General features: G+C 39.8%; 103 protein-coding genes (2 of these 103 cut by a window edge). 62 read left to right on the top strand and 41 right to left on the bottom strand.

Going from position 1 to position 115,343, the window contains the following annotated elements; genetic code table 11:
- Positions 1-1,561 carry the 5' portion of a peptidyl-dipeptidase Dcp gene (dcp, locus tag HDF25_RS23345; RefSeq protein ID WP_184628819.1) on the bottom strand. It extends 578 nt beyond the left edge of the window, so 1,561 of the gene's 2,139 nt are visible here — the first part of the coding sequence; it begins with the start codon at positions 1,559-1,561; its stop codon lies off the left edge, out of view.
- Positions 1,562-1,601: 40 nt separating this feature from the next.
- A complete protein-coding gene (locus tag HDF25_RS23340) occupies positions 1,602-1,946 on the bottom strand; it encodes a response regulator (RefSeq protein WP_184628818.1) in 345 nt (114 codons plus the stop codon).
- Positions 1,947-2,119: 173 nt separating this feature from the next.
- On the opposite strand from HDF25_RS23340, the gene HDF25_RS23335 reads away from it, so the two are divergent.
- The 5 genes from HDF25_RS23335 to HDF25_RS23315 all read left to right on the top strand — a co-directional run bounded on the left by HDF25_RS23335 (position 2,120) and on the right by HDF25_RS23315 (position 7,869).
- Complete coding sequence (locus HDF25_RS23335; RefSeq protein WP_184628817.1) at positions 2,120-2,899, top strand: Fpg/Nei family DNA glycosylase; 780 nt, start codon at positions 2,120-2,122, stop codon at positions 2,897-2,899.
- A 121-nt stretch (positions 2,900-3,020) separates the two neighbouring features.
- Positions 3,021-4,760 carry an ABC transporter ATP-binding protein gene (locus HDF25_RS23330; protein ID WP_184628816.1) on the top strand — a complete coding sequence of 580 codons (1,740 nt, stop codon included), beginning with the start codon at positions 3,021-3,023 and terminating at the stop codon, positions 4,758-4,760.
- Positions 4,750-6,513: an ABC transporter ATP-binding protein gene (locus tag HDF25_RS23325; protein WP_184628815.1), complete on the top strand. Its 1,764-nt coding sequence runs from the start codon at positions 4,750-4,752 to the stop codon at positions 6,511-6,513. The genes HDF25_RS23330 and HDF25_RS23325 overlap by 11 nt, the downstream gene beginning before the upstream one ends.
- 36 nt (positions 6,514-6,549) lie before the next feature.
- Positions 6,550-7,245, top strand: a complete 696-nt coding sequence (gpmA, locus tag HDF25_RS23320; protein ID WP_184628814.1) for a 2,3-diphosphoglycerate-dependent phosphoglycerate mutase — start codon at positions 6,550-6,552, stop codon at positions 7,243-7,245.
- Between the two features lie 81 nt (positions 7,246-7,326).
- The gene (locus HDF25_RS23315) at positions 7,327-7,869 is read left to right on the top strand and encodes an SRPBCC family protein (RefSeq protein ID WP_184628813.1); all 543 of its coding nucleotides are present in this window, start codon (positions 7,327-7,329) and stop codon (positions 7,867-7,869) included.
- Positions 7,870-7,894: 25 nt separating this feature from the next.
- On the opposite strand, the gene HDF25_RS23310 is transcribed toward HDF25_RS23315, so the two are convergent.
- The 9 genes from HDF25_RS23310 to HDF25_RS23270 all read right to left on the bottom strand — a co-directional run bounded on the left by HDF25_RS23310 (position 7,895) and on the right by HDF25_RS23270 (position 18,147).
- Positions 7,895-8,347: a hypothetical protein gene (locus tag HDF25_RS23310; RefSeq protein ID WP_184628812.1), complete on the bottom strand. Its 453-nt coding sequence runs from the start codon at positions 8,345-8,347 to the stop codon at positions 7,895-7,897.
- A 52-nt stretch (positions 8,348-8,399) separates the two neighbouring features.
- Positions 8,400-8,858, bottom strand: coding sequence for a hypothetical protein (locus HDF25_RS23305; RefSeq protein WP_184628811.1), 459 nt, complete (start codon positions 8,856-8,858; stop codon positions 8,400-8,402).
- Positions 8,859-8,912: 54 nt separating this feature from the next.
- Positions 8,913-9,623, bottom strand: coding sequence for a transporter substrate-binding domain-containing protein (locus tag HDF25_RS23300; RefSeq protein ID WP_184628810.1), 711 nt, complete (start codon positions 9,621-9,623; stop codon positions 8,913-8,915).
- Between the two features lie 3 nt (positions 9,624-9,626).
- Positions 9,627-11,216: a M20/M25/M40 family metallo-hydrolase gene (locus HDF25_RS23295; protein WP_184628809.1), complete on the bottom strand. Its 1,590-nt coding sequence runs from the start codon at positions 11,214-11,216 to the stop codon at positions 9,627-9,629.
- 94 nt (positions 11,217-11,310) lie between these two features.
- Positions 11,311-11,754 carry a peptide-methionine (R)-S-oxide reductase MsrB gene (gene msrB, locus HDF25_RS23290; protein ID WP_184628808.1) on the bottom strand — a complete coding sequence of 148 codons (444 nt, stop codon included), beginning with the start codon at positions 11,752-11,754 and terminating at the stop codon, positions 11,311-11,313.
- 172 nt (positions 11,755-11,926) lie between these two features.
- A complete protein-coding gene (locus HDF25_RS23285; protein WP_184628807.1) occupies positions 11,927-13,321 on the bottom strand; it encodes an efflux transporter outer membrane subunit in 1,395 nt (464 codons plus the stop codon).
- A gap of 4 nt (positions 13,322-13,325) precedes the next feature.
- Positions 13,326-16,490 (bottom strand): efflux RND transporter permease subunit, encoded by a 3,165-nt coding sequence (locus HDF25_RS23280; protein ID WP_184628806.1) that lies wholly within the window; start codon positions 16,488-16,490, stop codon positions 13,326-13,328.
- Between the two features lie 9 nt (positions 16,491-16,499).
- Positions 16,500-17,627 (bottom strand): efflux RND transporter periplasmic adaptor subunit, encoded by a 1,128-nt coding sequence (locus tag HDF25_RS23275; RefSeq protein WP_184628805.1) that lies wholly within the window; start codon positions 17,625-17,627, stop codon positions 16,500-16,502.
- Positions 17,628-17,637: 10 nt separating this feature from the next.
- On the bottom strand, positions 17,638-18,147 hold the full coding sequence (locus HDF25_RS23270; RefSeq protein ID WP_184628804.1) for a DUF2480 family protein: 510 nt from the start codon (positions 18,145-18,147) through the stop codon (positions 17,638-17,640).
- A gap of 326 nt (positions 18,148-18,473) precedes the next feature.
- Here HDF25_RS23270 and HDF25_RS23265 point away from each other — a divergent pair, with 326 nt between their 5' ends.
- Positions 18,474-19,100 carry a helix-turn-helix transcriptional regulator gene (locus HDF25_RS23265; RefSeq protein ID WP_184628803.1) on the top strand — a complete coding sequence of 209 codons (627 nt, stop codon included), beginning with the start codon at positions 18,474-18,476 and terminating at the stop codon, positions 19,098-19,100.
- Here the strand turns inward: HDF25_RS23265 and HDF25_RS23260 are convergent.
- On the bottom strand, positions 19,087-19,929 hold the full coding sequence (locus tag HDF25_RS23260) for an endonuclease/exonuclease/phosphatase family protein (protein ID WP_184628802.1): 843 nt from the start codon (positions 19,927-19,929) through the stop codon (positions 19,087-19,089). The two genes, HDF25_RS23265 and HDF25_RS23260, sit on opposite strands and share 14 nt — an antisense overlap.
- 129 nt (positions 19,930-20,058) lie before the next feature.
- On the opposite strand from HDF25_RS23260, the gene HDF25_RS23255 reads away from it, so the two are divergent.
- The 10 genes from HDF25_RS23255 (at position 20,059) to HDF25_RS23210 (ending at position 35,483) form a co-directional block, all read left to right on the top strand.
- Entirely contained in the window at positions 20,059-21,429 is a 1,371-nt protein-coding gene (locus HDF25_RS23255; protein ID WP_184628801.1) for a S41 family peptidase, read from the top strand.
- Between the two features lie 78 nt (positions 21,430-21,507).
- Complete coding sequence (locus tag HDF25_RS23250; protein WP_184628800.1) at positions 21,508-22,104, top strand: RNA polymerase sigma factor; 597 nt, start codon at positions 21,508-21,510, stop codon at positions 22,102-22,104.
- A gap of 43 nt (positions 22,105-22,147) precedes the next feature.
- Positions 22,148-23,080, top strand: coding sequence for a FecR family protein (locus HDF25_RS23245; RefSeq protein WP_184628799.1), 933 nt, complete (start codon positions 22,148-22,150; stop codon positions 23,078-23,080).
- A gap of 136 nt (positions 23,081-23,216) precedes the next feature.
- Complete coding sequence (locus HDF25_RS23240) at positions 23,217-26,411, top strand: TonB-dependent receptor (protein WP_184628798.1); 3,195 nt, start codon at positions 23,217-23,219, stop codon at positions 26,409-26,411.
- Positions 26,412-26,568: 157 nt separating this feature from the next.
- Entirely contained in the window at positions 26,569-27,978 is a 1,410-nt protein-coding gene (locus HDF25_RS23235; protein ID WP_184628797.1) for a hypothetical protein, read from the top strand.
- Positions 27,979-28,069: 91 nt separating this feature from the next.
- Complete coding sequence (locus tag HDF25_RS23230; protein WP_184628796.1) at positions 28,070-28,792, top strand: hypothetical protein; 723 nt, start codon at positions 28,070-28,072, stop codon at positions 28,790-28,792.
- Between the two features lie 43 nt (positions 28,793-28,835).
- Positions 28,836-33,590, top strand: a complete 4,755-nt coding sequence (locus HDF25_RS23225; RefSeq protein WP_184628795.1) for an MBG domain-containing protein — start codon at positions 28,836-28,838, stop codon at positions 33,588-33,590.
- Positions 33,591-33,643: 53 nt separating this feature from the next.
- Positions 33,644-34,543: a PorP/SprF family type IX secretion system membrane protein gene (locus HDF25_RS23220; RefSeq protein WP_184628794.1), complete on the top strand. Its 900-nt coding sequence runs from the start codon at positions 33,644-33,646 to the stop codon at positions 34,541-34,543.
- An 80-nt stretch (positions 34,544-34,623) separates the two neighbouring features.
- On the top strand, positions 34,624-35,094 hold the full coding sequence (locus tag HDF25_RS23215; protein ID WP_184628793.1) for an OsmC family protein: 471 nt from the start codon (positions 34,624-34,626) through the stop codon (positions 35,092-35,094).
- A 245-nt stretch (positions 35,095-35,339) separates the two neighbouring features.
- Complete coding sequence (locus HDF25_RS23210) at positions 35,340-35,483, top strand: hypothetical protein (RefSeq protein WP_184628792.1); 144 nt, start codon at positions 35,340-35,342, stop codon at positions 35,481-35,483.
- Between the two features lie 94 nt (positions 35,484-35,577).
- On the opposite strand, the gene HDF25_RS23205 is transcribed toward HDF25_RS23210, so the two are convergent.
- Together HDF25_RS23205 and HDF25_RS23200 are read right to left on the bottom strand one after the other, a co-directional pair.
- Entirely contained in the window at positions 35,578-36,150 is a 573-nt protein-coding gene (locus tag HDF25_RS23205; protein WP_184628791.1) for a multiprotein-bridging factor 1 family protein, read from the bottom strand.
- 350 nt (positions 36,151-36,500) lie between these two features.
- The gene (locus HDF25_RS23200; RefSeq protein WP_184628790.1) at positions 36,501-36,965 is read right to left on the bottom strand and encodes an Lrp/AsnC family transcriptional regulator; all 465 of its coding nucleotides are present in this window, start codon (positions 36,963-36,965) and stop codon (positions 36,501-36,503) included.
- 167 nt (positions 36,966-37,132) lie between these two features.
- Between HDF25_RS23200 and HDF25_RS23195 the strand changes: the two genes are divergently transcribed.
- The gene (locus HDF25_RS23195) at positions 37,133-38,278 is read left to right on the top strand and encodes a histidine decarboxylase (protein ID WP_184628789.1); all 1,146 of its coding nucleotides are present in this window, start codon (positions 37,133-37,135) and stop codon (positions 38,276-38,278) included.
- Here HDF25_RS23195 and HDF25_RS23190 read toward each other — a convergent pair.
- A complete protein-coding gene (locus HDF25_RS23190) occupies positions 38,247-38,612 on the bottom strand; it encodes a response regulator transcription factor (protein WP_184628788.1) in 366 nt (121 codons plus the stop codon). The two genes, HDF25_RS23195 and HDF25_RS23190, sit on opposite strands and share 32 nt — an antisense overlap.
- A gap of 348 nt (positions 38,613-38,960) precedes the next feature.
- Here HDF25_RS23190 and HDF25_RS23185 point away from each other — a divergent pair, with 348 nt between their 5' ends.
- The 3 genes from HDF25_RS23185 to HDF25_RS23175 all read left to right on the top strand — a co-directional run bounded on the left by HDF25_RS23185 (position 38,961) and on the right by HDF25_RS23175 (position 41,628).
- The gene (locus tag HDF25_RS23185) at positions 38,961-39,656 is read left to right on the top strand and encodes an alpha/beta fold hydrolase (protein ID WP_184628787.1); all 696 of its coding nucleotides are present in this window, start codon (positions 38,961-38,963) and stop codon (positions 39,654-39,656) included.
- Between the two features lie 163 nt (positions 39,657-39,819).
- Positions 39,820-40,200, top strand: a complete 381-nt coding sequence (locus HDF25_RS23180; protein WP_184628786.1) for a chorismate mutase — start codon at positions 39,820-39,822, stop codon at positions 40,198-40,200.
- A 156-nt stretch (positions 40,201-40,356) separates the two neighbouring features.
- Entirely contained in the window at positions 40,357-41,628 is a 1,272-nt protein-coding gene (locus HDF25_RS23175) for an ATP-binding protein (protein ID WP_184628785.1), read from the top strand.
- Here the strand turns inward: HDF25_RS23175 and HDF25_RS23170 are convergent.
- Both HDF25_RS23170 and lspA read right to left on the bottom strand, forming a co-directional pair.
- Positions 41,618-42,283, bottom strand: coding sequence for a peptidylprolyl isomerase (locus tag HDF25_RS23170; RefSeq protein WP_184628784.1), 666 nt, complete (start codon positions 42,281-42,283; stop codon positions 41,618-41,620). The genes HDF25_RS23175 and HDF25_RS23170 overlap by 11 nt on opposite strands.
- On the bottom strand, positions 42,280-42,774 hold the full coding sequence (lspA, locus tag HDF25_RS23165) for a signal peptidase II (protein ID WP_184628783.1): 495 nt from the start codon (positions 42,772-42,774) through the stop codon (positions 42,280-42,282). The genes HDF25_RS23170 and lspA overlap by 4 nt, the downstream gene beginning before the upstream one ends.
- Positions 42,775-42,936: 162 nt before the next feature.
- Here lspA and lepB point away from each other — a divergent pair, with 162 nt between their 5' ends.
- Positions 42,937-44,130, top strand: coding sequence for a signal peptidase I (gene lepB, locus HDF25_RS23160; RefSeq protein WP_184628782.1), 1,194 nt, complete (start codon positions 42,937-42,939; stop codon positions 44,128-44,130).
- A gap of 26 nt (positions 44,131-44,156) precedes the next feature.
- Here the strand turns inward: lepB and HDF25_RS23155 are convergent, their stop codons facing one another.
- Together HDF25_RS23155 and HDF25_RS23150 are read right to left on the bottom strand one after the other, a co-directional pair.
- Entirely contained in the window at positions 44,157-45,770 is a 1,614-nt protein-coding gene (locus HDF25_RS23155) for a murein L,D-transpeptidase (protein ID WP_184628781.1), read from the bottom strand.
- Between the two features lie 22 nt (positions 45,771-45,792).
- Positions 45,793-46,605, bottom strand: a complete 813-nt coding sequence (locus HDF25_RS23150; protein ID WP_184628780.1) for an alpha/beta fold hydrolase — start codon at positions 46,603-46,605, stop codon at positions 45,793-45,795.
- Positions 46,606-46,846: 241 nt separating this feature from the next.
- Between HDF25_RS23150 and HDF25_RS23145 the strand changes: the two genes are divergently transcribed.
- From HDF25_RS23145 to HDF25_RS23065, 17 genes are all read left to right on the top strand, one after another.
- Positions 46,847-47,467: a phosphatase PAP2-related protein gene (locus HDF25_RS23145; RefSeq protein ID WP_184628779.1), complete on the top strand. Its 621-nt coding sequence runs from the start codon at positions 46,847-46,849 to the stop codon at positions 47,465-47,467.
- 93 nt (positions 47,468-47,560) lie between these two features.
- Positions 47,561-49,021 carry an aminoacyl-histidine dipeptidase gene (locus HDF25_RS23140; RefSeq protein ID WP_184628778.1) on the top strand — a complete coding sequence of 487 codons (1,461 nt, stop codon included), beginning with the start codon at positions 47,561-47,563 and terminating at the stop codon, positions 49,019-49,021.
- A gap of 42 nt (positions 49,022-49,063) precedes the next feature.
- Positions 49,064-50,254, top strand: a complete 1,191-nt coding sequence (gene fabV / locus HDF25_RS23135; RefSeq protein WP_184628777.1) for an enoyl-ACP reductase FabV — start codon at positions 49,064-49,066, stop codon at positions 50,252-50,254.
- A 230-nt stretch (positions 50,255-50,484) separates the two neighbouring features.
- Positions 50,485-50,913, top strand: coding sequence for a MarR family transcriptional regulator (locus HDF25_RS23130; protein WP_317618247.1), 429 nt, complete (start codon positions 50,485-50,487; stop codon positions 50,911-50,913).
- Positions 50,906-51,331 carry an organic hydroperoxide resistance protein gene (locus HDF25_RS23125; RefSeq protein WP_221451010.1) on the top strand — a complete coding sequence of 142 codons (426 nt, stop codon included), beginning with the start codon at positions 50,906-50,908 and terminating at the stop codon, positions 51,329-51,331. The genes HDF25_RS23130 and HDF25_RS23125 overlap by 8 nt, the downstream gene beginning before the upstream one ends.
- A gap of 647 nt (positions 51,332-51,978) precedes the next feature.
- Positions 51,979-53,409, top strand: coding sequence for a chromosomal replication initiator protein DnaA (dnaA, locus tag HDF25_RS23120; protein WP_184628775.1), 1,431 nt, complete (start codon positions 51,979-51,981; stop codon positions 53,407-53,409).
- Positions 53,410-53,878: 469 nt separating this feature from the next.
- Positions 53,879-54,466: an RNA polymerase sigma-70 factor gene (locus tag HDF25_RS23115; RefSeq protein ID WP_184628774.1), complete on the top strand. Its 588-nt coding sequence runs from the start codon at positions 53,879-53,881 to the stop codon at positions 54,464-54,466.
- A gap of 84 nt (positions 54,467-54,550) precedes the next feature.
- On the top strand, positions 54,551-55,681 hold the full coding sequence (locus tag HDF25_RS23110; RefSeq protein WP_184628773.1) for a FecR family protein: 1,131 nt from the start codon (positions 54,551-54,553) through the stop codon (positions 55,679-55,681).
- 317 nt (positions 55,682-55,998) lie between these two features.
- Positions 55,999-59,568: a SusC/RagA family TonB-linked outer membrane protein gene (locus HDF25_RS23105; RefSeq protein ID WP_184628772.1), complete on the top strand. Its 3,570-nt coding sequence runs from the start codon at positions 55,999-56,001 to the stop codon at positions 59,566-59,568.
- 11 nt (positions 59,569-59,579) lie between these two features.
- A complete protein-coding gene (locus tag HDF25_RS23100) occupies positions 59,580-61,142 on the top strand; it encodes a RagB/SusD family nutrient uptake outer membrane protein (protein WP_184628771.1) in 1,563 nt (520 codons plus the stop codon).
- A 45-nt stretch (positions 61,143-61,187) separates the two neighbouring features.
- Positions 61,188-62,066 (top strand): hypothetical protein, encoded by an 879-nt coding sequence (locus HDF25_RS23095; RefSeq protein WP_184628770.1) that lies wholly within the window; start codon positions 61,188-61,190, stop codon positions 62,064-62,066.
- A 24-nt stretch (positions 62,067-62,090) separates the two neighbouring features.
- A complete protein-coding gene (locus HDF25_RS23090; protein WP_184628769.1) occupies positions 62,091-63,110 on the top strand; it encodes a TlpA family protein disulfide reductase in 1,020 nt (339 codons plus the stop codon).
- 1 nt (position 63,111) lies between these two features.
- Positions 63,112-64,281 carry an aspartyl protease family protein gene (locus HDF25_RS23085; protein WP_184628768.1) on the top strand — a complete coding sequence of 390 codons (1,170 nt, stop codon included), beginning with the start codon at positions 63,112-63,114 and terminating at the stop codon, positions 64,279-64,281.
- A gap of 13 nt (positions 64,282-64,294) precedes the next feature.
- Positions 64,295-65,440 (top strand): aspartyl protease family protein, encoded by a 1,146-nt coding sequence (locus tag HDF25_RS23080; protein WP_184628767.1) that lies wholly within the window; start codon positions 64,295-64,297, stop codon positions 65,438-65,440.
- An 18-nt stretch (positions 65,441-65,458) separates the two neighbouring features.
- Positions 65,459-67,183, top strand: a complete 1,725-nt coding sequence (locus tag HDF25_RS23075) for a S8 family serine peptidase (protein ID WP_184628766.1) — start codon at positions 65,459-65,461, stop codon at positions 67,181-67,183.
- Positions 67,184-67,209: 26 nt separating this feature from the next.
- The gene (locus HDF25_RS23070; RefSeq protein ID WP_184628765.1) at positions 67,210-68,418 is read left to right on the top strand and encodes a thioredoxin family protein; all 1,209 of its coding nucleotides are present in this window, start codon (positions 67,210-67,212) and stop codon (positions 68,416-68,418) included.
- Positions 68,419-68,426: 8 nt separating this feature from the next.
- Entirely contained in the window at positions 68,427-70,481 is a 2,055-nt protein-coding gene (locus tag HDF25_RS23065) for a carboxy terminal-processing peptidase (protein WP_184628764.1), read from the top strand.
- A 178-nt stretch (positions 70,482-70,659) separates the two neighbouring features.
- Here the strand turns inward: HDF25_RS23065 and HDF25_RS23060 are convergent, their stop codons facing one another.
- Together HDF25_RS23060 and HDF25_RS23055 are read right to left on the bottom strand one after the other, a co-directional pair.
- The gene (locus tag HDF25_RS23060; protein WP_184628763.1) at positions 70,660-71,349 is read right to left on the bottom strand and encodes a GNAT family N-acetyltransferase; all 690 of its coding nucleotides are present in this window, start codon (positions 71,347-71,349) and stop codon (positions 70,660-70,662) included.
- Between the two features lie 7 nt (positions 71,350-71,356).
- Positions 71,357-71,692, bottom strand: coding sequence for a cupin domain-containing protein (locus HDF25_RS23055; protein WP_184628762.1), 336 nt, complete (start codon positions 71,690-71,692; stop codon positions 71,357-71,359).
- Positions 71,693-71,778: 86 nt separating this feature from the next.
- Between HDF25_RS23055 and HDF25_RS23050 the strand changes: the two genes are divergently transcribed.
- Positions 71,779-73,095, top strand: coding sequence for a putative sensor domain DACNV-containing protein (locus HDF25_RS23050; RefSeq protein ID WP_184628761.1), 1,317 nt, complete (start codon positions 71,779-71,781; stop codon positions 73,093-73,095).
- Between the two features lie 47 nt (positions 73,096-73,142).
- Entirely contained in the window at positions 73,143-73,448 is a 306-nt protein-coding gene (locus HDF25_RS23045; RefSeq protein WP_184628760.1) for a hypothetical protein, read from the top strand.
- A 57-nt stretch (positions 73,449-73,505) separates the two neighbouring features.
- Here the strand turns inward: HDF25_RS23045 and HDF25_RS23040 are convergent, their stop codons facing one another.
- Together HDF25_RS23040 and HDF25_RS23035 are read right to left on the bottom strand one after the other, a co-directional pair.
- Entirely contained in the window at positions 73,506-75,470 is a 1,965-nt protein-coding gene (locus tag HDF25_RS23040; protein WP_184628759.1) for an SPFH domain-containing protein, read from the bottom strand.
- 113 nt (positions 75,471-75,583) lie between these two features.
- Positions 75,584-77,140, bottom strand: a complete 1,557-nt coding sequence (locus HDF25_RS23035; protein WP_184628758.1) for a protein adenylyltransferase SelO — start codon at positions 77,138-77,140, stop codon at positions 75,584-75,586.
- A 323-nt stretch (positions 77,141-77,463) separates the two neighbouring features.
- On the opposite strand from HDF25_RS23035, the gene HDF25_RS23030 reads away from it, so the two are divergent.
- Positions 77,464-78,060, top strand: a complete 597-nt coding sequence (locus HDF25_RS23030; RefSeq protein ID WP_184628757.1) for an RNA polymerase sigma factor — start codon at positions 77,464-77,466, stop codon at positions 78,058-78,060.
- A 2-nt stretch (positions 78,061-78,062) separates the two neighbouring features.
- On the opposite strand, the gene HDF25_RS23025 is transcribed toward HDF25_RS23030, so the two are convergent.
- Positions 78,063-79,982, bottom strand: coding sequence for an alpha-L-fucosidase (locus tag HDF25_RS23025; protein WP_184628756.1), 1,920 nt, complete (start codon positions 79,980-79,982; stop codon positions 78,063-78,065).
- Between the two features lie 224 nt (positions 79,983-80,206).
- On the opposite strand from HDF25_RS23025, the gene HDF25_RS23020 reads away from it, so the two are divergent.
- Complete coding sequence (locus HDF25_RS23020; protein WP_260409447.1) at positions 80,207-80,953, top strand: DUF6515 family protein; 747 nt, start codon at positions 80,207-80,209, stop codon at positions 80,951-80,953.
- Here the strand turns inward: HDF25_RS23020 and HDF25_RS23015 are convergent.
- A complete protein-coding gene (locus tag HDF25_RS23015) occupies positions 80,932-81,795 on the bottom strand; it encodes an alpha/beta fold hydrolase (protein WP_184628755.1) in 864 nt (287 codons plus the stop codon). The two genes, HDF25_RS23020 and HDF25_RS23015, sit on opposite strands and share 22 nt — an antisense overlap.
- A gap of 52 nt (positions 81,796-81,847) precedes the next feature.
- Between HDF25_RS23015 and HDF25_RS23010 the strand changes: the two genes are divergently transcribed.
- The 5 genes from HDF25_RS23010 to cysM all read left to right on the top strand — a co-directional run bounded on the left by HDF25_RS23010 (position 81,848) and on the right by cysM (position 87,205).
- Positions 81,848-83,752: an AAA domain-containing protein gene (locus HDF25_RS23010; RefSeq protein WP_184628754.1), complete on the top strand. Its 1,905-nt coding sequence runs from the start codon at positions 81,848-81,850 to the stop codon at positions 83,750-83,752.
- A gap of 70 nt (positions 83,753-83,822) precedes the next feature.
- The gene (locus HDF25_RS23005; protein WP_184628753.1) at positions 83,823-84,533 is read left to right on the top strand and encodes an enhanced serine sensitivity protein SseB C-terminal domain-containing protein; all 711 of its coding nucleotides are present in this window, start codon (positions 83,823-83,825) and stop codon (positions 84,531-84,533) included.
- A gap of 134 nt (positions 84,534-84,667) precedes the next feature.
- The gene (locus tag HDF25_RS23000; RefSeq protein WP_184628752.1) at positions 84,668-85,492 is read left to right on the top strand and encodes a mechanosensitive ion channel family protein; all 825 of its coding nucleotides are present in this window, start codon (positions 84,668-84,670) and stop codon (positions 85,490-85,492) included.
- A gap of 19 nt (positions 85,493-85,511) precedes the next feature.
- Positions 85,512-86,324 carry a serine O-acetyltransferase EpsC gene (epsC, locus tag HDF25_RS22995; RefSeq protein ID WP_184628751.1) on the top strand — a complete coding sequence of 271 codons (813 nt, stop codon included), beginning with the start codon at positions 85,512-85,514 and terminating at the stop codon, positions 86,322-86,324.
- 2 nt (positions 86,325-86,326) lie between these two features.
- Positions 86,327-87,205, top strand: coding sequence for a cysteine synthase CysM (gene cysM / locus HDF25_RS22990; protein WP_184628750.1), 879 nt, complete (start codon positions 86,327-86,329; stop codon positions 87,203-87,205).
- A gap of 45 nt (positions 87,206-87,250) precedes the next feature.
- Here cysM and HDF25_RS22985 read toward each other — a convergent pair whose 3' ends face one another.
- Positions 87,251-89,512 carry an NADP-dependent malic enzyme gene (locus HDF25_RS22985; protein ID WP_184628749.1) on the bottom strand — a complete coding sequence of 754 codons (2,262 nt, stop codon included), beginning with the start codon at positions 89,510-89,512 and terminating at the stop codon, positions 87,251-87,253.
- Between the two features lie 213 nt (positions 89,513-89,725).
- Between HDF25_RS22985 and HDF25_RS22980 the strand changes: the two genes are divergently transcribed.
- The 4 genes from HDF25_RS22980 (at position 89,726) to HDF25_RS22965 (ending at position 93,021) form a co-directional block, all read left to right on the top strand.
- Positions 89,726-90,817, top strand: coding sequence for a fatty acid desaturase (locus HDF25_RS22980; protein ID WP_184628748.1), 1,092 nt, complete (start codon positions 89,726-89,728; stop codon positions 90,815-90,817).
- 14 nt (positions 90,818-90,831) lie between these two features.
- Complete coding sequence (locus HDF25_RS22975) at positions 90,832-91,293, top strand: DUF4268 domain-containing protein (RefSeq protein WP_184628747.1); 462 nt, start codon at positions 90,832-90,834, stop codon at positions 91,291-91,293.
- Between the two features lie 70 nt (positions 91,294-91,363).
- Positions 91,364-92,239, top strand: a complete 876-nt coding sequence (locus tag HDF25_RS22970; RefSeq protein ID WP_221451009.1) for a PfkB family carbohydrate kinase — start codon at positions 91,364-91,366, stop codon at positions 92,237-92,239.
- Positions 92,240-92,613: 374 nt separating this feature from the next.
- Positions 92,614-93,021 (top strand): hypothetical protein, encoded by a 408-nt coding sequence (locus tag HDF25_RS22965; RefSeq protein ID WP_184628745.1) that lies wholly within the window; start codon positions 92,614-92,616, stop codon positions 93,019-93,021.
- Positions 93,022-93,026: 5 nt separating this feature from the next.
- Here HDF25_RS22965 and HDF25_RS22960 read toward each other — a convergent pair whose 3' ends face one another.
- The 8 genes from HDF25_RS22960 to dapB all read right to left on the bottom strand — a co-directional run bounded on the left by HDF25_RS22960 (position 93,027) and on the right by dapB (position 97,352).
- Positions 93,027-93,437 carry a hypothetical protein gene (locus HDF25_RS22960; RefSeq protein WP_184628744.1) on the bottom strand — a complete coding sequence of 137 codons (411 nt, stop codon included), beginning with the start codon at positions 93,435-93,437 and terminating at the stop codon, positions 93,027-93,029.
- 7 nt (positions 93,438-93,444) lie between these two features.
- The gene (locus tag HDF25_RS22955) at positions 93,445-93,747 is read right to left on the bottom strand and encodes a hypothetical protein (protein ID WP_184628743.1); all 303 of its coding nucleotides are present in this window, start codon (positions 93,745-93,747) and stop codon (positions 93,445-93,447) included.
- Positions 93,744-94,196, bottom strand: a complete 453-nt coding sequence (locus HDF25_RS22950; protein WP_184628742.1) for a DUF1569 domain-containing protein — start codon at positions 94,194-94,196, stop codon at positions 93,744-93,746. Before HDF25_RS22950 ends, HDF25_RS22955 begins: the two co-directional genes overlap by 4 nt.
- Before the next feature lie 75 nt (positions 94,197-94,271).
- Positions 94,272-94,715 carry a DinB family protein gene (locus tag HDF25_RS22945; RefSeq protein ID WP_184628741.1) on the bottom strand — a complete coding sequence of 148 codons (444 nt, stop codon included), beginning with the start codon at positions 94,713-94,715 and terminating at the stop codon, positions 94,272-94,274.
- Positions 94,716-94,732: 17 nt separating this feature from the next.
- Positions 94,733-94,909: an Arc family DNA binding domain-containing protein gene (locus tag HDF25_RS22940; RefSeq protein WP_184628740.1), complete on the bottom strand. Its 177-nt coding sequence runs from the start codon at positions 94,907-94,909 to the stop codon at positions 94,733-94,735.
- A gap of 2 nt (positions 94,910-94,911) precedes the next feature.
- Positions 94,912-95,766, bottom strand: a complete 855-nt coding sequence (locus HDF25_RS22935; RefSeq protein ID WP_184628739.1) for an SPFH domain-containing protein — start codon at positions 95,764-95,766, stop codon at positions 94,912-94,914.
- Between the two features lie 96 nt (positions 95,767-95,862).
- Positions 95,863-96,528, bottom strand: a complete 666-nt coding sequence (locus tag HDF25_RS22930; protein WP_184628738.1) for a hypothetical protein — start codon at positions 96,526-96,528, stop codon at positions 95,863-95,865.
- A 5-nt stretch (positions 96,529-96,533) separates the two neighbouring features.
- Positions 96,534-97,352, bottom strand: coding sequence for a 4-hydroxy-tetrahydrodipicolinate reductase (gene dapB / locus HDF25_RS22925; RefSeq protein ID WP_184628737.1), 819 nt, complete (start codon positions 97,350-97,352; stop codon positions 96,534-96,536).
- Positions 97,353-97,522: 170 nt separating this feature from the next.
- On the opposite strand from dapB, the gene HDF25_RS22920 reads away from it, so the two are divergent.
- Positions 97,523-98,839, top strand: a complete 1,317-nt coding sequence (locus HDF25_RS22920; protein ID WP_184628736.1) for an alpha/beta fold hydrolase — start codon at positions 97,523-97,525, stop codon at positions 98,837-98,839.
- A 41-nt stretch (positions 98,840-98,880) separates the two neighbouring features.
- A complete protein-coding gene (locus tag HDF25_RS22915; RefSeq protein WP_184628735.1) occupies positions 98,881-99,546 on the top strand; it encodes an HAD family hydrolase in 666 nt (221 codons plus the stop codon).
- Positions 99,547-99,553: 7 nt separating this feature from the next.
- Here HDF25_RS22915 and HDF25_RS22910 read toward each other — a convergent pair whose 3' ends face one another.
- Positions 99,554-99,781 carry a hypothetical protein gene (locus HDF25_RS22910; protein WP_184628734.1) on the bottom strand — a complete coding sequence of 76 codons (228 nt, stop codon included), beginning with the start codon at positions 99,779-99,781 and terminating at the stop codon, positions 99,554-99,556.
- Between the two features lie 26 nt (positions 99,782-99,807).
- Between HDF25_RS22910 and HDF25_RS22905 the strand changes: the two genes are divergently transcribed.
- The gene (locus tag HDF25_RS22905; protein WP_184628733.1) at positions 99,808-100,494 is read left to right on the top strand and encodes an SOS response-associated peptidase; all 687 of its coding nucleotides are present in this window, start codon (positions 99,808-99,810) and stop codon (positions 100,492-100,494) included.
- A gap of 49 nt (positions 100,495-100,543) precedes the next feature.
- Here HDF25_RS22905 and HDF25_RS22900 read toward each other — a convergent pair whose 3' ends face one another.
- Positions 100,544-100,795 carry a hypothetical protein gene (locus HDF25_RS22900; protein WP_184628732.1) on the bottom strand — a complete coding sequence of 84 codons (252 nt, stop codon included), beginning with the start codon at positions 100,793-100,795 and terminating at the stop codon, positions 100,544-100,546.
- A 124-nt stretch (positions 100,796-100,919) separates the two neighbouring features.
- On the opposite strand from HDF25_RS22900, the gene HDF25_RS22895 reads away from it, so the two are divergent.
- Positions 100,920-101,435, top strand: coding sequence for a DUF892 family protein (locus tag HDF25_RS22895; RefSeq protein WP_184628731.1), 516 nt, complete (start codon positions 100,920-100,922; stop codon positions 101,433-101,435).
- 18 nt (positions 101,436-101,453) lie between these two features.
- On the opposite strand, the gene HDF25_RS22890 is transcribed toward HDF25_RS22895, so the two are convergent.
- Entirely contained in the window at positions 101,454-101,801 is a 348-nt protein-coding gene (locus tag HDF25_RS22890) for a hypothetical protein (protein ID WP_184628730.1), read from the bottom strand.
- 563 nt (positions 101,802-102,364) lie between these two features.
- Here HDF25_RS22890 and HDF25_RS22885 point away from each other — a divergent pair.
- Entirely contained in the window at positions 102,365-103,096 is a 732-nt protein-coding gene (locus HDF25_RS22885; protein WP_184628729.1) for a hypothetical protein, read from the top strand.
- A 1-nt stretch (position 103,097) separates the two neighbouring features.
- Here HDF25_RS22885 and HDF25_RS22880 read toward each other — a convergent pair whose 3' ends face one another.
- Positions 103,098-104,102 (bottom strand): SDR family oxidoreductase, encoded by a 1,005-nt coding sequence (locus HDF25_RS22880; RefSeq protein ID WP_184628728.1) that lies wholly within the window; start codon positions 104,100-104,102, stop codon positions 103,098-103,100.
- Positions 104,089-105,366: a nucleotide sugar dehydrogenase gene (locus HDF25_RS22875; protein ID WP_184628727.1), complete on the bottom strand. Its 1,278-nt coding sequence runs from the start codon at positions 105,364-105,366 to the stop codon at positions 104,089-104,091. Before HDF25_RS22875 ends, HDF25_RS22880 begins: the two co-directional genes overlap by 14 nt.
- 137 nt (positions 105,367-105,503) lie before the next feature.
- On the opposite strand from HDF25_RS22875, the gene HDF25_RS22870 reads away from it, so the two are divergent.
- The gene (locus HDF25_RS22870) at positions 105,504-107,546 is read left to right on the top strand and encodes a M13 family metallopeptidase (protein ID WP_184628726.1); all 2,043 of its coding nucleotides are present in this window, start codon (positions 105,504-105,506) and stop codon (positions 107,544-107,546) included.
- Between the two features lie 329 nt (positions 107,547-107,875).
- Here the strand turns inward: HDF25_RS22870 and HDF25_RS22865 are convergent, their stop codons facing one another.
- Positions 107,876-108,454, bottom strand: coding sequence for a YceI family protein (locus HDF25_RS22865; RefSeq protein WP_184628725.1), 579 nt, complete (start codon positions 108,452-108,454; stop codon positions 107,876-107,878).
- 328 nt (positions 108,455-108,782) lie between these two features.
- Here HDF25_RS22865 and HDF25_RS22860 point away from each other — a divergent pair, with 328 nt between their 5' ends.
- The 3 genes from HDF25_RS22860 (at position 108,783) to HDF25_RS22850 (ending at position 112,084) form a co-directional block, all read left to right on the top strand.
- Positions 108,783-109,463, top strand: coding sequence for a hypothetical protein (locus HDF25_RS22860; protein WP_184628724.1), 681 nt, complete (start codon positions 108,783-108,785; stop codon positions 109,461-109,463).
- 311 nt (positions 109,464-109,774) lie between these two features.
- Positions 109,775-111,406: an ATP-binding protein gene (locus HDF25_RS25955; protein ID WP_221451008.1), complete on the top strand. Its 1,632-nt coding sequence runs from the start codon at positions 109,775-109,777 to the stop codon at positions 111,404-111,406.
- A 27-nt stretch (positions 111,407-111,433) separates the two neighbouring features.
- Positions 111,434-112,084: a response regulator gene (locus tag HDF25_RS22850; RefSeq protein ID WP_184628722.1), complete on the top strand. Its 651-nt coding sequence runs from the start codon at positions 111,434-111,436 to the stop codon at positions 112,082-112,084.
- Between the two features lie 11 nt (positions 112,085-112,095).
- On the opposite strand, the gene HDF25_RS22845 is transcribed toward HDF25_RS22850, so the two are convergent.
- The gene (locus tag HDF25_RS22845; protein ID WP_184628721.1) at positions 112,096-112,791 is read right to left on the bottom strand and encodes an HlyD family efflux transporter periplasmic adaptor subunit; all 696 of its coding nucleotides are present in this window, start codon (positions 112,789-112,791) and stop codon (positions 112,096-112,098) included.
- A gap of 429 nt (positions 112,792-113,220) precedes the next feature.
- On the opposite strand from HDF25_RS22845, the gene HDF25_RS22840 reads away from it, so the two are divergent.
- Positions 113,221-113,955, top strand: coding sequence for a LytR/AlgR family response regulator transcription factor (locus HDF25_RS22840; protein WP_184628720.1), 735 nt, complete (start codon positions 113,221-113,223; stop codon positions 113,953-113,955).
- A 140-nt stretch (positions 113,956-114,095) separates the two neighbouring features.
- Positions 114,096-115,343, top strand: the 5' portion of a protein-coding gene (locus HDF25_RS22835) for a TonB-dependent receptor plug domain-containing protein (protein ID WP_184628719.1). 849 nt of this gene lie beyond the right edge of the window; only the first 1,248 of its 2,097 coding nucleotides appear in the window; its start codon is at positions 114,096-114,098; the stop codon falls past the right edge of the window.

Raw genomic sequence — 115,343 nt, 5'->3', positions numbered from 1 at the left:
AGCCCGAAAGGATAGGGTATTTCTGATTGGCAAACAGCCCGTGTAATCCATGGCCAAATTCGTGGAACATGGTTGTCACATCACTGAAACTGATTAAAGCAGGTTGACCGGCAGCAGGTTTGGTGAAATTACATACATTGTAAATCACAGGTTTGGTACCCATTAGTTTGGACTGATTGACCAGGTTAGACATCCAGGCTCCGCCCGATTTGTTATCCCGTTTAAAGTAGTCACAATAAAATAAACCAATGGTGGATTTATCTTTATCAAAAACCTCGAACACCCTTACATCTTTCTGGTAGACAGGCAGATCATGACGTTCTTTAAAAGTGATGCCGTAAAGCTGTGTCGCCGCATAAAAAACGCCGTTTTCCAGCACTTTGTTCAATTCGAAATAAGGCTTAACCTGATTCTCATCCAGGTCGAACTTCTGTTTCCTTACTTTTTCAGCGTAGTAATCCCAGTCCCAGGGCTGTATTTTAAAACCACCTTTTTCCAGATCTGCCTGAGCCTGGATGTCGGCGGCTTCGACTCTGGCTTTGGCCGTTGCAGCAGGAACCAACTGGGCGAAGAAAGCTTCTACAGCGGCAGGTGTTTTGGCCATCTGGTCCTGAAGTTTCCAGGTGGCATAATCAGGGAAACCCATCAGTTTCGCTTTATCTGCACGGATTTTTGCGAGACGCAGAATCGTGCTGCGGGTATCATTTGCGTCATTTTTTTCGGTGCGGTTCCAGGAAGCATTAAATAATTTCTCTCTGGTGGCCCGGTTAGTCAGCGATTGTAAAGAGGGCTGCTGAGTTGTATTTTGTAGAGGGATTAACCATTTGCCATTCAATTTATTGGCTTTTGCACCCTGGGCAGCGGCGTCCAGTTCTCCCTGCGAAAGACCTGCCAGTTCAGCCTTGTCTGCAATAACCAGTCCCCCTGCTTTATTGGCTGCCAGTAACTGGTTCGTAAACTTAGCACTCAGAGAAGCATCCTCTTCATTCAGTTTTTTAAGCTGGGTTTTGTCTGCATCAGATAGTTTAGCACCTGCCAGTTCAAATTGCTGCTCGTAGAATTCAACCAGGCGTTTATCTTCCTGGTCGAGTTTAAGTTTGCTGAGACTGGCATATACAGTCTGAATACGTTTGAACAGTTTAGAGTTCAGATAGATTGCATCCTGATGTGCTGCTTGTTTCGGAGCAATGTCTTCCTGTATCTTTTGTAGTTTCGGATTCGTATTAGCTCCGGTCAGTGCACTGAATACATTGTTCACGCGGGCTAAAAGCTGACCACTTTTCTCCATTGCGACCAATGTGTTTTCAAAGGTTGGTGCATCCGGATTATCCGCAATTTTCTGCATCTCTTCCAGCTGAATTTTCATCCCTTCTTCAAAGGCGGGTTGAAAATCATCGTCTTTGATCTGATCAAATGCAGGAGTCTGGTAGGCCAGTTTGCTGGGTTCTGCAAACGGCCCGGAAGTTGAAGCGGATTTTTGCTGGCCAGCTTTGTTGTTGTTATTGCAGGAGGATGTCACTGCAATAATAGCCATCAAAGGCATGATAAATATTTTGTTCATTTTTATATAAATGGTTTATCCGAAATTACATAAAACTTAATTAATATTTTCCCAGCACGGTGAACAGATGATCGATATCAAAGGGTTTGAAAATATAATCATCAAAACCGGCCCTTGCATACTCAGTCTGGATATCATGATTACAACTGAGGGCAACTACGGGAAGGGAGGGGAAACCTTGCTTGATGGCGGTACAAACTGACACAGATTCTTCTCCGGAAAGTCTGAAATCAAGTAAAATCAAATGCGGATTAAATACGTTGATCAGTGAAACAACATCTTTGTAATGAAGTACCGGAAGTACTTCAAAGCTGGCTTCTTCCAGCAGAAAGGTTAATGTCTCGAGTAAGTCACAGTTGGTATCCTGTACAATCACTTTTTTCATCCGCAAAAAAATAAGAATCAAAAAATGATTTTGAGAGCATTTGATGATCTGGTAAATAATAGCTTTCTGGTATTTACGTATTATGTGTCAAATTGGATCATATTATTAGCTGAATTCATAATTTAACTGTAATTTAACGTTGATTTAACCGATGTAGAACTAAATAATCCTATATGCCTGAATTACCTGATCTAGAAATTTTCAGCCGCAATCTTCACCGCAGACTCAGCGGCAGGCAACTCAAAGAAATCACCGTTAGAAACAGCAAAAAATTAAACGTTCCGGTCACTGAATTAAAAGAAACCCTTGAATCTCAAAAACTGACCAGTGTATCCCGCACCGGAAAAGAATTGTATTTCGGATTTGAAAATGGAGCAGTACTGGGTTTACACCTGATGCTGAAAGGTGAACTGCATTTATTTACCGACGGGGACAGCCGTAAGCACACCATTGTCGAATTGGTTTTTAAAGATGGTACTCATTTTTCTTTAACTGATTTTCAGGGAATGGCCAGGGCAACACTAAATCCTGAAGCAGACCATACGCCAGATGCCTTATCCGAAGCAATCAACCAGGAATTCTTTAAACGTATATTTGCTTCGCGGAAGGCTACAGTTAAAAATGTTTTATTAGATCAGCATATTATCCGGGGAATAGGGAATGCCTATGCTGATGAAATTTTATGGGAGGCTGGAATATCTCCTTTCTCTGCCGCCAATAAAATCCCCGAAGCTAAACTCAGAGACCTGGCTAAAGCAGTCAGGCATGTACTGGAGAATGCTGTAAAACAGATTTCAAAAGCTGATCCGACAATTATCAGTGGTGAATTACGGGATTTTCTACGGATTCATACAACCAAGAAAACACATAGCCCTTCTGGTGTACCTATTCTGATTGATAAAACTGGTGCCAGGAAAACTTATTATACGCAGGAGCAGGAGATTTTCAATTAATCCTGGTTCCATCGGATAAATTTAAACAGGTGCTGAATTGTGGATGTAATATTTCAACCTATTACATTATATTCGTTCCTTTAACCAGGCACCTCAGCGGGCCGGAGGAACAAAACTTAAAATGAAAAAACAAGACAGTACGGATCAAAAGAGCCCGCCGGGACTATTCAGCCTGCTAAAACCCTATCGAGCAATGGTTATCCTGCTCATTCTGTTTGCTTTATTCAGTAACGGATTGAATTTGTGGCTCCCAAGACTGATAGGTCATGGTATCGATGCCTATAATACTGGGAATTTTTCCTATAAAACCATCATACAAGAGTTTACAGCTGTTGCTTTTGTTATTTTTATTTTCAGTTATTTACAGGGGATTATACAGACTTTTGCTTCTGAGCGGGTGGCACGTGATTTAAGAACACGGATCACACAAAAAATTTCTGCCCAGAGTTTTGCTTTTATTGAGCGGACCAATCCTTCAAAATTACTGACCAATCTTACATCGGATGTGGACTCTGTCAAAATGTTTATTTCACAGGCCATTGTTTCGATTGTTTCTTCCTTGTTTATCATCATTGGGGCTACGATTTTATTGTTGAGTATTAACTGGAGACTGGGGCTGACTACGATTTGTATTATCCCGATTATCGGGGGTGCTTATTACATCGTACTGGGGAAGGTAAAAGTGCTCTTTAAAAAGAGCAGAGAGGTCATAGACTGGTTAAATAAGGTTATTAATGAAAGTATTCTGGGGGCTGCACTGATCAGGGTAATCAATTCCCAGCAGCTGGAATATGAGAAGTTTTTTAATGCCAGTACACAGGCTAAAAACATAGGGGTTTCTATCCTCAAATTATTTGCCTATCTGATTCCGATCATAGTTTTTACAGCAAATATGGCTGGATTAACAATCCTTGCCCTGGGTGGACATTATGTGATCAGGGGAAGTATGACCATTGGTGATTTCGCTGCATTTAACAGTTATCTGGCTTTACTGATCTTTCCAATCCTGGTGATTGGCTTCATGAGTAATGTTATTGCACAGGCAACAGCTTCTTTTGGCAGGATCAGTCATGTACTGAACGCTGAGGACCCTGTAGAGACTGGTACAGTCACTGAAAAGCTGACCGGAGCGATAGAACTCAAAGGAGTGAGTGTGAATTACGGCGAAAAATCATCTTTAGCCGATATCTCTTTTAAGGTAAATCCGGGAGCGAAAATTGCTGTTATCGGCCCGACTGCTGCTGGTAAATCTCAATTGCTTTATCTGTTGACGGGCCTTATTCCGGCAAGTTCGGGAGAGGTACTTTATGATGGAAGACTGATTCAGGAATATCAATCGGAAGCTTTTCATCAGCAGGTTGGTTTCGTATTTCAGGATAGTATTATGTTTAACATGAGCATCCGTGAAAATATCGCTTTCAGTGATATTGTGACCGATGAATCACTGGAAAAATCTATTGAAACAGCAGAGTTGAAAGACTTTATAGATGCTTTACCTGAAGGTTTAAATACTAAAGTGTCGGAACGTGGACTGAGTCTTTCGGGAGGTCAGAAACAAAGAATTATGCTGGCACGTGCACTGGCATTGAACCCCAGAATTTTATTGCTTGATGATTTTACAGCGAGGGTAGATCCGCAGACCGAACAGAAGATCCTGGCAAATATTACCCGGAACTATCCGGGGCTGACCCTGATTTCTGTGACCCAGAAAATTGAAGCCGTACAACATTATGAACAGATCATTCTGTTGATGCAGAGCGAATTGCTGGCTGCTGGGACACATGAGGAACTGATGAACAAAAGTCCGGAATATATACAGATTTTTAACTCACAACAAAGTACGAGCAATTATGAATTATAATCTTAACAGCCTGCCTGGCACAGAAGCAAAAAGCTCTACCTGGTCAGGAGTAAAGAGTCTGTTGAAGCTCGTTGAACAGGAGCGGAAAACACTTTATATCGCGCTTTCAGCGGTTTTGCTGAATGCTTCACTGAATTTATTAGGCCCATTTTTAATTGGTCACACGATTGACAAATATATACTGACCAAACAATATCATGGTGTACTGGTCTTTTCAGGCATTTTATTATCGATGTATGTCATCGCTTTTGTGAGCAGCTATTTCCAGACCAAATTGATGGGTGGTTTAGGGCAGCGTATTATTTTTGAGTTGCGGAATGCTATTTTTAATAAGATCCAGCAACTTCCGCTTGCCTTTTTTAATGAGAATAAGGCAGGTGACCTGATTTCGAGAGTAAACAATGATACCGATAAATTGAACCAGTTTTTTTCTCAGGCGCTGATGCAGTTTATCAGTAATATCGTGATCATGACCGGTGCTGGTATTTTTTTACTGGTTATTAATATTGAACTTGGACTGGCCACACTGATACCCGCTGTATTTATCTTTTTCTTTACGAAGCTCGTTTCTCCCTGGATTAAGAAAAAGAACGCACTGAACTTAAAAAGTACTGGTTCCATGAGTGCTGAGATTCAGGAAAGCCTGAATAACTTTAAGGTTATTATAGCCTTTAACAGAAGGGATTATTTCAGGAAGAGATTTGACATTGCAAACCGGCAGAATTACGGGACAGCCATTGGTGCCGGACTGGCAAATAATATATTCCTGCCAGTATTTGGTTTCCTTTCTTCTATAGCACAGTTAACGGTGTTGTCTTTTGGTATTTACCTGATTACGCAAGGGAATTTTACCATAGGTTTACTGGTGAGTTATCTTTCTTATGCGACAAACTTTTACAACCCGCTGCGTCAGCTGGCAGCCCTTTGGACCAGTTTTCAGGTTGCATTGGCAGGATGGGACAGGATTTCGCAGATCTTATCGCTTAACAACAATCTGGTAACGATTTCCTATGATGATACGCAGGACCCCGGTCATGCGGTCATGGAATTCAGAAATGTACATTTCGGTTATCCGGGTGGTTATGAGATATTGCATAATATCAGTTTTACTATGGAAAAAGGTAAAACTTATGCGCTGGTCGGACCCACCGGAGGAGGAAAAACGACAACGGCTTCTATTATGGCCAGGCTGTATGATCCTTTACAAGGAATAATCTTACTTAATGGAAAGGATATTCGTACTTATAGCCCGCAGGAGAGAGCTGAGAAAATCGGATTTATCCTGCAGGAGCCATTTCTGTTTACGGGTACAGTTAAGGAAAATATTCTGTATAGTAATAACAGCTATCATCAGTTCAGCAATGAGCAGTTTTTACAAGTATTAAAAGAAGCTAAACTCGAAGGTTTACTGACTACTTTTGACCAGGGACTGGAAACACCTGTTTTATCAGGAGGGGAAAGCCTGAGTATTGGTCAGAAACAGCTTATTGCTTTTATGCGGGCAGTATTACGTAAGCCTGAGTTGCTGATTCTGGATGAGGCTACGGCCAATATTGACACGATCACAGAGCAGCTGCTTGGACAGATTCTGGATAATTTACCAAAGGAAACCACATTGGTCATTATTGCCCACCGGTTAAATACGATTGAAAACGCAGATGAGATATTCTTCATTAATTCGGGAGAAGTCACACGTGCAGGTTCTTTTAAAGAAGCTGTCGACCGTTTAATGCATGGGAAAAGGTTAAGCTAAGCTGGCCTTTGCTTATATTTAGTAAATTTTACTGGCATGAATAAACTTGTTTTAATCAGACACGGACAGAGCGAATGGAACCTCGAAAACAGGTTTACCGGATGGCAGGATGTAGATTTAAGTGAGAAGGGCAGGGCCGAGGCAATACAGGCTGGTAAACTATTGGCCGGGGCCGGTTTTGTTTTTGACATCGCTTATACTTCTGTCTTGAAAAGGGCGATAAAAACCTTACATCTTGTGCTTGAAGAAATGAATTTACTGTGGATTCCGGAGATCAAAGCCTGGCAGCTCAATGAAAGACATTACGGGGCGCTTCAAGGGCTCAATAAAGCAGAGACAGTTCACGAATACAGTCCTGAACAGGTATTAATCTGGAGGAGGAGCTTTAATATTTTACCACCTTCACTGGAGCCTGATGATATCCGTTCACCTTATCTGGATCCGCGTTATGTCAATATAGATCCTTCACTTTTACCATTGACTGAGAGTCTGGAAACGATGATGGAGCGGGTAATCCCTTATTATCAGAACGAGATTTCTCCGGCACTCAAAAGCGGCAGACATATCCTGATTGCCGCACATGGTAATACGCTCAGGGGATTGGTGAAGTACCTGGATAAGCTTTCGGATGAAGATATTGTAAATTACGAGATTCCAACCGGAGTTCCGCTGGTTTATGAGTTGGATGATAGTTTTGTGCCACTGCGTAAATATTATCTTCCTGCTCCCTAAGATTGTCATAGCCAGAGCCTTGTTTACTTATTAAAAACTGTATGTTTGAATATGTTTTTAATTTATTAAATCACTGATATTATGTCTATTGTAAAAACTCTTCTTACAATTGTTGTGGTCGTTGTGGTGTTCCTTCTGGTTGTCGGTCTTTTTCTCAAAAAAGAATATACAGTGGAACGGGATATAACGATTAACAAACCAAAACAACAGGTTTTTGAATATCTCAAACTGTTGAGAAATCAGAACAATTTTTCAAAATGGGCCAGGATGGATCCTAAGATGAAGCAAGAATTCAAAGGAACTGACGGAACAGTTGGTTTTATCTCTTCCTGGAGTAGTGAGGTTAAAAACGTGGGTACAGGCGAACAGGAGATCAGTAAAGTTACTGAAGGGCAACGGATTGATTACCATCTGCGTTTTATCAAGCCTTTTAAAAGTAATTCCGAGGCTTACCTCGAAACAACGGCGCTTTCCCCGGATCATACCAGGGTCAAATGGGCATTTACCGGAGTGATGAATTACCCGATGAACGTTATGCTTTTATTTATGAACATGGATAAAATGCTGGGCCCCGATTTACAGACTGGACTGGACAATTTGAAAGGTATTCTGGAAAAACCCTAAAAAAGGAGCTATTCAAGCTCCTTTTTTAGGGTACTGGTATAAAAGTAAATCTGCCCTGCTCAAAGTCTATAGGGATATCTTTTTTGAAATAGGTCCTGCCTATGGTATTTTCCATTTTGCCGATTCCAATCGTTAGTTTACCATCTTTTCTCAAAAAAGCCAGTGGATTCTTGTACGTTGGTTTATTCTTGCCGACTTTAAAAACATAATTGACAAATAGGGTGTCACCTTTGAATTTACCCTTAATTTCACCTCTGTTATTGGCTTTCTTATGATAGGTAATTATCAGTTTCCCTTCAACCTTTTTACTGAACTGATTCAGCTCCATTCTGGCCGTATCCTTTCTGTCGATTGCCATATAGTGGGTTGTAGACAGAGGTTTCTCTGGTTCTTTCCCGGCTGCGCCGTTATCCTGTGTGCAAATATATAACATCACTGAAGCAAGGGTTATATACACCAATATAGAAGTTTTGATCATAGCTGTTTTGGTTAAGGATGCATTTACTTAACCAATTCCATACGCGGATCTTCTATTTTTTACAAGGCACTGGTATAAATGTAAACCTGCCCTGTACAAAGTCTATAGGCACATCTTTTCTAAAATAGGTTCTTCCTAATGTACTTTCCATTTTACCGACTCCCATAATTAATTTGCCGTCTTTTTTCAGGAAGGCAAGCGGGTTCATATGGGCCTGTTTATCTTTTCCGACTTTAAAAATGTAATCAACATATAGTGTATCACCTTTGAATTTACCTTCTATTGTCCCGTTGTTATTGTCTTTCTTAGCAAAATTGATGACCAGGTTTCCGCCCATATTTTTACTGAACTGATTCAGTTCCATTCTGGCCGTGTCTTTTCCGTCAATAGCCATATAGCAGGTTGTAGATATAGGTTTTTCTGGTTGTTTATTGGTCGCGCCGTTATTCTGACTGCAACTGTATAACGCTGCCGAAGCAAGGGTCATACCTATCAGGATGGAAGTTTTCATCGTGTCTGTTTTGATTAATGATGTACTAATTTAATCAATTCCACAATCAATGGCCTATTTTTTTAACCAGCTATTTACTTGTCGCCGAAGTAGTGTGTCAGCCTGATTAAACATAATAGCTTTAGCATAAGGGGGACTCGTGTTTTCGTCCAGCCTGATCCATGACAGTTCCGGATGTTTCTGCTGTTGATATTTAGCCTCGGTTTCATCCGTGAACATGACGTCGGCACCACTGTTCAGTAAGGTGATGAAAACCTGCTGGTTATCGGGAATAACGTTTAATGTTGCCTGATGAATATGCTTTCTGGCGAATTGCTCGTTAGTGCCGCCGATATTTTCAATAATCCTGATACCTGCCTGATCAATCGCCTGAAAATTTACGAATTTGCTTTGTTCCTGTTTACGAAAAATGGCTACTTTACGGTCCATCAGCAGAGGAGCAGAGAAAATGAATGATTTTTGCCTGGCTGCATTGATGGAAATTCCACCTATAGCCAGATCAAATTTTTTAGCCAGGAGATCTGCGTTGAGATCCTTCCATGTTGTTTTTACAAAAACTACCCGTTTGCCCAGATGTCTGCCTAAACGTAAAGCCAGTTCGATATCCTCCCCAATAAATTGTTTACTGGCTGTGTCAAAGCTAGTTAGTGGAGGATAGTCACCGGTAGTACCTATCAGGATCTGGCCAGCTGGTGTCAGTTTACTGTTGCAGGCAGTAGCCAGCAACAGTAAACAGAAGAGTAAATAACGGGTGATTGGTTTCATAAATTAGTTTACACCGCCTTTGCGTGTTGGTTTTACAACCGGAGGCCATTTTCCTGGCTCATCAGTTTTTGGATTGGAAGGCAATACAATTTTCGCAGCTGATGTTTTGTCTGCATCTTCACTGGCCATATAAGCCAGGATCGCTGTCAGTGTAGCATTATTACGAACGTCATCAAATACAATCTTGTCATAAGTATCCCTGTTGGTATGCCAGGTATAGCTGCCATAAGACCAGCTGTTGGAACTTAAAGAGAATGCCGGTGCACCAGCTGCGACAAAGGATGCAAAGTCCGAACCTCCGCCTCCCGGAGCACCTGGGAAATTAGTTGTGATTTGTTTTCTGATGTTTTCCGGCACTTTAGCTAACCAGCGACCCAGATAATCGTAGGAATTCAGAAAACCCTGTCCTGAAAGATTAACGACTCTTCCTGTACCATTATCCTGATTAAATACAACCTGTATATTTTTGACAATTTCAGGATGATCTTCGACGAATGCCCTCGATCCGTTTAAACCCTGTTCTTCACTTCCCCAGTGTCCGATCAGAATAGTTCTTTTAGGATTTGGATACATCTTTTTCAGAATCCTTGCAGCCTCCATCATGGTGATTGTGCCTGTTCCGTTATCAGTAGCGCCTGTTCCACCATCCCAGGAATCAAAATGAGCAGATAAGATGACGTATTCATCAGGTTTCTCTGTTCCTTTAATCTCTGCGATCGTGTTAAATGTAGGCACTAAACCTAATTCCTTAGATTCGGTATGGACACTGATCTTTGGTTTGTTTCCTGTTTCCTGTAGTCTGTACAATAGTCCATAATCTTCCAGAGAGATATCTATAGAAGGGACCTTAGTGGTATTTGCCCCAAAGATTTTATTAACGCCAAATCCTGCTGACCAGTTGCTGGTTACGATACCCAAAGCACCGGCATTTTCTAAGGCAAGGGCAATGGCTTTTGGTTTCATACCTGTTTTGCTCATTCTGGAACGCCAGGCAGTGGTTTGTTCAGTTCTGCTGTTCTTCATCTTTTCGAAAGATTCGGGGGTTGCAAATTCCTGCCAGTTATAATCCGGACGACCTGTAGGCTGGTTCATCGATAATAGCACAAACTTACCTTTCACGTTGGGAAGCCAGCGACTAAAGGCTATGGAATCGGCCAGATCAGGGAAAATAATCACTTCACCGACTACCGATTTTCCTTTAGTTCCAGGGCTCCAGGCTAATTGCATACCCTCCAGGGATTTTACCCGGGGATAAACCATATCAATATGAGAGATCCCGCGTTCCCATCCGCGCCATTCGCCCCATTTTTCATTTTTAGCAGTGATTCCCCAGCTGGCGTATTTAGCTACAGCCCAGTCATTGGCCTGTTTCATCTGAGGCGAACCTACGAGCCTGGGACCAACTACGTCCATGAGTTCATGGGCAAGGTTCTCCAGTTGAGAATTTTCGTTAGCCTCTTTGACAATATTGTCTATGACCTGTGTTTTTGTCTGTGCATAACTGATGTTTCCTGTGAGCAGCAGGGAAACAAAAAGTAGCTTTGTACTTTGCTTTAAATACACAAAAGTAGGATGTTTCTGAGTAGTCTTCATTAATTTCTGAGGGTTAAGATTTATAGTTTAAAGATAACTATAAAACGTTTTGCGGGCCTGAAAGGAACAAATTTGATACATTGCAACTTATAGGCTATGTCTGGTCCGGCTCAAACTCCAGTGATACTGAGTTCATACAAAAGCGTTTGTAGGTTGGTGCCGGCCCATCATTGAAGATATGCCCCAGATGGGAGTCACATCGTCCGCAGGTCACCTCGATCCGGCGCATACCATAACTGACGTCTTCTTTGTAGATGACACTGCCTGGTTTGAGTGTCTCAAAAAAACTAGGCCAACCACAGCTGCTGGCAAATTTGGCACCTGATTTAAATAATACATTTCCACAGACAGCGCAATAATACGTACCGAGCTCATCACTATCCCAGTATTTCCCGGTAAAAGCACGCTCTGTGCCTTGTTCCCTGGCTACATGGTATAAATCTGCAGGAAGTATTTTTTTCCATTCTGTGTCTGGAACATCCAGTCTGGTATCGTCTGTTCTTGAATAAAAGGGGTTGTTATGTGTAGGATTATCCATATCTTTCTATATTGAATTGATATAAAGATAAGATATAATTTAGTTTTGGTGGTAGTACTGGTCGGGGAAAGGCCACCATTACCCCACCATTAGGCCACGATTAGGCCAGGTATATACCTGGCCTAATCGTGCATGGGAGGCGGAGGAATTACAGCCATTTCCCGACCAGTAGTTAATTCCATCCACCACCTAAGGCACGGTATAGATTAACCACAGCATGAAGTTTCTGACTTTGATCACTGATCCCTTTTAATTCTGCTGTCAGCAGGTTCTGTTCGGCAGTCAGTACATCTGTATAATTCGTGTTTTTACTGTAGTTCAGTAACTCTTTATTGAAGGATACGGCTTTTGTCAATGCAGTGAGTTGTTTCTTCCTTTTATCTTCTTTCTGGGCTGCCGTCTGATAAGCAGATAAAGCATCTGATACCTCCTGACTTGCCTTTAATAAGGATAATTCGAAATTATAAAGCGCCTGTTTCTGTCTGGCCTGTGCAGTTGTTAATCTGGCCTGGTTCATCCCTTTATTTAAAAGAGGCTGGCTTAAACCTCCCGCGATGTTTGCAAATAGTCCGACACTGTTAAACCACTGTTTCAAGCCAAAACTTGAAAAGCCTCCTGCTCCGCTTATTGTTAGTGCGGGGTAGAAATAAGTTCTGGCTACATTCACCTGTTCAAAGGTCTCTCTGAAAGTATATTCAGCCTGTTGTACATCGGGTCTGTTGGCGAGCAGCTGAGCCGGAATTCCAGGTTTTAAATCATAGTTCATCTTTTGCTGTTCCAGCGATGTTCTTTCAATTTTTCCGGGTGAACGGGCCAGTAAAATGCTCAGGGCATGCTCCGTTTCTCTGATTTTTTGTGTAATGTCAGGAATGGCCAGGTCTGCTTCATAGAAACTGGCTTCACTTTGTACAACAGCCACCCCGTTCTGTACAGAGCTTTCAAAAAGATTTTTAATTGTATTTGCTTCTGCCTGCCGGTTTAAAGCTGTTTTCTGTGTGACGACCATTTGCTGATCGAGTGCCAGGAGTTCGTAGTAATAATTAGCGATATTGGCTATCAGTTGTGTCTGTACTGCTCTTTTAGCGGCATCCGAAGCTAATAAACCGGCTATTGAAGCACGTTTTGCACTGCTGAGTTTACCCCATACATCAAGTTCCCAGGCGGTAGAAATCCCCAATTCATATTGCGTAGAAGAGTTAACCAGTCCAAATCCCTGAGGAAATGATAATTTGGATTGTTTGACAGAAAGATTGGTACTGACCTCTGGTAAAAATGCGGCTTTGCTCAGTTTTAAGTTAGCCTTAGCTTCGTTGATCCGCTCAATAGCAATCTTAAGATCGAGGTTAGCCTGTAGACCCTGGTTAATCAGCTGGTGTAATACAGTATCGGTGAACAACTCTGACCATTTAAGTGCAGCTATATTGGTGGTATCGGTAATTGTTGTATCGCGGTAATGTCCCGGGATTTGAACAACAGGTTTGGCATAAGGTTTTGTAATCTTACACGAGCTCCATAATCCTGAGACAAGGAGTACTGGAATCAGGAGCTGATGATATTTTGTTTTCATCTTCTTAATTATAAATGATTTCTGGAATAGGTAATGGTTCATTGGCCGGATGTGGTGAACCAGATATTTTTTCATGTAAAGCCTGGAAAATGATGAATAGTACAGGGATGATAAAGATGCCGAATACGGTGCCAATGAGCATTCCTCCGACAGCTGCTGTTCCGATCGATTTATTACTGAGTGCGCCTGCACCAGTAGCCAGCATTAAAGGAACAAGACCAAATATAAAAGCGAAAGAAGTCATCAGGATTGGTCTTAGTCTGGCTTTAGCCCCAAAGATGGCTGACTGGGTAATACTTCTGCCGCTGATTCTGTGTATTAAGGCAAACTCTACAATCAGAATGGCATTTTTGGCCAGTAAACCAATCAGCATGATCAGACTGATCTGAAGGAAAATATTATTATCCACTCCGAAAAGATAAGCGAAGATAAATGCACCGGCCAGACCAACTGGTAGCGATAGCAGTACCGCAAAAGGCAGGATATAGCTCTTGTATTGTGCGCTGAGCAGGAAATAGATAAAGACCAGACAGAGCGCGAATATCAGCGTGGTCTGACTGCCGCTGGAAAGTTCCTCTCTGGTTAAGCCCGAAAATTCGTGGGTATAACCACGGCCCAGGGTTTGTTCCGCAACTTCGTTGATTGCTTTAATGGCATCTCCCGAGCTGAAACCTTTATTTGGTGTTCCGGTAACTGTGGTCGAGGTATATAAATTAAATCTGTTGATGAACTCAGGGCCGTAGGTTTTCCGGAGTGTGACAAATTCAGTAATTGGTGCCATCACTCCTTGAGCAGTTCTGACAAAAACTTTATTCATATCAGCTTCTTTTCCCCTGAAATCAGGGCCTGATTGCATCATCACCCGGTATTGTTTACCAAATTTATTGAAGTCCGAAGCGTATAGCCCTCCAAAATAACCCTGAAGTGTATTGAGGACTGTCTTTACATTTACTCCGGCATCCTTACATCTGGCAATATTTACATTAACCTCCAGTTCAGGAAAACCTATATTAAAAGGGGTAGCCGCGTAAAGGATCTCAGGCCTTTGCTGTAAGGCAGCCATAAATTTGCTGATGTTGTGATCGAAATCTTTTAGACTTCCGCCTGTTTTGTCTTGTAACTGAAGTTCGAATCCGTTGTTATTACCAAATCCCTGAAGGGTCGGGGCTGCGAAAAAGATCACATTTGCTCCTTTAATATGACTTGTTTTGGCAAATAACTGGCCGACTATACTATTGGCATCCTGATTTTTACCTTTCCTTTCTTTCCAGGGTTTTAACCGGATAAATATGGCGCCATAAGAACCCCCAAATCCATTAATCAGATCCATTCCTGCTAATCTCGAAGAGAGCTCAATTTCTGGAATACTTCTGGCGATACTATCTACCTGGCCGATAATTTCTTCGGTTCTTGCCAGTGTAGAAGCAGGAGGGAGGATGATATCTCCAAAAATTGCCCCGCTATCTTCATTAGGCACAAAACCTGTTGGTGTAGTCCTGATCAGGAAATAAAAGATACCAGCAAATACAGCGATTCCAGCCAGAGAGATCCATTTTCTGCGAATTAGGAACCTGACACCAGCGATATATTTATGAGTCACTGCCTCGAATGCAGCGTTGAAACCTGCGTAGAATTTAGGCATGAAACCTGTTGTAACGGTATGATCATCTGCCTGATGTGGTTTGAGGAAAATAGCACATAAAGCAGGGCTGAGCGTCAATGCATTGATGGCCGAAATCACAATGGCCACGGCCAGTGTTAAACCAAACTGTTTATAAAATACGCCGGCAGATCCTGTGATAAAGGTAACAGGAAGAAATACCGCAGACATAATCAGGGTAATGGATATGATTGCCCCGCTGATTTCACTCATGGCATGCAAAGTCGCTTTTTTAGCAGATTTGGCCCCCTGATCCAATTTGGCATGAACGGCTTCGACAACGACGATAGCATCGTCCACTACAATACCAATAGCCAGTACCAGGGCAAATAAAGTCAGCAGATTAATGGTGAAACCAAAAAGTTTAAGAAAGAAGAAGGTTCCAATAATCGCTACAGGTACTGCAATAGCAGGGATCAGTGTAGACCGGAGATCCTGTAAAAAGATAAATACAACAATGAAAACCAAGATAAATGCTTCAACTAAAGTATAAATCACTTTTTCAATGGAAGCGTCCAGGAAATCGTTGGCATTTAAAAAAGCATGGTATTCCACACCGGGAGGGAAATCTTTGGAAGCTTCTTTTAAGATTTTCTCGCAGGCAATAATCAGTTCCCTGGCATTTGCACCTGAGGTTTGACTGATGGCACCTCCGGAGGAAACTTTTCCCTGGGTAAACAGGGATGTGGTATAATCCTGTGCCCCGAATTCTATTTGTGCAACATCTTTTAACCGTAACAGGCCCCCTTGTTTGGCACTGCGGAGTACTATATCTTCAAACTGTCTGGTCTCTTCCAGCCGGCCGGTATACTTTAGGGTATACTGAACGGACTGTTTACTGTTTTCGCCGAGTTTACCAGGTGCAGCTTCAATATTTTGTTCTTTCAGGGCAGCCAGAATATCATCGGGTACTAAACCCTGACTCGCCATTGCATCTGGTTTGAGCCAGATTCTCATGGCATATTCCTGGTTTCCGTAAATTTCGGTACCACCGACACCATTGACCCGTTTTAATTGAGGCATAATGTTAATCCTTAAATAATTATCCAGGAATTTCTGGTCGTATTCGGGATTGTTACTGTACAGCAGAAAACTGAAAGCCTCACTGCTTAGCTGTTTGGTTGTAGTAATCCCAGCTTTGATCACTTCTTCAGGTAACAGGCTGGTCGCTTTGGTTACCCTGTTTTGTACGTTAATGGCAGCCTGATCAGGATCCGTTCCCTGTTTAAAGAAGATCGTGATTTTTGCACTTCCATTATTACTGGCCGTAGAAGTCATGTAGGTCATGTTTTCTACCCCATTGATCTGCTCTTCGAGCGGAACAATAACGCTTTTCAGGACTACGTTTGAACTGGCACCCTGATAGGCAGCTGTAACCGACACGGTAGGCGGCGCAATCTCCGGATACTGTGAGATGGGCAGAGAGGATAGTCCTAATAAACCCAGAATGACAATGATGATCGATATTACCGTAGATAATACCGGGTTCTCTATAAATTTTTTTAACATGGCGCTTTTTTATTTCGTTGTGGAAGGATTGGGTTTAATTTTCATCCCGTTTTTCAGATTCCCAAGGCCTTCTGTTACGATCTGATCGCCGGCAACCAGCCCTTTGGTAACTACATAGTCTTTTTCTGTGACGGCGTCCATGATTTCTATAGAGGTATGATGGATAACATGTTGCTGATCTACTTTGAAAACAAAGTATTTGCCCTGTAATTCGAATGTAGCTGATTTAGGAGCCAGGATGGCTCCTTTGAGGTGCGAAGGAATCCGGATAGTGGCACTGGCACCGCTCCAGAGTTTAGCTTCCGGATTTGGAAATACGGCTTTGAAATTAGCCGCACCGGTAGCCGAATTCAATACGCCGCTGAGTGTCTCAATTCTGCCTTTTGGCTGGTAAACTTCTCCGTCGGGCATCACCAATGCAACTTCAGGCATATTCCTGAATTTATCATTTGGCTGATTTCCGCTGTATTGTTTCAAAAATGCACTCAGTTGCTGCTGACTGAGAGAAAAATAAGCATAGACTTTTTTAGTATTGGCAATAGTGGTGAGCGCGGCTTCGGATGTACTGCTGACCAGGCTTCCGATTTTATAAGGCAGGCTTCCTACCGTGCCATTGATGGGGCTTACTATATTGGTGAAGGCGAGTTTAGATCTTGCTGCTGAAAGGTCGGCCTTTGCCTGATTCAACTCTGCTCTTTTGACTTGCTCAACGTTTCTGGCTGAGGTCAGTTCAAAAGAATTGACAATCTTTTTCTCAACCAGAACTTTCGTCCTTTCGGTTTGGATGCTGGCCGTTTCCAGATTGGCCTGGGCGGCTAATACAGCCGCTTTTTTGCTATTCGTTTCCTGCTCAAAACTATTGGCATCTATTTTAAACAGGGGCTGCCCCTGACGCACAGGGGTTCCCTCGGTCACATAGACCTTTTCTATATACCCATCTATTTTGGACCGGATTTCTACAGTCTGTTCTCCCTGCAGCGTGACAGGATATTCTGCTGAAAGATCAACCTGCTGTGGAAGGACAGAAAGTACCGGGTACGCTTTTAATGTTTCCTGCTGATCAGGTTTTTGAGCAGTCCCGCAGGAGGCTAAAATCAGGGTGGCTGAAAGGCAGATGTAAATTATTGTAGTTTTCATTCTTTGGATTTTAAACTGTTTTTTTCTTTTTATAAATCATTACTGGTGAGCCTGCTTCTCCCCACATCAGGCTTTGTACCTGATCCATCAGTTGTCCTGCTGCACAGATATAGATTTCGGGAGGGATAATTGTACTTGCTTTGAGTACCACTTTCTTATCACTGAAATGGCTGTAGTCAATTTTTCTGACTCTTTCCATCCAGATCAGCTCCTGATGATCCTGATGAGTTGCATACAGGATGGTATTGGTGTAAGGTTTGAGCAGGGAGGTAATCAGGACATATGCCCAGTACGGAACTATGGCATCGTTTGAACAATAGAGAATAACTTCTTTATCCTGAAAGCTGCTCCAGTCTACCTGTATCATATCTACCCTGAATACCTTTTCCTTGAGCAGAAAACCCTGAAATAAATAGGGCATGATGTCAAATGTGGCATATTCGTTTTTCAGGGGTTTGTAATTAATCAGGTCAAGGGTAAGCAGGCCGCTGAGCTCTACTTTGTTTATAATTTCTTCCATATTCTCCTGGATTTAGTTTGAATTTTGGGCATAGAAATTCCTGCCCGCTTAATTTGTTTTTTTAAGTAGATATTTGTTTTTAAGCCTTTTAAAGGCTAAGAAAGGTTCGTTGTGTTAAGGTTTTTTTTCCTGCCCGGGCCCTGCAAACAGGATGGCAATTTCATGTATTGTTAAAGACATAACATTTGTTTAAATGGTGAACGAATACATCAGTATAAACCGGTTTTATCTTTTAAATGCTATAATTATGGTCGGTATATCTGAATATGTTCAGCAAAGTTAGTACTTTTGTTAATAAAACAACCAAACACTTGTTTTATTAATTTATGATGACAAACAGATTTTTGATGTTGCTGAAAACCCGTGGAGCATTAACAGCTGCTGAGATTGCGCAGGAGCTGGGGATGACAAAGGAGGGGGCCAGGTTGCAATTACTGAAGTTTACGGAAGAAGGTTTGATTAAAGCCGAAAATGAATCAGTGGGGGTAGGAAGACCTAAACAGTTTTTTAGTTTAACAGCTCAGGGAAATGCTGAGTTTCCGGATACGCATGCAGAGCTTACCGTAAAACTGATTGATATTATCAGAAGTACTTTGGGAAATGCTGCACTTCAGACAGTGATTGATGTAAGTGAACAGACAGGGAAAGAAAAGTATCTTAAGGAACTGGATCCATTTCAGGAGCTGGAAGGACGGATTGCAAAACTGACAGAAATCAGGAGCAGAGAAGGCTATATGGCAGAGTACCATAAGGATGAAGAGGGGTATTTACTGATTGAAAACCACTGCCCGATTTGTGCGGCTGCTACTTCCTGTCAGGGCTTCTGTTCTTCGGAGCTCAATGTGTTCAGATTTGTGCTTGGAGAAGGGGTAACTATCGTTCGACAGGACCACATAGTCTCCGGAGACAGAAGATGTGCTTACAGGATCAGTACCCAATCTATTTCAGCGTAACCTCTACCAGGACAGGGAAGTGATCTGAAGGATATTTTCCATGATAAGAATCTGTTAAAACACCCCACCGGTCTGCTTTAAAGTCTTTCGTTACGAAAACATGATCTATAACTTCAGTCCCTTCCAGTTGTTGACCAAATTCATTAAATGAAGGATTATTCAGATAAGGATGGCTAACCTGGTTAAAGGTATCTTTCAGATAACCTGAACCAGCGAGTGTTAAATACCATTCACTATCATGCCCGCCATTCAGGTCTCCGGTAAAGATAGCTGGTTCGTTTCCGGCAATAGCCTTCATTTTACTCAATACCAGTTTACTGCTTTCTACCCTTGCAATTTTTCCCTGATGATCAAAATGTGCATTGAAGTAGTAAAATTTCCTGCCGGTTTTAATTTCCTGCAACTCAACCCAGCTGCAGATACGGTTACAGCAGGTTGCATCCCAACCCAATCCAGGTTGATCCGGTGTCTGTGACAGCCAGAAATCACCTTTTTTTAAGAGTTTGAATTTATCCCTGCGGTAAAAAATAGAAGAGTGTTCCCCTCCATCTTTTCCATCATCGCGGCCCAATCCGTAATGGGCATATTCCGGTAATGCGTTATTGATATCGTCGAGCTGATTTTTGAACCCTTCCTGGATTCCAAAGATATCGTACTGATGAAAACGTAAAAGGTCAGCTACAATGGGAGCTCTTTGTACCCACAGGTTACCAATATCGCCCTTATTATCGTTACGCAGGTTATAGGTTCCGATAATCAGTCGCTGTGCAAATAATTGCGCGCCAGAAAAAAGTAGAAAAAGGGCTGCAATAATTGTTCTTTTGATCATAATGAATATTTAAAATATAAAAGTATATAAAAATTGGTTGAATGGTGTTTTTCCGAAATGATATGTTTTTATCTTAATATAAACTTTATATAGGGAAACTATTTTTATGATCTCTGATGATAAGGTCCTATGAAATCAAATGCACTGCTGTTCAAAATTCTGCTGATAAACCTGACGGTCTTCTTGCTCAGCAGTTGCAGAAAGTCGGAGGACAAGCCTGATTACCCTGCCGGCAGTCAGGAAAACATCAATTCCTGGATATTGGACAGTATGAAAGTTTATTATTACTGGAATACAAGTCTACCAGCAAAACCTGGTTTTAGTCAGGCTCCTGGTAGTTTTTTTAAAGAGATCAAAAATGGCACTGACCGGTTTTCAGCCCTGGTCAACCCGGATATGCCTGAAACTTACCCACCCTCACTGGTTCATACTTTTGGATTTGACTGGATTACGCTGCAAAATAGCGATGGTCAGGTACAAACGGTAATCAGTCTGGTTGTTCCTGGGTCAAGAGCTGAAGATACTGGTTTAAAACGTGGAGATGTTATCAGAACGATTAATGGAAGTATACCTGTGGCAGGTAATATAGCCGCTTTGACCACCAATAGTATTAACGGGCAGGTCGTAGTACTGGAACTGGAAGGAAAAACCGGGGTAACTACAGTCTCACGCTTGATAAATACAGAAGACCCTGTTTATACTTATAAAGTTTTTCAGTCCGGTGGTAAGATATTTGGCTATCTTTTTTTGAATTCTTTTGAAAATACAGCACTGGACAAATTAAGACAGGCCTTTACTTATTTTAAGCAAAAGCAGGTACAGGAACTTATTCTCGATGTGCGGTACAATCCGGGAGGGAGTGTGCCGGTAGCAGCAACTTTAGCAGCTATGATAAGTCCGAATGCCAGAGAAGGGGACATCTTTGTAGAATACAGGGGGAATGCAAAAGCGGGTACCCGGAAAAGTAGCTTTGCAGTTGAAATGAATAGGGTTGGGGCAGGTCAGTGGATGAGTTTTGCAACAGCTTCGACTTATCGCCTGGGTTTAAACCGGGTTTATATACTAACCGGAAGTCATACTGCTTCGGCAGCAGAACTCCTGATCAATGCACTCAGACCTTATATTGCCGTGATTCAGCTGGGGCAGCAAACTTTGGGTAAGGATATGGCCAGTTTTGTGATTAAAGATTACAGAAGCCCCCAGATAGTACCAAAATGGGAGATCTATCCCATGATTTTTAAACTCTATAATTCGGCCGGGAAAGGAGATTACAGCAATGGATTAATACCGGACCTTTCTGCGGACGAACTGAGTGTACTTCCTTTACTGGCTTTCGGCGATCTCTCAGATCCGCTGATCCAGCGTTGTCTGCCGAAACCTTTAAGTATTGCCGGAGGGAAAAAGGCTGATGCGGTTCAGGATGTACCAAAAATAATATATGATTCCAGAGCCCAGGTGGATTTAACAACGCCAGGTTTAACAGTCGCCAGAATGTATTAATATATGTTCATTTAAGTTAATATTTAATTAATATGTAGTTTATATACTGCATTATTTTTCGATATAAATTTGCAGGGTATGACGGTATTAACTAAAGATATTATTCAGGATTTCATTCATGGTGAAGAATATGCTTTTACCCGGATTTATAAGCTATACTATCAGGATATCAGATCTTATTGTTTTAAACATACCCGTTCTGCAGAACTTGCTGAAGAACTGGCAAGCGATGTGTTTCTTCGACTTTGGGAAGCAAGGGCCAATCTTGATCCGGACCGCGAACTGAAACCTTATCTTTTTACCATTACCAAAAATGTAACTTTTACCTGGCTGAAACGGGTTTTATCTGATCAGAAAATGAAAAGTGTTTTCCGGGAGCGTTATCTTTCAGCTCAGGAAGAAGCTAATCAGCATGTCGCAATTACCGCAGCTATGGATCTGGCCCGGCTCCGTAAAATTATGACTGAGATCCCTTCCAGGAGAAGACAGACTTTTGAGCTTTGTAAGATTGATGGAATGACTTATGCCGAAGCGGCTGAACTGCTTTCTGTCAGTAAGGAAACGATCAAAGAGCATATGAGTTTAGCCAAAAGAGATCTGAGCAAACTGGCCGATTCAGCGGATTATATTTACCTCCTTTTACCAATCGTTTATTCTATAGATAATTATTTTTAATTATCATCCCCCCTAAAGCGATCTCCCGATAGTATATAGTAGTATGAAGTCGAGTGAGAAAAAGAATCTATATCATAGGTTCCTGGAAAAGGAATTGGATGCAGCTGAGCTGGATGCATTTTTTCTATTAGTTGAGAACGGGGAATTTGATATGGATTACCTCGAAACCATGCCTTTGGTGGAGGAAAAGCCTGTAGCTGCCCCCCGCTATAAAATTAAACCTTTATTTAAAACACTGATCAGCATTGCAGTTGCGGCTTCATTATTAATTATTTCTGCGGCAGGCTATTTCCTGCACCGGCAGACTGAGAACTTAAAACTACAATCTTCATTTACCATTGTCAGGGTCCCTGTGGGTTCTGTAAAGATTATTACACTAGCTGATCATTCTGTGGTTACGCTTAATTCTGGTTCAGTCTTTAAATATCCTGCATCTTTCGCTCCGGATAACCGTAAAGTTTTTCTGATTAAAGGAAAAGGTTTCTTTGAAATCGCAAAAGATAAAAAGAGACCATTTACAGTTTACTCGGCCCAACTGTCAACGACGGCACTGGGAACTTCTTTTACTGTCGAAAATTATAAAGCTTATCAGCTTGAAAAAATCTGTCTGTATACCGGAAAGGTTGAAATAGGTAGTAAAATCAAAGGTTTTTCTCCACTAAAACTTATTCCTGGCCAACAATATAGCCAGATGGGGATGGAAGGTCGGCAAGGTGTTTTTACAGCGGGCGGAGAGGTTAAATCTTATACAGAAGACGGAACCTTGATATTCGATAATATGAACCTTACAGAAGCACTGGCAAGGGTAGCTTCCTATTATGATATAGTACTCGAGTTTGATAAGAACAAACTGAATGGTTTTGCAATCAGCGGTAAATTCCGCAATGAACCTGTCAGAGACGTTCTTCAGACACTTTTATTTACCCACCATTTAAAGTTTAAAAAAATCCCTGAGGGGTATGTTATTATGAATTGAGCGCTTAATGAACCAGGCCCGGCCTAAAAAAAAGAGAAGTACCGCTGGCGGCAGTACTTCTCTTAATTACCGGTAAAACCGGCAAAAAAACAATGATAAATTACGATTCACAGGCGCAATAAACCATTCCAAAAGTATGATTATAAATTTACTGTCCAAAAAAAAATATGCAGTATACTCTTCTCAGTCCATTTTATTGATCTCATTTCTCTTTATTTTTCTATCATTTAACTGCATTTCAGAACTACATGCACAAAGTGGAACAATTACACTGAATTATAAAAGTTGTACGGCACAGGGTTTATTAAAAGAGCTTGAAAAACAATCCTCATTTAGATTTGTATTTGACCCGGTACAGATGAGCGGGGTTCATTTGCAAAATATTAATTATCATCAGGTCCCGGTGAGAAGTGTGCTGGATGACCTGGAAAAGAAGACCAATCTTAGTTTTTCTATATTAAATTCGAATGTTTCTGTCCGGTTGGTCATGAGGACTGCTGTAAAAAAGCCAGAGCCGGGAAAAATTACCGGCACAATCAGCGACGAAAAGGGGGAGACCTTTCCTAGCGCAAGTATCAGGGTTATTGAACTGGGATCGGGGATGCAGAGTGCTGTAGACGGGAAATATACGATGTCTCTTCCGCCGGGTACTTACACCCTGGAAATCAGTTATATTTCTTATCAGACGCAAAGGATAACCGGCGTGCAGATCAAAGCCGGGGGAATGACAAAACTGGATATCTCTATGAAACCTGCGGCGAATGCTTTAAAGGAAGTCGTGGTTACTTCAGGTTTCCAGCGGGCTTCAACGGCAGGTTTGTATGCGAAACAGAAAAATGCAGCGGGGATTTCTGATGGGATTTCGGCTGCTCAGATCTCCCGAACGCCAGATAATAATGTGGGAGCGGTACTTAAACGTGTGAGTGGTCTGAATGTCGTGGATAACCGTTATGTGGTTGTGCGTGGTTTGAGTGACAGATATAATCAGGCACAAATTGACGGAGTGACACAACCGAGTACAGAAATGAACCAGCGGAACTTTGCTTTTGATGCGATACCTGCCGAGATGGTCAGTAGTGTAGTTGTGAATAAAACAGCAACACCCGATTTGTCTTCTGAATTTGCTGGCGGACAAGTTGTTGTGAATACATTGGATATACCAGTTCAGAATTTTACACAGTTTCAGCTTGGTACAGGATATAACAGCAATACGATTGGAAAAGATTTTCTGCAGGCAGGAAAGAGGGGGAATGCAGAGTTCTTCAGTTTTATTGGAAACGGGCACCAGTTGCCTCCGGGTTTACGTAGCTGGGTGAGTAGTAATCAGGGAGGGGTCCCGGATTACGTAACCGCACAAAGCAAGGCTTTCGATCCTGAAGGCTTCAGGATGTACCGTTATGGATTTATGCCTAATCAGAATTATCGTTTTTCATTAGGGCGAACTTACGCCTTGAAAAACGGGATGAACTTTGGTTTTGTAGGTGGGGCTACACTAAGAAATAGCCAGGAGATCAATGATTATATAAGTACCAGAGCTGGTTTTACCGTAAAAATGATTGATAGTGCAGACGTACGTCAGAATGGAAATATTTATAAATATAACTCAACACTCAGTGGGCTGCTTAATTTTGGTCTTCAGGGAAAAGGATTTAAACTGAGTTTGAGAAATATGTATTCTCATGTATATAAGAACGACTATTATACTTACAATAGTAGAACAGCTAATGATGAAACTGATCCGGCCCCAGCCCGAAGGATAAAATTCAATCTTCAGATTCCTGAAAGTACGACTGTTTTACAACATAAACTGGAAGGTGAACATGCTATCGGTGAGGCTGGTTTCAAATTAACCTGGAACGGATCTTATACAAGTGTTGGACAGACTATTGATGATCAGCGCAAATTTACAGCGCTTAATTCCGGTAAAATTAACGGACAGTCCTACTATCAGCGTTATCTGGTAGCAAATCCTTATCTGAATGATGGTAACCCCGATTACCGCTTGTATACTGATACTAAAGAAAAAGATTATAACTGGGGTGTGAATTTGTCGAGGTCTTTTGATTTTCTACAAGCCAAAAACCTGATAAAGATTGGCTACAGCGGTTTCTATAAAAAAAGAGATCTGGCAAATACGACAGTTCAGATTTACAATGATTCTCATGATAATATAGAGGTTGGTCCTTACGAATATAGCCTGAGACCTGAATTATTAGGTACAGGTGCCGGTCAGGTATTTTATAATGTACCTGCAGAATCAGGTTCTCAGTTTAGTGGTAAATCAACTTCTCAAAGTGCCTATGCCATGCTGGATCAGCAGATCCTGAAAAAAATAAGGCTCGTATATGGAGTTCGCTTTGAGAGTTATAAACTGACTAATTTACAATATCAAACCAAGGATGATGAGGTAAACAGGGATGATAATAATAACTTTCTTCCATCTGCAAACATTACTTATAGTCTGACAGAGCAGATGAATTTCAGGGCTTCCTATGCCACAACTATAGTAAGACCTGATTTCAGAGAGACGTCGGTTTTTAATCCATATGATCCTAATCTGGACGCAAGAATACAAGGGGCAAATCTGAAAAGTACCAAAATTAATAATGCAGATATCAGATATGAATGGTATCCGTCGCCGGGAGAAATTATATCCTTATCCGGATTTTATAAACACTTTGATAAGCCAATTGAACTGGTTTTTATTCAGGATATGGCTGTTGACCAGTATGCTTTTCAAAACCAGAAATCGGCAGTGAATTATGGACTGGAAATGGAAATCAGAAAAACAATGTCTTTTATTGCTGATAAAGCCTGGTTGCGTAACCTTTCCATCTTTGGAAATGGAACTATTATCCGGTCGAATGTCGTAGCGCTGAGCTATGAAGGTGCTGATGGTAAGACTGTTAAGGAGTTGAAATCCAAAAGGGCTTTGTTTGGTCAGTCTCCCTGGATTGCCAATATAGGCTTGTCTTATACACAAGACCAGTATGGTATAAACGTGGTTTATAATAAATCCGGATATCGTACCAATACAATCAGTGATAACCCACAGTTAGTTGAATATGAAATGGGACGGGACCTGGTCGATCTTCAGTTATTTACCCGTCTGTTTAAGCAGAAGGCTGAACTTAAACTTAATATAGCCAATCTTTTAAATGCGAAAACCACTTTTTATAAAAACTGGGAAGGTTATGTCGGTGGAGGGAAGGATGAGTTTGTAAGAGTACCTGGTAAAACTGATGGATATAAAAAAGAGGAAGGTGATTTTATAACCTATCAGTTGAAATCGGGGACAAATGTCAGTATGTCGTTTACCTATAGGTTTTAGGCCTTATTATAGTGAATAAAAAGTTTATATAGTTGTTATAATTATCTTTTAATCAAATTATTATTAATAATAATTTAACATTAAATAAGTTTTATAAAAACACCAATCTGTTAACTTTAAGATATATTACAAAAACCATAAAACCATTTTAAAAACAATGAAAAAATTCACAAAACAGGCGCTTGCAATTGTAACAATTGCAGCATTCGCAGTCACTGGCTGTAAAAAAGGAACTGATGGAAATTTTGACCGTTCAACCGGGGCTGGCGGCCCGTTTACGGGAGCCGATTCTGTAATTGTTGGGAACATCACTGCAAACAGAACATTGAGCCCAGGAAAAGTTTACAAATTAAAAGGAGTAGTTTATGTGACTGGCGGAGCTAAACTAACCATTAAACCAGGTACTGTAATTACCACCGGAGAAACTGTAAATTACAAAGTTGATCCTCAGTCTGCTGTAGTAAATGCTATTGCAGGGGTTCTGGTAATAACTAAAGGATCTACAATTGATGCAGTAGGTACTTCAGCAAAACCAATTGTATTTACTTCACCAAAAGCTGCCGGATCACGTGTTGCCGGTGATTTCGGAGGGGTAATTATATTAGGAAATTCTACGACAAACAGAACTACTGCTCCTCAGATCGAAGGTTTGCCAAAGTATGATGAGAATGGTGTCTCATTAGGTGTTGATATCACTTACGGAGGTACTGTTGCTGCAGATAACTCAGGCAGATTCAAGTATGTTCGTATTGAGTATGCTGGTTATAAACTGGCACCAGACAACGAAATTAACGGATTAACTATGGGTGGTGTAGGATCAGGTACTTCTATTGATCACGTACAGGTATCTTTTGGTGCTGATGATGCTTTTGAATTTTTCGGAGGTACTGTAAGTCCAAGTTATCTGTTAGCGCTTGGTAATGATGACGATGATTTTGATACTGATTTCGGTTATTCAGGAACTATCAAATATGCAATTGGTTTAAAAGACCCGGCTTCTACGCATAGTACAAGTGGTAGTGTTTCTGACTCGAATGGAATTGAATCAGATAATGATGGTACAGGTTCGACAGTTTTCCCTAGAACAAAACCAGTTTATTCTAACTTCACTTTATTAGGTTATGGTGCTAAGAGTGATGGATTACGTGCTGGTAACCGCTGGAGAAGAAATTCTGATTTATCTATCACAAATTCAATCATAGCTGGTTATAATACTGGTGCAGAATTCCAGACTGGTACTGAAGTTAATGCAACTGCTGGTGGCTTCACTGGTAACATTGTACATTCTTACACTACAGTATTCAGCCCTGCAACTGCCGTTTCATTAACAGGAAGCACAAATTCTATCCTGGTATCTGACAATGCTGAAGCATTTATCGGTTTAGGTGCCACTAGTACAGGTGCGCTTTTAAGTCCTTTCTATACTACTGCTGTTTCTTCAACTTATACACTTGATAATTTATTCCCACGTGACGCATCGAGCACTAAAGGTGCGGTAACTGACGCAAATTATTCAAACTGGGCTTCAGGATGGTTGAATTTCAAGCCTCAAACTTCTCAGGACTAATTTGGAGCTGATTATATTAAATCAATTTATTATTTAAAAAGAGCAGCGCCCCGCTATTCAAAGGGGGCTGCTCTTTCATTATTCCTAACCAATGAGGATAATCCTTTACTTGATTTCAATTAGTTTAGCACTGCTTAATATCTGTTCCTGTTCAAAAGGAGATCCGGTATCAGATCCCGGGTTTGGTAATTTATCAATTGCCAATTTCGCTTCAGGGGAGACTCGTATTATACAGGGAACTGATCATGAATTTACTGCCAATGGTAAAAATTTCAGCTTACTCTCGGGTAAAAACAGGTTTAGATTTTACAACGCAGATTTACTGTTACTGGACACACTGCTTTCGGTAGATGCTTTTGAAGCCCATGCTTATTTTATGTTCAGGCCAGCTATCAGTTCACCTTTGAAAATAGTTGACTCCAGACTGAATGATTTTGATAAAGAGCTGAAACCAGATTCGGGTTCCGTGAAAATCAGTCTGGCAAATTTTTCAAAATCCTTACCAGATAAAGTAAATATTTATGTTTTAACAAGTACTTATATTCCATATGCCCTTCAACCGGTTCAGGTGGGAGCATGGCAAAACGTTTCCCGTTCTTTTTCCGGATTTCAAAAAATCAAAACGGGCAGGGACCAAAGTTCAAGACCGGTCAAAGAGTTTACACTGGTTGTCAAAGATCCGGATGACAGGGCTGTATTATCCACGGCAACATTTACGCTGCCATTAATTCCTGAGCCTGGAAAACAGGCCAGCAGTGTCTATCTCATCTATATTAATGGAGATGGACAGGTAATTCCATTGATGAGCAAATAAGGCTTACGGGAAAATTTATATACCGAAAAAACAATACTTACTGATGAAAAGACTTTTACTATTTATATTGACTTTGTTTTCGATACAAGTATCAGGACAGGTCCCCAAGCTGGAAATGCTTATTTTTCCTAAATATATTGAGGGAAGTACGGGGTCCCGTGGTGAACTCAGAGCTGGTATTCCTTATGTATACAGGGCCAGAATAACCGGGCTGAAAGCAGGTAAAACTTACCGGTATGAGAATAAGATTGTCAATGATGTGCTTGGGACAACAACCTCTCCAAAATACATGTTTATTCTTCCCCCTGTGAATGTGAAACCAGGAACCCCGGGCTATAGTTCAGGTGACTTTTTTATGCCTCCGATTACTACTGATGATACCAATGGTTCTTCAGAATTAGGCAAACTCAGCTCGGATTATGGAGTGCTGACTGCTGATGCAAGTGGAACTTATGCTGGTTGGTTTATACAGGAAACTGTTAAAGGAACTATAGGTGAAGTTTTTCTGAGAGTATCTCTCAATGATCCTGAAGGAGCAGATCCCGCAGCAATTGCTTATATGGTTCACTCACCAGAAGACCAGCCGCTAAAAGTACTTGGGGTTGCTGCAAAGGATAATGAGGAAGATGACCCGAAATTTGCAACGGCTATACGAAGTACACCAGCAGCTGGCGGAATAGCGAAGAACTTTGTGTTTTTATATGATAATGAAGCGGGGACCGGAAGACCGGTTGCAGGGACTTTTATTGAAAATGACGGGGTTTCCAGCGCCGCAGCGAGCGGAGTATCGGGATTGGCGGCATTTTATTTCAATCATGTGAATGGAGTTAACGGCACATGGGGAACTATGTTGGTGAATACGGATGCAAATGGTATCCGGCGTATTGAACAGCGTAGTTTAACAGACGGATCAATCACAGGATATAATATTTCTTCAGATGGTGTATGGCCAGATGGGGCCAATTCTGGTCAGACTGTTTCAACTGTTCAGACCAGGCTTGGTGGTAATGCGGCCGGAACTGTTTCAATTGTACTTGATGGTAGCAAGGTTACACTGGCAATGCCGAAATCGCCTCAGCAGGTTACTTTTACAAACACTTTTCCAGCTACATTTAAAGTAGGAGACCCCGATTTCACACTTACGGCCAGTAGTACTGCCGGATTAAGTGCCTTTCAATATACAGTTGCCCCAGCCGGAATTCTGGAATTGAATGGAAGCAAGGTGAAAATAATAGGTGGAGGGACTGCTGTAATTACAGTTACAGAACCTGGAAATATAGTTACAGATGCGGGAACCGCAACTAAAAGTATAACGGTAACAGCCACTGCACAAACTATTGCTGGTCTCCCGGCAACATTTACAAAAGTTTATGGAGATGCAAATATCGTTCTGACTGCTACAGGCGGTGCTAGTGGTAATCCTGTTATTTATACTTCAGATAATCCGGCAATTGCATCGGTTGAAAATGGTAACCAGGTAATGCTCCGGAAATCTGGAACAGTGGTCATAAGGGCTAATCAGGCCGGAGGCGCAAATTATGCTCCGGCTACCGAGGTAACCAGTACACTGACTATTGCGAAAGCTGTACTGGATGTCATTGCAGCGGATAAGATTAAAACACAAGGCAGTTTGAATCCGGCTGCAACGTTCACTTATGGTGTGTTTAAAAATTCGGATGATGCCACAGTAATCACTGGTGCTCCTGTGTTAACCATACAGGCTGATGCAGCATCTCCGGCAGGTATATATGATATTAATGTAGATGTATCAGGTTTAGGTTCGGATCAGTATAGCTTTAATCCGGTCAAAGGGAAACTTACCGTAGAGTCTAAAAAAGAACAGGTGATTACTTTTTCAGGCTTCCCTGTCTCAGCAGTCTATGGAAGCCAGCCTCTGGCCTTTCAGGTGACCAGTAATTCGACAAATGAAATCATTTTCAATAGCAGTAACCCTAATGTAGCCCTTGTAGAAAAAAATGCAGCGGGTGAATGGGTAGTTAAAGTAATAGGTGCAGGCGAAGCAGATATAACGGCTTCACAAACAGAAGACGGGGTTTTTGGACCTGGTCTCCTTAGTCAGCATATTAGTGTTTCGAAAATAGCTTTAAGTGTAATTGCTGACAATAAATCTAAACTGACGGGACAGGCCGATCCTGTTTTTACTGCCCGCTTTGAAGGTTTTGTTAATCAGGACGATGTCAGTAAGTTATCAGGTGCACTTGTATTTACCAAACAGGCTGATGGAAATGATTTCCTGATTGTTCCTTCAGGTTTGAGTTCAACCGATTATACAATCACTTTTGTGAATGGAAGGTTGACGGAAGGAAATATTGCTTTTGCATCAATGAATAAGACCTATGGGGACGCTGCCTTCGATCCGGCAGCAATGAGTTTAGGGAAAGAACCGATATATTCAGTTGCAAATCCTGCAGTAGCTATAGTGAACGCTACAGGCTTACTGGAAATCAAAGGAACCGGTACAACAGTAGTCACTGCTACTTTTGGTCCGGGGATTATTGGAACGGCAATACTGAAAGTGGATCAGAAACCAGTTACAATTACTGCGAATCCGCAGACCAGAGGGTATAATCAGACAAATCCTTTACTGACGGTAAGTTATGCCGGGCTGGCTTATGGTGAAACTGAAAATGTTTTAAGTGTTAAACCTCAGGTTTCAACCACTGCAAGCATAAACACGAATGCGGGCATCTATCCCATCAGTGTGACCGGAGCTGTGGCTTCAAATTATAGATTCAGTTATCAGCAAGGGGTACTGACAGTTACAAAAACGCCACTTACGGTCAAAGTCATTGATGTGGCCAAGTCGTATGGTCAGGAAATTCCAGAACTTATATTATCATATACTGGGCTTGCCTCACAGGATAATGCAATTGATTTAAATCTGAAGACAGTGGTTTCCACTACAGTAACCAGGTCCTCAGGGGTGGGGATCTATCCGGTTAATGTTTCAGGTTTAACAGTAACTTCAAATTATATAGTCAGTTATTTACCTGGCACTTTTAATGTGACACCTGCAGCTTTAACTATTAAAGCTGACAATGCTGAAAGAGGAGTGGGGCAACCTGATCCTGTATTTACTATTACTTATACTGGTTTTGTCAACGGTGATCAATCTTCTGTTTTAATTGACAAACCTGTTGTAGTGACGACAGCAACGGCCGGTTCAGGAAAAGGGATTTATCCGATTAATGTGAGTGCGGCAACTGCGTCTAATTATACCATTAGTTATATAGCCGGACAGTTGTCCATTAAAAGTGTACCATCAGTCGTTTATCCTGATTTGCCGGTAGTGAGTTATGGAGATGCCAGTTTTAATCCTGCTGTTACTGCTGATTCGGGATTACAGCCAACTTATGCTTCAGATAATCTGACAGTTGCTGTAATTGAGAACGGAAGAGTGAAAATTGTAGGATCGGGGACTGTAAATATTACAGCGTCTTTTGCAGCTACAACCGGTTTTACTGCTGTTGTGGTTAGTAAATCCCTGATTGTTAATAAAAGGATGCTGATTGTACGGGCGGATAATAAAACGAGATTGTACGGACAATCAAACCCTGTCTTAACCGCAACTTATGATGGTTTTGTAAATGGAGAAACTTTGGTTACTGCTATAGCTGCACCAGCTTTGCTGACTACGACAGCGAACCCATTATCTCCTGCGGGGACCTATAGTATTTCGGGCAATTCTGCTTCTGCTCAAAATTATACGTTTAGTTATGAAACCGGAATTTTAGCTGTTGATAAAGCTGTATTAACAGTAACTGCCGATCATAAAACAAGAATATTTGGTGCTGATAACCCAGTTTTAACTTTTAAATACAGTGGTTTTGTAAATGCTGAGGGGCAAAATGTGATACAGAACCCTCCTCTGGCTTCTACGCTTGCGGTACAAAATTCGCCAGCTGGTGTATATCCGATTATCCTATCCGGTGCTTCGGCCGGTAATTATAGTTTTAACTATATCAGCGGAAATTTAACCATTACCTCTACAACCAGAACGATAACGTTTGATCCGATCGCTTCAAAATTTGTTGGCGATACTGATTTTGTACCTAATGTAACACTGACAAGTGGAGAAACGCCGGTATTGAGTAGTGCCGACCCGGCTGTAGCTATTATTAAGGATAATAAAATACATCTGACGGGTGTCGGAAATGTATTCATAACGGCTACTGCTCCGGCTAATCCAAATTATGCAACAACACCAAGTGCTACTCGTCTGCTCCTGGTTAGCAAAGTTGCACAGACGATTACTTTTGAAAGTATACCGGTTCTTCAGCTCAACGGTGTTTATAGTTTGAAAGCAGTTTCAAGTGCTGGTCTGCCGGTTACGTTTAAGGTGGCAAATCCTGATCTTGTTTCCCTGACCGGGAACGATCTTAAAGGATTAAGAATTGGTAAAACACAAATCACTGCTGTTCAGTTAGGTAATGATCGTTATGCAGCCGCAGAGTTTTCCGTACAGGATGTTCAGATAGCAGATGCAATAGGGGATGGGTTGAGGGTTCATCCGGCTTTGTCAATTAATGGAGACGGAGTAAACGAATTTCTTTCGATAGACGGTATTAAAGATTTTCCGCTGAATAAAGTGACTATCATTAATCGTAATGGTCTTAAAGTATTCGATGTGGAAGGATACGATAATGATCAGCATGTTTTTGTGGGGAAATCAAAATCCGGGGAAGCTTTACCACAAGGAACTTATTTCTGCCTGATAGAATATCAGACAGACAGCAAGGTGAAAAGCAAAACGGGTTATTTTATCCTTAAATACTAATTCTAAACAGGCCGGGACCAGATTCCGGCCTCATCAAAATATAAAATATAGCTATGAAATTCTTTTTAATTATTGCAATGATCCTGATGGTGCATATCAGTCAGGCCCAGCAGTCCGGTTCATTTAATCAATACCATGATAACCAGATTCCTTTTAATACAGCTTATTCTTTATTAGATAAAGCCGGATCAGTAAATCTGAACAGCAGAAAACAATGGGCGGGAATAGAAGGTGCTCCATATACTTTTCAGTTAAATGGAAGTCTGCCATTGGAGAAGATAAATGGTGCGGCAGGATTATCATTGACTTATGATAAATTCAATATTGAAAAACTGACGGAGGTTTCTGCGTTTTTTGCTAAATCAGTACAGCTTTCTGAGGGTAATTTTCTCGCAGCTTCTGTCAGTGCGGGTTTCAGAAATTATATAGCAAGTTATTCGGAAGTTGACCCGCATGATATCAGTTTTCGCAATGATATCCGGGAAACGGTTGGGACAGCAGGGTTGGGTGTTATGTTGTATAGCCCGGAAAAGTATTACATTGGCGCTTCATTACCACGATTAAGTTTTCGCAGTCTTGGTACAGCATCTGCTGAAGAAAAGAGAAATTATAGTAATACCTATTATTTTAGCGGGGCCTATCTTTTTACATTGAATGAGGAGGTGAAGCTAAAGCCAGCGACTATGGTTGCTTATGCAAGGACTTTTGATACTCAGGCTGATGTGTCAGCCACAGTTTACCTGAAAGACAGGTTTGGATTTGGGGTAAATTACAGGACCACGGACGAGATTGCAGGCATATTATCCGTTATCCTGAATAATAATATCAAATTTGGATACAGTTATCAGACAGGGTTTGGTAGTTCTAATCTTGGAAGGATCAGTAAAGGAACTCACGAGGTTGCTGTAGGGTTACGTTTTGGCAAAAAGGCCGCGCAACCTAAATTACTTTAAGCCTTTAGCTTAAGGACGGCTGATTCTTTTTATATTTAAGGGCTTGATCTACCAGGCCCTTAAATATCTTTAATAACAGAATGAAGCAGCATCAATATCTTACAACAATTGAATGGACGGGTAATACTGGTCATGGAACGACCAGTTATAAAGGGTATAGCCGGGATCATATGATCTCAGTTGAGCATAAACAGATCCATATTCCTGCATCTTCAGATCCATCATTTTTAGGCGATCCGACAAGGTATAATCCGGAAGAATTGTTCTTGTCTTCTTTATCTTCCTGTCATATGCTCTGGTATCTTCATCTATGTACAGTGAATGGAGTAATTGTTACTGGTTATACTGATCAGGCAGAAGGTACAATGGAAGAGGACGAAAGTGGAAGCGGAAGGTTTACAGCAGTCGTTTTGAATCCTTTGGTAACTGTACTCAGGGAAGAAATGATTGCAAAGGCAAACGAACTTCATACGCAAGCCAATCAAATGTGTTTTATTGCTAATTCCTGCAATTTTCCTGTTAGTCACCGGCCCCTGGCAAAATCTGTGTAATGGCCGGCATTTGCAGGGGATGATTAAGTTCTGCAACAAGATTATTACTTATCTGATTAAGCGATAAAAAATAACAAATTGTGTGAAAAATACACTTAAACAAAGAAAATGTATTTTTCAGGTTATTCTTTTTAGATTTTTGGTTAAGTAATTGAAAATAAAACAACTAGTGGAGATCGTATTTTATTATATTTGCCGCATTAGATAATAATTCCGAGTCATTTAAATGAGACCATTCATTCATCATGAAACAAAAAACGGCAGAAAAAACGGAGAGTACACTTGTTAAAGAACCTGAGGTTGTCAAAACCATAGTTGACATTCTTTCTAAAGATGTGGAAGCTATAAAGGAGCTTTTAAACCGAAAGAAATTAACAGAAAAAGGCTAACCATTTTGTTAATGGCAGTAATTTCTGCCCATCGAAAAGGCGAAGGAGCTCTATTTAAGAGCCTGAACTGATCAGCTGATTTTTTAACAGGCTCTTATTGTTTTAATTTATACTTGTTCTGTTTCCCGTTCAAAGGCCTGATAATTTCAATGTTGTTGCTTCCCGGCCCTTTTCTCAATATTTCAGTTATACGGGTTGGTGAGATTTCCAGCTCATATTCATTTTTGTATTTTTCAGCGATCTGTTTACTTGTCCGTGCTTCATTGAGAAAACCAGTTTTCAATAAATCGTTCATGTGCCTGACATGGTTAGGCATTTTATCTTTTAAACAGGCAGGATCAATGTTTTTAGAGGCGATATACCGTCTGATGTTTTCCCTTAAAACATTTTTGGGAGGAATAGGGAAATCAGGATCAGACAACTGATAATGTTTTACCCCAAATGTATTACTCAGCGTTTCCTGTGCAAGTATTCCTATATTAATATCTCCTTTTTCTATGGAGGCAATATAGGATTGATACAACTGTGCAAAGGTAGCTAATGCTTCCTGCGAAATATTTGCTTCTTTTCTAAAGGTCCTAACCCGTTTACCGTATTCTTTTAATGCGCTTTTATCGTTCTCTGCCACGTCTGCAAGTTGTACATTATTAATTATCTTTAGATACACATTGTGTTATTTTTATGTAAAAAAATGTTTAATTATAAATGTTTATTTTTTATAAAGCATAATATATACACTAAATATTAATTACACCAGCGATTCAGTTGTAATTTCCTGATTGTAAGTGGTTACAGTTATATATGTGAAATTCAATTTAGCATGGGAGATTGGCCGTTCTTCTGTTACTGTATAATAAGAGCCCGTTTAAATCTTTTATTATACACATCAATAAACATGCGAAAATCAATTGTTCATTCCAACCGACTGATTAAAGAACCGCCGGATTAGAAACGGGGATATCAGCAGACCTGAAACAGACAGGTTAATACTCGAAGGTCTGCTGGCTTCCATATTTTTTAATCAAGTACATAGGCAGTCTGATGTTTGATTTCTGTCATTACAAATGAACTCTGCACATGTGCAATATTTTCTATGGTAGCGAGTTTGTTGGAAAGAAAATTCTGATAACTGTTCATATCGTTAACGACTACTTTGAGCAGATAGTCGAAATTACCGGCGACGTGAAAACATTCCATCACTTCGGGAACTTTAGTAATCGCCTTCTCAAATACAGTAATTAATGGTTTGGAATGCAGTTGCAGCGAAACATTAATAAAAGCAACGATCGTCTTGCCAATCTTATCCCGGTCCAGTAAAGCCACATAATCTTTGACAACCCCCGTCTGTTCTATTTTTTTTAGCCGTTCATAAGTTGGGGTAACTGTTAACCCGATTTTACCGGCAATTTGTTTGGTATTTAAACGTGCATCTTCCTGTAAAACCTTTAAAATCTTCCTGTCAATTGCATCAAATGGTTCCATGATAGTTTTTTTATACTGTATGAATTAATTATAAGCCTATCAAAAGGTTTATAAAAACTGTAAATATCAGTATAATAGTGTTTGTTTTCTAATTTATGCCAAATAATAGTTTCATAAATTTAAGATTACTTATTTTACATATCATTTAAACTAATTGTATTTGTAAGATGGAACAGTATATCCTCTCCCCGGAAAACGCAGGGAGACTGAAGGAATTAATGGAAAGATTAACTGCCGACTCGGAACTGATGCTTGGGTACCCGGTATCAAAGGATTTTGATTACGCTAAACTGGCGGATTTTCTGAATTTTCCCATCAACAATCTTGGAGATCCTTTTGTCCCTTCTACCTATAACATAGGTACACGTGAAATGGAAAGGGAAGTGCTGCAGTTTTTTGCTGAACTTTTCAGGGCACCGGTAAATAACTGGTGGGGTTATGTGACCAACGGTGGTTCTGAAGGTAATTTATATGGGTTATATCTGGCCAGAGAAATTCATCCGAAAGGGATGGTGTACTTTTCGCAGGCTACACACTACAGTGTGCAGAAAAACCTTCATCTGCTGAATATGCCTAATATCGTTATCCGTACACAGCCGAGCGGTGAAATAGATTATGAAGATCTGAGGGATACTATCAAAATGAACAGGCATATGCCGGTCATTATTTTTGCCAACATAGGTACGACGATGACCGAAGCACGGGATGATGTCAGTAAAATCAAAGGTATTTTACAGGATCTGGCCATCCAGCATTATTATATTCATGCAGATGGTGCCCTTTCGGGAAGTTACAGTGCTTTTATAGAACCGCGTCCGGCATTTGATTTTGCTGACGGAGCGGATAGTATTGCAATTAGTGGTCATAAGTTTATCGGTTCGCCGATTCCTTGTGGGGTAGTAGTGGTTAAAAAGAACAACAGGGACCGGATTGCACGCTCTGTTTCTTATACAGGAAGTATGGATACCACCATAACGGGTTCAAGAAATGGTCATACGCCATTATTTTTGTGGTACATGATCAAATGCCTGGGACTCGATGGGTTTAAAAAAAGAGCCTTACATAGTCTGGAAGTAGCAGCTTATGCAGAAATGAGATTAAAGGAGATTGGGGTCAATGCCTGGAGGAACCCGGATTCTATTACTGTAAACCTGCCTGAACCGGCGATGAATGTCCGGATCAAATGGCAACTGGCCATGGAAAATGGCTGGTGTCACATTATATGTATGCCTAATGTAACCAAAGATCAGATTGACAGACTGGTTGAAGAAATAGCGGAAACTAATGTAGCATTATCTGCTTCTTTATTTTAAAGAGGATATCATTCAAATCAAATGGTTTACTGATAAAATCATTCGGATTACACTGTTTAAAGATAGCTTCTTCTCTGGCATGCGCAGACATCACAATAATCGGTATATCTTTCGTTTGTTGTGATGTCCTTATTTCTTTACATAAGTCGAGGCCATTGCCATCGGGTAACATAACATCCAGTAAATATAAATCGGGGATAGTGTCTGCTTTGGCTGCGTGGAAGGAAGAAATATCAGGAAAAAGTCTGACCTTATACCCTTCGTCTTCCAGAATGATTTCTATGATCTGTCTGATATCCTGATCATCTTCGACAACATAAATTTGCTTTATCATTTCTCAATAGGTTTCTAATAGATATAAGCTGGTTTTTATCTTCATGAAGGTTACCAGATAAAAATATATCTCCTATGAGAACTATGGGCAAACCCTGTACCAAATTCAGGGGTTTGGATAATAAAAGACAAATTTATCTTCATTTAAATGTTATATTTTGGTAAAGCCCAATCGGATAAAGCTTAGGAAGGGGGCTGAACTTCCCGGTAAAACCCCCTTATAACTAACCGGCATCCACCAGCGTTTGAATAAATTATCTTTTCAAATATAAAACTGTCCACCGGCCTGAAAAATGATTGTGATCACATATTGGTGCGATTAGATTGCTTTTCTGTAAATTGCGGCACGATGAAACTAACCACCATATTAAGCGCCGTTATGCTCTTCATGGCCACAGGTCTGACGAACGTTAATGCCCAAATCCCACGCGAACTATCAGAATACCCTTTACATATACATTATGTCCGTTCGGCTAAACCACTATTGGTTTTCTTAACAGGGGATGGTGGCTGGAATAAGTTTTCTGAAGGAACTGTTAAAGAACTGGTGAAAAGCGGATATGCTGTCGTTGCATTGGATACCCGTAAATACTTCTGGAACCAGAGGACTCCCGAACATTTTGCCAGGGATATGCAGCTTATTTTAACTTCCTATCTGAAAGCATGGGGTAAAGAGTCTTTTTCTATGATTGGTTATTCTTTTGGGGCGGATGTTGCCGCATTTGTACCATCCCGTTTACCAGGAAATCTGGCTGAAAAACTGAACTCGCTGGTCCTGCTTTCCCCTGGATTTTCAACGGGCTATGTTGTGAAATTGAAGAACATGCTGAATTTTGGTTCTACTGATAAGGAGAAATATAAAGTCATGCCGGAGTTGTCAAAGTCTGTAGTTCCAGTCTGGTGTATCTTTGGTAAAGATGAGGAAAGTGATTTTTATAAAGCTTTGAAAGCTACTGATAAACTACACAAGGTTGTCATTCCGGGTTCTCACCGTTTTGACGATGATATTCCTCATGTGTCGAGAACCATTATCAAAGGCTTGTAAAAAGAAACGGGGATAAGCCCTCCGACTCATCCCCGCTATCTAAATTAACGCTCTCATATACAAAGACGCTTATAATTAAGCTTTATTGTGTGGAGGTGTAATTTTTTTTATTCTTTGGTATTTGATAAGTTTGAATTATTAATCTGTCCTTATTTTAAATGTTATGAAATTATATACCAGGATCCTTTTTTTATTTTTAGCAGGTCTGTTCAGTCATACGGTTGTTCTTGCGCAATCCGGAAGTGTCCGGAATCCAGAAGATAAGATGAATATACTTCAGATCAACAGGAAGAAAATCGATTCTCTGGATAAGAAATTGATGGAACTGATTGGCGAAAGGGAAAGAGCTGTCAGGGAAATTGGTGTTTATAAGGCAAAAAATAATATTGCCCCATTACAGGCGGACCGTTTTAAGCAGGTTTTGGAGAAGAGTATTGAATCGGGTAAAAAAGAAGGATTGTCGGCTGTTTTTGTGACAGAGATGATGAATGCGATTCATAAGGAAAGCCTGAGAATGGAGGAAGAAATTAAAGCGTCCAACTAAATTCTTAGCTAAATGATGTCACCACTTTTGAATTATTTGATCGTGACAGTGTAATTTTTATGCGTTTTTGGGCAAGAAAACGCCGATCCCGATCTTTAAAATTATATAATTCAAATTATTGCTTAGTTTTGGGGAACTATTATATCCTTCCGTTCTATGGCAAACAACGTAAATATCACCTCCAGCGGCATCCAAAAGGTTTTACGGAATTACAACGAAAAGCAGGCTCTTGCTGAATATATATGGAATGGTTTTGATGCCAATGCTGATACCGTGGAGATCAATTATACTGCAAATGAGCTGGGCTTCATGGACAGGCTGGAGATCTACGATAATGGCTATGGGATAAACTTTAAAAATCTTAAGGTCAAATTCGATCCTTTTTATGAGTCGGAAAAGGCACTGCAATTAGCCGCAAACAGGAACAGATCTGTCATGCACGGAAAAAATGGCGTGGGACGGTTAACCTTTTTCAAATTTGCCAATGATGCCGAATGGCAAACTACCTTTTTGCATAATAATCAGCTGAAAAGCGGAAGAATCAGGATTGGGGTATCGGCACTGAATAACTATCAGGCCGGTTTACTGGATATTCCACTAAGTGATAAAACTGGTACAAGGGTCCTTTTTTCCAATATCAAGATTCTGGAAGAGAGTATGGAACAGGAAATCATCCCTTTTCTGAAGGCAGAGTTTTGCTGGTTCCTCGAGTTGAATAAGAAAAGAAATTATACAATTATAGTAAATGGTATCCCGCTTGATTATACCGATAATATCCAGTATTACGAAGAAGACATTCTGTTAAAAGATGAGCGTACACAGGTTGTATTTAAACTCAAATTTGTACAATGGAAGGAATCTTTGCATAAAGAACTCTCAAAGGTTTATTATGTAAATGAGAGAGGAGAGGAGAAATACAAGGAATATACTACACTGAATAAAAAAGCTGATGAATATTTTCACAGTGTCTATATAGAAAGTGAGTTTTTTACTGACTTTGATTTTAGTGGTTCTGAATTCGATACTCAGGTAAAGTTATATAACCGTTCAAAATCTTCACCTGAATACAAATTACTGAGTAAAAAGGTGAATGAGCTGCTCAGGGTAAAAAGAAAGTTTTTCCTGAAGGAATATTCCGGAAAATTGCTGGAGCGTTATGAGAAAGAAGGGATATTTGCTTTAGCACATCAGGCCCCTGAACGCCGAAAAAACTTGCTGGACACACTAAAAGCTTTATATGAGATCCAGCCTAAGCTGTTCAGTAATCTAAGTATAGATCAGAAAAAGACTTATGTAGCTTTGCTGGATGCGCTACTTTTATCTGATCAGCGGGGGCAGTTACTGGCCCTTTTTGAAAGTATCATAGATCTTGAAGAAGAAGAAAGAGAAGAACTGACCGAATTATTAAACCTTAAGATCAGTGTTTAAGATAGTGTCTGCTTTCTTTCTGACTCAAAATACTGATTTTAAAGTCTACTGTGGATAAAGGGTGATCATTTTTGTCTGTAGGGACATTGTTAATTTCATCTGCGACCTCCATCCCTTCTATAATTTCCCCGAATATAGTATAATCCTGATCCAGACGTGGGGTACCACCCACTGTTTTATAAATCTCACGCTGTGCAGCAGTAAATTTAATTCCCTTTTTTGCCTCGAGTGCATCCAGCGAGGCATCGGTTTGCAGGGTTCCGGCTACGAGATAAACCTGATCCAGATAAGAGCTCTTTTCGGGGTTATCATTCCTTCCGGCACCTAAAGCTCCTTTTTTATGAAAAAGTTCTGGTTTGATCTCGGCAGCGAGCCGCTCTACGGGTATTTCGGGATGAAGTTTTTCTCTGTCCAGAATCGTATCATCGAGTTCGCCTCCCTGGCTGACAAAATTTTTAATGACCCTGTTGAACTGAGTATCTTTAAAGAGACCTTTCCTAACCAGTCTGATCAAATTATCCCGGTGTGCAGGGGTCTGATCATAAAGCATAATGGTGATATTGCCTTTGGTCGTAGTCAGCCGTACAAAATAAGTTTGTGCTTTTGCTGCACCAAACAGCAGGCAGAAACAGGTAGTCAGGGTTAATAGTCTCATGTAAGCTGAATTGCACGTTTAACGTATAAGTGTATCACCAGGATGATCATGCCGATCATAATAGATACATCGGCCAGATTAAAGATACCGGTTTTTAAGATATAAAAATCTATATGGAGAAAATCTGTAACTGATCCGTAAAGCAAGCGGTCGTACAGGTTTCCAAATCCGCCACCGATTACAAAACAAACGCCCAGGACCATTAGGTTATTCAACTGGTTATTTCTCAGTAAATAGTAAATCCCATAAAAAAGTGCGAGCAGGGGCAGTAAAGATAATACGATAAACTTTACAGAGTCGCCGAGTGAATCTCCTGTGCTGAGGAAAGCCCCTGAATTTTCAACTTTGGTTAATATCAGATGATTGCCAATCACATTGATCGTTTCGTGGTAAGCGATATTTTGACGGGCTACATTTTTAGTCAGCTGATCACAACCTGCATTTGCCAGCACGAGTAATATAATAGCTATGTTTCTTAAAATTGGATTCATCTGTTTATATCTATCGCTTTTCATCTGAAAGGTGATTTCGGCCATAAACATAACCGCTTTAGTTTATAATCTCAAATTTAAAGGTCTTTTAATTCCTGGTATTGCATTTTGTGATACTGTAACAATAAATATGGGTTATCATCTAATTTTAAAATTTTGCAGATGTGGTTTAAAAAGAAGGAAAATCAGGATGGGACTCCTGTACAGAAAAAATCTAAAAGGCGTGAATGGACAGACGCGGTTATTTTTGCTGTTATTGCAGCTACAATCATCCGGATGTTTTTTATTGAGGCTTATGTAATCCCATCGGGTTCAATGGAGAAATCGTTACTGATCGGAGATTATCTTTTTGTCAGTAAAGTCAATTACGGGGCCCGTATCCCGATGACACCGGTAGCTTTCCCTTTTGCACATCATACGATGCCCATAATCGGTACAAAAGCTTATTGGGATGGGATTGAATGGAAATACAGGAGGCTACCTGGTTTAGGGAGAATTCAAAGGAATGATGTAGTTGTTTTTAATTATCCGCAGGGAGATACGACTGCTATGGAAAATCAGGATGCTGATTATTATGAGCTGGTGCGGCATTCGGGCAGGGCGGCAGTACATGCACAATATACGATAGCTTCCCGTCCGGTAGATAAACGGGAGAATTTTATTAAACGTTGTATCGCTATAAGTGGAGATGAAATGGCGATCAGGCAGGGGCTGGTTTATGTAAACAATAAGGCTGTACCTCTTGAAAATGCGGGGCAGACTGATTATATCGTTAGATTCAAAACTCAGGATGTGAATTTTTCGGTATTTGAGGAACTTGGTTTTGTGATCAATGATGATATTCACGCCGTTTCTGACAGTAGTTACCAGTTTACTGGCTCTCCTGAGATGATGAAAAAGGTAAAAGCACTGGATTTTGTCGTATCAGTCAATGAAATGGCTGCTCCGAAAGATCTTCAGGACCTTGATATTTATCCGCATGATCCAAACAGAAAATGGAATATGGATAATATGGGGTCGTTTATTGTCCCTAAAAAGGGGCTGACCGTCAAGTTGGATAGCGTTTCTATGCCTCTTTATGAGCGTGCTATCCGTATATATGAAGGAAATACCCTTTTGAAAAATGGAAATGGCTGGCTGATTAATGGAAAACCTGCTGATAGTTATACTTTTAAAATGAACTATTACTGGATGATGGGAGATAACCGTCACCGGTCGTCAGACTCGCGCTATTGGGGACTGGTTCCTGAAGATCATATAGTGGGTAAAGCTTTGTTTGTATGGATGAGCTATGATAAGAACGCTTCTTTTTTCCATAAAATTCGCTGGAACAGAATTCTTAAGATTATCCGTTAGGATAATCTTAAGAATAACTTGTTTGGTTATTTTGTACTGAACATTTGTTGCGCCATCTTCTGGTCGTGACCATAAATATCATCTCTGAAATTGACCATGCCATTTTTATCGACCCAGCTGGTGAAATAGGCAATGATTACAGGGACTGGTTGTTTCATGGTTACCCAGATTTCTTTTTTAGCATTCATCGCCTGATCAATTTTATCAGATGTCCATTCCGGCCTGTCTGCCAGCAGATACTCGGCCAGTGCCTTTGGTTTTGCCAGACGGATACAGCCATGACTGAATGCACGCTGGTTTTCTGCAAACAGGGCTTTGGCCGGAGTATCATGCAGATAAATGTTATAGCTGTTTGGAAACAGGAACTTGACACGTCCCAGAGAGTTTGTGTTTCCTGGTTTTTGACGGATCAGCGGAAGACCGTCACTGAATCCATATTGTTCCATGTTTTTTTGCGCCAGGAAATTTCTGTTTTTACGCATCCCAGGTAAGATTTCATCACGTACAATACTTGGAGGAATGTTCCAGTAAGGGCTAAAGACAATGTTTTTCAGATTATTACTGAAAATCACAGTCTTATTGGCTGCTTTTCCGACAACGATCCCCATACTAAGGACTTCTTTTTTAGCTTCGAAAACGTGTAGTTTATATTCCGGGATATTGACCAGGATCAGTTTTCCATCAGGCATTAAAGGTGACCAGCGCATTCTTTCGAGATTAATCAGCATTTGCTGGATGCGGGATTCTATGGGTGCATTGAGGGCCGCTATTAACATGCGGTCTGGTTTGCCGCTTTGGTTCTGGCCAAACTGCGACTGTGCTTTTTTAATGGCGATGGTTAAAGAATCCGTGAAATAAGAAGTAGTATCTCCGGGATTAATATCGCCGAAATCGGCCAGTCTTTTTTTAAGCTGTACAATTACTGATCCTGAATCGCCTTGTTTTACCATTTTAAGATCGTTAAGGCTGATGGATGGCCAGGCACCTCTTTTCTGGATGTTGTACCAACGCAGAAGTTCTTTATTCAGAGTTCTGTAATAGCTGTTTACAGGCTCCCATTCTTCGAGCTCTTTTCCTTTTTTGGCAACCAGTGAATCCAGAAGCGCAACGGCATCAATCTTTTTTCTCGGAATATACCACTGCAAGGCAGCCGGGTCTACTTTTCCGGCATAGGCATAAGTGACAAAATTGAAAAAGTGTTGGGTCAGTTGCAACTCCAGTTTAATCAATGAGCGGTTCACGGTGTGAATTACAGTGTCTTTGCTGATTAAATCACTTAATCTGGTATGCAACATCTGGTCAGTTTTTGTACTATCCCTGGAAACGGAGATATAACTTTTATCTAACTCATAGAATACCCTGGCCTGTTCTGCCAGTCCGTTTTCTGTTAACCAGGCAAACTGGAAGTTCCTGCTGTTGTAAAAATTTCTCAGCCTTGTGGCAGTGCTATCCTCTAACTGGGCACTGTTGATATATTGTTCCAGTTCCAGACTGTCGATATATAATTTGGTGACCGCATTTTTTGGTGTGATTGTAGTGTCCCGGGCAACTTTTTTCACTTCTTTCTGTTTGCATTGTACAAAAAACAGGGAAGTTAGCAGCAGTAACAGGAAAGGTCGTAAGTAGTGTTTTAATTTCATAGAGATAGGTGTAGGTAAGAGGCTAGGGGGCCTGGAAAAATTCGTCTACTTTGCGGTTAAACTCGTCTTTATGTTCAATCAGGGTGGCATGACCGGATTTGGGTAATATCCACAATTGTGCATTAGGGATATGTTGTGAAATTAATACGGTATGTTCAGTATTGATCAGGTCATGGTCACCGCCAATAATCAGTACGGGGCATTTAATCTGATGTAAGGCGCTCAATGGGATATGAGGCTCTTTCCAGTCGAGTAAAAATATTTTCCAGTCATTCTTTTCTTTCGCGGTTTTAAATGTCTTTTCTTTACCGGACCGGAAGGTCTCATATTCAGATTTCCAGAGGGCAGGGCTCAGTGCGGTAGAGTCGGGCCAGAGATTAGCTCCGGTAGAAGCAAGTCTGATGACTTTAGCGGGATGTCTCATTGCCATCAGCAGGGCATTAATACCTCCGTCGCTCCATCCGATGATATAAGTTGAATCTATATGCATGGAATCCAGCAGTGCTGAATAATCATCTGCCATCATCTCAAAACTTAATGAGTCGCGGGTATCCTCAGATTTGCCATGGGCCCGGCTGTCGGCAACGATTACTTTGTATTTTTTTGAAAAATAGGGGATGTTCTGTGTAAAAGAGCTGATGTCACCACCATTACCATGAATCATTAATAATGGCTTCCCGGAGCCATAGACCTCATAGTACATCTTAAAACCTCTGATGTTAAAGTATTTTCCTGCCTTGTCATTATTGCCATATGCTATTGTTTTATCCTGACAGGAACCAAGCAGAGGGGTTAAGACACAGCAAAAATAGAGGAACAGGTTCTTAATATGCATGATGTTTTTATATAGTATATTATTCAAATATTGGGATAAAACATTTCTATTCCTCATTTTTAATCATATTTTCATCAATATGTCTATTGTTTTTTATCGGTGATGAAGCTATCATAAGCATATTCATTAAGTTTTTAAGCGGTATGCTTATGATGGTTTCAACAATTTTGACTCAAAAAGATAAAGGCAGGAAAAGTAATATTATATTTGTTGCGACAAAATCTAACCTGACCAATATTTAATGCAGTCCAAACAACTGACCTGGCAGTTTGCCTGGGAATATCCGGCTTTCCGTGTAAAATTCATTTTAGGAATCATTGTGATGAGCCTGGTATTGTTCTTTTTGCAGGATTTTTTCTTGTTTATACAGGCCAGGAACGGAGTGCTGATGAATGACTGGGTATTGAGCCGTTTACCAGCCTACGATGTCTCTCATCTGATATTTCTGATCCTTTATCCGGCAACCGGTTTTTTCATCTGGAGAATAATCAGAAATTCGTCTATGTGTATTACCGCATTGTGGGGGTATATTTTTCTTTGCCTGGCCAGAATGATAACCATTTCTATGATCCCGCTCGATGCGCCTCTTCATCTGGTACATCTGAGTGACCCTTTCTCTATTTTCTTTTATGGATCAAATGTAATCACCAAAGATCTGTTCTTTTCAGGGCATACAGCTACCCTGTGTCTGGTCGGTCTCTGTCTTGAAAACAAGAGGGAAAAAATGATTGTTTTCATCGCCACAGGATTATTGGGTGTTTTATTGCTGATCCAGCATGTGCATTATACCGCTGATGTACTGGCTGCACCGGTATTCAGTTATATATTCTGGTACCTTGGGAAAACAATTACAAGGATATAATTGCGATAATCCTTAATTTGGCCAATTCTTATTTCACCTATAATTTTAATCAGGGAGTCTGGCTGGTAGGCTTGTTCCCATTTATATTTTTTAATGGAAGTCAAAAATTTAGAACCTCAGGAACTTTGGAGCAATTTTGTCCGGCTGAACGCAGTCCCGCGCGCTTCAAAAAAAGAAGAACGTGTCATTGCTTTTATGGTCAGCTTTGGTAAAGAACTTGGTCTGGAAACAGTGACAGATCCTATTGGGAATGTCGTTATCAAAAAACCGGCTACTCCGGGAATGGAAGATCGTAAAACTGTGATTTTACAGTCTCACCTGGATATGGTTCATCAGAAAAACAGTGACACTGTTTTTAATTTTGATGAACAGGGCATAGAGATGTTTGTGGATGAAGACTGGGTAAAAGCCAGGGGCACGACACTGGGGGCTGACAATGGAATAGGGGTAGCGGCTATTATGGCCTTATTAGCTTCTTCAACCATTGCACATCCTGCTTTGGAAGCTATGTTTACAATCGATGAGGAAACAGGCATGACGGGCGCTAAACAGCTTGATCCTGCTAACTTTTCCGGCTTAGTATTGTTGAACCTGGATACAGAAGAAGATGATGAACTGACCATCGGCTGTGCCGGAGGAATAGATACGAATACAAATTACAATTATCAGCAGGAAGCTGTTGCGGGTGACAGTACTGCTTTTGAAATCACGATTAAGGGATTAAAAGGCGGACATTCAGGAATGGATATCCACAAAGGCAGGGCAAATGCGAATAAACTGATGAACAGGTTGTTTTATACTGCGGCACAAACTATGGAGCTGGCTATCGGTTCTGTGAATGGCGGAAGTTTAAGAAATGCAATCCCAAGAGAGTCTGCTGCGGTAGTTGTTGTCGCGAATGCTGAAAAAGGGATCTTTGCTGAATTCATCAGGTCTTTTGCGGATTTGCTTAAAGAAGAATATCACACTGTTGAACCTACCCTTGTTTTAGCAACTCAGGAAACTGTACTGCCTGCACAGGTGATGGTTAAGGCAGACTTTAAAAAGATCGTCAATACGCTATATGCTATGCCAAATGGTGTTTTCAGAATGAGTCCTGATATCGATGACCTGGTGGAAGCTTCAAGTAATCTGGCCAGAGTGATTATTAAAGACGGATCGTTTATTACACAGTCTTTGCAACGTAGTAGTGTGGAAAGTACTAAAACTGATGTTTCTAATGCGATACGTGCGGCTTTTGAAAATATGGGTGCGGAAGTTAAACAGGCTGGTGATTATCCGGGCTGGAAACCTAACCCTGATTCTGATATCTTAAGGGCTATGGTTGCCTTGTATGAAACTTCTTTTGGTAAAGCGCCTAAAGTTGAAGCCTGTCATGCAGGACTGGAATGTGGTATCCTGGGTGGTCATTTACCAGGAATGGATATGATTTCGTTTGGACCGACAATCAGAGGGGCTCACTCTCCGGATGAAAGAGTACAGATCTCCTCTGTTCAGAAATTCTGGGGTTACCTGATTACGATACTTAAAGAAATTCCCAAAAATACTAAATAGAAAAAGAATTCCTTATTTTAGACCTTCTTTAAAGAACAATTTATGATTATTGCACCAAGAATACGTGGTTTTATCTGCCTGACTGCTCATCCTGAAGGATGTGAGCAAAACATTGTCAATCAAATTAACTACGTGAAATCAAAAGGAGCTATTGCAGGCCCTAAACGTGTGTTGGTTATTGGCGCATCTACAGGGTTCGGACTGGCATCAAGAATTACCAGCGCCTTTGGATCAGATGCATCTACAATAGGGGTGTATTTTGAAAAGCCACCTGCACCAGGTAAAACGGCTTCTCCGGGCTGGTATAACACAGCAGCTTTTGAAACTAAGGCTCAGGAAGCAGGTTTGTATGCCAAAAGTATCAATGGAGATGCTTTCTCAGATGAAATCAAACAAAAAACAATAGAGCTGATCAAAGCTGACCTGGGTCAGGTTGATCTGGTTATTTATAGTCTGGCTTCACCACGCAGAACACACCCGAAAACAGGAGTAGTGTATAATTCTGTATTGAAGCCAATCGGTCAGGGTTTTAGTAATAAAACCGTTGATTTCCATACAGGCGTTATTTCGGAGATCTCCATTCAGTCCGCAAATGAAGAAGAAATAGAAAATACTGTAGCGGTAATGGGAGGGGAAGACTGGGGTTTCTGGATCGAAGATCTGAAAGCTGCAGGTTTACTTGCCGAAGGTGCAACAACAGTTGCTTACTCTTATATCGGCCCGTCAGTAACAGAACCAGTTTACCGTAAAGGAACTATTGGCCGTGCGAAGGACGATCTGGAAGCTACGGCTTTTAGCATTACAGAAAAATTAAAAGATCTGAATGGAAAAGCATTTGTTTCTGTGAACAAAGCTTTGGTAACTCAGGCGAGCTCTGCTATTCCGGTTATTCCATTGTATATTTCATTGCTTTATAAAGTGATGAAAGAGAACGGAACTCATGAAGGTTGCATCGAACAGATCCAGCGTTTATTCCAGGACAGGTTGTATACCGGAGCTGAAGTACCAACTGATAGTAATGGAAGAATCCGTATCGATGACCTGGAAATGGATGCAGCTGTTCAGGCTAAAGTTTCTGAATTGTGGGCTGAAGCGACAACTGAAAGTCTGCCTGAAATTGGTGACCTTGCGGGTTACAAAAAGGATTTTCTGAACTTATTCGGCTTCGATGTAGCTGGTGTAAATTATGAAATTGAATCAGATGAAATGGTAGAAGTACCAGGATTAGTTTAAATCTATCTGCTCAAATAGAAAGGGTTTCCATGTATTTGGGAGCCCTTTTTTTTATGCTATAATATTTTTGTTAGGATAATAATCACTTTAGGTGTTTTGTGTTAGTGTTTTGATAATCAGTTTTTTATTTAAAATTGTGTTTTGGGCTCGTAATCATGAATTCAAGTGTGTAGTGTAAAATTGTATTGTGCACAATATAATTAGAAGCATAGCGTTTACTTATTATGGAAATGCTTAAACTGGAGCATCAGCTCTGCTTCCCGATCTATGCCTTGTCAAGGCAAATTACTTCTTTGTATCGTCCTTTGCTGGAAAAGCTGGGGCTTACCTATCCGCAGTATCTGGTGATGCTGCTGCTTTGGGAAACCAATAGAATCAGCATTAAAGAAATAGGGGAACGTCTTCTGTTGGATACCGGAACGCTTACCCCATTACTGAAAAGACTGGAACAAAAAAAGTACCTGACCAGGAAGAGGAGTGCGGAAGATGAAAGGGTGGTTCATATTGAACTTACCGGGGCCGGACTCGAACTAAAAGAGTCTGCTGTGGAAATACCAGGTGCGCTATTCTGCGCATTGGATATGACCGAAGCTGAGATCGTCAGCCTGCAACAAAAACTAAGTGGAATTTTAAATACAATTAATAAACATCATGGATAAAATTGAAAAACTGTATACTGCTGAAGCTAGTGCTACTGGTGGTAGAAATGGAAATGTAAAATCATCAGATGGCGTATTGGATCTTGAGGTGAGAATGCCTAAGGAACTAGGCGGTGGGGCAGGAGCGTACACTAACCCGGAGCAGCTCTTTGCAGCGGGATATGCGGCTTGTTTTGACAGCGCCCTGAATCTGGTCATCAAAACGGAGAAAGTTCAGACAGGAGAGACTAAAGTAACTGCACAGGTGAGTATCGGCAAGAATAGTACAGGAGGATTTCAGTTGGCTGTAAAGCTGGGGGTATCTGTTCCTGGTGTGACACCAGAAGTGGCAAAGGCTTTGACTGAGAAGGCGCATCATGTTTGTCCTTATTCGAATGCTACACGGGGTAACATTGAAGTGGAACTGGTAAACGTTTAAAGCATGTAAATCTTTGTTCTGAGGGGCGATCTCTTTGGGTTTGGACTTGTGTGTCTGATTGATGGAAACCGCCCCTTAGAAGGGGTTATTTTGAGTGTGGTAAACCGGGGTCTGAAGAGATGGGCGGTTATCATGTGGATAAGATTGGTCTGGCTGTTCTATAGATTCTTTGAAAGCTTTTTTGAAGAATATATCCGGGACTGGTCAGACCATTTTTTAGTACACCTGGTTTGTTGAAATTCATTGTGTAGTTTTTACTGGATTCTTCTCATTTTTTTTAATAAATTTAAAATCAGGAATATATAGTATTTATTTGAACTGATAATTTATGACAAGTTGTCTGGTACTGTTTTTGCACTATCACAAAAGTCATACCTGTGAGTTTAAATAAGTTTAAAATTTTACTGGATTTACGAATGAAAAATCTCGTGTTAATTTAAAAGTTATACACACTGAATTTTCGATGTGGATAAGTTATCCACAAAAAACGTGCTTTTCAGAACTGTATCTTTTTGCTTGTTAGCGACTTATGAAATAGGTGAGATTTTATGATTTTTTATGGGTAATTTTTAGGATCTTCGCCCTCCCAAAACGGCAGTGTGTTTGGCCGTAATTTAAGTTGAATACCATTAATTTATAGAATAACTATGCAAAAAACTTGTACCGAAGTATGGAATAACTGTCTCCAGATTATTAAGGATAACATCCCGGTTCAAAGTTTTAAAACTTGGTTCGAACCTATTTCCGCTTTAAAACTGGAAGGCAATGTACTAACCGTACAAGTACCAAGTTTGTTTTTTTATGAATGGCTGGAAGAGCACTACGTAGGTTTATTACGTAAAACTGTTAAACAGCAAATGGGAGAAGAAGGCCGTCTCGAATATAATATTGTGGTAGATAAATCTTCAAATACAGGCTCACCTTACACGACGAGCATGCCTTCAAATGGGAATGGAGCAGCTTCGAAAACACAATCAATGCCGGTTCCGGTATCGATTAATAAGGATATCAAAAATCCTTTCATTATACCAGGATTAAAGAAACTGAATGTAGATCCTCAATTAAATTCTCAATATACTTTTGAAAGTTACGTAGAAGGGGACTGTAATCGTTTAGCACGTTCTGCTGGTTTTGCGGTTGCTGCAAAACCCGGAGCTACCTCCTTTAACCCATTGATGATCTATGGTGCTGTAGGATTGGGAAAAACCCACCTGGTACAGGCGATAGGCAATGAAATCAGACGTACTTTACCAGATAAACTGGTTATTTATGTATCCTGCGAGAAGTTCTGCCAGCAGTTTGTGGAATCCCTGAAAAATAATACAATTAACGATTTTGTGAATTTCTACCAGGCAATGGATGTAATCATCATGGATGATGTGCATAATTTTGCTGGTAAAGAGAAGACACAGGATATTTTCTTCCATATCTTTAATCACCTTCACCAGTCTGGTAAACAGATTATTATCACTTCTGATAAAGCACCAAAAGATTTATCTGGTGTTGAAGAGCGTTTGTTAAGCCGTTTCAAATGGGGGCTTTCTGCTGATTTACAGATCCCTGATCTGGAAACCAGGGTAGCTATCCTGAGGAAAAAGATGTATGCGGATGGTATTGAACTGCCTTCGGATGTCGTTGAATATGTAGCTAATAACATTGATAATAATGTGCGTGAACTGGAAGGAGCAATGGTTTCTTTGTTAGCACAATCAACTTTAAATAAAAAAGATATTGATTTAGGGCTTGCTAAATCGATGTTGAAAAACTTTATTAAAAATACAACCAAAGAGATTTCAATGGATTATATCCAGAAACTGGTTTGTGAGTATTTTGAGGTCCCTATAGAAATGGTAAAATCTGCTACACGTAAACGTGAAATTGTGCAGGCCCGCCAGATTTCTATGTACCTGTCCAAGAGTTTAACTAAATCTTCTTTGAAAAGTATCGGTGCATTTTATGGCGGAAGGGATCACTCTACCGTAATTTACGCTTGTCAGACTGTTGAGGATCTGATCGATACGGATAAGAAATTCAAAGGATATGTGAATGATATCCAGAAAAAATTAAAAATGAGCTAGGTATCATCGCTTATTAGCTAAAAGAGGTTGTGTCATCTATAAAAGGATGATCAACCTCTTTTTTTTGAGCTGTATTTTAGACCGCAGCTATCCTTTGATAAGGTAAAAGAGTTGGGTAATAAAAATGATACCTCCAAAAGCCTCTTGAATACAGCTAATTCGCCGATCGCATGATAAGCCTGTAGAAATGGTCAAATCCATTAAAAACGACCTGAAGAATTCTTAAAAAGCAGTAGATATACGGATGAGTTAAATGACATTGAGAATTTATTGAATATGTCGGATTTGTAAAGAAACGGACGAAGTTAATCTGGTCATGTCTTTTGATGAGAGCTTGTTTTTATATCATTTTTTCAGAAATAATTATTTAATATTGGATTATGCTTATGTAAAGTTATGTGCTTAAGGGCCATTCTTTGTGTAGTAGGCAAAGTGTCATCAATGAATAAAAACTGCCTGGCGGAATGTAATGAGTACCTATAATTCTCTATCTGATCTAGACCTGAACCTCCTTTTGAGGGATGGGGATGAAAATGCCTTTGCAGAAATTTATCACCGGTATTTCAAAGTCTTATTTATTCATGCTTTTAAGCGCTTAAAGGATGAAGAAGAGGCAATGGATGTAGTGCAGGACCTGTTTGAATTTGTTTGGTCTAAAAGAGAGCAGCTGGAGATCACAACTAAATTTTCTTCTTATTTATATGCAGCTGTGCGGAACAGGATCTTTACCCTGGGCTTAAGATCAGATCGTAAGATACGCTATCTGGACTCTTTAAAAGAGTTCATTGATAAAGGTGAGTTCCTTACTGATATAAAGATCAGAGAATGGGAGCTAACGGCCCTGATAGAAAAAGAAATTAATGCACTGCCACCCCAGATGAAGAAGGTGTTTGAAATGAGCCGGAAAGAGGGTAAAAGCCATAAAGATATTGCCAGTGAGCTGGGTACCTCCGAACATACTGTCCGGACGCAGATCAAAAATTCTTTAAGAATTTTGCGCTCACGTCTTGGAATAATTGTCTACCTGCTTTTTCTGCTTAATCAGAATAGATATTAAATTCTTTTTTATTTTTTTTTATTTCCGATACCCTATCCGTGCTAGTTAATAGCCTTATGTATAAGAAGTGATATTCCCAACACTATGGATAAAACAAAAGAAGAAACTTTAATTGAGAAATACCTGTCTGGTATAGCTGATGAACAGGAACAGGCTATAGTGGAGAGCTGGTACCTGAATGCGGAAGAGGAAGGTGAAATACCAGGTATGGACAGGATTGAAGAAGCTGAGACAAAGGTGTGGAACCGTCTTTCTGTGAATAAGCTGCAATCGAAACGAAGAAAACTTTGGCCACGTGCCGCAGCTGCGGCTTCAGTTTTACTTTGTGCCGGACTTGGTTTTTATGGGTATAACAATTTTTACGCAGAGAAGCAGATAGCCAAACCCGATATTGCTCCAGGAAAAAATGGGGCAACTTTAACCTTATCTAATGGTCGGAATATTATTCTATCGGATGCTACTGATGGTAAACTTGCCCAGGAAGGAGGAGTTAGTATTCGTAAAACAGCCAATGGCGAGATTGTTTATGATCTGACACCGGTTGCTCAGGATACTTCCATAACTGATCACAAAATAAATACACTCCATACTGCACGTGGTCAGCAATATCAGGTTCGTTTGCCGGATGGAACAAATGTGTGGCTCAACGCAGCTTCGAGTTTAGCTTATCCTACATCTCTTAAAGGCGCTGCTCAACGTGTGGTAGAATTAAATGGGGAGGCTTACTTCGAAGTAGCAAAGGATAAAAAACATCCATTTATCGTAAAAGCAAATCAACAGCGTGTAGAAGTTCTGGGAACGCATTTTAACATTAGCTGTTACAATGATGAACCTGCCGTGAAAACGACTTTACTGGAGGGAAGTGTAAAAGTTCTCAATCTTAAATCCAGTGTTTCAGGTACTTTGAAACCCGGCCAGCAGTCGGTTATCCGTTTCTCAGATAATTTGCTTCAGGTGCGGAATGTGGATACGGAAGAAGCGGTTGCCTGGCAAAAAGGAGAATTTTCCTTTGATGAAGAGCGTCTGGAAAGTGTAATGAAAAAAATAAGCAGATGGTATAATGTAGAGGTAGAGTTTCAGGACCCTTCCAAGAAAGATGTGGTATTTGGAGGCTATATCTCGCGTTTTAGTCACATCTCTAAAGTATTAAAAATGCTGGAATTAACCGGTCTGGCAAAATTTACCGTGGAAAATAATAAAGTGGTTGTCAAGTAACAGCCTTTAAGAACCATAATCAACTAATAACCAAACCATAAAACCAACCACATGAGAAAATATTTACCAGATCAATAGCGGCGGCCCCGCCAGCTGATTAATCAGAGAAAAACAAGGACTCCGAGTCGTAATCGAAGTCCTTAAGTTCTGATTAATCCAAAAAAATTACAATCGACTTTCAAGGAATTTAAACAGATAACCAAATGTATAAAATTTATACCAAAATTTTATGTTGGCCTATTTGCTGTATGTTATACAGCCAGTTAGGTAAGCTGATAGATTTACTCATGCCTGATGCATCGGTAAAAAGAAGAATTATGATGAGCATTAAAATTACTACTGTAATCCTTATTGTAGCCATAGTACAGGTTAGTGCCGCCGGATTTGCTCAAAAGGTGACTTTTAAGCAAAATAACGCCTCGTTAACCCAGGTATTTAAAGTGATCAAACAACAAACAGGCTATGGTATTATATGGCCTGCTGCTGCTATAGATAAAACCAGGCAGTTTGATGTCAGTTTTAAGGATGCGCCTTTAGATCAGGTACTGGAAAAGTGTTTCAAGGACCAGCCTTTTAGTTATGTGATTGAAGATAAGGTGATTATTATTAAGGAGAAGTCCTATAGTGAAAGAGTCTCTGATCTGCTGAGAAGTACATTCGTAGCGGATATTGATGTGTCGGGAAGGGTGACAGATGAAGATGGAAAGCCTTTGCCAAAGGCTACAATTAAAATAAAAGATGCCAAACGCTACACGCTTACAAACAACAACGGAGATTTTATTCTGAACAAAGTAGATGAAAAAACTATCCTGATCATTTCTTATTTAGGTTTTGAAACCAGGGAAATACCTGTTGCGAAGGATATGGGCATCATCAGGCTTAAAGCAGCGGATGGAAAACTCGATGAAATATCAGTGGTTTCTACTGGTTATCAGCAAGTTCAAAAGAAATTAATGACGGGGTCAATTGCCCAGATAAAAGCGGAAGACCTGGTGATTAACGGGACGAACTCCATAGAGCAGATGCTGCAGGGTAAACTTGCCGGTATGGCAGTTTCAAGTAGCTCAGGTGAGCTGGGTACAAGACAGTCTGTAACCATAAGGGGTACTTCTACCTTATTAGGTAATCAACAACCGGTTTGGGTAGTTGATGGGATTATACAGGAAGATCCACTGCCATTTAAGGGAACAGATTTAAATGCGTTTGGTTCAAGCCCTTCCAATGCACAGGCTTTGAAAAATTATATTGGAAGTGCGATCTCCTGGTTAAATGCTTATGATATTGAGGATGTTACCATATTAAAAGATGCAGCTTCAACTGCTATTTATGGTGTAAAAGCAGCTAATGGTGTGATTGTAATTAATACCAAAAGAGGAAAATTAGGAAATGCGCCTACCATTTCTTACAATACCAGTTTTTCTACGCAGCAAGCACTTAGCTATAATAATATGGATCTGATGAATTCTGAGCAGCGGGTAGATGTATCCAGAGAAATTTATCAAAAAGGACTGGTCTCCCAGTTTGGTCTGGATAATATCGGTTATTCTGGTCTTTTGAATCAATATCTGACAAATAAACTTCCTTATGACAGCTTTAGTGCAGGAGTCAAACAATTAGAAGTAAATAATACTGACTGGTTTAAGTTACTTTTTGTGCAGCCTTTCAGCCAAACCCATAACCTGAGTGTAAGTGGCGGTGGTAATTCCAGTACTTATTATGGATCATTTGGATATTCCAATCAGCAGGGACAGGCAAAAGGTAACAATATGGATACCTATCTGGCCAACATTAATTTTACCAGTTATATAACCAGTAAACTTTCTGTCTCGGCGCGTTTATCGGGAACTTATACCAATACAACAGGTTTTTTTGGTACAGACCCCTATCAGTATGCAACAACAACCAGCAGGGTGTTACCTGCCTATAATCCAGATGGCAGTTTAGCTTATTATCAGAGTAGTGTTCAAGGTAGCAACTATAATTACAATGTATTGAATGAACTGGCCAATTCGGGAAATTTCAATATCAAAACCAATCTCAATACGGCCATCAGTGTTAAATATGAACTTCCTTTAGGTTTCCGTTTTCAATCGGATCTGGGGATTGGTTTTACCAACACGCATTCAGAAAGTTATCAGTCTGATCTTACCAATGCAATGGCTGCAATGAGAGGGTATGAGTATGGTCAGTATGGACCAACAACGGCTCAGTATAAAGCTTCAAAGTTACCTATGGGAGGAATGCAGGGCCTGGAAGATGACCGGAATACCAATTATACCTTCAGAAATGCTTTAAGTTATGCAACTGTAATCAATAAAAAGCATGCCATTAGCGCTATGGGTGGTTTAGAATTAAGAAGCAATCAGTATGCAGGATCAGCAAGTACCATCTATGGTTACTACCCTGATATGGGAAAGGTCGTAATCAATCCACCGGCGACAATAACCACTACAAGCGGTGTGCAGCCAAACCCAATTTATCTGAACAATTTTAGCTTTACCAATTCTGCTTCTGTCGCCAGGTATGTATCTTATTATGTCACTGGTGTCTATAGCTATGATGACAGGTATGTGTTTAATGCGAGTTTGAGGGGAGATGCGTCTAATACATTTGGTCAGGATGCCCGTACCCGTTTTAATCCGATTTGGGCCGTTGGGGGGAAATGGAATATATCCAGAGAACACTTTTTTGATAAAAATGACTGGTTAAATGAGCTTAGTGTAAGAGCCAGTTATGGTTTCCAGGGAAATGTGGCTGAAAATTATGGACCTGATCTGATTGCTAATATTCCAGCGGGATCAGCCGCTATCAGCACACTGACTGGCGAAAGGGTTTTGAACATTACTTCATTACCTTATGCTAATTTAAGATGGGAAAAGACACAGACGACTAACTTTGGTCTTGATTTCAGTCTTTTTAAAAGCCGTTTAAGCGGAACTGTAGATGTTTATAATAAAAACAGTTCTGACTTAATTGTGCTAAAGAGTACCCCTTATGAGGATGGGGTTTTGCAAATGCCAATGAATGGCGGTACGATGAAGAATTCGGGAATTGAGGCGCAGCTTATGTTTTATGCTATAAAAACTAAAGATCTGACCTGGTCAATCAGTATAAATGGTGCTAAAGATATTAACAAAATTACTAATCCACTGAGCCCTAATCCTACCTGGAATACTGCTACATCTGGTAGTTATTATGTACAGGGATATCCTGTGTCTGGTTTCTGGGTTTTTGATTTTGCAGGACTTAACCCGGCTAATGGACAACCGTTATTTAATATTCCTACAACGGCCAGTAATCCCAACGTAACAACAGATGCTTCAGCTTATATGAAATATGCCGGAAAACTGAATCCTGATTTCACTGGTGGATTTGGTACAATGGTAAGATATAAAGAGTTTACTTTTTCCACCAATCTGTACGCTTCTGTAGGTGCAAGCAAGATACTGGCACCGCTGTATCCGGCTAGTATGACCAACAATACGCCAAATGAGTATAATAACTTGCCGGCAGAGTTGGTGAACCGTTGGCAGAAACCTGGTGATGAGGCTTTTACCAATATCCCTTCATTACCTTTTTATGGAGTCCCTTTCGTGTCTATTCCATCGGCTTCTGCGCTTACCTTATCTCCTTATCAAATGTATGATTTTAGTACAGCAAGAGTGGTGAATGCTTCCTATTTACGGATTAATAATGTTAATTTTTCATATATGCTTCCGCAGAAATTTGCTAAACGTGTTTATTGCAAAAGTCTGTCTATTGGTTATACTGCAGGTAATCTATACACCTTTGTAAGTAAAGATCTTAAAGGTATAGATCCTGAAGTGGCTTCAGGAGGTCAACCTCTGCCACGTACCCATGTAGTTAACTTATCTGCAACCTTCTAAAAAATAAAAACATGAAACGTTTATTTTATATATTTATTTTCACCGCTGGAATCCTGGTTTCGAATACCGGTTGTAAAAAATTCCTGGCAGAACAAAGCCTTGACCTGATTAAACCTTCTACCGTTCAGGATTTAATTGCACTAGCGGCAGGGGAGGCCTACCCATATCAAACAAATTTACACCTGCTGTTAAATGTAATTACAGATGATGTAAACTGTAATGGTGGCCAGGGGCAGCCTACTTATCAGGCTGTGGTAAGGGTTGGACAAGGGCCTTTTACGTGGTCTAAAACAATGTATCAGGATTTAATCCAGCCTGGGGGTTTAACCAATAAAACCTATCTGGATTCGTATCAGATACTCTACAAGCATATTGCAGGTTGTAATGTGATACTTGCTTATATAGATAAAGTAAGCGGGGCTGATGCTGATAAACAGAATCTTAAAGGGCAGGCTCTGGCTTTAAGAGCTTATTATTATTTCATATTGGTTAATATGTATGGAAAGCCTTATAATGCTGCGGGTTCAGATCCGTCAACTAGTCCGGGCGTACCTTTAATGTTATCCATGGATGTTACAGATGCATTTCCTAAAAGGAATTCTGTTGCAGAAGTTTATACCCAGATTGAGGCAGATTTATTAAATGCTGCCACGCTACTAAAAAATCCTACCAAAGACTATGGCGTCTATAAGATGAATGTAACCGGGGTGTATACACTCTTGTCCAGAATGTATTTATATCAGGAAAAATGGGACCTTGCTCTTCAATATGCAAACCAGGGTTTGGCAATAAGATCCCAGCTTTCTCAATTGAGCTCCTTCAACTCTGCTGATTACTATACTTATAATAATCTTCACAATTCAGATAATTTAAACAAGATTTACGACCCCTCAGTAAGCAGTGAAATTATTTGGGCATACGCTCCATATAATACAGGGGAAGATCAGATCTTAAAAGCTGGTGGTCTGAACCCGGCATACAGCGCTACTTATAGCCCACCTTATGCTGTGTCGCCAGACTTATGGAATTTATATGAGAAATATGGTACAGCAAATAATGCTATTTATCTGGGAGATTTGCGTTCCCGTATTTATTTTTCTTGTTATGGGTACGTTATTTATGTTCCACCATATCCAGTAACCTATTTACCATATGCTGGTGGTATGGGAGGAGAAGGTTTCCGCGTAGCCGAACTCTATTTGAATCGGGCAGAAGCAAATATCAGGAAATTCATCAGTACAGGGAATGATGCATTAAGATTATCTGCTTTACAGGATATTAATACATTAAGGACGTCGAGGTATGATCCACGTCAGGCTTATGTGCCAATCAATATTACCGATGCAACCCAATTGTTGAATTTTTACAAGGATGAGCGCAGAAGAGAATTCCCTTTTGAGGGACATCGCTGGTTCGATCTGCGTCGCTATGGAATGCCTTCTATTTCGCATTACTATGAGGAAGTGGCTGGTAGTGGTCAAACGTTTACCCTGGCACAGGGAGATAACCGTTATACACTACCTATACCACAGGAAGCTCTTGACCGCAATGGGGCGCTTACACAAAATCCATAAACCTTGAAGACGAAGAACATGAAAAATTTCAATAAAACGATAAGGATGATATTATTTTTAGGGGGACTGGCATTACTGGTTAATTCCTGTAAAAAAACAGACGCACCCTTAACCCCAAGCAGTACACCTGAACCGGGATTTAAAGTACCTCAGGGGAACCATGATTACGATGCCCGGATTGTGGATTACTATAATCGGTTTGGAACGTATATTTTGTATAAATTCAGTCAGCAGGACATCAACTGGACTGTGCCTAGTACTACTACTGCTTTTCTTCCATATACATCGGTACCTGCCGATACTTTATATATTAATCCGGAACTGGATTTACTGCAAAATACATTTTTTAAGTACTATGCAGATTCAACTTTAAAAAGTCACCTTCCCCTGAAGTTCTTTTTATGCAGTTCTTTAATTTATAACAAGTTACAGGTTAATGCCTTCCTTTTGACTATTAATAATACGTATTTGGGTGGATATCAAAGCTTTGCAGTAGGCGGAGTTAATAGCTCAATTTCCACTATCAATCCGGCTGTTTACAGGGGAGATGTGAATTTTAGCTTTCTAAAAATGATGGATGTCCAGCTCAAAATACCAAGATCCAGTATTTTTCTTGCTGCTAGTGATTATACAACAGCGGTTTCCGGAACGCAGGCAGATCGTTATAAAAGAGGTTTTCTGGGATCTACGACTGGTTTAACACCGGCATCCACAGATTGGCAATCTTATATACAGGCTATCGTCTATAATCCTTATTCTTTTTTAACAGATCCTAATACAACCGCTACAGATGTTACTGCGCGGGGGATATTAACTGCTGTAAAGGACCCGACAGGTTTGATTCGAAAGAAATATGCTGCGATGATAGCATTTTATAAACAGCAATATAATATCGATTTGCAGGCTATAGGGAACGGACAATAAGTAAATTTTTTAATTAGTAGTAAAATGATGCGCAAAATTATGTTTGCCCTGGGGATTGTTTTGTCTGTGTTTTATGCCCGTGCACAGGAGAACCTTGTTTTAAAGGGGAATATTAAAACTGTCACGGCTATAACTATTTCTTTAAAATCTTTATCAGGGCAAACTATTTTTAAAACTGATATTGATAAAAATAAGGGAACATTTGAGTTGGGGCCGGTTTCGGTTGTCCCTGATTTGTATGTGCTTTCTATTGGTAAAACAGTGCAAAAACTTTTTTTGGTTAACCATACGGTTACCATTAACGGTTATTACGATGATATGGATAGTCAGAATAACAACCTTGAATTTAATGGTTTGGATGAACATTTTAAAATGATGGAATTTGCGCCTAAAACTTCATGGGATTTTAAGCTGGACCCAAATGCGTTTACGGCATTAAATTTCAGGGAGCTTACCGCACTGGCTTATCTCTTCAATTCGGATAAATATGATTTTAACTACAATTTCTTACAAAAGATCCCTGAGAATGAACGTCAAACCGAATCTGCAAAATGGCTGGTCAAAACGGTTGACAGCTTAAAACAGTATACTGCAGGGGTTATAGCGCCTGATTTCGAGTTGCCCAATGAAAATAATAAAATGGTGACACTAAAAGATTTCAGAGGTAAAATTGTGGTACTTGATTTTTGGGCTTCCTGGTGTGGCCCATGCAGGAGAGCGATGGAAAATTTCAAGACTTTTTATAAAGAGTTTGAGCCGGATGTTCAGTTTATCAGCATTTCGATGGATGATGATCAGGCGAAGTATCAGCAGGGATTGAGAGAAATGAATATTCCATGGGTAAAACTCTGGGACAGAACCGGGTTTTCTGATATCAAAACCAAGGAATCCGGTTTTTTTAATTCAAAACTCAGAACCAGATATGGTTTTAAGCAAATTCCTTTTTGTGTCATTATCAATAAAGATGGTACGATACTGAAAAGGGATGTGATCAATGGGGAAGACCTTAAAAAAGCTTTGATTGAAATAACAAAAGGAAAATAACATGAGCATACAAATAAAAGTGAATTTGATATACAAACCTTTGATATTCCTGATCTGCTGGTTTTTTACCAGTACTGTATTTGCCCAGGATGTTGCAATTCTACCCTATAAGGTAGTTGCCAACAAGATGATCATTGAAATACGTCTGAACGGAAAACTCGTTCCCATGATTTTTGATACAGGTGGTAAAAATGCCATCAGCTCAGCTTTAAAGGGAGAATTTGGGTCAGCTGTGATTGATTCAAAAGTAATTATGGATGCCAATAGTAGTACGAAACATGTAGACATTGTCAAGCTGAATCAGGTGGAAACACCGGATAAGAAAGCAATATTCAAAGATGTTCCATTTGTTATTGTGGATAATGAACTGTTTACCTGTCTGGGTGTTGGCGGACTTATCGGAAGTGATCTTTGGCAGAACAATACTGTTGAAATTAACGATCAAACCAAAGAAATCAAAATCAGGAAGGGTGGAATGACGGTTGTACCAGGCGCTAAGCAAGCTATTCCATTTAGTGCCAGTGCTCATGGTGACCCTATTTTTATGTTAAATGTGGGGAAATATGACCAGGAAAGGGTAGTCTTTGATTCGGGTGCTGCCTGCTTTTTATCGGTTAAGGCTTCGCATTATCCACCGCTGGAACAGCAGGGAGCACTTTTTATGGTCAGACAAGGAATAGGAGGTGGTACTTTGGGAGTTATAGGCAGGGTAGCAACTGGCAATCGGATTTTGCTGGAAGTTCCGGAACTGATCATAGGAGGAGCCAGTTTTACGAAATTCAGGTCTGATGCAAGTAATGCACCCGAAAGCTTATTAGGATACAGGGTATTGCATTATGGAAAGGTGACTATAGATTATGTCAATAAGCTGTTTCACTTTGAACCTTTTAAGCCTGGAAAAATAGAGGTAGAGGCAGATTTAAAAAAGAACTGGGAGCTGGAAGTACGTGAAGAGGGGAAACAGTTGACTATTGGTACAGTATGGGAACAGATGGAAGGAGAAGTGGAAGTAGGTGATGTGGTAACCCATATTGATGGGAAAGAGCTCAAATCTACAAGCTTTTGTGAAAATCTGACTATCGGTATACCGGTTTTAAAAGAAAAAGACCAGGTTATACTCACTGTAAAAACGAAACAGGGAGTGAAAAATATAACAATTCATAGAAATTAAAATACAAGTAAACATGAAGTTCATATCCCGGATTTTGGTGCTGCTCGGCTGCTGGTTTTTTACTGGTGAGGTATCCGCACAGGAGGTAGCTATCCTACCCTATAAGGTAATTGCCAATAAGATGATCGTAGAAATGCGCCTGAATGGAAAATTGATTCCCATGATGTTTGACACGGGCGGTCAAAGCTCCATTAGTGTTAGCTTAAAAGAGAGCCTTGGGGTTTCTGTAAACAGATCAAGGGAGGTTACGGATGCTAACAGTAATAAACAGCAATTAGAAATAGTTAACCTGAACCAGGTGGAAACGGCAGACGGCAAAGCAGTATTTAACAATTTTCCCTTTCTTGTTTTTGATTTTGAAATGTTTTCTTGTTTAGGCGTACAAGGTGTCATTGGAAGTGACCTCTTCCAAAATAATACTATTGAGATTAACGATCAGACGAAAGAGATCAGGGTCAGGGCGGGCGGAATGGCGTCTTTAGCAGGTGACAGGCGAACTATTCCTTTTGCTGCTGCTACTGGTGGTATGCCGGTTTTCTCTTTAAATATGGGAAAATACGATGAAGCTAAAGTACTTTTTGATACCGGTTCTGACAGTTTTCTATTTCTTAAGCGGGATGAATATTTGAAGTTGGAACAACAAGACGCTCTCCATAAGATCAGGGAAGGAGAAGGTGGCGGTTCAATAGGTGCTACGGGTAGGGGAGGAATGGGTAAATGCATTTTGGTGGAAGTTCCGGAAATGACCGTAGGACAAGCCAGTTTTATGAATTTCAGGGCGAGTGTAGGCAATCCGCCTGAAACTTTATTCGGATACAAATCATTGCAGTATGGAAAGGTAACGATAGACTATGTCAATAAACTGTTCCGGTTTGAACCCTTTAAACCCGGAAAAATAGCTGTGGATTTGAAAAAGACCTGGGATCTGGAAATGGCTGTAAGTGGAAATCAAATGGTGATCGCTACCGTTTGGGATAAATTAAAAGGACAAGTAGAAGTAGGCGATGTGGTTACCCATATCAATGGAAAAGAGATCAAGCCGATGAGCGTTTGTGAAAGTATTACCAAGGGCTTACCTGTTTTAAAAGAAAATGACCAGGTGATACTCATGGTAAAAACGAAGCAGGGCACAAAAAATATCACTATTAATAAAAGTTAAAAAGCTGAAAATAAGAACATGAAAAAACGAACCTTATTACTTGTGCTGTCATTACAAATTGTTGTTCTGACCGGTAAAGCCCAATTAGTGCAAAAAAAATCAAAAGAAAAAATAGCTGATTGGTATAACCTTTCTTTTGATAAAGATGGTGTTTATGGTGCTGAAGTGAACAAAGCATATGAGTTTTTGAAAGGCAAACAGATAAAAAAGAAACCCATTGTAGCGGTTATCGGTTACGGAATGGATGGGGAACACGAAGACCTGAAAGATTCGCAGTGGACAAACCCTAACGAAAAGGCAGATGGAGTTGATCATGATAAAGATGGCTGGATAGGTGATATCCATGGATGGAATTTCCTGGGTAATGCCCAGGGTGAAATGATAGAAAAAACAAATAAGGAAGGCGACCGCGAATACTTCCGTTTAAGAGGGCTTTATGAAGGGATATTTTTTAACGGGACTGATTATGTAAAGTTTGATGACATCTTGCAGAAGCCGGTTATAGTTCCTGCTCCGGCCAATATTGCGGAGTACAAATACTTTCGTTATGCGCTTCAAAAAGAATCCCAGCTAGCGACAGAAGCCATTTCATACAATGTTTTAAAATTTGAGAAGTATTACCTGAACAATGATTTTGAGTCTGATATAAAGAAAATGTACCCCGATCTTTCTAAAGTTGGTCAGCATGAGTTTACCAAAGCAACTAACTATCTGGACCATCAGGGAAGTCATGTAGATTCCTTAAAGCTGATGTCGAGGTACTTTTTTCTGTTTGCTATGGGGGTTAATAATGGGAGTATGACAAAACTGAAACGGGATTCTGTTACTTATATCGCAATGAGGGATCTTGTATTAAAGAATAACAGGCCTAAAAATACCTATGAGAGTTTGCTGGCCAATATGGTTGATGCCCGGAAAATTACGGGTGATGACTTTACAAACATCAGCCAGAAGAACTATGGTAACAACAATTTATACAGCAATGGTTCATTTTCAGGTACCATGATATCAGGAATTATAGCCGCGAACAGAGCTAATAATATAGGGATTAAAGGTATTATGCCTGATGCACAGCTGATGTCCTTACGTGTTTATCCTAAAGTGGGGGAGGCCTATTATAAGGATATTGCCCTGGCTATACGTTATGCTGTAGAACATAAAGCAGATGTGATTATGTTAGGCCCATCCAATACAGTATATCCCGCGTATGAAGCTAAATGGGTAAATGATGCCTTGTTATATGCTGAACAAAAAGGGATATTGGTTGTGTCTTCTGTATGGGATCTTTCCCGTGATCTGTCTAAACAGAGCTTTTATCCGAATCAATATATCAATGGTAAAGAATTAAATAATTTCATACAGGTGGCCGCTTCCGACAGCCTGGGTATGCCACTTAAATCTGCCAATTTTGGTGCAAAGGAGGTCAATTTGTTCGCTCCTGGTGTAAATGTTTCCACTACTTATATGGGCAGTACTTATCGCCAGGGGGTAAGTTCTCTGTTTGCAGGTGCTTGTGTGGCTGGTACAGCTGCCTTAATCAAAGCCTATTATCCTCAGCTTAATGCAGTTCAGATCAGAGCACTTATTTTAAATAATGTGACTGACCGTAAAGATGTGGAAGTAGAAAAGCAGGTTGGCATGAAAACAGATCAATACTTGTTTAAGCAACTGTGCAGCACAGGGGGGATATTAAATACCTATAAGTCTGTTCTTGCAGCTGATAAACTGAGTAAAACTAAATAATTGTCTAAAATATCTTTTATACTGAAATGATGAAAAGAATGAAATGGGTGCAAGGGTTGTGTTTTTATCTACTTACCGTTTCCGTATGCTTTAATGCTGCGGCACAAAATAATGTCACCAGTGAGATTCTGCCTTATAGGGATGTAGATGGCTATATGATTATAAGAGCGAATGTTGGAGGAGTTGAAGGTGATTTTTTACTGGATTCGAGGGGGAAAGTTGCGGTAACCGAACAAGCTGCTGTTGTACGTGCGATGAAGGTAGATAAACCTGTAGATAACTATCCAAGGGGAGGATTTCAGGTGGTTGGCGGCGCAACAGCTATTGGTTTTTTTGTGGGTAATACGGTTTATCAGAAAGATATAAGTACCCGTGTACTTAAAGAAAATGTGCTGCTGACCAAGTTAAAGGTAGACGGAGTAATTGGTTTCGCTGCATTTTCCAATGTTGTCGTGACTATTAATAGTAAGGCTAAAACCATTACCCTTTCGACACCTTATAAGCCAGCTTATTTGAAACTGGTGAACCGTGATAATGCTGAATTGTCAAGGAGCGAAGGACTTACTATTCAGATAATAATCAATGGTAAACCTGTGAAGGCAATTGCGGATTTTTACCAGAATGAGCCTCTTGTACTTTCGGCAACGGATGCGCAACTGATTAATAGCGGCTCAGCGGCGGTAAAGCTGGCCGGTATATCAGTGAATAATGTAAAGGTAACTAAAGGTGATGCTACGCGCACGGTTGTAGGAAAATCAATTTTAAATAAAGGGGTGATCTCTTTCGATATCGAACGTAATAAATATTATTTCCAGTCCTTTAACCAGGGCGAAGAAAGTTCGGCACCTGCAGTTAAAAAGGAAACAGTTGCCATGGTTCCGGGAAAAGTAAATTCTATAGACCGCGAATACTTTTTAAAACATGTTTACGATTACAAAAACAATAAAGAATGGAAAACAATAGGTGGTAAACCTGTTGTGATCGATTTCTGGGCAACCTGGTGTGGTCCGTGTATGAAAATGATGCCTGTCATGGAAGAGCTTGCTGCCAAGTATAAAGATAAAGTTGTTTTTTATAAAGTGAACGTAGATAAAGAAGGAGAACTGAGACAGATTTTTAAGGCCAATGCTATACCGCTGGTAATTTTTGGGTCCTTAAATAATGGTTCTACCCAAGAGATAGGAGCAGATACCAGGGAAAAAGTAGAGGCACATATACTACAATTACTGAAATAAATAATCCCATGAAATTATATAAGTTTTCTGTTGTCTTTCTGTTCTATGGTGTAGGGATATTCTCTTCTGCAAATGGGCAAGCGATACAATTGACGCCTGATGGTACTGATTTTGAACCGTTGCCACAGCATGCCACTATTGCCAAGGCAGTAGCTAATATGGTTGCCGGTTATCACTATAAAAAGACTAAAATAGATGATTCTTTGTCAACAAAGATCTTCGACAATTACCTGGAGAGGCTGGATAAAACACGTACTTTATTCCTGGCCTCAGATGTGAAGGAGCTTGAAAAATATCGGTTAAAAATGGATGATGCCTTATTGTCGGGTGATCTTTTACCTGCCTTTGAGGTATATAAAATATATGCCAAAAGACTGAATGAAAGGGTTGATTATGTTTTAAAGACACTTCAAACTGCTCAAAACTTGTCTTCTGCGGATGTTTTTGATTTTACGCGTGAACAATTGCCCTGGTTTAGTTCTGTTAGCCAGCAGCAGGCATACTGGAATAAAAAGGTCCGTTATGACCTGATTTTATTAAGAGCAAATAAAAAAACTGAAAAAGAAGCACAGGATATTTTGATCAGGCAGTATCAGAAATTAGAGAAAAGACTGGAAAACCTGAAAAGTGAGAATGCTTTTGAACAGTTTATGAATGCTTTCATTGCTACTATAGACCCGCATAGTCTTTATCTGTCGCCAAAAAACACTGATGAATTCAATATCAAAATGAACAAATCATTGGTGGGGGTTGGCCTGGAATTAACTCTTCAGAATGAATATCCAACAATTACGTCAGTGATCAGTGGAGGGCCTTCGGAGAAAAGTAATCAGGTTGTGATAAATGACCGGATTCTGGCCATTGCTGAAGGTGAAAAGGGTGAATTTGAGAATGTGGCTGGATGGGATCTGGATGAAGTTATACAGAAAATACGCGGTACAGCCGGTTCAATTATCCGGCTGCGGCTTTTACCAGCAGGAGCAACGATAGCTGCCCGGGCCAAAGAAGTTAGCCTGACAAGGGACAAGATCGTATTAGAAGATCAAAAAGTGAAAAGTGAGGTTAAAACTGTAAAACAGGGCGACCGGGAACAAAAAATAGGAGTTATCACCATTCCGAATTTTTATTTCGATGCGAACGCATTTAATAAAGGAGATAAAAATTATGCCTCTACCTCGCTCGATGTGAGAAAGGCACTGGAATCTTTTAGAAACCAGGGAGTAGCAGGTGTGATGATCGATTTACGTAATAATCCGGGAGGTTCTATGAAAGAAGGGATTGATCTTGCGGGTTTGTTCATTACTTATGGCCCTGTAGTGCAATTGCGTGATGCAGAAAACAAAGTAACCGTTCATTCGGATACTGACAGCTCAATAGTATATGATGGGCCGTTAACAGTGTTGATTAACCGTTTGAGTGCTTCTTCATCAGAGATTTTTGCAGCAGCGATGCAGGACTATGGACGAGCCGTTATTATTGGTGAACAAAGTTATGGTAAAGGTACTGCGCAAAATACTTATGCGCTGAACCAGGTGATTCAACAACCCGATAAGAATTATGGCCAGTTCAACATGACTTTTGCAAAGTTTTACCGTATAGATGGTTCCAGTACTCAGAATCGTGGTGTAAACCCTGATGTGAGCTTCCCATCGGCCGGCATGTTATATGTGGGTGAAAGTACCTTGAAAAATGCACTTCCTTACGATGAAATTGCAAAAGCTTCTTTCTCTCCGGTTTCACAAATGAAGGGAATAAATACGCTGTTGGAAAAAGATCATGAAGAACGTATGCAGGCTAATCCGGAATTCCTCGCTTTAAAGGAAGGTATTGAGAAGTTTAAAGAAGCAAACGCAAAGAAATCACTTGTATTAGACCTGAAGAAATATGAAGCCATGCAGGGAGAACAGGAGCGTAGAGATTTGAAACGGATAAATGAGCACAGGGCTTTACAAGGTTTAAAGCCAGTGACCTCTATAGAAGGAGTGACTAAATCCAAAGTGGATTATATCAAAGACGAGAGTTTACAGGTTACAGCTGAGCTGGTTAATAACCAGCATAAATAGCAGAAAAATATTTTAGATTCTGGTTTAGTTTAATAGTTAGTAATGAGAATGGGGGATGCCGGATGGCTACCCCTTCTTTTCTGAAAACCTAAGCTACCGTCTCTGAAATAATCACTTATAGTAGAAAAGAAATTAGTTTAGAGTTAGTTAGTGTGAAGACTGGGGGGACGCCGGATGGCTACCCCATCTTTTCCTTTTGAAGGAAATAAAAATAGACTTCTTTCCTTGTCGAAAAACCTAAGCTTTCATAAACCTGAATGGCACGCTCGTTATCATGACGCACATGTAAAAATGGGATCTCTGATTTAGCTTTGATCCTATGTACCTGACTTAATAATAATTGTTTCGCATAGCCTTTTCCAAGATATTCCGGATGAGTGCAAACTGCGCTGATCTCTGCATATGGTGAAGGGTGCAGGCGTTGCCCAGCCATAGCGACAAGTTTACCGTCTTCAAAAATGCCCTGATAATGTCCCATCTCAATTGTTTTTTTAGCAAATGGCCCGGGTTTGGTCAATTGTGTTAAGGCCAGCATTTCAGGGACATTTTCTTCCTTTAAAGAGATAAGATCCATGTTTACATTAGCAGGAACTGTGATTTGATTATAGACCATCTGATAAGCACTGACCAGATGCAGTACTTTCCAACAGTCAGGGATTTGTGTTTCTGCAGCATTGACAAATGCTACCGGGCTATCATGCTGAATTAGTTCATATAATTGATGGAAGTTACTAATCGAATTTTCTTTTAAACCTACAAAAGGGGACACCTCCTTGTTAAAATATTTTACGTCTTCAATGCCATTTGAAAGCTCCTGATTTCCGCTAATAAGGGCATTCCAGGCCGGGTTATCTAGTATATGGTCCATCGGTAAACTATAGGAGCTTGAAATCTTCACGTACAGGATCAAAGATGTCTATCAGTTTGCAATCAGTAATCGCTCTGCCTCCATGTACAATATTGGGAGGTAAAACAGCAAATGTTCCGGTGTCCAGTACTTTCGATACGCCATCTACGGTGAGTTCAAACCTACCTTCAATAACAAATACGCATTGATGATTAACATGACTGTGCATCGCTGATACACTCCCGGCTTTTACTTCAAGGAAGTTGATTGTATTGTTTTTGGTGTGTATTATTTTTGACAGATAACCCGGGGATAACTCCTTGGTTTCGATAGCTGAGAAATGATTGAAAATTGGGTTCTCCATAGTTATGTTCTAAAGCTTTTAATTGGAAATTATTATAAAAGTATAAAATTTAAGATTAACCTTTGTAAGGTACAACCCGATTTAAGATGGCTAAATATTTTACACCAAACGACCTGGCAGCATTTGTCTTTAAGGAATTGCAGCAATCTAAGAGCAATGACGAAAAACCACCTGAACCTATTCTCAATGAACTTTTTAATACTTTATATTATACCAGTCTGCAAACTGAAGAGGGACAGTTTATTAAAGTGGCAATAACGCTTTTGGATCATAACGCAATTGTGGAGTTTGAAGACAAAAGGGCGTCGTATGACACCTGGAAATTCTTTCCTTTTGAACCTGAAATAGAGTTTTCAATCAAGAATCTGATTAAGTTATCAAAAGCGGCAGATCCTATGAGCTCCAGCCTTGCGGTTTATTATGATGATAATCATGTGTTGTATATCTATGGAATGATTGATCAGATCATCCATTTTCAAAATTTCCTGAACTATGAAAGGGAAGCAAAACCAATGCATCCCGGGATTATGCAAACGATGATCACTGGTATCGGTATGTTGAGTGTAATGCTGGATTATCAGCCTATAGCCAGTTTAAATCAGGATACGCTGGTTAAGCTATATCCCAATGTATTTGAATTTGGGCCGGTTTCTGTTTTTCTGGAGGAAAATGCAGCCTATAGCCAAAACTATCTCGAAACAATTATTAAGGATAAACTAACCAGTAGCGATACGGTAGTATATAATGAAATTATCCTGGAATATGTGATTCAGTCTATTAGCCGGGTATTACTGAAAATAAAGAATTATCATCATGGCGGCGCTATTCTTTTAACCAAAGACTTCACTGCTGATCTGAATATTAAATATGCCCTGCAATACAATCGGATTGAAGAGGCAATCATGCATATTGTTGATCATATTACGGATAGTGATTTGCTGAGTAATGAAATAAAGCAAATTAAGAAAAAGGGAAGGGACCTGCCGATTGAACTGCATGAAGCCTGTGATGAAAATGAAGCCGATATTGAAGATAGTTTTAATGAATTGATAGGCGCAGTCCGTTTTGTTTCCTCACTAAGTTGTGTGGATGGATTAGTGCTCTTATCGCCGCATCTGACTGTAAAAGGATTTGGTGTTCTGGTTACTGAACAACAACAGCCTGAATATGTTTATCTCAATAAAAACAAAGTTAAGATTAAGCCCTCGCATTTTGGGACCAGACATCAGTCTATGTTTGCCTATTGTCTGAAACATCCCGACAGCCTGGGTTTTGTGGTTTCTCAGGATGGTGAAATCAGGGCAATTATGTGTGTAGATGGTGAAGTCAGGATGTGGGAGAACATCAAGGTGTATCAGTTTTTGAGGAGTACTAAACTGCCTGGGGTACCCCTAAAGAAGTAATAAATTGAAAATTGTAGCATAACTGCTGATTTTAACGTTTTACTGATATGAAAAAAATATTAACTCTTCTTGCCATAGGTTTTGTCTTTACAGGCTGTAGTATGGTTAAATCTCCTGGAAATAAGGACCTTGTTCAATTAACCGGAAAAATACAACAGTTAGGAATGTCTACCTTTCAGTATGGTACACATATAATTAAATCTGCTGATAAAACCTATGCTTTGAAAAGCAGTACAGTTAACCTGGATACTTATATCGATAAAGAAGTGATTGTGAAAGGTACAAAGGTTAAAGGTTACCCGGTTGAAAATGGCCCTGATTTAATTGAAGTAACGGAGTTGAAACTCAAATAATCAGCTATAGCAAAAAGCCTGCGTCATATTATGACGCAGGCTTTTTGCTATAGCTGATTACAAGTTTGTATTGTCCTTTTTGACCTGGGTTGTCAGTTCTATGGCTTCAGAAGGGGGAGCTACTTCTTTGCGTTTTTCAGGATCCATCATTTCCATCAGTTTTAAGCCCAGAAGACCGTCCATTGCTGAACCTCCGTTATTTCCGTTGCCACCAATCAATACATCAGGAATTAATTTGATCTTACCTTTTGATAGCTCTTCAGTAATTTTATAACGTGTAAAGTTCTCACCACCCAGCGCCTTTACGGCAAGTTCATAAGCCTCGGCAGTAGACTTTCCGACAGCCAGGATCTTTCCTGCTTCAGCACTACCTGTTAAAGAGATGAGTTCAGCTTCGGCCGAAGCTCTTAATTTAATCGCTTCTGAATCTGCCTGTGCCCTGGCTTTAGTGGCCTCAGCTTCAGCATGAGCTCTCATTTTGGTCGCTTCTGCTTCTGCACCGACTGCTAATTTTACACCCGCTGCATCACCTTCAGATTTTTTAACCGTTGCGCTTGCTGTACGTTCGGCAATTTCTACACTCTGCTGTGCTTTAACGATATCTTTCTGCATATCAGCAATGGCTGTTTCCTTTTCCATGCCCTGGCGTGTTTCCTGAGCTTGTTTTTGAGTATTGTAGGTTACTTTTTGCTCTTCCGCAATTTTACGGTCTGTCAAAGTTTTCATCAGTGACTCCGGAGGAACAATATCTCCTATCAGGGTGTCTACAGCATTTACGTTATATTCATCCAGGACTTTACGGATGTGCTCTTTTGCCGATTCCTGACGTTCTTTACGGGTACTTAAGAAGGCGATAACATCACTGTCCTGTGCTGAGTTACGGAAATAATTACCTATGGTCGGTTCTAAAACCTGTGAAACCAGATTCACCATATTACCAAAGCGGGCAATTACTTTAGGCGCCTCTGTGGTCGGAACATGGATAATCTGGGCTACATCAAGATTGAAAGGGAAGCCATCTTTTGAGCGGACAGTGATTGTAGAAAGGTTTTTATCCAGGTTATGGGCCTCGCTGCGTGCGCTTGCCCAGTTTAACACTAAATTGGTTGTAGGTACCAGTTCTACCTTCATAATGTATTTATTGATTGGATATTTACCCGGGCCCAGAGGTTCTAACCAAACACCTTTTGAGCCTTTCCCAACAATGTTTCCATGTTTGAAGTCTATGCCTGTTAAATCATTTCCGTCGATTCCGATATAAGAAATGACAACTCCAACGTAACCAATAGCGATTTCCGTCATCGGGATCTCTTCTATCTGTACTGCCCATGGGTTTAAGTTGTAAGAACCAGCAAGAATAACCTGCGGTTGCAAACCACGGTTTCCGCCATGTTTTATGAAATTATCGAAATCCTGAAAATTGTTATGGCCCTCTACCAGTTTACCGGCAATCTGATTTGCCTCGACCGGTGAACCATCTAATGTGGTCACAATACCGACCATGCTTTCCTGGATACGAATCATATCAGTCACTGAAATCTGAAAAAGCATCGTGTTGATACGGTAAGAACCCGAAGTAATATAAGAGGTCTGGCGACCACGCTGACCACCATTTTCCAAAAATTTAACGGCATCCTGGAAATTGTCAGAATCTACTTTCTGACCTAAAATATTCCCGGTAGGGATTTCTGATCCATCTTTAGCCATGATCAGACCAATTTTCCCCTCGGGGATAATGGTAAACTGTTCCATCGTGATGGTATATTGCCAGAACCACATCCCGAAATACATCCCGGGAGCAAGTGTTTTTCCCTGAAAACCGGCTTCACCTTTAATGGCGATAATACGTCCGTCAGGGAGTTCTTTTTCTGCGCCAAAGAGTACGAATTTTTTAGTGATCAGACCGACTTTATCTTCCGGAACGACAACCATACCGAATAAAAAACGCAGTATGTATTTGTATAGAATGATGCACAGCAGTGCCAATAATACCCATGAATATTTAAAAATGAGCGCTTCCATAATTATGTTTTTTTTGACGCAAGGTAATTTATTTTATCAATCAAAACATAGTTGTTACCTATGAATATTTTTTGGTCTTTTTTTAACGAAAATTAGCAATAGGCGAGGGGTTTTTATGAACTGCAGGACAGTGCAGAACTTCCCGGCTGGTCATTTGCCCATTCAGGTCTCCGAACGAAAAACTCATCATGGTCAGTGGAATAAGGTGTTTTGATCGCTTGTTGTAATTTGAGGAAAAGAGCCGGCTCGCCTTTTTCAAATTCTTGTATGGCCTGATGCAATAGATAATTTCTCAAAATGAAACGGGGGTTATTGGCTTTCATCAGTTCTTGCGATTCTTTGTATGATATCTGGTTAAGACTGATTCTTTTTTGATACTGCTGAATAGTATTAACTAAATATTTGCCTGAACTTTCCTCTGGAATAGTGTAAAAAGAAGGTGCAAAATGTACACTGATCAGTTCGGGATCAGTTGTAGCAGGCGGAAGTGTAATCAGTAGCTGGTAGAAGATCGTCATATCAGCTTTTAACTGAACCAGCATTTTTTCTATAGCTTCAATCAGGTCTTTATCAGTTTCCCGGTAGTTGTCCAGCCCAAGTTTCCTGGCCATCATACCATAGTATTTTGAAAAGTAAACAGGTTTGTAATTTTCCAGCGCAGCAGAAAGTTCTATAGTATCTTTAAATAAAGGGGCGATAGCACTTGCAAGGCATCCCAGGTTCCAGTAAGCGATACCGGCCTGATTGCCGAACGCGTATCTGCGTCCTGGTAAATCAGTTGTATTTGGGGTAAACTCAGGATCGTAGTCGTCAAGGAAAGAGAAGGGGCCGTAATCTATGGTTAAACCCAGGATGGACATATTATCAGTATTCATTACCCCATGGACAAAACCCACTCTTGTCCATTCTACAATCAGACTGGCTGTTTTTTCTACAATGTCTTCAAACCACTGTATAGTCTTATTTTCTCCTTTAATATCAGGAAAGAATTGATCTATAGTCCAGTTTGTTAGTTTTTTGAGTTGTGTTATTTCTTCTCTGGAAGTTAGCATTTCAAAATTTCCAAAACGAAGGAAACTGGGTGCTGCGCGCATAACTATTGCTCCTTTTTCATAGGCACTGTTTCCATCATAAAACAGGTCGCGCATAACCTGGTCCCCGGTCAGGACCAAACTGAGTGCCCTGGTTGTAGGAACTCCCAGGTGAAACATAGCTTCACTCATCAGATATTCGCGCAAAGAGGATCTGAATACAGCTCTGCCATCTCCTCTTCTGGAATAGGGTGTAGGGCCAGCTCCTTTTAACTGAAGTTCATAAGCAGGGGCAGTTTGACTGGTCCATTCACCTAATGTAATTGCCCGTCCATCACCCAGTTGCCCGGCCCAGTTGCCGAACTGATGACCTGCATAACAGGCGGCGTATGGTGACATTGATGGTGTCGTGAGATTTCCTGATAAAATGTTAATGTCTTGTTCATCAGGTTTCTGTATCTGAAGGGTAGCAGCCAGTTCATCAGACCATGCCACTAATTCAGGTTTTCTGACTGCGGTTGGTTTGACTAAACTGTATAAAACACCGGGAGTTTGCCTGGGCTGATTCTTTTCCGTTTGAGCTCCATCAAATGTATTCACAAACTCATTCCTGAAGATTTTTGTACTTAATTTGTCCATTGTAATCCCGTGTTTTTATACTGCTGCGAAGATAAGTCCATTTTATAGCTAAATAGTTTTATTAATGTAAAACCTTGTTACGTTTACTGCCTGGAAATTTATTTTATAATGATAAGGTGTGTTGTATTGTCATTGAATGAAATAGTTTTTAACTTATATTTTTTTTTGTACTTTAATAGGGTAATAAAGTAAAATTTAATGTTTGTGTGGAATTGAAAATTATCTGTATAGAAAATGAATAGAATGAATGGCAACTCTCTATTGTTATTGTCAGCTAAGAGTGTAATTTTACTTAGGTTAAATTAATTAATAATTTAATAAATATGAACGGGGCTGCTAATTCTAAACTTCAGATGGGTGCTATCGGTGAAAAAGTCCCGATCCTCAGAGATAGTTCTGACAGCAGAACTGTGATAGAATTAAAGGCTAAAACTGAGACTTCATTTAGCAGATTGTATGCAAATTATGCCTCAATGCTTCTTGGGGTTATTCTGAAGGTAGTTTCTTCAAGGGAGGTTGCAGAAGATATTCTGCAGGAGACATTCATTAAAATATGGAAATCTATCGATCAGTACGACCCGGATAAAGGCAGGTTATTTACCTGGATGGCCTGTCTGGCACGTAATTCGGCGATAGATTATCTCAGGGGAAAAAACTTTGCGAAAAGCAGTAAAAACGATGATATTGAAAGCGTTTTTACCCAGGTAAATAATTCCTATTATTTTCGCTACAACACTGATGTAATCGGAATCAAAGAACTGATCGGTACATTACCAGATTCGCAGAAACAGATTCTTAACCTGGTTTACTTTCAGGGTTACACACAGGTAGAAGTGTCCGATAAACTTCATATCCCTCTGGGTACAGTGAAATCAAAGATCAGATTGGCTGTAAAAGAGCTTCGCTGTTATTTTCTGTAGGTTTACCTATAGACTTCAATTTCTGCAATACGTAAAAAATTATTCTCTTTTGATACTGTTTGTTTAGCTGATAACCTCAGGTATCTTGCGCTGACTTTGCTGGTTAGCGAAATACGCTGTAAAATAGGGTTCGCTTTAATATTTGAAAATTCCCCTTCAGCAACGACATCCCATTTTTTACCGTCATTGCTGATTAGTAACTCATATTTTTCAATAGCCCCTTCTGCTGATTTATCCTGTGCCGGTAAGTATCCGACAGCTGAAAAATCTATTTGTTTTCCAAAATCAATGTCCAGATGATTATTGGTTTTAGTTTCAAAAAAAGTAGTATCGTTATTGTCTATAGCTTTTTTTGCGTCAGCTATCTTTGATTGAGCTATACCCGTTACGCTCCAGGAAGTTTTGTTGTATTCATTCCCTGTTTTCAGTTTAGCGGTAGTTTTGATGGCTGGTTCAAGGTAGAGACCGATCTCACTTAAAGCAATGCTGACCGGTGCGTATACACGGATGCGCATTTTTGAGGCTGTTTCTGCATGGGCCAGACGAATGATCCTGTTTGCTCCGATACTTGTTGCCTGCGCTAATAATGTCCAGTGTCCGTTTTTAAAGATGTCTACACCAATACTATCAATACGTTGTCCGAGTTTAATATTTTCCCTTAATTGTATCATGCTGAATCTGGCCGGTTTTTTGAAATCCAGCTGTACAGAAGCCTGATGAACATTGTCATCTGTAGCCCAGTAGCTGTATCTGTCAGCATCAGTCAGATTATTTGTGCCGTATGGTCCTTTTCTGATGTTAGAAGCACTTATTTTGGCTTCAGTGGCCAGGTTATGTGCAAATACCTGTTTCAGTAGTTTTCCGAATTCAGCTAAGGTGTTTACATCTTTCTGATATAAGATCCCTTCGGGAGTAGGGGAAAGACCAAGATCGAGTGCGCCGCCATGTCCTACTGAATGGCAGTAAATATTAAAAAGTTCTTCAACAGTTTTTACCTGATCATTCTGGTCAGCATGATAAAACCATCCCGGGCGCAGGGAAACATCTCCTTCAAACGGAATCCACTGTTTGCCGTTCCTGGTCCCGCTTCCGAGATTGGAATCATCCAGAAAACCTGGCATTGCAGGTCTGTCTCCATTACCTTTCAGGTCTATCGTAGACCAGCTGGTTTCGGGAGACATACCTTTTTCATTTCCTACCCATCGGACATCAAGGCCTATGTCACTGAATATACTGGCACCTGGTTGTAATTTCCTGGTGATGGCCCATGTATTTAACCAGTCGTAATAAGTAGCCTGATCAACTTTTCTTTTCTCTTTTTTTCCTCCATAATATCCGTCTCCGCCATTGGCCCCGTCATGCCAGCTCATAAACAGATCTCCGTAATTACTATACAATTCTCTGAGCTGATTGCGGTAAATGTCCAGGTAGGCCGGAGTTCCGTAATTGGGGTTATTCCGGTCCCATGGAGAACAATAAATGCCAAACTTCATTCCTTCCTGTTTAGCAGCGAGTTGAAATTCTCTGACCATATCACCCTTACCTGCCTTCCACGGACTTTCACTAATGTTATAGGCCGCAGTTTTAGTAGGCCACAGGGCAAAACCGTCATGATGTTTAGCTACATATACGATCCCTTTAAAACCTCCCGATTTAGCTGCGCCAACAATCTGCAATGCGTTAAATTTAGTAGGGTTGAAGATGGAGGGATCAGCATCACCATAACCCCATTCTTTATTTTGAAAGGTGGTTGGTGTAAAATGAATAATACAGTACATCTCTGTTTCATGCCATTTTAATTGCCTTTCTGTTGGGATAGCACCATAAGGCAAAGGAGCATTGGTATTATTTTGCGCATAAGAAGCGGTTGAAAAGAGCAGGGCGGATAAAATCAGGACACGCTGGCGGGTAAATAACTTCATTTTTGAAAAATTAATCTGATTACAATTGTAAAATACATTTTTTTCATTCCTCTTCATAAAAATACCAAACTATTTAAACCATAAAACTGCATAATCGTACCCTCAGACTTGGGAGTCAAAAGGAGGGGTTTATCATTTTTTTGTCAGCTTTTAGTTAAAATGAAATAATGGATAATCCTTTGCGGCCTGACTTAGTCAAACAACCAAAATTGATTCATTTTAACATGAAAACTTTAAAATTTAAATCGTCAATAGTTGTAGCTGCGATACTGGTTTTCAGCAGCTTTACAGCGACTAGTGTTTTTGCGCAGAGAGGTGGACGTGGCGGCGGCGGCGGTGGCGGTAGATCATCCTCTTTTCATGGGCCTTCCAGAGGTTCATTTGGTAGTGTCAGGACTTCAGCAAGCATCGGTTTCCGGGGTCATTACGGCTATCGTCCGGGCGGATGGGGTTACAGAAGACCGTTTTATCCATATCGTAGTTATTACAGACCATATATTGGTTTCAGTATAGGCATATTACCTTTTGGCTATTATCCATTCTTTTATGGAGCGGATCAGTTTTATTATGCCGGAGGATTGTTTTACAGACAATATGATGATGAGTATAAAGTAGTTGTTCCTCCACTGGGTGCAGAAGTTCCTACGATTCCTTCGGATGCGCAGGAAGTTGTGATCAATGGTCAGACCTATTACGAATACAAAGGTGTTTATTATAGTCCTGTTAAAAATGCAGATAACAAAACTGTCTATGTAGTAGCAGGTAAAGACGGGGTGCTTAATACAGATGGTAATAATGATGCTAATGTAGACAATGGCCCTCAGATAGGAGACATTGTAAGCCAGTTACCTGAAGGTTATAAAGAAGTGATGGTGAAAGGAAATAAATACTATGTATCTGATTATGGAGTTTATTATGAGCAGATTTTTGATGACGCAGGCAAGGTTGTTTATAAAGTGATAGGGAAATAGTTGCTGATCAGCTCATTAAGGAGTGGGGTATGTTTGATTAATCTTTCATGGCCTGCTCCTTTGTAATTTACAGACTTTATCCAGGGACGGTCCCTTAAAAATGCGGACAGATACCTGGAATCTACGACAAGATCATCTTCATCATAAGCTATCCAGTGTTCCAGGTGCTGATCAAAATTGTAATAAGTATCCAGATCATAATCAGTTGCTGGCCTTTTAAAGGTAGATTGAAAGGAAGTAAAGAAATTTTCCTGGATCTCTTTCGGAATATTTACACGCTCCATCATATTACAGAATAAGGCTTTAAGTCTGATAACCGGTGCTATACTGATTAGCACATCCGGTACGATTTGTAATTGCTGCATAGCAATTATGTTTGCCATTGCACCAAGAGAATGCCCGATAACTATAGATGGCTTTCCGAAATGCGTAATAATTTCCTTTATAGCTTCCGTAAACAAAATTAAATTAGAAAGCTCTGCCTGAGAACTTCCGTTTCCAGGCGCATCAAAGGCAATGATTTCAATACCTTCAATCAGTAATAATTGTTCAATCAACGCCGAAAAATCGGCGGCTTTTGAACTCCATCCATGAGTTAACAGAACTTTTTTATCGCCATTTCCCCATCTGAAGCCATTAAAGGTAAGCTGGCTTTTGCTGAAATAAGGATCATTGACTGAGAGCTGAAAAGGAATGGCCTTTTGCAGTAACTCTTGTTGTGCTAATCTTAAAGGGATTTTTGGAGCGTAACAAATTAATTTCCAGAGTAAATCATCAATGGCTGTAGGTTCCAGTTGACTGAGATTTTGAGCCTGCTGATAAATTTGTCTGTAGCGTTTCATAGGTAAAGGAATTGAATTGGGGCAATATAAGTAAACTGCTACCTTTGTTGAAATGGAATATTTCAACAAATTGCTCGATTTGCTTAAAACCGAGCGGGAAGAAGATGAGAATGCTTATCTCAAACTTACTGAATCTTCTTCTGTAGCAGACCGCAGAGCTAATGGATTAAGCTGGTATCCTATTGCAATCAGAGGGTCTGAAATGAGTCGTGGAGACTATCTGACAGTAGAGATGGAACGAACTTCACATCAGGATATCAGTCACCAGCTCAGGTTTGGTGCTTCGGTAGTTTTATTTTCTAATCACGATCCTAAAAATGACCGTGTCGAAGGTGTTGTTTCTCACCAATCCGGCAATAAAATTAAGGTTACTTTACGTACCGACGAATTGCCTGACTGGTCACGTGACGGAAAATTAGGTCTGGACGTGCTTTTTGATAACAATAGCTATGATGAAATGAAGCAGGCGCTTCAACTGGCATCTTCTCCTTTTGAGAAGGAAGAAGATGGCCGCATGGTCCGTATACTTACCGGAGACTTATCACCCTCTTTTCTTCCAGATGGATTTAACTATACTATTCCTGTTTTAAATACTATTCAGCAGGAAGCTGTAAACAAAATCCTGTCAGCTACCGATCTGGCCATCGTACATGGCCCTCCGGGAACAGGAAAAACCACTACATTGGTGCAGGCGATTAAAGCTTTAATCAAAAAGGATCATCATCAGATTTTGGTGGTTGCACCTAGTAATACTGCTGTAGATTTGCTAAGTGAAAAACTAGCAGATGAAGGCTTGAATGTATTGAGGGTTGGGAATCCCGCGAGAGTATCTGAAAGACTTACGGCATTAACGCTGGATAGTAAAATGGCAGATCATAACAGCATGAAAGAGATGAGAAATCTCAAAAAACAGGCTAATGAGTATAAAAATCTTGCACATAAATATAAAAGAAATTTTGGCAGGGCTGAACAGGAGCAGCGTAAGGCATTATTTAGCGAAGCTCACAAACTCATGAAAGAAGTGAGCAATACAGAACAATATATCATTGATGATCTGGTAGCAAAGGCGCAGGTGATTACGGCGACATTGGTTGGTTCTAATCATTATACCGTAAAGAACCGTAAATTTCATACAGTGGTTGTGGATGAGGCAGGACAGGCATTGGAACCAGCCTGCTGGATACCAGTTTTGAAAGCTAAAAAGGTGATTTTTGCAGGAGATCATTGTCAGTTATCACCTACTATAAAATCTAATTCAGCAGCCAGAAACGGACTGAGCACCACTTTACTGGAAAAATGCGTGGCCTTGCATCCAGAGGCTGTAGTACTTTTAGAAGAGCAATACAGGATGCATAAAACTATAATGGGTTATTCTTCAAAGGTCTTTTATGAAGACAAAATGAAGGCTCATGTTTCTGTAGCTGATCGTCTTTTGATGCCTGGAGACATACCACTGGAATTTATTGATACGGCCGGTTGTGGTTTTGAAGAGAAAACAGAAGGAACGAGTACAACTAATCCTGAAGAAGGTGTTTTTCTGCTGAAACATCTTACTTTACTGGCCGAAAATTATAAAATGCAATATGCCGCTCAAGCTGATTTTCCAACTATTGCTATTATTTCTCCTTATAAACAGCAAGTCAATTTATTGAAGGAGCTTTTACTCCATGTTGTTGAACTGCAGCCCTACCAGGACAAGATAGCTGTGAATACTATTGATAGTTTTCAGGGACAGGAAAGAGATATCGTTTATATCGGCCTGACAAGAAGTAATACCGAAGGGACGATTGGTTTTCTCTCAGATATCAGGAGAATGAATGTCGCAATTACACGTGCTAAAAAGAAACTGGTCGTGATTGGGGATAGTGCGACACTTTCAAGATCGCAGTTTTATCTGGATTTTATAAGTTATGCAGAGTCACATCATGGCTATCATAGCGCATGGGAATTCTCGTAAATTTCATTCTGTTTCTTTTTATAAAACCATATATTAGTTTCGAAGGTTTGGTACCTGAAAACATATCTATATGGCACTATTTGATTTTTTAAACGCCGGTGATCATCATGCAGACGAGCGGCGAAATGATTATTTTTCTTCTTCCAAAATGACAGATACAGGGTTCGTAGATAGTTTGATTAATTTGTTTCGTACTAAACCAGCAGTATTAAAAGCTTATTTTGGTTTACTGTATGACGAAGAGAAAGGGGGGAATGACCTGTTTCTTGCAGTAGATCACCAGGGTGATGAAGAAGAGATTAAAAAAACTACTCATTTTATTAAAAGCACATTCCTGCCAGCTCAGCAACTGTTCTTTACTTCTAAGGAAGACCAGCCTGAATTGATGGACTTTATTAAAGGAACCAATTTCCCATTTTATGTGAAAGATAAAACTCTGGCCTTAAATGTGCTGATCATGAAACTCTGGTTTGATCCGACCTATAAGAAGAGCTTTATACAGCAAATTAAAATGTCGAAGGTAACCTCTTTGTTTAAAGATTTTGATCCGCAGAGTAAAGTTGTTAATTTTCAAACCTTTATAAGAGATGGGAAAGAGTTTATCCCTTTATTTTCCGAAAAAGAGATGGTTTTTAAGAGTGGGATGACCCAGGTGCCCACCGACCTGACTGTAGCTGAATTTGACTGGAAAAAGATTGATGAGGCTATAGATCGCGGTGTGAAGCAACATTTTTATGTGCTCAACCCGGGGACTTCCTTTGAAGTAGAGTTTACTGCCTGACCGGTCCGCAGCTCTTCCTGCAAGAAAAATTAAGGTCCGAACTGACATAGTAATGATACGTTTCATTTTGTACAAAAAAATAGATATGTATCTTTAAAAATTCTTGTTACAATCAACATTACATCTTTTAATCAATGAATAAAATTGAAAATTATGTGGAAGCATTTTCCGCAATGATCATCAGTGGTTTGCCAAAAATTATCATGGCTGTCGTTACCCTTTTAGTCGGAATATGGCTAATTAAATGGTTTCTTAAGTTTATCCACCGCAGGTTCCAGCGGAATACCGTCGATATTTCTTTAAGTGAATTTCTGATCAGTATTATCAGAGTTATACTTTATATATTATTGATTATTTCCTGTGCTTCTATGATCGGTATCCAGACAAGCTCTTTTGTAGCTATTCTGGGAGCGGGAGGACTGGCTATCGGTCTGGCCTTACAGGGTAGTCTTTCTAATTTTGCAGGAGGGGTATTGATTCTGCTTTTTAAACCTTTCAGGGTTGGACATGTGATCTCCTCGGCGAATAACGTTTCGGGTACAGTATTGAAGATAGATATTTTATATACTACGTTAAAAGCCGGAAACGGGACGACAATTTATGCACCTAATGGTCCGCTGGCTAATGCTGTAATCAATAATGTGTCTGATAATGAAACCAGACAGATAGAATATAAGCTCAGCATCTCCTTTAATACTAATATAGACACTGCCCGCAAAGTTATACTGGCCGTATTAGAAAGCGATGCACTTATCCTGAAAGACCCTAAGCCAGTTGTTGTGGTTTCTTCACTGGAAGATAGTGCAATCGTATTACTGGCCAGAGCATGGACAACAAACAGTGATTTTTGGGGAGTTTATTATGCTGATCTTCAGAAAGTAAAAGAAGCTTTAGAGGGAAATCAAATTATTTTAGCTAAAAAAACTGAGGTATTGGTGATGACAAATCACGTATCTTAACATTTAAAATCAACCTATAATGAACGAAGAATTTTATCTTCAAATTTACAACAAACAGAATCAGATTGAGGCTGTACCTTCTAATCTTGAAATAGCCGAATGGGCTGTGAGTTTATTGAATTTAGTTTATCCTGAAAGGTTAACTAATCCTAATGCCTCGATAGAGGAAATCAAGAAGAATTTTGGGGAGTCTGAACAGGAATTACTCCATATTCTAAAGGCAACCAAAGCATGTGCAGCTTGTAATCAACATGTTATTGCGGAGACTTTTTATAACGAATTGCCCGAATTGTACCGTCAGATGAATACTGATGTTTTAGCGACGTTAAATGGTGATCCGGCTGCGAAGAGTGAATTTGAAGTGATCAGAACCTATCCTGGATTTCTGGCTATATCAATTTACAGGATTGCTCATAAATTGCAGCTATTGGGTATACCTTTAATCCCCAGGGCACTGACTGAATATGCGCATGCTGTGACTGGTATTGACATTCACCCGGGAGCTATTATTGGTGAACATTTGTTTATTGACCATGGAACCGGGTTGGTTATCGGCGAGACAACGGTGATTGGAAATCATGTGAAGTTATATCAGGGTGTTACACTGGGAGCACTGAGCGTGGAGAAATATATGGCCAATACGAAAAGGCATCCTACTATCGGTGATCATGTGATTATCTATTCAGGAGCAACAATTTTAGGTGGTGATACAATTATAGGTGAAAATAGTGTGATTGGTGGAAATGTCTGGTTGACTAAAAGTGTTCCGCCACATTCGACCGTATACCATCAGTCGGCAATGAAAGTTATAGATACTAAAAGCAAAAATTAAACATGGCATCACTGATAGAATGTATTGGAAACACTCCGCTGGTTGAAATCCAAAAATTAAACCCTAATCCGGCTGTCCGGATTTTTGCTAAGCTGGAGGGAAATAATCCCGGAGGTAGTGTGAAAGACAGGGCAGCTTTAAACATGATCCGAAGTGCAATGGAGCGGGGAGAGGTCAGTAAAGAGACTAAACTGGTAGAGGCGACAAGTGGAAACACTGGTATTGCACTGGCCATGATTGCTGCTATATACGGACTGGAAATCGAGTTGGTAATGCCCTCTAATTCGACCAGGGAACGTACCCTGACCATGGAAGCTTTTGGTGCAAAAGTTACCCTGCTCGATTCAATAGAAATATGTAGGGATTACGCAGAGGAAAAGGGGACTAAACCAGGTTATTTTCTGCTGAACCAATTTGCGAATCCTGATAATTACCTGGCGCATTATAAAACGACAGGTCCGGAAATCTGGACGGATACAGAACATCAGATCACACATTTTGTGAGCTCCATGGGAACTACTGGGAGTATAATGGGTAATTCCATGTATCTGAAAGAACAGAATCCCGATATCCAGATCGTGGGTTGCCAGCCTACAGAAGAATCTTCTATTCCCGGAATCAGGAGATGGCCAAAAGAATACCTTCCAAAGATATTTGATCCGTCAAGAGTAGATCGGGTAATGGATGTTTCACAGGATGAAGCTTCTGAATATGCCAGAAAGATGGCTAAATCAGAAGGAATCTTTGCAGGAATGAGCAGTGGGGGGGCATTGGCCTGTTCACTGAGACTTGCTGCTGAATTAAGTTCGGGGGTAATTGTTTTTATTGCCTGTGACAGGGGGGACAGATATCTGAGTAGCGATCTGTTCCTGGATAAGTAATCATCAAAAAAGCCTGACCGAAATCAGGCTTTTTTGATTTTGTTTTTATTGTGCGTCTACGACGGCAATTGTAATCATGTTAACGATCTCTCTTACAGAACTGTCCAGTTGTAAAACATGTACAGGTTTGTTTAGTCCAAGAAGAATAGGGCCAACTGCCTCTACATTTCCCAGTTCCTGTAATAATTTGTAGGCAACGTTTCCTGACTCCAGGTTCGGGAAAATCAAGGTATTTGCCGGACTTCCTTTTAAGCTTGAGAATGGATAATTACTTTGTAGTAGTTCTGCATTCATGGCAAAGTTAGCCTGCATTTCGCCATCCACAATCATATCCGGATATTTTTGTTTCAGTAAAGCAGTCGCAGTTCTCATTTTTTCAGGAACCGGTCCGCTGTTAGAGCCAAAGTTAGAATAAGATAATAAGGCTATTCTAGGTGTGACATTGAACCCTTTAATGGTTTCATTGATCATTCCTGTAATGTCCACCAGATCTTGTGCTGAAGGCTCTGGATTTACTGTAGTATCTCCTAAAAATACCGGACCTTTTTTGGTCAGCATCATATACATACCTGCAATTTTCTTTACACCAGGTTTGGTGCCGATAACTTGCAAGGCAGGTTTTAAAGTAGATTTATAGTTTTTAGTCAATCCTGAAATCAGGGCATCAGCCTGACCAAATTCAACCATACTTGCGCCATAATAATTACGGTCACGCATCAGTTTGCGTGCCTCATATAAGGTAATACCACGTCTCTGACGTCTCAGGTAAAGGTGTTCTGCAAATTTCTCAGATTCGTCAGTACCCTGCCATGGATCGATGATCTCAATGTCGCCAAGTTCAATTCCATGCTCAATAATGATTTTCTGGATTTTGGTGATGTTTCCTAATAAAATAGGTGTTGCAATACCTTCGTCTTTAACAATCTGAGCTGCTTTTAATATCTTATAATTATCAGCTTCAGCAAATACTACACGTTTAGGCGCAGACTTGGCTTTGCTGGCAAGATTTCTTAATATTTTATAATCCGCACCTAATCTGATTTGCAGTTCTTCCTGATAAGCTGCCCAGTCCGTAATCTGTTTACGGGCTACTCCTGATTCAATCGCAGCTTTGGCAACCGCAGTAGAAACAATACTGATCAGCCTTGAATCGATAGGTTTTGGAATGATATAATCTTTACCAAATTTCAGATTTTTGGCCTTATAGGCAAGGTTTACAATTTCTGGTACCGGAAGTTTGGTTAATTCGGCAATAGCTCTTACCGCAGCTATCTTCATTTCTTCATTAATCGAGGTAGCACGTACATCAAGGGCACCGCGGAAGATATAAGGGAAACCTAAAACATTATTTACCTGGTTAGGGAAATCTGAACGTCCTGTTGCCATGATAATATCTTTACGGCTGTTGATAGCCAGATCATAGGCAATTTCCGGATCAGGGTTAGCCAGTGCAAATACAATAGGGTTTTTAGCCATTGACTGCACCATTTCTACCGATACTACATTTGCAGCGGAAAGACCTAAAAATACATCGGCACCTTTCATTGCTTCAGCAAGAGTCGTAATATCTTTTCTAGGTGTTGCAAATTCCATGCGCATAGGATCAAGGTCAGTACGGTCAATATTGACGATACCATCCTTATCAAATACCAGCATATTTTCCTTTTTTACACCCAGCTTCAGGTATAATTTGATACAGGATACTGCTGCTGCTCCGGCTCCGCTGACAACCAGTTTTATTTTTTCAATTTTTTTATGTTGTAATTCACAGGCATTCAATAATGCTGCACTGGTAATGATCGCTGTTCCATGCTGATCGTCGTGCATTACCGGAATATTCATTTCTTCTTTTAAACGGCGCTCGATCTCAAAACACATCGGCGCAGCTATATCTTCCAGGTTCACACCTCCGAAAGTAGGTTCTAATGCTTTAACTACATTGACAAACTCGTCAGCAGTAGTTGCATTGATTTCCAGGTCAAAAACATCTATATCTGCAAATATTTTAAATAGCAGGCCTTTACCTTCCATTACAGGTTTACTTGCTGCCGGACCAATATTTCCCAAACCTAATACAGCTGTTCCGTTACTAATTACTGCGACTAAATTACCTTTAGCCGTGTATTTATATACATCTTCCGGATTTCTGTATATTTCCATGCATGGTTCCGCTACTCCTGGTGAGTAGGCCAGTGCTAAATCTCTTTGTGAATTTGTAGGCTTGGAAGGTATGACTTCAATCTTACCCGGCCGACCATCCGAATGATAATCTAATGCGTCCTGCTTGCGGTTTGTTCCTTTATTCATTTTGTGTGTGTATCCTTGATATTGATTTGAGCCCCTGGAGAAGAATTCTCCAAAAACTGCTTAAGGGGTCGAAAGTAGGTATATGTTTAAAATAATACTAGAAAATAATAGGGAAATTACCTGAACCTGACCATTAGTTACAATAATAATACTATATAAGTGTGGGATTGTTAAAAATCCGACGTACTTTCACAAGAAATATAATCGCAGTTTATGACATTTTTGAGCATAGTACTCGACCCCCCAACTTATGGATGGGCCGATACTAATGGTAATCTTTCGAAGCCAGCAGCGGGGCAGCTATGGCAGGAGTTCTTTAAACGCCTTAATATTTTTAAAACACGGAAAAACTGGTTGCCGCTTTTAAGCTGGTCAAAGGTTGTTTTAACCGTTCCCTTCCTGTATTTATTCATCTTTAATTATTTTAGCTGGAGCTTATTGCTGGTTGCTTTCTTATATAGTATGATTATTATGGGAACACATGGAACCATCTGGCATCATCGGTTCTGTACACATAATGCTTATGCTTTTAAGAATAAATTCTGGAGGTTTTTTACACAGAATCTGACTATATCGATGATTCCTGAAGAAATTTATGTCGTTTCACACCACGTTCATCATGCGAAGTCTGATGCTCCGGGTGATCCTTATAATGCCTCCGGAGGGTTTTTGTATTGTTTTCTGGCAGATGTAAATCATCAGCCAATTGCTAAAGATTTAAGTGAAAGGGATTATCACCGCGCTGCAAGATTGATGAAGCATACGGGTATTCATCCCAATACATATGCGCAGTACCTGAAGTGGGGTTCTATTGCGAATCCGGCAAGAACAATTCTGGCCTGGATACTCAACTGGTCTTTCTGGTACGTCGTATTATTTCTGATTGGTGGTCATGGACTGGCCTGTACAGTATTTGGTGCTGCGGGTATATGGGCAGTAGGTGTCAGGACCTTTAATTATGAAGGACATGGTAAAGGGAAGGATATGCGTCGTGATAATTATGATTTTTGCAGGGAAGATATGTCTATTAACCAGCTATGGCCAGGAGTGGTAGCAGGTGAGTGGCATAATAACCATCATTTATTTCCAAAGAGTGCGAGAACAGGTTTTCTGCCTCATCAGGTTGATATTGCCTGGTATTATATCCGTTTTATGTATACTATGGGAACTGTGAAATCTTTTAGGGATTATAAAGCAGACTTTCTTGAAATGCATTACAACAAAACGGATCTGGTAGAAATAGTCGCTGAGAAGATATCCTTACAGAAGGTGGAAAAGGAGCTGGTCATTAACGGAGAAAGATAATACGGGGGGATTTAATGTATTCTAAAGATCAGGTTTCAAAATTGAAACAGGCTTTCTGGACTTCATTTGGGCAATATATTGCTCCTCAGCTTTCTGCTGAGGGTTTGAAAATTAACTGGATAAATTACAGAACGGGGATTAAACATCTTCATTTTAAATTACATGCTGATCAAAAATCGGCCTATATAGCTATAGAGCTTTCTCATCCCGACCCTGGGATGCAGGAGTTATTATTTGACCAGTTTAAGGAGTTTAAAAATGTCCTTACGTCTTATTTAGAGGAAGACTGGGAATGGGAAAATGGGCTTACTGATGAGAATTATAAGCTGGTAAGCAGAATTTATAAGCCTTTAGCCGGAGTGAGTATTTTTCGGGAGGAAGACTGGCCGAAACTGATCTCTTTCTTTAAACCACGCCTCATTGCACTCGATGAATTCTGGTGTGATGCATCTCCTGGTTTCGAACAGTTTAGATAAAATTAATAAATCATTTGATACATTTGCCCTTTATCAGCGGTTTAGCCGATAGAGTTATTTATAAATGTATATGTACGATATTTGCTGCATTGGGCACATCACACTGGACAGGGTAGTCACACCTACTATGGAAAAGCATATGGCTGGAGGGACTTCTTTTTATTTCTCCAATGCAATCCGTAAAATGGATGTAAATTATGGTTTGGTCACTGCTCTAGCAGAAAGTGAGATGAACTTTGTACAGGATTTACGTTCAAATGGTACAGCTGTAAATGTATTTCCAAGTGCCCAAACCGTTTATTTTGAGAATATTTATTCAGGGAAGCTGGATCACCGGACGCAAAGGGTTTTGCAGGTGGCCGATCCTTTTACCGTTGAACAGCTCAGTTCAATTAATGCGAGGATTTTTCATTTAGGTCCTTTACTATCAAATGATATTTCTGTTGAATTAATTGTCAGCCTGGCAGAGCGGGGAAGGGTGTCTCTTGATGTTCAGGGTTATCTTCGTGAGGTCAGGGATCAGAGCGTGTGTGCGGTAGACTGGCCAGAGAAAAAACAGGCGCTTCAATATGTGCATACAGTTAAAGCAGATGAAGCTGAGCTGGAGGTATTAACAGGTGTTACCGGAATAGCAGAAGGGGCAAAGATATTAAGTGACTGGGGAGTTCAGGAAATCGTGATTACCCGGGCAAGCTTAGGCTCAGTAGTTTATGCGGATAATGTTTTCTATGAGATCCCTGCATTTACCCCTCTTGCTGAAGTCGATGCGACAGGTTGCGGCGACACTTATATGGCAGGATATTTATATCAGAGGGTAAAGGGGGCCGGGATACAAAAGGCAGGTGAATTTGGAGCTGCAATGGCTAGTTTAAAAATGGAATCTTACGGACCTTTTGATGGTACTGAAGAAGATATACTCCAATTATTAGCTGTAAATAAAAGCTAATCTAAAATAATATCAATCATTTCATGTACGTGTGGGCATTTTCTGTCGTTAAATCGTCATGGAAATGTTTTATTTAAAATAATTGATAGTGTAATTTGTACACTATTAAAAAGTTTAATATATTTGTATCAGAAAATAAGCAATAAATATTTTCCGGACCAGGGAGGCGTCAGCAATACTACCGGAAATTTAAGGAAAAACCCGTTCATACAGGTTTATATTTGGTTAGAATAGGGATGTGTCTGGATGGAACAACCCTTTCTTTTTTTTAAGACCTTTTGTAAATTTTATGATTAGTTTTTGTCCCGTTACTATCAGAATTGATCTGGTAGATCTATATTTGTCAGCATAATCAGAACATTCTATTTAAATACATGAACTACAATAGATGGTATCCTGTAAAGGTTTGGTTAGCAGGTGCTGCTCCAGCTGGGTTTTGTATGGGCTTAATTAAAACTACGCTGAATGATTTTACACCCGCTTTTATAACTTCTTTTTTATTTATTTTAGTTTCTCTCCCTTTTTTTCTTGTGTTTTCTGTCGTTTTTCTGATTTTAAAAAAGATGTCTTTGTCTTTTAAAAAGGCAAAACTGATATTAATCCTGATAACCTCGGTTTGTATAGCGGTGCCACTGACCGGGCAATTCTCCTTAGATTCTTCTTTGAAATCAAGTATAATTGCGTGGTTTGTGATTCCATTGGTGTGTTGTTTACCCTTTGTTGCAGGAATATTATATTTTGAGATAGATGGGGTGAAAAGATCTGAGGAGCAGATTATCTAAATGTCTTATTCGTGAGACTTTGACTCGAACGTTGACAAGCCGATTGCGTCTTTTCTGATTTTAGACTTCCACTTTTTTCCGTACACCTTATTCAGATGATGGAATATGCTATGGTTATAGAATATCATACATTCCTGATCTGGTCCGCTGCAACCATAATCGTAATAGCTTACCCGATAAGTAGATTCGAAATATTGATCGGTAGTATAAACAACAGGAGCGATACCTCCCTGCAAAAGTATCTTGATGTTATTTGTTTTGATGTCCTGTTCGGCTATATCTTTTGCTTTTCTACAATCGGACAAAAAGATTAGCCTCGAGTCTGAAGGAGTACTAGAGTTTATTAGTGCAGAATCAGCTTTAATATTATGCTGTGCATTACCTTTTATACCAAAGAGGACTAAAAGTAGGATCATTAAGGTTTTATTGCACATATCTTATGGATTCCTTGGCAAATCCTTCCCATTTGTCTGCATAGTCAAACGGTACCTGCACCCATTCTTTCATAGGTCTTTGTTTACCTGAAGGATCAAATAATTTTGAGCCATCCAAACTAAGTGCTTCCTGCTGAGAGGTTCCAGTCAGTTTAAAAACCATTTCATCTTCAAACAAAGAAATAAAGGCTTTTCCGTTAACCTTAAAACAGGGCTTTCCAAACATCTGGCTTTCAACAGAGTGCTCTAGGTTTTTTCCTATCGAAAGATAAAGTTCCTGTTCTTTTGTCATACCCCAAACTGAATTAAATGATGATCCAGGTGTTTATAAAACATATTATTCCATTCTGTTTTTGATAAATTACCAAAAGAATGAGATTCCCTGTTATCAAAATAGGTCTCGCCCAGTTCTTGTGTCTTCCGGATATAATCAACTAAGCGGCTCTTTTCTTTATCGAAGTCTTTATTGTCTTTAATCAGAAACTCCGAAGCAGTAGGACTATCCCTCTTAAACGGCTTTTCGCCAACTACCAGCTTTTTAACAAATTGTGTTAAAAGGAATCTCTTAAACATACCTGGTTTAGAATGACTATTGTCATAGACCAGTTCATAAGTGACATTACAATGTGCCAGCATTTTGGCTACATCCATTTTCCCCCAGGCAGGTTTTGAACTGGCATCTAATTTACCAATCCGGTTGATAACTTCGGTAGACACATCTTCTGTGAAAATATTTTTCATTTCTTATTCGTTGGTGCAATAGTCTTGTACTTAATAAAGCTACATTATTACCCCGATGATAACCAAAGCAAATCTCTAATAGTTTACAATTTGCCTTAAATGGTGTTCCAGATGTTCAACGTAGTCATTAAATATAAATTCCAGGGAGTAACTCGTTTCTCCGCCTCCATAACAACGACGTTGTAAACTATCCACAGGTATCTGTTTGATGAGTTCAATTAATTGTAGGTTATAGATGTGCCAGAAGGATATGAGCTGCTGTCCGTTTATCTTATCATAATAATTGAACCGATTGCAGTTGTTCTGATCATAGACGATTTTTGGGGTATCCTCGAACTGACCTCTGACAAAACGCATATGATTGTATGTTGCACTGTCTATAAGATGTCCGATGATTTCTTTTTTGCTCCATTTATCTGGAGCGGGTTTTGAAGAAAATCCCCGTTCGTCAATTTCGGTAAGACGACCGGGGATAGTATTGCATAAATATTGAAGCCTTTCAATTGCCAGGGTAATCATATGAAAATTATTCTGTGTTATTTATCGGGTATATCTTTTTGTTGTTTTTTGAGTCTTTTGGCGGTCTTAAGGCTATTATTCAGCATCCATTCAATCTGACCATTAACACTCCGAAATTCATCAGCTGCCCATTTCTCTATAGCCTTCATCGTCTCTGAATCAATCCTTAATGCAAATGATTTTTTTTCTGACATGTTTATTGATTTAATGTACCGGTATTGATAACTGGTTTAGTTTCGCTGTCACCACAAAGAACAACCATTAAATTACTTACCATAGTGGCTTTCCTGTCATCATCAAATTCAATGATTTTCTTGTCAGCCAGAAGTTTTAAAGCACTTTCAACCATGCCAACTGCACCTTCCACAATCTTATGACGGGCAGCGACTACAGCCGAAGCCTGTTGTCTTCTCAGCATAGAATGTGCAATTTCCGGTGCGTAAGCCAGATAGGCTATCCTGGATTCTATGACTTCAATACCAGCAATTTCCAGCCTTTCAGCAAGTTCTTTTTCCAGCGCAATATTGACATCATCAAAGTTTGTACTTAAGGTAATTGAAGCAGTTTCATCTTCAAAATGATCGTATGGAAAAGAACCAGCAAGTTTTCTTACTGCCGAGTCTGTTTGTATTTTAATAAATGCAGCATAACTGTCCACTTCAAAAGCGACTTTGAATGTATCCCGTACTCTCCAGACTAAGATAACACTGATCAGGATTGGATTTCCCAGCTTATCGTTGACCTTGATTTTTTCGCTCTCGAAATTCCTGGCACGGAGAGAGTAGGTGAAGCGGCCGAATAATGGGTTGACCCAGAATAAACCATTTTGTTTGATACTTCCCTGGTATTTTCCGAACAATAAAAGTACAGCAGAACTATTTGGACTCACAATAATCAATCCTTTAGCTAGAATAAGTAATACTGGTAAACAAATAATAATCAGAACAATTTGCTGAGTGCTTGCAGCAAAGGCTAATATCCCGGCTACAACAACTAACAGGAATACAACGAGGTAACCATTAAAGGGGGTGACGATCTTTTCTTCTTTCATGAGATATGGTATTTAAATGATATTAAATTGATATCATAAATTTAGCAAATAAACTGTTGAAAATCATAATGATTACGGTAATTATTTTTACACCTGTTAATGAAAAATTCCATTTAATATTTTTGTGGTTACAAGGAAGGTAAATGCAATGACGCCGATGACTACCATGATTTGTCCCTTTTTTCTGTCAGGCTCATCATAGCTATAGATGGTATTCCCATCGGGCAAGGTTTTTTGGTGAGTGGAGATATGCCAGCCAACCAATATACCAAATAGTCCGCCGATTAAGGCAGTTACAAAGCCTATGTAAATCCAGGTTTTTCCAATTTGATGCGGTTTACTTAATTCTACAATTCTCTGCTTTTTTAGTTCTTTAAGCGTGTCAGGGTTTACCTCAGTACCTCTTTCTTTCAATAGTTTTTGAGCGAGCAGAAAATCAAATTCATTCCATTCATCCCGTTTGGTGATGACTTCCATTAACTCTTCATTACTGAAGTGATGCAGGTAATAATCCTCCTTTAGCCCATTTAATCCTTCAGACGCTGTTTGAAGGAGGAGATTATCCACGTTTGAGAAATCATCCTGTTTGATTTTAATCCGGTATTCCTTGGTTAACTCATTTCTGGAAAAAAATGGATCGAACTGAACGGAGGTATCTTCAATAGTATGATCTATATGATTTTCCTTTAATAAATCGCTCAGTTCAACAGCCATCTTATAGTCGTTGAATTTTTGATAGGTTTTATATTGTTCTTCAGACATACTGGTTAAGCTAAGTCCATTACACTATCCAGGCCCCTTTTCAGCCCGGTGAAGGAATCTACGTTTCTGATCGCAAGCAAAGCGCCCTGAACATAAGGTTTTGCACTTCCTCCGGCCTCATGTTTGATCGTTAGTTTTTCGTCTTCCATCCCAAAAATAGTCTCCAGTGAAATTACAAAACCTGGCAGCCGGACAGCATGCACCTGCATGCCATTAATATCCGCACCTCTGGTTTCTTTAATGCCTTTAGTCTGATCAACAGGAATGGTTTTAACTGACTGACCAACTTTTGATAATTTGCTGGCAAGCTCCAGGGCACTTCCGCTGGGAGAATCTGGTTTACGATCACTGGCATAATCAATGATCTCCCAGTGATGCATATATTGAGCAGCCATTTCTGCAAATTTATTCAGCAGAACAACACTGATCGCAAAATTCCCTACAGCTAATACCGCTTTTTTATGCTGAGAGGCAATAGCTGCTATTTCCTGATAATCATTGTCCGAAAGACCAGATGTACCAACGACCACGTTTATCCCATGCTTTACAGCAGTGATGACCTGATGCTTAGCAATATCGGGCTTCGTATAATCAATCATGACGTCACAGGGAATATCTAGTGCTTCTTCTATTGTTCCAAAAACCGGGATGTTTTTACCGGTTGACAGGTTCAATACCTCGTTCAGATCTTTAGATGCATTGGTACGTGAAACTGCTGATACCAGTTCAATATCATCTGTTAAGGCTATGCCTTTACAAAGTTCAGATCCGGCCCAGCCTGTAGCTCCGGCAACACATACCCTTAGTTTTTTCTTTATAGTCATAGTTTATTTACATTGATGATTATCCTAAAGGTAGGCAAAAGAAGAATTTAATTAATCATGAAATCAACTCGCTTTCAACCACTTTGTATTTTCAGTTCTGATGATAAATTTTAAATCAAAAATATGTTAGCTTTGGTTCAAACCAACTCTTAAAACACGATAGAAATTACATGAAGAAAATTGTACTCTTAATTTTTGCACTGTTGTTCTCAACGGTCTCATTTTCACAGGAAGTTATTAAACTGTTTAATCGTTCGAACGATTTTTTCCAATTGATGGAGCAGCAAAAATTTACCGAAGCCCAGGCTTATTTTGATCCCAGTGTATCCTCAAAAATAACGGTTGCAGATTTGCAGAAAATCTGGGAAACCCTGAATGAAAAACTAGGAAAATTTGAATCTGCAAATACCGTGGAAAGTAAAACCAAAGGAGAATTCTTCTTAGTTACTGTGGACGGAAAATTTGCCCGTGCTTCACAAGGTTTCTTACTGGCCTATAATAAAGCAGGAAATATGGTCGGTTTTTTTATCCAGCCGAAAGCTGCAGAGGCATCTTATCTGAACCCTGCATATGCTGATACTACCTTGTATTCAGAAAAGGAAATATATGTTAAAGCTCCCGGACACAATCTTGTAGGTATGCTGACAATACCAAAAAATGTAAAGAATTTCCCTATTGTTGTGCTGGTTCATGGATCAGGGCCATCTGACATGGATGAGACTGTGGGACCTAATAAAACCTTCAAAGATCTTGCTGCAGGTTTCGCTGCTAAAGGAGTGGCCAGTATCCGTTACGTAAAACGTACATTGGTTTATGGTGGTGAGTTTACTGGTGCATTTACAGTTAAAGAAGAAGCGATAGATGATGCCGTTGCTGCAGTTGCCCTTGCGGGTACTATCCCGAATATCGATAAGAAGAAAATTTTTCTGTTGGGACATAGTTTAGGGGGGATGTTAGCCCCAAGAATTGCCGCATTGGCTCCGGAACTGAGTGGAATTATCCTGGCCGCCGCACCGGCAAGAAGTATGACTGATCTGATGGTCGAGCAGAATAAATATATGTTCGAGCAGGCAAAAGATACTACCCAGGCTCTTAAAAAACAATTTGAAGGACAACTACAGGAACTGGAAAAAACCAGGCTCACTTCATTAGGTAAGATGAAAGCTGATTCAGCTATACTGGGTTTACCAGCATCTTACTGGGTAGACCTGAATCAGTATAATCAGGTAGAGGCAGCAAAAAAAATAAACAGACAGCGTATCCTGATTATACAGGGGGGGAATGATTTTCAGGTTTCTACTCATGATTATGATTTATGGAATACCGCGCTGAGCAAAAAAAGTAATGTGACACTGAAATTATACCCTGATTTGAACCATTTATTAAGTTCGCAGGTCGAGCGAGGTCCGGTAAGTCAGTATAATAATCCATCCAGCGTATCCGAAACATTGATTATTGATTTGGTTTCCTGGATAAAAAGTAATTAACCTTAAAGGGTTATCTCTGATAACCCTACAAAAACAAATAAATGAAGCAATTTAAAGCCCTTCTTTTTGATCTGGATGGTACCCTTGTAGATTCAGAGCATTTCCATTTTAAAGTCTGGAATGAAATACTGGCAGAATCAGGTGTTGAGCTTGATTATAATGATTTTCTTAAAAATTTTGCGGGAGTCCCTTTACCTGGAAACGCTAAAAGGTTAAAGGATCTTTATGAAATCAGCTCTCCGCTGGATGTACTGATCAGCAAAAAGGAAAATCTGACCAACGAACGTTTAAAAACGAGTACAATCGAACTGATGCCTTATGTGGAAGAGACACTGGAATACTTTCTGGAAAAAGATATAGCGATGGCGTTGGTTACGGCAAGTAAAAGATCCGATGTGGATGAGCTGTTTGGCAAAAACGGGCTTGATAAATATTTTAAGCTATTGGTCACCAGGAGCGATGTGACCAGAAGTAAGCCTGATCCCGAGTCTTATAACCTCGCAGTAGAGAGAATTGGTTATAAAAAAGAGGAATGCCTGGTTTTTGAAGATACACTAAATGGTTTAAGGGCTGCGAAGAATGCAGAATTAACTTGTTTTGTTATTCAGGGTGATCATGAGAGTCATGAAAAACTGGCTGAGTCGGATCGGATTTTTACTGATTTCAGACAAGCAAGGACATATATTACAGAAAATGACCTGATTTAATGCCAGATTAAGGTGCCTGGTAATTTCCGGTAATCAGATTTAACAGGTCTTCATTTATTCCAGTACCACTGTCAGCTATCCATTTGTTTTCTTTATTCAATCTGATCTCGAAATTTTCATGATCGTCGATGGAAACAATATGGTTTGTTTCTTCCCCGTCTGTTACAGCGTGGACAGCTACAGCAATTAGTTTGCCCTGATGGTTAACTTCAAATCTGGTTACTTTATAACTCATTAAACAAAGATATAAATTTTGATTTCATGTGCTCACGCTATACCTTAACTAAAGCTCAAAAAGAGCTGGTGAAACTTTATCAGGTGAAATTGCCACCTGATTATGAGCCTAACTATAACCTGGCACCTACGCAGAAAGGGTTGGTTATTACTGCTGATGAACCCGAAAGAGCACAGTTAATGCATTTTGGACTTGTTCCTTACTGGGCAAAGAGTACCAGGCTTGATTTTTCTACACTCAATGCCCGGTCTGAAGAAATTATGGATAAGAAAACCTTTGCACCATTGGTTGTTCACCGGAAAACCTGTTTGGTATTGGCTGACGGTTTCTATGAATGGGATAAAAAAACAGGGGATACACTCCCTTACCGGTTTATATTAAAAGACAGAGAGGTATTTGCTTTTGCAGGTCTCTGGAGCCAGTGGAAAGATCCTTTTTCGGAAGAATTGTATCGTTCCTTTACTATTATGACTACTCAGGCTAATGAAACTGTAGGTAAAGTATATGCACCTAAATTCAGAATGCCGGTTATATTGGGCAGGGAAGAGGAAAACCTCTGGCTGGACAAGAAAATGGATCCGGCTGGGTTATTGAATTTATGTGATGCCTATCCCGACGAACTGATGAGCAGTTACAGGGTAGACAAAGCAGTGAATGCGACAGTGGTGAAGGGAGTCATTAATAACAGGCCTGAACTGATGCAGGCTATTTAAAACAGAAACGTGGATACAAACAGCTATCCACGTCAAAAATATCTCTTCTCTAACCCTTTTTATTCAGGTTTTCCAGGTAAACTGCTAAAACATTCTTTAAATACAGTTCCGGTTTAGGCATTGTAATTACTGTTCCGGGTTCTTTATCCTGTGACTGTTTGATATAGTTTGCTTTAATCTTTCCCCAATCTTTAGAATAAAGCTGGATGAAAGTTTCAACAAACTGCGCATCGGTATAATCTTTTGGAAGCTTACTTAGCACAACTTCAATTTTCTCTTCTTTTCTATGTAATACTGCCATGTTGAATTTTTAATCTTTCCAAAGCTATGAACTATATTGATTAATATAAACTTTTCTGAGTTCTAATTGTTTGAGTACTGTGAATGGTTAGTATATCCCAACAAAACCATTCGACTGATATTGTATGGTGGATCATCTTAGAAGACAAGGTTTACGGAACTTCTTCATTCAGTGTTTGCAGGATTTGTATATTGCAGAGAAGAAGCTGGTTAATTGTGCAGCCGCACTCTCTATAGCTGCCTATAAGGAAGAATTACAGCGTGCGCTGATCTTACAGTCGGAAGAAGCCGGAGTTCATGTACAGCGCTTAGATACCATTTTTGAGATGATGAACGAGCAGCCTGTAAAAGGCAAATGTAATATTATAGAAATTCTGAGTGACAAGGCAGCCTCTGTCGTGAAGACAGTTGAAACGGGTACTGCATTACGTGATGCCGCAATAATCTATGCAGTTCAGCTGATTGCCCATTATAAGATTGCGAGTTATGGAAGCCTGATTTCTTTACTGGCAGAGCTGGATTATCCAAAAGCTAAATCGCTGTTAAAAGATTGCCTGACCGACGAAAGGGAGGCAGATAGTTATCTGACCCAGATTGCGGTGAACTTTATTAATCCCGCAGCGCAAAGAGAATCTGAATAATCGATTTATTATCGGGAGCTAGGGCTTCTCTCTCTTATAATTATCGGCTACTTTCTCTGCTAATTCCAAAAATCTCGAACGCCAGTAATTCCTGTCTTTTTCCATTTCCTCAAATGTGGTAATTTCGTGGGATTCACTATGCTGTGGAAGTCTGATCTCAGGGTATTCGCCTGAAAAGTCGAAATTTAATACCTCACCGTATTTTGCAATGACTTTATAGGGTAAATGAGGATCGGCAATATGATGATAATACGTTGTTCTGTCAAATCCTGCAGATGCAGTTAACGCCTTAATCGTTATCCCTCTTTTACGGACGACCGAGTTTAAATATTCACCTTTGTGTTTCTTGAAATCCTCTTTTCTCACTAAAAACAAGGTAAAAGAATAATACTTTAAAATATTCTACATTTTATTGGTATTATTCAACAAATATGTTGATATTAGTGTTGTTAATGTAGAATATAATCATGATTTGAATAATTAATCGACATATTTAACCATTTAGCTCAACAAACTAGTATGTAATAAAAATGCAGATTGAAACATAATTTATAATTTAGCAGTTCTTCAAATCGAAATGAAGCACTGCTTGACGAGCCTCGTAACAGAAATCTGGTAAATTTCAACACCCTACGAGATAAGTCAGGCAGCTAGACTCTATAAATATAGGGTCGGTTGCTTGCTTAAGTTTATTGTAGGGTATATTTTGCGAAAAATATTAGGGTTTACCAGAACCTCTGTTACAGTAGACGGGCAAGTAGCCGGCCCTATTCTTTTGAAGGTCTGATCTACCTGTTCCCATGGCTTTATGACTATTCAAATCACCAAAAGAGAAATTGGTATGTGCGGCTGGTTATCCTGGCCTTGATAAATACTTGATACCGGTCGCCATACCTCTCTTTCATCTTGTCTATTAGCATAAAAACAATATGATGGTAAATAAGCTATTAAATACAAAAGCCGGGAAATGGGAACCGGTATTGCAGGAAACCAAAATCAAGGTTAAAGGAACAGTGACTACCAATAAAGATCAAACCACAAAAAATAGGGTTAACCGGAGGATATGGGTAAATGAAGTAGAAATTCTACCCGAAATGGGTTTTATACTCCGGCCATTTTATGAATGTAAGTTTGACTGGGGTAAATCAGCACAGAATGGTTCTTTTATCACAGCATTATCAGTTTGTCTGGCAGTTTTTCCGACCGAAAGGCTGGCTGAGAATTTTTATGTCCGTTTTCAGGAGGAGTTTGTGATGAAGTTTCCTGCTGGTGATTTCGAACTGAACATAGACCTGAACAGATTTTTAAAGAGGTATAAAGGTAGATCGGCACCAGATTTATATAGCCGTTTCTGTTTTTCTGCTATCAGCAGTTCAAGAGAAATCCTATTGTATAAAGACCCCGTTTCGGGTTTAATTACCGCTAATCTGGCTGAAAACTATGCTTTACATAGTGGGGCAATTCCAGATGTTAAGGTCAGAAAGTTGAATGAAAGAAAACAAAAGTTATTATTCAGACTGTTTGCCAAAGGAAATCACATTATCCAGGGATATGAATTTCAGGAGATCATGCCGAGAGTGGAGGATATGATGAACAGGTTTTACTGGAGATCTATTGAAAAGATGATCACAAAGCAATACTCAGAAAAATTTACTGAATAATCTATGGCTTATCCTTCGACCAGTTCAGTGTGTATGCTAAACCTTTTTTTACATCGTATAAAGGCTCATAACCTAAATCTTGTCTGACTCTGCTGATATCAGCAAGTGAATCATGTATATCTCCGGCCCTGGATGGTCCATAAGTTTGTCCGGGGTCTGTTCCGCTGAGCTCTTTCAACTGTGCCCACAATTGGTTTAAGGAAATACGCTCATTACAAGCTATATTATAGATTTGATGAGGCAGGTCTTCAGGAAATAACAGCGCTTTGATATTTGCCTGAACGACATTTTCAATAAATGTAAAATCGCGGGTCTGGCTGCCATCTCCATTGATGAGCGGAGGATTACCATTTAATATTGCACGGATGAACAAAGGTATGACAGCTGCATATGCTCCTTCGGGATTCTGATTAGGACCGAAAACATTAAAATATCTCAGACCGATGCTATCTGTTCCATAGGTCTTTCTGAAAACATCTGCATACAATTCATTCACCAGTTTGGTGACAGCATAGGGCGAAAGAGGTGCGCCAATACGATTTTCTATTTTAGGTAATTCCTTGCTGTCTCCATAAGTTGAAGAAGAAGCCGCATAAACCAGGCGTTTTACCTGTTGATCTTTAACAGCGATCAGCATATTTAAGAAGCCTTCTACATTTACCTGATTTGTGGTCAGTGGGTCTTGAATAGATCGTGGTACAGAACCTAAGGCCGCCTGGTGGGATACATAATCTATTCCCTGGCAAGCCTGTCTGCATATTTCCGGATCACGGATGTCTCCCAATATAAACTCAAATGCCGGATGAGATTCAAATTCTTCCAGGTTTTTCATAAATCCGGTCGATAGATTGTCCAGCACCCGTACTTTACCTGCACCATACCGGAGTAAATAATTAACCAGGTTAGAACCGATAAAGCCAGCTCCGCCAGTAATCAGAAAGGATAAATCACCCAGGTCCTGATTGTGGTAAGGGTTGAGGTATAATTGATTTTTAGAGTCTTCCATGAGTAAGTTCTGCTGGCAACATGCCTTTTATATCATATACTACAGTATTTTCTTTACACAATTGCTGTACATCAATTGTCTCAAACTCCTGATGCGCAACAGCACCGATAATCGCATCAAACTGACGATCCGCGATGTGCTCATTCTGACAGGTGATTCCATATTCCTGAAAAACATGTTTGGGATCGGCCCATGGATCAAGGATACACACATTGATATGATATTCTTTTAAACGGGTAACAATATCAATCACCCTTGTATTACGTACATCGGGACAATTTTCTTTAAAAGTGAAGCCCAGGATCAACACTTCACTGCCTGTGACCTGAATTTTCTTACGGACCATCAACTTGATGACCTCATCCGCAATATATTGTCCCATCCCATCATTTAGTCGTCGTCCGGCAAGAATGATTTCAGGATGATAACCTGCCTCCTGTGCCTTTTGAGCAAGATAATAGGGGTCGACACCTATGCAGTGTCCTCCAACCAGGCCAGGTTTGAAATTTAAGAAATTCCATTTTGTTCCTGCAGCCTCCAGTATGTCAAGGGTATTCAGACCTATCAGGTTAAATATTTTTGCCAGTTCATTGACAAAGGCAATATTAATATCTCTTTGCGCATTTTCTATGACTTTGGCCGCTTCAGCTACCTTGATGCTTGAAGCCCTGTAAGTACCTGCTGTAATGATAGTCTGGTATAATTCATCTACCCGGTTGGCGGTTTCCGGTGTTGAGCCAGAAGTGATTTTTAAAATCTTTGTCAGCGTATGTTCCTTATCTCCCGGATTAATCCGTTCCGGAGAATAACCGCAATAAAAATCCACATTGAATTTTAATCCTGAAGCTCTTTCAAGTACAGGGGCGCATTCATCCTCGGTGACACCAGGGTAGACAGTAGATTCATAGATTACAATATCTCCCTGTTTTAAGAATTGACCAACTGTCTCACTCGCTTTATATAAAGCGGAAAGATCAGGGTGGTTAAATTTATCTATAGGAGTAGGTACTGTGATGATATAAATACGCGCATGCTGCAAGTCATTGCTGTCGCTGCTGAATAATAAGTTTGACCGGACTTCTTGGAGATGGTCTTCTTTGATTTCCAGTGTATTATCGTGTCCTTTATTCAGTTCTGTGATGCGTTTATGTTTAGTATCAAAGCCTGTCACTTTGTAATGCCTGGCAAAAGCTACGGCCAGCGGTAAACCAACATAACCCAGTCCAATAACTGCTATTGGTGTGTCTTTATCAATCCTTGTCATCTATAATCTTCTATTCAACAGGGCGCAATTTATTGAAATAAAACTGAATCTTAAGCATTAATAAAACCAGAGACCGGATTCGCGTGCAGAATTATAATTACATGCAATTTTAGTAGATTTGAGTAAAACGAATACTTATGAAGAATTTAAAACTCTCTTTGGGGGCACCACTTATAGCGGGTTCCTTGCTGATTCTGGCGGCATTTCACCCTATTCATTCGACCGATGATCCAAAATCAGGTATTATCCTCGAAAATATGGATAAACAAGTCCTTCCTGGAAATAATTTCATGGAATATGTAAATGGAAGCTGGATTAAAAAAACTGAGATTCCTGCGGATAAACCCTCTATAGGTGTTGGTTCTCTGGTCAATGACAAAGCGCAGGCGGATGTTAAGGAAATCATCGAAAAGGCAGCTTCTGGAAAATTTGCCGATGGTTCTGAAGAGCAGAAAATAGGTGATTTATACGGTTCTTATATGAATACTACTATAAGAGATGCTATCGGGATTAAACCAATAGCAGCGGACCTGAAAAAGATTGATGCGATTAAAGATCAGAAAGAACTGGCTTCTTATTTTGCTTACGCCAGTAAGATTGGGAATACTGTACCTTTCAGTGTTGCGGTTACTGAAGATTTTAAGGATCCTAAACATTATATGTTATTGACCTGGCAAGGCGGATTAGGACTGCCGGACAGAGAATATTATTTCACAAATGATGCAAAGTCCATTGAAATCAGAGCTAAGTATGTAGCGCATATTGAAAAGATGCTGACGCTGGCGGGAATAACCTCCGCAAAACCAAAAGCTGCTGAAATAATGGCTTTAGAAACATTATTAGCTTCTAAACAGATGAAAAAAGAAGAGACCAGGAACATGGCCGGTCTTTATAATAAATATGCTGTTAGCAAACTGAATACTTTAATGCCTGATTTTGACTGGCAGGGAATGCTGAATGAGGCAGGGGTGAAAAATGCGGATAGTATTGTTGTCGCTCAGGTAAATTACACTAAAGCACTGAATGATATTATTAAAGATACACCTCTGGATACCTGGAAAACTTATTTAAAATGGAGCGTGATTAACGGTGCTGCCGAAGCACTGAATACAACTCTGGATGAGGAAAACTTTAATTTCAATGGTACCATTTTAAGTGGTGCTCCTAAACAGCGTCCGCAATGGCGCAGAGCAGTTGTGGTGGTTAATACCGCATTGGGTGAAATGGTAGGGAAATTATATGTAGAAAAACACTTTTCGCCAGAGGCTAAAGCCCGTATGATGGTATTAGTTGGAAATCTGCTTAAAGCTTATGAATCAAGTATCAAGGAATTGGACTGGATGAGCCCGGAAACGAAGATAGAGGCCCTGAAAAAAATCAGCAAATTCACCCCAAAGATTGGTTATCCTGATAAATGGAGAGATTATTCAGCGTTAAGGATTGTTAAAAATGATCTTTACGGGAACCTGAAGCGTTCAACAGCTTTTGAATACAACAGGATGATGAAGAAGCTGGGAACCCCTGTAGACAGAACAGAGTGGGGGATGACTCCGCAAACTGTAAACGCTTATTACAATCCACCATTAAATGAAATCGTGTTTCCTGCTGCTATTCTGCAGCCGCCATTTTTTGATATGAAAGCGGATGATGCTGTAAATTATGGCAGTATAGGTGCAGTGATCGGCCATGAGATAGGTCATGGGTTTGATGATCAGGGCAGTACCTTTGATGGTGATGGTGTGATGCGTGACTGGTGGACTAAAACCGACAAGGAAGAGTTTAAAAAACGGACTAATGCATTAGTTGCTCAATACAGTAGCTTTAAGGTATTAAGTGATTTGAATGTGAACGGAGAATTTACGCTTGGAGAGAATATCGGAGATCTTGGTGGGTTATCTATCGCGTTAAAAGCTTATCATGCCAGTCTGAATGGTAAAACGGCACCTGTTCTGGATGGTTTTAATGGTGATCAGCGAATATTTATTGGCTGGGGACAGGTTTGGTTAAATAAATCAAGAGAACAGAACCTGAGAAAACAAGTAAATACTGATCCTCATTCTCCTGCTAAATTCCGCGTAAATGGGGTGGTAAGGAATATTCCTGAGTTTTATACTGCATTTAATGTAAAGCCTGGAGATTCATTATACCTTGCGCCTTCTCAACGTGTGAAAATCTGGTAAAACGAGTTTTTTAGAATTAAATAAATGAGAGGTGTCCTGGTGGGGCACCTCTTTTTTATTGGTGACAGAAATGAAGTGGGTTAAGTATAAGAGTTGGGTTTGGATGCACTTTGGTTCGGACTTCGTTCGGACTTTGTTCGAAGATCGTTCGAAGAAGCTTCGAATGGAACTGAAGAAAATATGAATGAAAGCTGAACTATTTACCTGTGAGGTCAATCCCTGAATCCGGGTTAAGCAGGATGCTGGCTCTGGTCGCTTTAGTGAACAGTTATAAACAAAAAGAGAGGGCAACGTAAGTTGCCCTCTCTTTTTGTTTATAACTGTGTGAATTAGTTTTTAACGAATTCTGTATTTGCATTAAGTGTAACTTCGTCACTTAACATTGCATTTGGATATTTCGAACCTAAGGCGAAATCAGCTCTTTTGACTGTTCCTGATACTTTGAAACCTGCAGTAGCTTTTTTAGACATTGGGTTAGTCGTTAAACCTCTTAAAGTAGCGTCCAAAGTAACTGATTTAGTCACGCCGTGTAATGATAATAAACCGCTTACTTTATATTTGTTAGCAGATACTTTTTTTACCGAAGTACTTTTGAAAGTTAATTTAGGGAATTTCTCGGCATCAAAGAAATCGGCACTTTTTAAATGAGCATCTCTTTTTTCATCTTCAGTATTTACAGAATTTACATCTGCACTTAAAGTAATAACAGCATCAGAGAAATCATCTTTTGAAGCAGATATTGTAGATTCAAAGTTCTTAAATGAACCTTCAACATCATTAATCATTAAATGCGTTACCACAAATCCTAATTTTGAATGTGCTTTATCAGCATTCCATGTATTTGCCGCAGGCTTAAAAGCAAATAGTGCAGCTGAGGCTGCAAATAATAATACGAGTAGTTTTTTCATGTCTTTAATTTTTTTATACGACAAATATGGTATAATTTAATTTGGGTTGTATTGATGTATGATAAGAAAATCGGTTTCAGCTGGTTTTTTTCATTAACCGGGGGCTTTATAACAGGAAATAAGTGGTTTATTGAGTTTTATTTGTATGTTGTTTAAGTCTTTTGTATTCAGTTGATTATGTTTTTTTAAAAACGGGGAAATAAAATTATTGTTAAATATTTATACTCTGAAAATAGGTATTTAACACATTGTTTTTAGGTGTTTATACTGATGTCAGATTTATAAATCATCTTAAATTTGATATTGATTTAGCCATCTCTTAAACAATATGAAATCATCTGTAGACCAGCCACCAAAAAACCTGCTTTGTTTTTCACATCTCCGTTGGGATTTTTTATTACAAAGACCGCAGCATTTGCTTCTGCGTTTTGCTAGCGATATCAATGTTTATTTTGTTGAAGATCCGGTATTTGACGCAAAAGAAAAACCGTTTTTTTCTTTTGGTACCCGTTCAGAAACGCTTTGGAAAGTGGTGCCGCATTTAATGCCCGGATTAAGTTCAGATCAGGTAACCCGATGTATGGCAGAGTTGATCGATGAGTTTTTAAGAGATGCAGAACTCAGTCAGTGGACATTCTGGTATTATAACCCTTTGGCCCAGTTATTTGTGAAAAAACATAAACCTAAACTGACTGTGTACGATTGTATGGATGAAGTTTCCGGGCTGAGGCATGTGCCTCAAGAAATGAGTATACTGGAGAAAAAACTGTTGGAGAAAGCCGACCTGGTGTTTACAGAAGGATATAGATTACCTGAAAACCTGAAAAAAATGCATGCTAATATTCATTCTTTTCCCAATTCCGTTGTTCAGGGGAATAGTGCATTTTCCTGGAATGAGAATTATAAGGCAATGTTTCGTTTAATGCAGTCAGTCGTAGCCTGTAAAAATGCGCATCTGCATAACTTTCGAAGGAGAGCATATGTGGATCAGCAATTGAACATTACCTGAAATAGTAATTTGAATCAACATTATAATTAGTAAACGCGATCTATTATTTTATCTTTTTAATATATTTTTGTAACTGAGTACTTCTAAGTTAATTTTATCTTTATAAGATCTCTGAAAAAATAATGATACAAGATCAAAACAAATTAAAAGAATCCAGGCAGGCACAATCTTCTTTCCCAATCATAGGAGTAGTCGGTTCGGCCGGATCTTTTCATGCACTTCAAAAGTTTTTTTTGTGAAGACTCAGCCGGTAAATCATTGCGATACAATTAGACTATCAGCCTTATTAATCATTTTTAGAAGTCAAAACAGTGGATAAAAGTCAAAATTCAGCCAGAGTAAGTCATCCATCGTTGATTAGTAGGTTGTCAGGGAAATTGAAGCATAAGAATGATATTTTCTCTTCACCCCGAAAACTGACTGATGATGATATTAATGTTCTTCTGAATGAACTTCAGGTCTATCAGATGGAACTGCAGATGCAGAATGATGAACTTAAGGCGTCCTATTTAACGCTTGATCAGGAGCGGGCCAAATTTGTAGGACTTTATGATCTGGCTCCGGTAGGATATTTCATTCTTGATTATCTTGGAATCGTGGAAGAGGCCAATCAGAATGGGATTGATCTGCTTAAAATCTCTAAACAGGCTATCATGAATAGGAGATTCCAAAGTTTCATTGCTCCAAAGTCATGGGAGGATTTCTATAATTTCTTGCATAGAATGCAGCATAGTGATGGTAAACAATCTGCTGAGATTAAGCTGAAGTTTTTAAATGGTAAAGTTGTATATACCAGAATGGAAGGTATAGGGGTTTCGAGTATGTTCACCACTGATATTAAATACTACATCACTGTCATTGACATTACTGAGAGTAGGAATGCCCAGCAAATTCTCAAAGAGACGAAAGAAAGGTTGGAAATGACATTGAGAGCATCAGCTACCGGAACCTGGAAAATTAGCTGGGGATCAAATACCGTCTTTTTAGACAGCCATAGTTATAAGATTATGGGGATTAATAGCTGGGCTTTCAAAGGTACGATCGTTGGATTGATTTCAATGATCCATCCAGATGATCAGCAGCATGTTCGTCATCAGCTGATGAGTGCAGTCAATGGATTGAAAGATATTGATATGGAGTTCAGGGTGGCTGATGAGACTGGACAGTTTAAATATATTGCGGCAAAAGGGCACGAAATCAAGGTACAGGAAGAGTCCAAGTCAAACTATTTTGCCGGGATATTAATGGATATTACTGAACGTAAAAAATTTGAGCACGAAGCAGAAATTCTAAAGAATGACCAACAGAAGTTAATTCTTTCTGCTACCCTGACTGCACAGGAAAAAGAACGCAACAATATCAGCAGGGCATTGCATGATAGTGTCTGTCAGCTACTTTACGGTATAAAGCTGAACCTGGAAAGTGTAGAAAGGGTTCATAACCTGAAAGGTGAATTCAAAAATGTCAATCAGTTACTGGATCAGGCAATCAGGGAAACCCGGCAGATCTCCTATGAACTGACTCCGGCAGTATTGAAAAACTTTGGTTTCGTTGCCGGAATAAAAGAAATGGCTCAGCGGACAAGCACAGTACATTTCCAGATTGATACTTACATTGATAGTTCAGCAGATTTTCTCCATCAGGATGTACAGCTGTATTCCTTCAGGATGATACAGGAACTGATCAATAACTGTATCAAACATGCTCATGCCACACACGCAGAAGTAAAAGTAAGTTTTCATGATAACCAGGTTATCATCAGGGTAACAGACAATGGTATAGGACTCCACCAGAACATTGATGAGGCTTTCAGTAGCGGATCTGGTTTAAGTGGAATTAAGAACAGGGTTTATCTGCTAAACGGACAGATTAAGTTTAATAATGCCAAAAAAGGCCTTGTCGTTACCATTACATTCTTTAATACACCAGAATTTTCGGTGTAAATTTTTTTAATCAGATAAAACACATTTATGTTAAGTTTACTATTAGCAGAAGATCATAATATAGTTCGTAATGGAATTCGTATGCTGTTGGAAGCCGACAAGGAAATTAGTATAGCCGGCGAAGCTACTAATGGTCTGGAGGTTCTGGAAATCATCGATAAAGGAATTAAAGTTGATATTGTACTTGCTGATATTAATATGCCCGAGATGGATGGGATTTCCCTGATCAGGGAATTGAAATTGAAAAAACCTGAAACACAGATTGTAATGCTTTCCATGCTGGATAATGAGAAGTACGTCTCACAGGCGTTTTCTGAAGGGGCGTCTGGCTACCTCTTGAAAAGTGTAAGTGCTGACGAATTGATCTTTTCATTAAAACATGTCAATACAGGTGGTAAATACTTATGTGCTGAATTGTCAATACGTTTGCTTGATAAGTTAGTTCATGCAGCTAATATGCCTATAAATCAGATCAATGCTAACCTGGATTTCTCTATGCGGGAAATTGAAATATTACATTTGATAGCCGAAGGGCTGACGAACAACGAAATGTCTGATAAACTGTTCATCAGCAAACGGACGATTGAAGGCCACAGGCAGAGTCTGATTGAGAAGACCGGTTCAAGAAATACTGCAGCGCTGATCAGATTTGCTGTATTAAGTGGTATTATCCAGTAATACGCTTTACGCTATAAAAAACTAAGTAATTTGTGAGCCAGGTTTTTGGTTTTATAGTTGATCAGGGCCTTACCCTGGTGGTTAAAATAAAACATATCCTTTTCTGAAATAAAGCGTACATCTTTATTTTCCAGGCTGATCTGGAAAGGGTATTTTCCTGATCTGTCTGGTACCCTGGATATAGAAGAGATAGTGCCGGAAATACTAAATTCCTGCTCATCACGATCCACACTGATCATTACTTTATTTCCAACATTCAGTTTGGCGACATTCGACTCATCGGCTGCGGCTGTACAATATACTTCACCTTTACTTTTAATGTCAGGCATGATATAAAAGAGCGTATCATTTTTACTGACATAAGTTTTATTCCTGAATTGTATTTTATTAGGCATGTAATAACCAGCCTCTTTAGCATATATTGATATATCCTTTTGCGCTGATAAATCAAAAATGGTAAACAGAAATAAATTAGGTTCTATTGCATTATTGATATTAAAGACATTTTTTTTGATAATACCATTGTAGGGGCTGATTACCGGAATAATTTTATGCTGCGTATGAAATTCGGCCTTGAATGAGAGACTGTCCCTGTATGGAATAATAAATGTAATCAGAATCAGCAGACAAAGCGTTGCAAAAGTCAATGTCATGCTGTAACTGTTAATCTTATTCAGGAGGTTATTTGTTTTGGTCTCTGCTAGCATTGTTTTTTTCCTTCTTTAATTTTATATCTCCAGTCTGAGCCAGGCTTTTGAAGAAAAATAAAGCAAGCCAGAAAGTAGATACGATCTGACTTGTTCTTTTCATAGGTAGAAAAGTATTATTTATTTTTCCTTCGGGCAGGACTGAGATTTTTCGTATTAATGAGGCTTAGTTTTTTAATAGCTACAAATTATAAATATTGTTTGGTCCGATAAAATAGTTCGGGTTAAAGCAGGTTTTTGAATGGTGAACATAATTTTTAGAGGGGTTTATATTTTAAGATTCTGTCTGCGAAAAATAAAGCTCTGGGATTTCGTTAGTTAGCAGCTATTTTATACATTGAGCTGTGGATAAAATGAATTGTCTAATTAGCTGTTTATATAGTACATTCATTTATCATAATATTACCTGTGATTAATATAAATTAACCGATGAATATAAGTTGTTATATAGTTGATGATGAATTTCATGTGATCAGTACGTTGCGCGAGTATATCAGTGAAGTCCCTTACCTGGAATTAGTCGGTTTTAACAGTGATCCGGAACAGGGGTTAGTTGAGGTGAACAGGTTGGCACCAGATCTTATTTTTCTGGATATTAATATGCCCGAACTGGACGGAAGGGATTTCTGTGAGCAAATTACTACAGCAACCAAGGTAATTTTTGTAAGTGGTTACAGAGATTACGCTTTTGATGCATTTGGTCATAATGCAGTTGATTATTTATTAAAACCGGTTTCTCACAAGCGGTTTATGCAGGCTATTCATAAAGTGATTAGTTTTGTCCCGATGCTGGGTAAATCTGCTGTACCCCCAGTATCTTCTGAAATCAGTTATATTTATATCAAATACGGGGCTAAAGGGAGGTTGATTAAGATAGAATTTGATGATATCTATTATATCGAATCAAATGATAACCATGTGATCTTTAATCTCGAAAATGAGAGCTATACTGCTTATATCCCTTTGAAAAATGTCATTCTGCAATTGCCGGAAGATAGTTTTTTGCGTATTCATAAATCATTCGTGGTCAACCATAAAAAGATCAATCATATTGAAGGAAATATGGTCATACTTAAAAACAAGACTATTTTGCAACTGGGGAATACCTATAAAGATTCCTTCTTTAAATACGTTGGTTTAAGTGTCTTAAAAACGAATAAATAAAAGCCAGATCTTAAATTAAGATTGATTTATTAGTCTCATTACTAATGTTTTGTGAATTATTGTAAATTTTATTTGTAATTATTCTAAATAACTAGCTATGTTTGCGGAGTTATTTAAAATAATTCTAAATAGGTTTTTTAATGAGAATTGGTTTACTGCTGGTTACTATATTTATATTTACTGCAACTATTCATGCGCAGGACAAAACTGTCGTTAGTCAGAAGAAAAAAGATACGACGGCTAATAATCTGAAAGAAGTTGTTGTCACAGGTGAATATCAGCCTCAATCTCTAAAAAATTCTGTTTACAGAACACGCATTATCAATGCTGAGCGGATCCGGTTAAAAGCTGCAACCAGTATTCAGCAGGTACTAAATACAGAACTTGGATTCAGGTTTTCCAATGATATGGCTCTGGGGACGACGGATGTCCAGATGATGGGGATGTCCGGACGCAGCATAAAAATCTTATTAGATGGTGTACCAATGCTGGACAGGAGTGACGCCCGTGAAAGTTTAGCCCAGATTGACATCAATACGGTTGAACGCATTGAAATCGTAGAAGGGCCTCTCTCTGTTTCTTATGGCTCGGATGCATTAGTCGGTGTAATCAATATCATTACTAAAAGACCGGGGAAAGAAAACCTGAATATAAATGCAAGGGTTCAGGAAGAAACAGTAGGAACAGAATATGCTCCTTTTGGTAAATCAGGAATGCATACCCAGCACCTGGGAGCAGGATGGCGAAATAAAAACTGGAATGCATTGGCGGGCCTGACACGTGAAGATTTTAATGGCTTTAATGTGATCAGTCCTACAACTACGGCTGACGAAAGTCTGGCCAATCCAAACCGCTGGAAACCAAAAAAGAAATGGTTCGCCAATGCCAGAGTGGGTTATAATGATGATAATTTAAATATCTGGTACAGATTAGATTATGTAAACGAAAACATTGATAGCAGAGGACCTTATATTGCAAATGTAAACAAGTCGAAGAATCAGCAATATATCACTAACAGATATACACAGCAATTACAGGGAGATTATCGCTTTAACAATAAGCTACAACTAAGTGGTTCTTTAAGTTATAATGATTTGCGGCGTGCGACTAAAACCACAGAGCATGATTTCGCTGCAGGGACGGACAGGTTAACCGATGGATTGGGCGAGCAGGATGTTGCGAAATTCAGAACAGGAACTGTCAGGACTACCCTTCAATATAAGCTGTCTGATCAGATCGCTTTTCAACCTGGTGTAGAAGTTACGCTCGATGGGGCCAGTGCTGCCAGAATTAAAGGAAATCCTACAATCAATGATTATGCATTTTTCATTTCATCGACACTGGATGTCATCAAAGGAGTAACTATCCGTCCTGGTTTCAGATTCATT

Origin of the sequence: Pedobacter cryoconitis, assembly GCF_014207135.1 — a bacterium.
GTDB lineage: Bacteria > Bacteroidota > Bacteroidia > Sphingobacteriales > Sphingobacteriaceae > Pedobacter > Pedobacter cryoconitis_D.
The sequence above is the reverse complement of the archived record's forward strand: the minus strand, read 5'-3'. Positions and strand labels throughout refer to the sequence as shown.

Bases quoted from the DNA above. Each gene is read 5' to 3' on its own strand.
- HDF25_RS23340 (WP_184628818.1), bottom strand. From the start codon at position 1,946: ATGAAAAAAGTGATTGTACAGGATACCAACTGTGACTTACTCGAGACA.
- HDF25_RS23335 (WP_184628817.1), top strand. From the start codon at position 2,120: ATGCCTGAATTACCTGATCTAGAAATTTTCAGCCGCAATCTTCACCGC.
- HDF25_RS23330 (WP_184628816.1), top strand. From the start codon at position 3,021: ATGAAAAAACAAGACAGTACGGATCAAAAGAGCCCGCCGGGACTATTC.
- HDF25_RS23325 (WP_184628815.1), top strand. From the start codon at position 4,750: ATGAATTATAATCTTAACAGCCTGCCTGGCACAGAAGCAAAAAGCTCT.
- gpmA (WP_184628814.1), top strand. From the start codon at position 6,550: ATGAATAAACTTGTTTTAATCAGACACGGACAGAGCGAATGGAACCTC.
- HDF25_RS23315 (WP_184628813.1), top strand. From the start codon at position 7,327: ATGTCTATTGTAAAAACTCTTCTTACAATTGTTGTGGTCGTTGTGGTG.
- HDF25_RS23310 (WP_184628812.1), bottom strand. From the start codon at position 8,347: ATGATCAAAACTTCTATATTGGTGTATATAACCCTTGCTTCAGTGATG.
- HDF25_RS23305 (WP_184628811.1), bottom strand. From the start codon at position 8,858: ATGAAAACTTCCATCCTGATAGGTATGACCCTTGCTTCGGCAGCGTTA.
- HDF25_RS23300 (WP_184628810.1), bottom strand. From the start codon at position 9,623: ATGAAACCAATCACCCGTTATTTACTCTTCTGTTTACTGTTGCTGGCT.
- HDF25_RS23295 (WP_184628809.1), bottom strand. From the start codon at position 11,216: ATGAAGACTACTCAGAAACATCCTACTTTTGTGTATTTAAAGCAAAGT.
- msrB (WP_184628808.1), bottom strand. From the start codon at position 11,754: ATGGATAATCCTACACATAACAACCCCTTTTATTCAAGAACAGACGAT.
- HDF25_RS23285 (WP_184628807.1), bottom strand. From the start codon at position 13,321: ATGAAAACAAAATATCATCAGCTCCTGATTCCAGTACTCCTTGTCTCA.
- HDF25_RS23280 (WP_184628806.1), bottom strand. From the start codon at position 16,490: ATGTTAAAAAAATTTATAGAGAACCCGGTATTATCTACGGTAATATCG.
- HDF25_RS23275 (WP_184628805.1), bottom strand. From the start codon at position 17,627: ATGAAAACTACAATAATTTACATCTGCCTTTCAGCCACCCTGATTTTA.
- HDF25_RS23270 (WP_184628804.1), bottom strand. From the start codon at position 18,147: ATGGAAGAAATTATAAACAAAGTAGAGCTCAGCGGCCTGCTTACCCTT.
- HDF25_RS23265 (WP_184628803.1), top strand. From the start codon at position 18,474: ATGATGACAAACAGATTTTTGATGTTGCTGAAAACCCGTGGAGCATTA.
- HDF25_RS23260 (WP_184628802.1), bottom strand. From the start codon at position 19,929: ATGATCAAAAGAACAATTATTGCAGCCCTTTTTCTACTTTTTTCTGGC.
- HDF25_RS23255 (WP_184628801.1), top strand. From the start codon at position 20,059: ATGAAATCAAATGCACTGCTGTTCAAAATTCTGCTGATAAACCTGACG.
- HDF25_RS23250 (WP_184628800.1), top strand. From the start codon at position 21,508: ATGACGGTATTAACTAAAGATATTATTCAGGATTTCATTCATGGTGAA.
- HDF25_RS23245 (WP_184628799.1), top strand. From the start codon at position 22,148: ATGAAGTCGAGTGAGAAAAAGAATCTATATCATAGGTTCCTGGAAAAG.
- HDF25_RS23240 (WP_184628798.1), top strand. From the start codon at position 23,217: ATGATTATAAATTTACTGTCCAAAAAAAAATATGCAGTATACTCTTCT.
- HDF25_RS23235 (WP_184628797.1), top strand. From the start codon at position 26,569: ATGAAAAAATTCACAAAACAGGCGCTTGCAATTGTAACAATTGCAGCA.
- HDF25_RS23230 (WP_184628796.1), top strand. From the start codon at position 28,070: ATGAGGATAATCCTTTACTTGATTTCAATTAGTTTAGCACTGCTTAAT.
- HDF25_RS23225 (WP_184628795.1), top strand. From the start codon at position 28,836: ATGAAAAGACTTTTACTATTTATATTGACTTTGTTTTCGATACAAGTA.
- HDF25_RS23220 (WP_184628794.1), top strand. From the start codon at position 33,644: ATGAAATTCTTTTTAATTATTGCAATGATCCTGATGGTGCATATCAGT.
- HDF25_RS23215 (WP_184628793.1), top strand. From the start codon at position 34,624: ATGAAGCAGCATCAATATCTTACAACAATTGAATGGACGGGTAATACT.
- HDF25_RS23210 (WP_184628792.1), top strand. From the start codon at position 35,340: ATGAAACAAAAAACGGCAGAAAAAACGGAGAGTACACTTGTTAAAGAA.
- HDF25_RS23200 (WP_184628790.1), bottom strand. From the start codon at position 36,965: ATGGAACCATTTGATGCAATTGACAGGAAGATTTTAAAGGTTTTACAG.
- HDF25_RS23195 (WP_184628789.1), top strand. From the start codon at position 37,133: ATGGAACAGTATATCCTCTCCCCGGAAAACGCAGGGAGACTGAAGGAA.
- HDF25_RS23190 (WP_184628788.1), bottom strand. From the start codon at position 38,612: ATGATAAAGCAAATTTATGTTGTCGAAGATGATCAGGATATCAGACAG.
- HDF25_RS23185 (WP_184628787.1), top strand. From the start codon at position 38,961: ATGAAACTAACCACCATATTAAGCGCCGTTATGCTCTTCATGGCCACA.
- HDF25_RS23180 (WP_184628786.1), top strand. From the start codon at position 39,820: ATGAAATTATATACCAGGATCCTTTTTTTATTTTTAGCAGGTCTGTTC.
- HDF25_RS23175 (WP_184628785.1), top strand. From the start codon at position 40,357: ATGGCAAACAACGTAAATATCACCTCCAGCGGCATCCAAAAGGTTTTA.
- HDF25_RS23170 (WP_184628784.1), bottom strand. From the start codon at position 42,283: ATGAGACTATTAACCCTGACTACCTGTTTCTGCCTGCTGTTTGGTGCA.
- lspA (WP_184628783.1), bottom strand. From the start codon at position 42,774: ATGAATCCAATTTTAAGAAACATAGCTATTATATTACTCGTGCTGGCA.
- lepB (WP_184628782.1), top strand. From the start codon at position 42,937: ATGTGGTTTAAAAAGAAGGAAAATCAGGATGGGACTCCTGTACAGAAA.
- HDF25_RS23155 (WP_184628781.1), bottom strand. From the start codon at position 45,770: ATGAAATTAAAACACTACTTACGACCTTTCCTGTTACTGCTGCTAACT.
- HDF25_RS23150 (WP_184628780.1), bottom strand. From the start codon at position 46,605: ATGCATATTAAGAACCTGTTCCTCTATTTTTGCTGTGTCTTAACCCCT.
- HDF25_RS23145 (WP_184628779.1), top strand. From the start codon at position 46,847: ATGCAGTCCAAACAACTGACCTGGCAGTTTGCCTGGGAATATCCGGCT.
- HDF25_RS23140 (WP_184628778.1), top strand. From the start codon at position 47,561: ATGGAAGTCAAAAATTTAGAACCTCAGGAACTTTGGAGCAATTTTGTC.
- fabV (WP_184628777.1), top strand. From the start codon at position 49,064: ATGATTATTGCACCAAGAATACGTGGTTTTATCTGCCTGACTGCTCAT.
- HDF25_RS23130 (WP_317618247.1), top strand. From the start codon at position 50,485: ATGCTTAAACTGGAGCATCAGCTCTGCTTCCCGATCTATGCCTTGTCA.
- HDF25_RS23125 (WP_221451010.1), top strand. From the start codon at position 50,906: ATGGATAAAATTGAAAAACTGTATACTGCTGAAGCTAGTGCTACTGGT.
- dnaA (WP_184628775.1), top strand. From the start codon at position 51,979: ATGCAAAAAACTTGTACCGAAGTATGGAATAACTGTCTCCAGATTATT.
- HDF25_RS23115 (WP_184628774.1), top strand. From the start codon at position 53,879: ATGAGTACCTATAATTCTCTATCTGATCTAGACCTGAACCTCCTTTTG.
- HDF25_RS23110 (WP_184628773.1), top strand. From the start codon at position 54,551: ATGGATAAAACAAAAGAAGAAACTTTAATTGAGAAATACCTGTCTGGT.
- HDF25_RS23105 (WP_184628772.1), top strand. From the start codon at position 55,999: ATGATGAGCATTAAAATTACTACTGTAATCCTTATTGTAGCCATAGTA.
- HDF25_RS23100 (WP_184628771.1), top strand. From the start codon at position 59,580: ATGAAACGTTTATTTTATATATTTATTTTCACCGCTGGAATCCTGGTT.
- HDF25_RS23095 (WP_184628770.1), top strand. From the start codon at position 61,188: ATGATATTATTTTTAGGGGGACTGGCATTACTGGTTAATTCCTGTAAA.
- HDF25_RS23090 (WP_184628769.1), top strand. From the start codon at position 62,091: ATGATGCGCAAAATTATGTTTGCCCTGGGGATTGTTTTGTCTGTGTTT.
- HDF25_RS23085 (WP_184628768.1), top strand. From the start codon at position 63,112: ATGAGCATACAAATAAAAGTGAATTTGATATACAAACCTTTGATATTC.
- HDF25_RS23080 (WP_184628767.1), top strand. From the start codon at position 64,295: ATGAAGTTCATATCCCGGATTTTGGTGCTGCTCGGCTGCTGGTTTTTT.
- HDF25_RS23075 (WP_184628766.1), top strand. From the start codon at position 65,459: ATGAAAAAACGAACCTTATTACTTGTGCTGTCATTACAAATTGTTGTT.
- HDF25_RS23070 (WP_184628765.1), top strand. From the start codon at position 67,210: ATGATGAAAAGAATGAAATGGGTGCAAGGGTTGTGTTTTTATCTACTT.
- HDF25_RS23065 (WP_184628764.1), top strand. From the start codon at position 68,427: ATGAAATTATATAAGTTTTCTGTTGTCTTTCTGTTCTATGGTGTAGGG.
- HDF25_RS23060 (WP_184628763.1), bottom strand. From the start codon at position 71,349: ATGGACCATATACTAGATAACCCGGCCTGGAATGCCCTTATTAGCGGA.
- HDF25_RS23055 (WP_184628762.1), bottom strand. From the start codon at position 71,692: ATGGAGAACCCAATTTTCAATCATTTCTCAGCTATCGAAACCAAGGAG.
- HDF25_RS23050 (WP_184628761.1), top strand. From the start codon at position 71,779: ATGGCTAAATATTTTACACCAAACGACCTGGCAGCATTTGTCTTTAAG.
- HDF25_RS23045 (WP_184628760.1), top strand. From the start codon at position 73,143: ATGAAAAAAATATTAACTCTTCTTGCCATAGGTTTTGTCTTTACAGGC.
- HDF25_RS23040 (WP_184628759.1), bottom strand. From the start codon at position 75,470: ATGGAAGCGCTCATTTTTAAATATTCATGGGTATTATTGGCACTGCTG.
- HDF25_RS23035 (WP_184628758.1), bottom strand. From the start codon at position 77,140: ATGGACAAATTAAGTACAAAAATCTTCAGGAATGAGTTTGTGAATACA.
- HDF25_RS23030 (WP_184628757.1), top strand. From the start codon at position 77,464: ATGAACGGGGCTGCTAATTCTAAACTTCAGATGGGTGCTATCGGTGAA.
- HDF25_RS23025 (WP_184628756.1), bottom strand. From the start codon at position 79,982: ATGAAGTTATTTACCCGCCAGCGTGTCCTGATTTTATCCGCCCTGCTC.
- HDF25_RS23020 (WP_260409447.1), top strand. From the start codon at position 80,207: ATGAAAACTTTAAAATTTAAATCGTCAATAGTTGTAGCTGCGATACTG.
- HDF25_RS23015 (WP_184628755.1), bottom strand. From the start codon at position 81,795: ATGAAACGCTACAGACAAATTTATCAGCAGGCTCAAAATCTCAGTCAA.
- HDF25_RS23010 (WP_184628754.1), top strand. From the start codon at position 81,848: ATGGAATATTTCAACAAATTGCTCGATTTGCTTAAAACCGAGCGGGAA.
- HDF25_RS23005 (WP_184628753.1), top strand. From the start codon at position 83,823: ATGGCACTATTTGATTTTTTAAACGCCGGTGATCATCATGCAGACGAG.
- HDF25_RS23000 (WP_184628752.1), top strand. From the start codon at position 84,668: ATGAATAAAATTGAAAATTATGTGGAAGCATTTTCCGCAATGATCATC.
- epsC (WP_184628751.1), top strand. From the start codon at position 85,512: ATGAACGAAGAATTTTATCTTCAAATTTACAACAAACAGAATCAGATT.
- cysM (WP_184628750.1), top strand. From the start codon at position 86,327: ATGGCATCACTGATAGAATGTATTGGAAACACTCCGCTGGTTGAAATC.
- HDF25_RS22985 (WP_184628749.1), bottom strand. From the start codon at position 89,512: ATGAATAAAGGAACAAACCGCAAGCAGGACGCATTAGATTATCATTCG.
- HDF25_RS22980 (WP_184628748.1), top strand. From the start codon at position 89,726: ATGACATTTTTGAGCATAGTACTCGACCCCCCAACTTATGGATGGGCC.
- HDF25_RS22975 (WP_184628747.1), top strand. From the start codon at position 90,832: ATGTATTCTAAAGATCAGGTTTCAAAATTGAAACAGGCTTTCTGGACT.
- HDF25_RS22970 (WP_221451009.1), top strand. From the start codon at position 91,364: ATGTACGATATTTGCTGCATTGGGCACATCACACTGGACAGGGTAGTC.
- HDF25_RS22965 (WP_184628745.1), top strand. From the start codon at position 92,614: ATGAACTACAATAGATGGTATCCTGTAAAGGTTTGGTTAGCAGGTGCT.
- HDF25_RS22960 (WP_184628744.1), bottom strand. From the start codon at position 93,437: ATGATCCTACTTTTAGTCCTCTTTGGTATAAAAGGTAATGCACAGCAT.
- HDF25_RS22955 (WP_184628743.1), bottom strand. From the start codon at position 93,747: ATGACAAAAGAACAGGAACTTTATCTTTCGATAGGAAAAAACCTAGAG.
- HDF25_RS22950 (WP_184628742.1), bottom strand. From the start codon at position 94,196: ATGAAAAATATTTTCACAGAAGATGTGTCTACCGAAGTTATCAACCGG.
- HDF25_RS22945 (WP_184628741.1), bottom strand. From the start codon at position 94,715: ATGATTACCCTGGCAATTGAAAGGCTTCAATATTTATGCAATACTATC.
- HDF25_RS22940 (WP_184628740.1), bottom strand. From the start codon at position 94,909: ATGTCAGAAAAAAAATCATTTGCATTAAGGATTGATTCAGAGACGATG.
- HDF25_RS22935 (WP_184628739.1), bottom strand. From the start codon at position 95,766: ATGAAAGAAGAAAAGATCGTCACCCCCTTTAATGGTTACCTCGTTGTA.
- HDF25_RS22930 (WP_184628738.1), bottom strand. From the start codon at position 96,528: ATGTCTGAAGAACAATATAAAACCTATCAAAAATTCAACGACTATAAG.
- dapB (WP_184628737.1), bottom strand. From the start codon at position 97,352: ATGACTATAAAGAAAAAACTAAGGGTATGTGTTGCCGGAGCTACAGGC.
- HDF25_RS22920 (WP_184628736.1), top strand. From the start codon at position 97,523: ATGAAGAAAATTGTACTCTTAATTTTTGCACTGTTGTTCTCAACGGTC.
- HDF25_RS22915 (WP_184628735.1), top strand. From the start codon at position 98,881: ATGAAGCAATTTAAAGCCCTTCTTTTTGATCTGGATGGTACCCTTGTA.
- HDF25_RS22910 (WP_184628734.1), bottom strand. From the start codon at position 99,781: ATGAGTTATAAAGTAACCAGATTTGAAGTTAACCATCAGGGCAAACTA.
- HDF25_RS22905 (WP_184628733.1), top strand. From the start codon at position 99,808: ATGTGCTCACGCTATACCTTAACTAAAGCTCAAAAAGAGCTGGTGAAA.
- HDF25_RS22900 (WP_184628732.1), bottom strand. From the start codon at position 100,795: ATGGCAGTATTACATAGAAAAGAAGAGAAAATTGAAGTTGTGCTAAGT.
- HDF25_RS22895 (WP_184628731.1), top strand. From the start codon at position 100,920: ATGGTGGATCATCTTAGAAGACAAGGTTTACGGAACTTCTTCATTCAG.
- HDF25_RS22885 (WP_184628729.1), top strand. From the start codon at position 102,365: ATGATGGTAAATAAGCTATTAAATACAAAAGCCGGGAAATGGGAACCG.
- HDF25_RS22880 (WP_184628728.1), bottom strand. From the start codon at position 104,102: ATGGAAGACTCTAAAAATCAATTATACCTCAACCCTTACCACAATCAG.
- HDF25_RS22875 (WP_184628727.1), bottom strand. From the start codon at position 105,366: ATGACAAGGATTGATAAAGACACACCAATAGCAGTTATTGGACTGGGT.
- HDF25_RS22870 (WP_184628726.1), top strand. From the start codon at position 105,504: ATGAAGAATTTAAAACTCTCTTTGGGGGCACCACTTATAGCGGGTTCC.
- HDF25_RS22865 (WP_184628725.1), bottom strand. From the start codon at position 108,454: ATGAAAAAACTACTCGTATTATTATTTGCAGCCTCAGCTGCACTATTT.
- HDF25_RS22860 (WP_184628724.1), top strand. From the start codon at position 108,783: ATGAAATCATCTGTAGACCAGCCACCAAAAAACCTGCTTTGTTTTTCA.
- HDF25_RS22850 (WP_184628722.1), top strand. From the start codon at position 111,434: ATGTTAAGTTTACTATTAGCAGAAGATCATAATATAGTTCGTAATGGA.
- HDF25_RS22845 (WP_184628721.1), bottom strand. From the start codon at position 112,791: ATGCTAGCAGAGACCAAAACAAATAACCTCCTGAATAAGATTAACAGT.
- HDF25_RS22840 (WP_184628720.1), top strand. From the start codon at position 113,221: ATGAATATAAGTTGTTATATAGTTGATGATGAATTTCATGTGATCAGT.